Annotated in this window: 106 protein-coding genes, 4 tRNA genes, 1 other RNA gene and 1 pseudogene (2 of these 112 cut by a window edge); 65 read left to right on the top strand and 47 right to left on the bottom strand. The window is 64.0% G+C overall.

Going from position 1 to position 111,521, the window contains the following annotated elements:
- Positions 1-932, top strand: partial view of a DUF5605 domain-containing protein gene (locus ABH924_RS08060; RefSeq protein WP_404497958.1) — the 3' portion only. It extends 841 nt beyond the left edge of the window; only the last 932 of its 1,773 coding nucleotides appear in the window; its start codon lies beyond the left edge, outside the window; it ends in the stop codon at positions 930-932.
- A 79-nt stretch (positions 933-1,011) separates the two neighbouring features.
- On the opposite strand, the gene hutG is transcribed toward ABH924_RS08060, so the two are convergent.
- Positions 1,012-1,977 (bottom strand): formimidoylglutamase, encoded by a 966-nt coding sequence (hutG, locus tag ABH924_RS08055; RefSeq protein ID WP_404497957.1) that lies wholly within the window; start codon positions 1,975-1,977, stop codon positions 1,012-1,014.
- Positions 1,978-2,051: 74 nt separating this feature from the next.
- Positions 2,052-3,494, bottom strand: coding sequence for an NCS2 family permease (locus ABH924_RS08050; RefSeq protein ID WP_404497956.1), 1,443 nt, complete (start codon positions 3,492-3,494; stop codon positions 2,052-2,054).
- Between the two features lie 114 nt (positions 3,495-3,608).
- On the opposite strand from ABH924_RS08050, the gene ABH924_RS08045 reads away from it, so the two are divergent.
- Positions 3,609-4,256, top strand: a complete 648-nt coding sequence (locus tag ABH924_RS08045; protein WP_404497955.1) for a copper resistance protein CopC — start codon at positions 3,609-3,611, stop codon at positions 4,254-4,256.
- A 20-nt stretch (positions 4,257-4,276) separates the two neighbouring features.
- Here the strand turns inward: ABH924_RS08045 and ABH924_RS08040 are convergent, their stop codons facing one another.
- Positions 4,277-4,996: an FAD-binding protein gene (locus ABH924_RS08040; RefSeq protein WP_404497975.1), complete on the bottom strand. Its 720-nt coding sequence runs from the start codon at positions 4,994-4,996 to the stop codon at positions 4,277-4,279.
- A 399-nt stretch (positions 4,997-5,395) separates the two neighbouring features.
- Between ABH924_RS08040 and ABH924_RS08035 the strand changes: the two genes are divergently transcribed.
- The gene (locus tag ABH924_RS08035) at positions 5,396-6,445 is read left to right on the top strand and encodes a universal stress protein (RefSeq protein ID WP_404497954.1); all 1,050 of its coding nucleotides are present in this window, start codon (positions 5,396-5,398) and stop codon (positions 6,443-6,445) included.
- Positions 6,446-6,487: 42 nt separating this feature from the next.
- Complete coding sequence (locus tag ABH924_RS08030; protein ID WP_404497953.1) at positions 6,488-9,241, top strand: PEP/pyruvate-binding domain-containing protein; 2,754 nt, start codon at positions 6,488-6,490, stop codon at positions 9,239-9,241.
- Positions 9,242-9,315: 74 nt separating this feature from the next.
- Here ABH924_RS08030 and ABH924_RS08025 read toward each other — a convergent pair whose 3' ends face one another.
- Positions 9,316-9,675: a metallopeptidase family protein gene (locus ABH924_RS08025; RefSeq protein WP_372460959.1), complete on the bottom strand. Its 360-nt coding sequence runs from the start codon at positions 9,673-9,675 to the stop codon at positions 9,316-9,318.
- A gap of 317 nt (positions 9,676-9,992) precedes the next feature.
- Between ABH924_RS08025 and ABH924_RS08020 the strand changes: the two genes are divergently transcribed.
- Together ABH924_RS08020 and ABH924_RS08015 are read left to right on the top strand one after the other, a co-directional pair.
- Positions 9,993-11,078 carry a LacI family DNA-binding transcriptional regulator gene (locus tag ABH924_RS08020; RefSeq protein ID WP_404497952.1) on the top strand — a complete coding sequence of 362 codons (1,086 nt, stop codon included), beginning with the start codon at positions 9,993-9,995 and terminating at the stop codon, positions 11,076-11,078.
- Positions 11,075-11,995 (top strand): carbohydrate kinase, encoded by a 921-nt coding sequence (locus ABH924_RS08015; RefSeq protein WP_404497951.1) that lies wholly within the window; start codon positions 11,075-11,077, stop codon positions 11,993-11,995. Before ABH924_RS08020 ends, ABH924_RS08015 begins: the two co-directional genes overlap by 4 nt.
- Before the next feature lie 45 nt (positions 11,996-12,040).
- On the opposite strand, the gene ABH924_RS08010 is transcribed toward ABH924_RS08015, so the two are convergent.
- On the bottom strand, positions 12,041-12,949 hold the full coding sequence (locus ABH924_RS08010; RefSeq protein ID WP_404497950.1) for a DMT family transporter: 909 nt from the start codon (positions 12,947-12,949) through the stop codon (positions 12,041-12,043).
- Between the two features lie 239 nt (positions 12,950-13,188).
- On the opposite strand from ABH924_RS08010, the gene ABH924_RS08005 reads away from it, so the two are divergent.
- The 9 genes from ABH924_RS08005 to ABH924_RS07965 all read left to right on the top strand — a co-directional run bounded on the left by ABH924_RS08005 (position 13,189) and on the right by ABH924_RS07965 (position 16,723).
- A tRNA-Glu gene (locus ABH924_RS08005) sits at positions 13,189-13,261 on the top strand.
- An 84-nt stretch (positions 13,262-13,345) separates the two neighbouring features.
- Positions 13,346-13,419 (top strand) — tRNA-Asp (locus ABH924_RS08000).
- A gap of 50 nt (positions 13,420-13,469) precedes the next feature.
- Positions 13,470-13,545: transfer RNA gene (locus tag ABH924_RS07995), tRNA-Phe, on the top strand.
- 300 nt (positions 13,546-13,845) lie between these two features.
- Positions 13,846-14,319 carry an Asp23/Gls24 family envelope stress response protein gene (locus tag ABH924_RS07990; protein ID WP_404497949.1) on the top strand — a complete coding sequence of 158 codons (474 nt, stop codon included), beginning with the start codon at positions 13,846-13,848 and terminating at the stop codon, positions 14,317-14,319.
- Entirely contained in the window at positions 14,316-14,507 is a 192-nt protein-coding gene (locus ABH924_RS07985; RefSeq protein WP_059388473.1) for a DUF2273 domain-containing protein, read from the top strand. Before ABH924_RS07990 ends, ABH924_RS07985 begins: the two co-directional genes overlap by 4 nt.
- Positions 14,504-14,887: a hypothetical protein gene (locus ABH924_RS07980; RefSeq protein WP_404497948.1), complete on the top strand. Its 384-nt coding sequence runs from the start codon at positions 14,504-14,506 to the stop codon at positions 14,885-14,887. The genes ABH924_RS07985 and ABH924_RS07980 overlap by 4 nt, the downstream gene beginning before the upstream one ends.
- Complete coding sequence (locus tag ABH924_RS07975) at positions 14,884-15,579, top strand: hypothetical protein (RefSeq protein WP_404497947.1); 696 nt, start codon at positions 14,884-14,886, stop codon at positions 15,577-15,579. Before ABH924_RS07980 ends, ABH924_RS07975 begins: the two co-directional genes overlap by 4 nt.
- Complete coding sequence (locus ABH924_RS07970) at positions 15,576-16,187, top strand: hypothetical protein (protein ID WP_234752751.1); 612 nt, start codon at positions 15,576-15,578, stop codon at positions 16,185-16,187. The genes ABH924_RS07975 and ABH924_RS07970 overlap by 4 nt, the downstream gene beginning before the upstream one ends.
- 197 nt (positions 16,188-16,384) lie before the next feature.
- The gene (locus ABH924_RS07965; RefSeq protein WP_404497946.1) at positions 16,385-16,723 is read left to right on the top strand and encodes a hypothetical protein; all 339 of its coding nucleotides are present in this window, start codon (positions 16,385-16,387) and stop codon (positions 16,721-16,723) included.
- Positions 16,724-16,844: 121 nt separating this feature from the next.
- Here the strand turns inward: ABH924_RS07965 and ABH924_RS07960 are convergent, their stop codons facing one another.
- Positions 16,845-18,590, bottom strand: coding sequence for an alpha-amylase family glycosyl hydrolase (locus ABH924_RS07960; RefSeq protein WP_404497974.1), 1,746 nt, complete (start codon positions 18,588-18,590; stop codon positions 16,845-16,847).
- A 239-nt stretch (positions 18,591-18,829) separates the two neighbouring features.
- On the opposite strand from ABH924_RS07960, the gene ABH924_RS07955 reads away from it, so the two are divergent.
- The 5 genes from ABH924_RS07955 (at position 18,830) to ABH924_RS07935 (ending at position 23,539) form a co-directional block, all read left to right on the top strand.
- Positions 18,830-20,110 (top strand): ABC transporter substrate-binding protein, encoded by a 1,281-nt coding sequence (locus ABH924_RS07955; protein ID WP_234752747.1) that lies wholly within the window; start codon positions 18,830-18,832, stop codon positions 20,108-20,110.
- 87 nt (positions 20,111-20,197) lie between these two features.
- A complete protein-coding gene (locus tag ABH924_RS07950) occupies positions 20,198-21,220 on the top strand; it encodes a carbohydrate ABC transporter permease (protein ID WP_234752745.1) in 1,023 nt (340 codons plus the stop codon).
- Between the two features lie 5 nt (positions 21,221-21,225).
- Entirely contained in the window at positions 21,226-22,092 is an 867-nt protein-coding gene (locus ABH924_RS07945; RefSeq protein ID WP_404497945.1) for a carbohydrate ABC transporter permease, read from the top strand.
- A complete protein-coding gene (locus ABH924_RS07940) occupies positions 22,089-22,361 on the top strand; it encodes a hypothetical protein (RefSeq protein ID WP_234752741.1) in 273 nt (90 codons plus the stop codon). The genes ABH924_RS07945 and ABH924_RS07940 overlap by 4 nt, the downstream gene beginning before the upstream one ends.
- Before the next feature lie 119 nt (positions 22,362-22,480).
- Complete coding sequence (locus tag ABH924_RS07935; RefSeq protein WP_234752739.1) at positions 22,481-23,539, top strand: LacI family DNA-binding transcriptional regulator; 1,059 nt, start codon at positions 22,481-22,483, stop codon at positions 23,537-23,539.
- 43 nt (positions 23,540-23,582) lie between these two features.
- On the opposite strand, the gene ABH924_RS07930 is transcribed toward ABH924_RS07935, so the two are convergent.
- From ABH924_RS07930 to ABH924_RS07905, 6 genes are all read right to left on the bottom strand, one after another.
- Positions 23,583-24,452, bottom strand: a complete 870-nt coding sequence (locus tag ABH924_RS07930) for a hypothetical protein (protein WP_234752738.1) — start codon at positions 24,450-24,452, stop codon at positions 23,583-23,585.
- A 32-nt stretch (positions 24,453-24,484) separates the two neighbouring features.
- Positions 24,485-25,291 (bottom strand): exodeoxyribonuclease III, encoded by an 807-nt coding sequence (locus ABH924_RS07925; RefSeq protein WP_404497944.1) that lies wholly within the window; start codon positions 25,289-25,291, stop codon positions 24,485-24,487.
- Positions 25,292-25,355: 64 nt separating this feature from the next.
- Positions 25,356-25,922: an HdeD family acid-resistance protein gene (locus tag ABH924_RS07920; protein WP_234752736.1), complete on the bottom strand. Its 567-nt coding sequence runs from the start codon at positions 25,920-25,922 to the stop codon at positions 25,356-25,358.
- Between the two features lie 147 nt (positions 25,923-26,069).
- Positions 26,070-27,287, bottom strand: a complete 1,218-nt coding sequence (locus ABH924_RS07915) for an acetyl-CoA acetyltransferase (protein ID WP_404497943.1) — start codon at positions 27,285-27,287, stop codon at positions 26,070-26,072.
- Positions 27,284-27,976: a CoA transferase subunit B gene (locus ABH924_RS07910; protein WP_404497942.1), complete on the bottom strand. Its 693-nt coding sequence runs from the start codon at positions 27,974-27,976 to the stop codon at positions 27,284-27,286. The genes ABH924_RS07915 and ABH924_RS07910 overlap by 4 nt, the downstream gene beginning before the upstream one ends.
- 26 nt (positions 27,977-28,002) lie before the next feature.
- Positions 28,003-28,719, bottom strand: a complete 717-nt coding sequence (locus tag ABH924_RS07905) for a CoA transferase subunit A (protein ID WP_404497941.1) — start codon at positions 28,717-28,719, stop codon at positions 28,003-28,005.
- Between the two features lie 208 nt (positions 28,720-28,927).
- Between ABH924_RS07905 and ABH924_RS07900 the strand changes: the two genes are divergently transcribed.
- The 7 genes from ABH924_RS07900 to ABH924_RS07870 all read left to right on the top strand — a co-directional run bounded on the left by ABH924_RS07900 (position 28,928) and on the right by ABH924_RS07870 (position 36,629).
- Positions 28,928-29,719, top strand: coding sequence for an IclR family transcriptional regulator (locus tag ABH924_RS07900; RefSeq protein ID WP_404497940.1), 792 nt, complete (start codon positions 28,928-28,930; stop codon positions 29,717-29,719).
- 214 nt (positions 29,720-29,933) lie between these two features.
- Positions 29,934-30,605, top strand: coding sequence for a fasciclin domain-containing protein (locus ABH924_RS07895; protein WP_404497939.1), 672 nt, complete (start codon positions 29,934-29,936; stop codon positions 30,603-30,605).
- An 83-nt stretch (positions 30,606-30,688) separates the two neighbouring features.
- A complete protein-coding gene (locus ABH924_RS07890; RefSeq protein WP_404497938.1) occupies positions 30,689-32,113 on the top strand; it encodes a cryptochrome/photolyase family protein in 1,425 nt (474 codons plus the stop codon).
- 238 nt (positions 32,114-32,351) lie between these two features.
- Positions 32,352-33,851: a CoA-acylating methylmalonate-semialdehyde dehydrogenase gene (locus ABH924_RS07885; protein ID WP_404497937.1), complete on the top strand. Its 1,500-nt coding sequence runs from the start codon at positions 32,352-32,354 to the stop codon at positions 33,849-33,851.
- Positions 33,851-34,897 carry an enoyl-CoA hydratase/isomerase family protein gene (locus ABH924_RS07880; protein ID WP_404497936.1) on the top strand — a complete coding sequence of 349 codons (1,047 nt, stop codon included), beginning with the start codon at positions 33,851-33,853 and terminating at the stop codon, positions 34,895-34,897. The genes ABH924_RS07885 and ABH924_RS07880 overlap by 1 nt, the downstream gene beginning before the upstream one ends.
- The gene (gene mmsB / locus ABH924_RS07875) at positions 34,890-35,810 is read left to right on the top strand and encodes a 3-hydroxyisobutyrate dehydrogenase (protein WP_234752723.1); all 921 of its coding nucleotides are present in this window, start codon (positions 34,890-34,892) and stop codon (positions 35,808-35,810) included. The genes ABH924_RS07880 and mmsB overlap by 8 nt, the downstream gene beginning before the upstream one ends.
- Positions 35,811-35,849: 39 nt before the next feature.
- A complete protein-coding gene (locus tag ABH924_RS07870; protein ID WP_404497935.1) occupies positions 35,850-36,629 on the top strand; it encodes an enoyl-CoA hydratase in 780 nt (259 codons plus the stop codon).
- A 7-nt stretch (positions 36,630-36,636) separates the two neighbouring features.
- Here the strand turns inward: ABH924_RS07870 and ABH924_RS07865 are convergent, their stop codons facing one another.
- The 5 genes from ABH924_RS07865 to ABH924_RS07845 all read right to left on the bottom strand — a co-directional run bounded on the left by ABH924_RS07865 (position 36,637) and on the right by ABH924_RS07845 (position 42,054).
- On the bottom strand, positions 36,637-37,464 hold the full coding sequence (locus ABH924_RS07865) for a sulfurtransferase (protein ID WP_404497934.1): 828 nt from the start codon (positions 37,462-37,464) through the stop codon (positions 36,637-36,639).
- 66 nt (positions 37,465-37,530) lie between these two features.
- Positions 37,531-38,037, bottom strand: a complete 507-nt coding sequence (locus tag ABH924_RS07860) for a MarR family winged helix-turn-helix transcriptional regulator (protein ID WP_234752720.1) — start codon at positions 38,035-38,037, stop codon at positions 37,531-37,533.
- Positions 38,038-38,063: 26 nt separating this feature from the next.
- Positions 38,064-39,794, bottom strand: coding sequence for an AMP-binding protein (locus tag ABH924_RS07855; protein ID WP_404497933.1), 1,731 nt, complete (start codon positions 39,792-39,794; stop codon positions 38,064-38,066).
- Between the two features lie 252 nt (positions 39,795-40,046).
- Complete coding sequence (gene nadE, locus ABH924_RS07850) at positions 40,047-40,868, bottom strand: ammonia-dependent NAD(+) synthetase (protein WP_404497932.1); 822 nt, start codon at positions 40,866-40,868, stop codon at positions 40,047-40,049.
- A 163-nt stretch (positions 40,869-41,031) separates the two neighbouring features.
- Positions 41,032-42,054, bottom strand: a complete 1,023-nt coding sequence (locus ABH924_RS07845) for a LacI family DNA-binding transcriptional regulator (protein WP_234752717.1) — start codon at positions 42,052-42,054, stop codon at positions 41,032-41,034.
- A 184-nt stretch (positions 42,055-42,238) separates the two neighbouring features.
- On the opposite strand from ABH924_RS07845, the gene ABH924_RS07840 reads away from it, so the two are divergent.
- The 6 genes from ABH924_RS07840 (at position 42,239) to ABH924_RS07815 (ending at position 48,477) form a co-directional block, all read left to right on the top strand.
- Positions 42,239-43,591: an ABC transporter substrate-binding protein gene (locus tag ABH924_RS07840; protein WP_404497931.1), complete on the top strand. Its 1,353-nt coding sequence runs from the start codon at positions 42,239-42,241 to the stop codon at positions 43,589-43,591.
- A 12-nt stretch (positions 43,592-43,603) separates the two neighbouring features.
- A complete protein-coding gene (locus tag ABH924_RS07835; RefSeq protein WP_234752715.1) occupies positions 43,604-44,599 on the top strand; it encodes a carbohydrate ABC transporter permease in 996 nt (331 codons plus the stop codon).
- Between the two features lie 95 nt (positions 44,600-44,694).
- A complete protein-coding gene (locus tag ABH924_RS07830; RefSeq protein WP_268819380.1) occupies positions 44,695-45,516 on the top strand; it encodes a carbohydrate ABC transporter permease in 822 nt (273 codons plus the stop codon).
- 2 nt (positions 45,517-45,518) lie between these two features.
- Entirely contained in the window at positions 45,519-46,364 is an 846-nt protein-coding gene (locus tag ABH924_RS07825; RefSeq protein ID WP_404497930.1) for a sugar phosphate isomerase/epimerase family protein, read from the top strand.
- Complete coding sequence (locus tag ABH924_RS07820) at positions 46,361-47,581, top strand: Gfo/Idh/MocA family protein (RefSeq protein ID WP_404497929.1); 1,221 nt, start codon at positions 46,361-46,363, stop codon at positions 47,579-47,581. The genes ABH924_RS07825 and ABH924_RS07820 overlap by 4 nt, the downstream gene beginning before the upstream one ends.
- A complete protein-coding gene (locus ABH924_RS07815; protein WP_404497928.1) occupies positions 47,578-48,477 on the top strand; it encodes a sugar phosphate isomerase/epimerase family protein in 900 nt (299 codons plus the stop codon). Before ABH924_RS07820 ends, ABH924_RS07815 begins: the two co-directional genes overlap by 4 nt.
- 52 nt (positions 48,478-48,529) lie before the next feature.
- On the opposite strand, the gene ABH924_RS07810 is transcribed toward ABH924_RS07815, so the two are convergent.
- Complete coding sequence (locus ABH924_RS07810) at positions 48,530-49,171, bottom strand: NADPH-dependent F420 reductase (protein WP_404497927.1); 642 nt, start codon at positions 49,169-49,171, stop codon at positions 48,530-48,532.
- Positions 49,172-49,381: 210 nt separating this feature from the next.
- Here ABH924_RS07810 and pyrE point away from each other — a divergent pair, with 210 nt between their 5' ends.
- Entirely contained in the window at positions 49,382-49,966 is a 585-nt protein-coding gene (pyrE, locus tag ABH924_RS07805; protein WP_404497926.1) for an orotate phosphoribosyltransferase, read from the top strand.
- Positions 49,967-50,034: 68 nt separating this feature from the next.
- Complete coding sequence (locus tag ABH924_RS07800) at positions 50,035-51,087, top strand: thioesterase domain-containing protein (RefSeq protein ID WP_404497925.1); 1,053 nt, start codon at positions 50,035-50,037, stop codon at positions 51,085-51,087.
- Between the two features lie 18 nt (positions 51,088-51,105).
- Here ABH924_RS07800 and ABH924_RS07795 read toward each other — a convergent pair whose 3' ends face one another.
- Both ABH924_RS07795 and ABH924_RS07790 read right to left on the bottom strand, forming a co-directional pair.
- The gene (locus tag ABH924_RS07795) at positions 51,106-51,783 is read right to left on the bottom strand and encodes a tyrosine-protein phosphatase (RefSeq protein ID WP_404497924.1); all 678 of its coding nucleotides are present in this window, start codon (positions 51,781-51,783) and stop codon (positions 51,106-51,108) included.
- A 17-nt stretch (positions 51,784-51,800) separates the two neighbouring features.
- On the bottom strand, positions 51,801-52,631 hold the full coding sequence (locus ABH924_RS07790) for an HAD-IIA family hydrolase (RefSeq protein WP_113990628.1): 831 nt from the start codon (positions 52,629-52,631) through the stop codon (positions 51,801-51,803).
- Positions 52,632-52,764: 133 nt separating this feature from the next.
- Between ABH924_RS07790 and ABH924_RS07785 the strand changes: the two genes are divergently transcribed.
- The 3 genes from ABH924_RS07785 (at position 52,765) to ABH924_RS07775 (ending at position 55,075) form a co-directional block, all read left to right on the top strand.
- Positions 52,765-53,466 (top strand): TrmH family RNA methyltransferase, encoded by a 702-nt coding sequence (locus tag ABH924_RS07785; RefSeq protein ID WP_404497923.1) that lies wholly within the window; start codon positions 52,765-52,767, stop codon positions 53,464-53,466.
- Positions 53,467-53,540: 74 nt separating this feature from the next.
- Entirely contained in the window at positions 53,541-54,656 is a 1,116-nt protein-coding gene (fbaA, locus tag ABH924_RS07780) for a class II fructose-bisphosphate aldolase (RefSeq protein WP_404497922.1), read from the top strand.
- Positions 54,656-55,075: a DUF3151 domain-containing protein gene (locus ABH924_RS07775; RefSeq protein ID WP_234752700.1), complete on the top strand. Its 420-nt coding sequence runs from the start codon at positions 54,656-54,658 to the stop codon at positions 55,073-55,075. Before fbaA ends, ABH924_RS07775 begins: the two co-directional genes overlap by 1 nt.
- A 256-nt stretch (positions 55,076-55,331) precedes the next feature.
- On the opposite strand, the gene ABH924_RS07770 is transcribed toward ABH924_RS07775, so the two are convergent.
- Together ABH924_RS07770 and ABH924_RS07765 are read right to left on the bottom strand one after the other, a co-directional pair.
- Positions 55,332-55,964, bottom strand: a complete 633-nt coding sequence (locus ABH924_RS07770; protein WP_234752698.1) for a uracil-DNA glycosylase — start codon at positions 55,962-55,964, stop codon at positions 55,332-55,334.
- Positions 55,965-56,218: 254 nt separating this feature from the next.
- Positions 56,219-57,910: a phospholipase C gene (locus ABH924_RS07765; RefSeq protein ID WP_404497921.1), complete on the bottom strand. Its 1,692-nt coding sequence runs from the start codon at positions 57,908-57,910 to the stop codon at positions 56,219-56,221.
- A gap of 367 nt (positions 57,911-58,277) precedes the next feature.
- Between ABH924_RS07765 and ABH924_RS07760 the strand changes: the two genes are divergently transcribed.
- Positions 58,278-59,567 carry an adenylosuccinate synthase gene (locus tag ABH924_RS07760; RefSeq protein WP_404497920.1) on the top strand — a complete coding sequence of 430 codons (1,290 nt, stop codon included), beginning with the start codon at positions 58,278-58,280 and terminating at the stop codon, positions 59,565-59,567.
- Between the two features lie 67 nt (positions 59,568-59,634).
- Here ABH924_RS07760 and ABH924_RS07755 read toward each other — a convergent pair whose 3' ends face one another.
- Positions 59,635-59,820 (bottom strand): hypothetical protein, encoded by a 186-nt coding sequence (locus ABH924_RS07755; protein WP_404497919.1) that lies wholly within the window; start codon positions 59,818-59,820, stop codon positions 59,635-59,637.
- A 343-nt stretch (positions 59,821-60,163) separates the two neighbouring features.
- On the opposite strand from ABH924_RS07755, the gene ABH924_RS07750 reads away from it, so the two are divergent.
- The 9 genes from ABH924_RS07750 (at position 60,164) to ABH924_RS07710 (ending at position 67,570) form a co-directional block, all read left to right on the top strand.
- The gene (locus ABH924_RS07750; RefSeq protein WP_234752688.1) at positions 60,164-60,718 is read left to right on the top strand and encodes an RNA polymerase sigma factor; all 555 of its coding nucleotides are present in this window, start codon (positions 60,164-60,166) and stop codon (positions 60,716-60,718) included.
- A complete protein-coding gene (locus ABH924_RS07745; protein WP_234752686.1) occupies positions 60,715-61,527 on the top strand; it encodes a hypothetical protein in 813 nt (270 codons plus the stop codon). The genes ABH924_RS07750 and ABH924_RS07745 overlap by 4 nt, the downstream gene beginning before the upstream one ends.
- A gap of 12 nt (positions 61,528-61,539) precedes the next feature.
- Entirely contained in the window at positions 61,540-61,965 is a 426-nt protein-coding gene (locus ABH924_RS07740) for a CoA-binding protein (RefSeq protein WP_234752683.1), read from the top strand.
- Positions 61,966-62,035: 70 nt separating this feature from the next.
- Positions 62,036-62,878 (top strand): polysaccharide deacetylase family protein, encoded by an 843-nt coding sequence (locus tag ABH924_RS07735; RefSeq protein ID WP_404497918.1) that lies wholly within the window; start codon positions 62,036-62,038, stop codon positions 62,876-62,878.
- Positions 62,879-62,921: 43 nt separating this feature from the next.
- Positions 62,922-63,323, top strand: a complete 402-nt coding sequence (locus ABH924_RS07730) for an MmcQ/YjbR family DNA-binding protein (RefSeq protein WP_404497917.1) — start codon at positions 62,922-62,924, stop codon at positions 63,321-63,323.
- An 82-nt stretch (positions 63,324-63,405) separates the two neighbouring features.
- Complete coding sequence (locus ABH924_RS07725) at positions 63,406-64,035, top strand: hypothetical protein (protein WP_404497916.1); 630 nt, start codon at positions 63,406-63,408, stop codon at positions 64,033-64,035.
- Between the two features lie 210 nt (positions 64,036-64,245).
- Complete coding sequence (gene ngcE, locus ABH924_RS07720) at positions 64,246-65,655, top strand: N-acetylglucosamine/diacetylchitobiose ABC transporter substrate-binding protein (protein WP_404497915.1); 1,410 nt, start codon at positions 64,246-64,248, stop codon at positions 65,653-65,655.
- Complete coding sequence (locus tag ABH924_RS07715) at positions 65,652-66,677, top strand: carbohydrate ABC transporter permease (RefSeq protein ID WP_234752669.1); 1,026 nt, start codon at positions 65,652-65,654, stop codon at positions 66,675-66,677. The genes ngcE and ABH924_RS07715 overlap by 4 nt, the downstream gene beginning before the upstream one ends.
- Complete coding sequence (locus ABH924_RS07710) at positions 66,677-67,570, top strand: carbohydrate ABC transporter permease (protein WP_404497914.1); 894 nt, start codon at positions 66,677-66,679, stop codon at positions 67,568-67,570. Before ABH924_RS07715 ends, ABH924_RS07710 begins: the two co-directional genes overlap by 1 nt.
- Before the next feature lie 104 nt (positions 67,571-67,674).
- Here the strand turns inward: ABH924_RS07710 and ABH924_RS07705 are convergent, their stop codons facing one another.
- Positions 67,675-68,532 (bottom strand): DUF1206 domain-containing protein, encoded by an 858-nt coding sequence (locus tag ABH924_RS07705; RefSeq protein ID WP_404497913.1) that lies wholly within the window; start codon positions 68,530-68,532, stop codon positions 67,675-67,677.
- 81 nt (positions 68,533-68,613) lie between these two features.
- On the opposite strand from ABH924_RS07705, the gene ABH924_RS07700 reads away from it, so the two are divergent.
- On the top strand, positions 68,614-68,907 hold the full coding sequence (locus ABH924_RS07700) for a DUF503 domain-containing protein (RefSeq protein ID WP_404497912.1): 294 nt from the start codon (positions 68,614-68,616) through the stop codon (positions 68,905-68,907).
- 286 nt (positions 68,908-69,193) lie between these two features.
- Here the strand turns inward: ABH924_RS07700 and purL are convergent, their stop codons facing one another.
- The 3 genes from purL to purS are packed head-to-tail and all read right to left on the bottom strand — an operon-like array spanning position 69,194 to position 72,517.
- Complete coding sequence (purL, locus tag ABH924_RS07695; RefSeq protein WP_404497911.1) at positions 69,194-71,512, bottom strand: phosphoribosylformylglycinamidine synthase subunit PurL; 2,319 nt, start codon at positions 71,510-71,512, stop codon at positions 69,194-69,196.
- A complete protein-coding gene (gene purQ / locus ABH924_RS07690) occupies positions 71,509-72,264 on the bottom strand; it encodes a phosphoribosylformylglycinamidine synthase subunit PurQ (RefSeq protein ID WP_234752655.1) in 756 nt (251 codons plus the stop codon). Before purQ ends, purL begins: the two co-directional genes overlap by 4 nt.
- 1 nt (position 72,265) lies before the next feature.
- Positions 72,266-72,517: a phosphoribosylformylglycinamidine synthase subunit PurS gene (gene purS, locus ABH924_RS07685; RefSeq protein ID WP_028265707.1), complete on the bottom strand. Its 252-nt coding sequence runs from the start codon at positions 72,515-72,517 to the stop codon at positions 72,266-72,268.
- A 342-nt stretch (positions 72,518-72,859) separates the two neighbouring features.
- Here purS and ABH924_RS07680 point away from each other — a divergent pair, with 342 nt between their 5' ends.
- From ABH924_RS07680 to ABH924_RS07665, 4 genes are all read left to right on the top strand, one after another.
- On the top strand, positions 72,860-73,045 hold the full coding sequence (locus tag ABH924_RS07680) for a hypothetical protein (RefSeq protein WP_234752652.1): 186 nt from the start codon (positions 72,860-72,862) through the stop codon (positions 73,043-73,045).
- 152 nt (positions 73,046-73,197) lie between these two features.
- Positions 73,198-74,454 (top strand): hypothetical protein, encoded by a 1,257-nt coding sequence (locus ABH924_RS07675; protein ID WP_404497910.1) that lies wholly within the window; start codon positions 73,198-73,200, stop codon positions 74,452-74,454.
- 133 nt (positions 74,455-74,587) lie between these two features.
- Complete coding sequence (locus ABH924_RS07670; protein ID WP_234752650.1) at positions 74,588-74,878, top strand: DUF1540 domain-containing protein; 291 nt, start codon at positions 74,588-74,590, stop codon at positions 74,876-74,878.
- 338 nt (positions 74,879-75,216) lie between these two features.
- Entirely contained in the window at positions 75,217-78,333 is a 3,117-nt protein-coding gene (locus ABH924_RS07665) for a S8 family serine peptidase (protein ID WP_404497973.1), read from the top strand.
- A gap of 240 nt (positions 78,334-78,573) precedes the next feature.
- On the opposite strand, the gene ABH924_RS07660 is transcribed toward ABH924_RS07665, so the two are convergent.
- From ABH924_RS07660 to ABH924_RS07645, 4 genes are read right to left on the bottom strand one after another with little or no spacing between them, the layout of a single operon-like run.
- A complete protein-coding gene (locus ABH924_RS07660) occupies positions 78,574-78,945 on the bottom strand; it encodes a serine protease inhibitor (RefSeq protein ID WP_404497909.1) in 372 nt (123 codons plus the stop codon).
- On the bottom strand, positions 78,942-79,895 hold the full coding sequence (locus ABH924_RS07655; protein ID WP_404497908.1) for a 3-methyladenine DNA glycosylase: 954 nt from the start codon (positions 79,893-79,895) through the stop codon (positions 78,942-78,944). The genes ABH924_RS07660 and ABH924_RS07655 overlap by 4 nt, the downstream gene beginning before the upstream one ends.
- Positions 79,882-80,451 (bottom strand): SSI family serine proteinase inhibitor, encoded by a 570-nt coding sequence (locus ABH924_RS07650; RefSeq protein WP_404497907.1) that lies wholly within the window; start codon positions 80,449-80,451, stop codon positions 79,882-79,884. Before ABH924_RS07650 ends, ABH924_RS07655 begins: the two co-directional genes overlap by 14 nt.
- 16 nt (positions 80,452-80,467) lie before the next feature.
- Positions 80,468-80,971, bottom strand: coding sequence for a MarR family winged helix-turn-helix transcriptional regulator (locus ABH924_RS07645; RefSeq protein ID WP_404497906.1), 504 nt, complete (start codon positions 80,969-80,971; stop codon positions 80,468-80,470).
- A 123-nt stretch (positions 80,972-81,094) separates the two neighbouring features.
- Here ABH924_RS07645 and ABH924_RS07640 point away from each other — a divergent pair, with 123 nt between their 5' ends.
- A complete protein-coding gene (locus ABH924_RS07640; protein WP_234752634.1) occupies positions 81,095-81,304 on the top strand; it encodes a hypothetical protein in 210 nt (69 codons plus the stop codon).
- A gap of 155 nt (positions 81,305-81,459) precedes the next feature.
- Entirely contained in the window at positions 81,460-81,639 is a 180-nt protein-coding gene (locus ABH924_RS07635; RefSeq protein WP_234752631.1) for a hypothetical protein, read from the top strand.
- A 154-nt stretch (positions 81,640-81,793) separates the two neighbouring features.
- Here the strand turns inward: ABH924_RS07635 and ABH924_RS07630 are convergent, their stop codons facing one another.
- Positions 81,794-83,140, bottom strand: coding sequence for an aspartate kinase (locus tag ABH924_RS07630; protein ID WP_234752629.1), 1,347 nt, complete (start codon positions 83,138-83,140; stop codon positions 81,794-81,796).
- 251 nt (positions 83,141-83,391) lie between these two features.
- On the opposite strand from ABH924_RS07630, the gene ABH924_RS07625 reads away from it, so the two are divergent.
- Positions 83,392-84,348 carry an ABC transporter ATP-binding protein gene (locus tag ABH924_RS07625; protein ID WP_404497905.1) on the top strand — a complete coding sequence of 319 codons (957 nt, stop codon included), beginning with the start codon at positions 83,392-83,394 and terminating at the stop codon, positions 84,346-84,348.
- Positions 84,345-85,526, top strand: coding sequence for an ABC transporter permease (locus ABH924_RS07620; protein ID WP_404497904.1), 1,182 nt, complete (start codon positions 84,345-84,347; stop codon positions 85,524-85,526). The genes ABH924_RS07625 and ABH924_RS07620 overlap by 4 nt, the downstream gene beginning before the upstream one ends.
- Positions 85,527-85,539: 13 nt before the next feature.
- On the opposite strand, the gene recR is transcribed toward ABH924_RS07620, so the two are convergent.
- The 4 genes from recR to ABH924_RS07600 all read right to left on the bottom strand — a co-directional run bounded on the left by recR (position 85,540) and on the right by ABH924_RS07600 (position 90,210).
- A complete protein-coding gene (recR, locus tag ABH924_RS07615; protein ID WP_234752624.1) occupies positions 85,540-86,139 on the bottom strand; it encodes a recombination mediator RecR in 600 nt (199 codons plus the stop codon).
- A 105-nt stretch (positions 86,140-86,244) separates the two neighbouring features.
- Entirely contained in the window at positions 86,245-89,523 is a 3,279-nt protein-coding gene (locus ABH924_RS07610) for a DNA polymerase III subunit gamma and tau (protein ID WP_404497903.1), read from the bottom strand.
- A 33-nt stretch (positions 89,524-89,556) separates the two neighbouring features.
- Positions 89,557-89,653, bottom strand: an RNA gene (gene ffs / locus ABH924_RS07605) — signal recognition particle sRNA small type.
- Positions 89,654-89,886: 233 nt separating this feature from the next.
- Positions 89,887-90,210 carry a hypothetical protein gene (locus tag ABH924_RS07600; protein ID WP_404497902.1) on the bottom strand — a complete coding sequence of 108 codons (324 nt, stop codon included), beginning with the start codon at positions 90,208-90,210 and terminating at the stop codon, positions 89,887-89,889.
- Positions 90,211-90,520: 310 nt separating this feature from the next.
- On the opposite strand from ABH924_RS07600, the gene ABH924_RS07595 reads away from it, so the two are divergent.
- Positions 90,521-90,605, top strand: a tRNA-Ser gene (locus tag ABH924_RS07595).
- 217 nt (positions 90,606-90,822) lie between these two features.
- Here ABH924_RS07595 and ABH924_RS07590 read toward each other — a convergent pair.
- The gene (locus ABH924_RS07590; RefSeq protein WP_236814779.1) at positions 90,823-91,722 is read right to left on the bottom strand and encodes a LysR substrate-binding domain-containing protein; all 900 of its coding nucleotides are present in this window, start codon (positions 91,720-91,722) and stop codon (positions 90,823-90,825) included.
- A gap of 125 nt (positions 91,723-91,847) precedes the next feature.
- Here ABH924_RS07590 and ABH924_RS07585 point away from each other — a divergent pair, with 125 nt between their 5' ends.
- Positions 91,848-95,327, top strand: a complete 3,480-nt coding sequence (locus ABH924_RS07585) for a proline dehydrogenase family protein (protein ID WP_404497901.1) — start codon at positions 91,848-91,850, stop codon at positions 95,325-95,327.
- Between the two features lie 60 nt (positions 95,328-95,387).
- Here ABH924_RS07585 and ABH924_RS07580 read toward each other — a convergent pair whose 3' ends face one another.
- The gene (locus ABH924_RS07580) at positions 95,388-96,299 is read right to left on the bottom strand and encodes an oxygenase MpaB family protein (protein WP_404497972.1); all 912 of its coding nucleotides are present in this window, start codon (positions 96,297-96,299) and stop codon (positions 95,388-95,390) included.
- A gap of 107 nt (positions 96,300-96,406) precedes the next feature.
- The gene (locus ABH924_RS07575; protein WP_404497900.1) at positions 96,407-97,873 is read right to left on the bottom strand and encodes an MFS transporter; all 1,467 of its coding nucleotides are present in this window, start codon (positions 97,871-97,873) and stop codon (positions 96,407-96,409) included.
- Between the two features lie 97 nt (positions 97,874-97,970).
- On the opposite strand from ABH924_RS07575, the gene ABH924_RS07570 reads away from it, so the two are divergent.
- The gene (locus tag ABH924_RS07570) at positions 97,971-98,351 is read left to right on the top strand and encodes a MarR family winged helix-turn-helix transcriptional regulator (RefSeq protein ID WP_234752616.1); all 381 of its coding nucleotides are present in this window, start codon (positions 97,971-97,973) and stop codon (positions 98,349-98,351) included.
- A 311-nt stretch (positions 98,352-98,662) separates the two neighbouring features.
- Positions 98,663-99,211 (top strand): annotated as a pseudogene (locus ABH924_RS07565) (M23 family metallopeptidase); the annotation flags it as partial.
- A 74-nt stretch (positions 99,212-99,285) separates the two neighbouring features.
- Here the strand turns inward: ABH924_RS07565 and ABH924_RS07560 are convergent.
- Positions 99,286-99,912 carry a hypothetical protein gene (locus tag ABH924_RS07560; RefSeq protein WP_404497978.1) on the bottom strand — a complete coding sequence of 209 codons (627 nt, stop codon included), beginning with the start codon at positions 99,910-99,912 and terminating at the stop codon, positions 99,286-99,288.
- Positions 99,913-100,039: 127 nt separating this feature from the next.
- On the opposite strand from ABH924_RS07560, the gene ABH924_RS07555 reads away from it, so the two are divergent.
- Positions 100,040-100,525 (top strand): glutathione peroxidase, encoded by a 486-nt coding sequence (locus ABH924_RS07555; protein ID WP_234752614.1) that lies wholly within the window; start codon positions 100,040-100,042, stop codon positions 100,523-100,525.
- Here ABH924_RS07555 and ABH924_RS07550 read toward each other — a convergent pair.
- Genes ABH924_RS07550 through ABH924_RS07540 form a run of 3 tightly spaced genes read right to left on the bottom strand, consistent with a single transcriptional unit; the run spans position 100,522 to position 104,405 of the window.
- Positions 100,522-102,222: an amidohydrolase gene (locus ABH924_RS07550; protein WP_404497899.1), complete on the bottom strand. Its 1,701-nt coding sequence runs from the start codon at positions 102,220-102,222 to the stop codon at positions 100,522-100,524. The genes ABH924_RS07555 and ABH924_RS07550 overlap by 4 nt on opposite strands.
- 49 nt (positions 102,223-102,271) lie before the next feature.
- Complete coding sequence (locus ABH924_RS07545) at positions 102,272-102,910, bottom strand: TetR/AcrR family transcriptional regulator (protein WP_404497898.1); 639 nt, start codon at positions 102,908-102,910, stop codon at positions 102,272-102,274.
- A gap of 22 nt (positions 102,911-102,932) precedes the next feature.
- Positions 102,933-104,405, bottom strand: a complete 1,473-nt coding sequence (locus ABH924_RS07540) for an APC family permease (RefSeq protein WP_404497897.1) — start codon at positions 104,403-104,405, stop codon at positions 102,933-102,935.
- Positions 104,406-104,774: 369 nt separating this feature from the next.
- Between ABH924_RS07540 and ABH924_RS07535 the strand changes: the two genes are divergently transcribed.
- A complete protein-coding gene (locus tag ABH924_RS07535; protein ID WP_234752608.1) occupies positions 104,775-105,716 on the top strand; it encodes a phosphodiesterase in 942 nt (313 codons plus the stop codon).
- Here ABH924_RS07535 and ABH924_RS07530 read toward each other — a convergent pair.
- From ABH924_RS07530 to ABH924_RS07520, 3 genes are all read right to left on the bottom strand, one after another.
- The gene (locus ABH924_RS07530) at positions 105,713-107,272 is read right to left on the bottom strand and encodes a DUF2142 domain-containing protein (protein ID WP_404497896.1); all 1,560 of its coding nucleotides are present in this window, start codon (positions 107,270-107,272) and stop codon (positions 105,713-105,715) included. The two genes, ABH924_RS07535 and ABH924_RS07530, sit on opposite strands and share 4 nt — an antisense overlap.
- Positions 107,273-107,397: 125 nt before the next feature.
- Positions 107,398-108,981, bottom strand: a complete 1,584-nt coding sequence (locus ABH924_RS07525) for a stealth family protein (RefSeq protein ID WP_234752604.1) — start codon at positions 108,979-108,981, stop codon at positions 107,398-107,400.
- A 52-nt stretch (positions 108,982-109,033) separates the two neighbouring features.
- On the bottom strand, positions 109,034-109,942 hold the full coding sequence (locus ABH924_RS07520) for a hypothetical protein (RefSeq protein ID WP_404497895.1): 909 nt from the start codon (positions 109,940-109,942) through the stop codon (positions 109,034-109,036).
- A gap of 170 nt (positions 109,943-110,112) precedes the next feature.
- Here ABH924_RS07520 and ABH924_RS07515 point away from each other — a divergent pair, with 170 nt between their 5' ends.
- Together ABH924_RS07515 and ABH924_RS07510 are read left to right on the top strand one after the other, a co-directional pair.
- Positions 110,113-110,412, top strand: coding sequence for a type II toxin-antitoxin system VapB family antitoxin (locus ABH924_RS07515; RefSeq protein WP_059388531.1), 300 nt, complete (start codon positions 110,113-110,115; stop codon positions 110,410-110,412).
- Positions 110,405-111,139, top strand: a complete 735-nt coding sequence (locus ABH924_RS07510) for a LytR C-terminal domain-containing protein (RefSeq protein WP_234752601.1) — start codon at positions 110,405-110,407, stop codon at positions 111,137-111,139. The genes ABH924_RS07515 and ABH924_RS07510 overlap by 8 nt, the downstream gene beginning before the upstream one ends.
- A gap of 39 nt (positions 111,140-111,178) precedes the next feature.
- Here ABH924_RS07510 and ABH924_RS07505 read toward each other — a convergent pair whose 3' ends face one another.
- Positions 111,179-111,521: the 3' portion of a TetR/AcrR family transcriptional regulator gene (locus ABH924_RS07505; protein ID WP_404497894.1), read on the bottom strand. The gene runs 299 nt beyond the window's last position; the window shows 343 of its 642 coding nt (coding positions 300-642); the start codon falls outside the window, past its right edge — the gene reads right to left on this strand; it ends in the stop codon at positions 111,179-111,181.

The following is a 111,521-nucleotide window of genomic DNA, read 5'->3' as shown; positions in this document are numbered from 1 at the left end:
GGTTCGACTATGAGCGGCCCAACCCGGAGTTTTATCGTCATCTGGAACACAGGATCGGGCAGCTGGAGGAGCTCGGCATCGAGGCGGACCTGATCCTGTTCCATGCCTATGACCGCTGGGGCTTTTCCACCATGAGTCCGGGCCAGGATGACCGCTACCTGAAGTACGTGGTGGCCCGGCTGGCTTCGCACCGGAACATCTGGTGGTCCCTGGCCAACGAGTACGATCTGTTGTTCCGCAAGACCACGGAAGACTGGGAACGCTTCGCGGGCATCGTCCAGGCCAATGATCCCAACGGTCACCTGCTGTCTATCCACAATTGCCATGCGTTCTACGACTACTCCCGGCCGTGGATCACGCACAGCAGCATACAGCGCCAGGACGTGCACAAGACGGCAGAATTCACAGGGGAATGGCGGGACCGCTGGCAGAAACCGGTGGTCATCGACGAGTGCGCCTACGAGGGCAACATCGACCAGGGCTGGGGAAACATCACCGGGGAAGAAATGACCCGGCGGTTCTGGGAAGGGGCCGTCCGGGGCGGCTACGTAGGCCACGGCGAAACCTACATGCATTCCGACGACGTGCTGTGGTGGGCCAAGGGCGGAGAATTCCATGGCAGCAGCCCGGACCGGGTCGCCTTCCTGCGCCGCATCCTCGAGGAAACCCCCGGAGGGTTCCTCGAGCCGCTGCCCAGCGCCTGGGACGTCCCGACCGCCGGCATCCGGCACGAGTACGAGCTCAGCTATTTCGGTTTCAACCAGCCCACCTACCGGAACTTTGTGATGCCTGCCGCCCGCCGCTACGAGGTGGACATCATCGACACCTGGAACATGAGCGTTGAAACCTTGCCGGACGCAGTGGAAGGACGCTTCCGCCTGGAACTCCCCGGCCGTCAGTTCATCGCCGTGAGGCTCCGCGCCGTCGCCTGAGGCCCAACTAACTCGCATTTGTTGTCGTTTTGGGGGCTCAGAACGACAACAAATGCGAGTCAGTTGGGTTGGGGAACGCCTACCCCAGCAGCGTGTTCACCAAGCGCGCGGCCACCTTGGCGGTCCGCGAGTCGATATCGAACTCGGGGTTGAGCTCGGCAACGTCCAGGTGCAGGAGCTTTCCGCTCGCGGCAAGTTGCTTGCACACCGCGCTGATGACGGGCATCGGCACGCCATACGCCGCGGGAGCACTCACGCCGGGAGCAACCGACGCCGGCAGCACGTCCAGGTCAATCGTCAGGTAGAGCATGTCCACGGTGTCCAGGAACCGTGCCACGAACTCCTGCACGGCCTCCGGGGAGCAGTCCTCATCCAGCAGGTACTTCACGCCAAGGCGGTCCGCCGTGTCGAACAGGGTGCGCGTGTTGTTGGGCTCGGAGATTCCGACGACGGCGTAGTTCAGTTCGCGGCCCTCGGCGGCTTCCGCTCGAGCCATCTGCAGGAACGGCGTGCCCGAGCTCGGCACCGGCTCGTCCCGCAGGTCGAAGTGCGCGTCCAGGTTCAGGACGCCGAGGCGCTTGCCGCTTGCCACAGCCTCCGAGCCAGCCACGCCCAGGTAGCTGGCGAAAGCAGTTTCATGGCCGCCGCCGAGCAGCACCGTGAGTTTGCCGGCGTCGAGCAAGTCCGAAATCACGCGGCCCGCGCGATCCTGCCCCGCCTCCAGCGAGCCGTCCTCCACAACGACGTCCCCGGCGTCGAACACGTCGCGGTCCAGATGGAAAGCCATCGGGCCCAAAGCTTTGCGGATAGCCTCCGGCGAGGCCGCCGCGCCAATACGGCCCTTGTTGCGCCGCACGCCTTCATCACTGCGGAAGCCAACGACGACGGCGGGCCGTGAGCCCGCTTCCGTCCCGCCGGGGGCGGCTACCTCGGGAGAATGGGGCGCCACTGCCTGCCACCAGCGGCGGTGCTCGTCGCCGTCGCCGTCGAAGCGGCCGGTCCACGGCGTCGGGCGGACATCGGCAACAGCGGGGGAAATCTCCATGATTCAAGCTCAGCGCATGACGGCAGCGAAAAACACCGCTCGCAGGCGGAGGGTGTCCGGTATTCCGGAAAGGCCTACTTCACGCCCAGGATTTCCTCGACGGGACCGATCCCGAAGAACAGCAGGAATGCTGCGGCCACGGCCCACATGAGCGGATGGACTTCGCGGGCCCGGCCCTGGAAGGTGCGGATGAGTGCGAAGGAAATGAACCCGGCGCCCAGGCCGTTGGCGATCGAGTAGGTGAACGGCATGAGGGACAAGGTCAGGAATGCGGGAATGCCGACACCCCAGTCCTGCCAGTGGATCTTGCCCACCTGGGACACCATCATGAAACCCACCACCACCAGGGCAGGGGCGACGGCTTCGAACGGGACCAGGTTGATGAGCGGGGTGAAGAACATGGCTACCAGGAACAGCAGGCCGGTCACGATCGACGCGAGGCCGGTGCGGGCGCCTTCGCCGATGCCGGCGCCGGATTCCACGAAGATCTGGTTGGAGGACACGGACGAGCCGCCACCGATGATCGCACCGAGCGCGTCCACTTGCAGGACGCGGTCCACGTTGGGGATGTTTCCGTGCTTGTCGATGTTTCCTGCTTCCCTGGCCAGGCCCACCATGGTGCCCATGGCGTCGAAGAAGATGCTGAGCAGGATCACGAATGCCAACAGCGTGGCGGCGATGATGCCAAGGTGCTGGAACGCGCCGAGGGGGTTCGCCTTGCCGATGAGGGACAAGTCCGGTGCGGCCCACTCGGTGAACTTGGGCGCAACCAGGGACCAGCCACGGGGATTGTAGGTCTTGCCGTCGAAACTCGGGCCGATGTGCAGGGTGAATTCAAGGATGGCCGCGAGGGCCGTCGAGACGATGATGCCGATCAGGATGGCGCCACGTACTTTGCGGACCACCAAGGCGATGGTCAGGACCAGGCCTACAACGAACACCAGGGTGGGCCAGCCAAGCAGCTTCCCGTCGACGCCCAGGCCCAGCGGGACCGTGGTGCCGGCGGCGTCCGGGATGCGGCGCACGAAGCCGGCGTTGACCAGGCCGATCAGCGCGATGAAGAGGCCGATGCCCACCACGATCGCGGTCTTCAGTGCCTCAGGTACGGCTTTGAAAACCGCGGTCCGGAAACCCGTGAGCACCAGGATCAGCATGGTCAGGCCCGAGAGCATCACCAGGCCCATCATGTCCGGCCACGTCAGGCCGGGGTGCGACGCAATCGTGACTGCCACGAAGGCGTTGACGCCCAGCCCGGTAGCCACTGCGAAGGGGTGCTTGGCCCAGGCTCCCATGAGGATCGTCAGGATGCCGGCTACGAAGGCCGTGGTGGCGGCGACGGCGGCGAAGCCAAGGGAAGCGCCACTCGAGTCCGCCCCGGAAAGGATCAAAGGATTGAGGACCACGATGTAGCTCATCGCAAAGAAGGTCGCGAAGCCGCCTCGGATTTCTCGCGAGTAGTTGGATCCGCGTTCCGAAATCTTGAAGTATCGGTCGATGGCTGAGCCCTGCTTGAGCATGGAAGTCTCCGGGGATCGGGGAAGTGTGCTCTCAAATCCTATGCCCGCGGCTTAGGCCCTCCCGCGAATTCGCCTAGTCTGTAAGGAATCCAACCCCAAGGGAGTCATTCGCTCATGCGCCCTATCCGCCAGCTGCTGGCCGTCGTCGTCGCTTTCACAGCGGTTCTTTTCTCTGCCGCCCTGTTCTCAGCGGCACCCGCCTTCGCGCACGACGTCGCCGAGTCAACGTCACCGGCCAACGGCTCAACCGTTGCCAGCGTCCCGGACTCCGTGTCCATCACGTTCAACAACCGGCCGCTCCTGCTCGGCTCACAGATCCGGGTGAACGACGCCTCAGGCCAGAACTGGGCAGATGGTTCCGTGGAGATTGTGGATGCGGTGGTGTCGCAGAAGCTGAGGCCTGGCGCGCCTGCCGGCGCTTTCACCGTCATCTGGCGAGTTGTCAGTTCGGATTCGCACCCCATCGAAGGCACCTTCACGTTCACCGCGAAAGCAGGAAGTACGACGGCGGGCAGCGGCTCCGCGAGCACCGCACCTTCGGTGGAGGTGCCCACCGCCGGCACCGCCGCGCCGGGTTCGACCGCGACGCCGGAGAAGGTGCCCGACGCATCCCAACCGTTCCCCTGGAGCATTGTGGTCTTCGCGGTGGTGGCCGCGGGCCTGCTGGTCTTCCTGGGTGTCACCGCACGACGCCGGCTGGCAGGCGGGGATTCCGGGGACTCTGACGGTTCCGGGGATGACGAGGACCCCGAGGACTCATAGGAAGTCCGTCCATACTGGTTCTAGGCCGAGGCAGGAACTGCCGCAAAGGTGCCGGTGAGGGCACCATGGACGCTGTCCGGGTAGACCTTGGCGGAAATCGCCTGGCCCACCACCTTGGCTTGGCACAGGACTTCCTTCGGGGTGGGCGTGGCAAGTTCGCCGACGCCAACCAGGTACATTCCAATCGCGCGCATGGCTGCGACGAGGTTCTGGCCGATCGAGATGCCGAGCTCAGCAAGCATCCGCCGCAGCTGGCTCTGTCCACAGCGGGTGACAACGACGTGGTCGGCCAAGAGAACTCCGTTGGCGGTGTGGACGGCCCACTGGTACGAGGCCACCCCCGAGGATGCCAAGCCCGGCGAGGCCAGATCTGGTCCGACTGGGTTGGAAAGCTCGGAGCCGGAAACCACCGATCCGGAAATCACGGTCCCCACGGCAGCTTCGTCCAGGCGATCAAGGCGGACGGCCCGTGTGGTGCTCCGCACATCGAGGCCGTGACTGGCTGCGTAATTGCGCAGGTGCCGCAGGATTTCGCTGCGCTCCTGGAGGCACGCGGCGTCCGCGGCGTCACAGCGCTGCAGGATGCCGGTATTGAGCGGCTGCAAAGGGGCGGGGACATACATTCCGTCCACCACGATCGCGTCTACGCCGTAACGGCTGAGTTCGCTGGCCACGGCCAGGCCGGGCATGCCGGCACCGATGACCACGGTGGTGGTGCGTTCCGTACTCGCAGTAGGCATGGTTGACACAGCTTGGCTCCTCTTTGAAGGTGCGTTGCCGAAGGCAACACCGGGGTGGCGTCCGAGTCCCCAAAGCGGTCGCGAATGATGGCCGTTGATGTGTTGAAAAACACGATCCCCGGTCACCAGTGCCTCGAACATTACAGAAGAAATCGCGTGGTGGATAGCCCCGGGACCGGCATGTCCGCCGATGCGTTTTTCGCGCCCCGATTCGGCAGATTTCCACGCCCTCCGGCGGGTTTCCACATACGCTTCTTCCGGCTTGATTCGGCCCTTGCAAACGAGAATAGTGAGCATTGGAGACCGCAACTCACGGCAGTCAAGCGAGAAACACGTTGTGGGCGCGGCCTCTGGCAGAATAGCCGCAACATCAGCCAGCAGTGCGAGGAGGCAGGCCCCATGGACCAGCACGGCAAACACTCTGAGAGCCATCGACCAGAGACCGAAGGCAACGCAGAGGAACCATCCATTGCCCCCGGCGGAATTGTGGTGGGCGTTGACGGCAGCGAACACGGCCAATGCGCCCTCATTTGGGCCGCCCGCGAGGCCGAACGCAGGCAGCTTCCCCTGCATGTAGTCACGGCCTACTCCGTGCCCATCTTCGCGGCTTCCGGCCTGGACGGCGGCTACGCAACAGTGGATGACTCCGTTATCCGGGACGGCGCCGAGGCAATCGTCAAGCAGGCCCTTGAGAAGGTCTCCGGCTACGCCATCGACGTCGATGGATCGGTGGAGAACGGAGATGCCTCCGGCGTGCTGCTCGATCTGTCCGAAACGGCCGAGCTCCTGGTCTTCGGCACCCGGGGACGCGGCGGGTTCGTAGGCAGGCTCCTGGGCTCCGTGAGCAGTGCCCTGCCGGCGCACTCCAAGTGCCCCACCGTGACAGTCCCGCTCTTCTGCGCGGACCGATTGGGTGAAACCACAGAGGACAAGCACATCAAGGCCGAGCGCGCGAAGGTTGGCTCCCGCGTGATCGAGAACGTGGTCGCAGTCGGCGTGGACGGCTCTGAACAGGCCCGCGTTGCCGTCCTGGAAGCCGCAGAGCAGGCCCAACGCATGGGCGCCAAGCTGCGCGTCATCTGCGCCGTACCCGAGTACAGCGGTTCCCTGGCGTGGGTTCCGGCACCACTGGACCGGGAGGCACTCTTCAAGGACATCAGGGTTCAGCTCGACGCAGGCCTAGCGTGGCTCAAGAGCCACTTCCCCAAGCTTCCAGCGGAAACGCAACTGCTTGATGGTTCGCCCGTGGAAGTTCTCGTGGAAGTGAGCCGCAGCGTCGAACTCGTGGTGCTGGGCACGCGTGGGCGGGGAGGCTTCGCAGGAATGCTCCTCGGATCGACGTCGGATGGCGTCCTGCACCATGCCAAAGGGCCCGTGCTGGTTGTTCCCGACCGCGAGGATCCCAGGCTGGCGGACCGCGTCAACTTCGGTCCGATGCTCGCCGCCTAACAGGCAAACCCAAGGACTGGTGGACGCAGGCGGACGGCAACGGTGGAGCACGCACAGCCCGGGGACGCATCGCGCTTGATCGTCGAGCTGCGCCGGATCCGGGCAACCATGCTTCCAGAGGTCGGCGGCAAGGCGGCCAACCTCGGCGAACTGATCTGGGCGGGACTTCCGGTCCCGCCCGGGTTTTGCCTGACCACCGAGGCTTATCGGCGCGCGCTGCAGCCCGATGGAAGCCCCGAGTCGGCGCTCGCGGACATTCTCCATGGCCTTGAGGCCGTGGAACCCGGCGACCTTAAGGGCATCGCTTCCCTCGCGGCCCGCGCCAGGGAAGCGGTGCTCGACGCCGGCATCCCTGCAGACATCGAAGACGCCGTTCGCTCGGCCTACTCCGCGCTGGGCCCGGAAGTCCCGGTGGCCGTCAGGTCCTCTGCCACCGCCGAGGACCTGCCCTTTGCGAGTTTCGCCGGCCAGCAGGACACCTACCTGAACGTCCTGGGGGCCGACGCCGTGCAGCAGGCCGTCCTGAAGTGCTGGGCCTCCCTGTGGACCGACCGAGCGGTCAGCTACCGGGCAAGCAACGGGATCGACCACGCCACGGTGACGCTCGCCGTCGTCGTCCAACGGATGGTGGATGCTGAGACCGCAGGAGTGTTGTTCACCGCCAATCCGGTGACCGGGCGGCGCCGCGAGGCGGTCATCGACGCCAATCCCGGGCTCGGTGAGGCCGTGGTATCCGGCGCCGTGAATCCGGACCACTTTGTGGTGGATTCCCTCACCGGGAGGATCACGGAGCGACGGATCGGCGACCGGAAGCTGGTGATTCGCTCCATTCCCGGCGGCGGAACCGAAAGGCTCGACGCGGCGGCGCAGGCAGAAGACGGAGCGGCCGGGGATGCCTGCCTTGCCGACTCCCAGATCAGGGCGCTCGCTGTCCTCGGCCAGCGCGTCGAGGACCATTACGGAGCACCGCAGGACACCGAATGGGCCATCGATGGCGACGGCAAACTGTGGCTCACCCAAGCCCGCCCCATCACCACGCTCTACCCGCAAATGACCCGCCAACCCGCGGTCCCCGGTCCGCACGCGTACCTTTGCTTCAGCCTCGCCCAAGGACTCACCCGTCCCCTGACTCCCATGGGCCTCGCGGGCATCAGGCTCATGGGGTCCTCGGTAGCCGAAGCGGCGGGATTCCGGGTTCCCGAACCGCGCGACGGGCCTTCGCCCTACTACGAGGCCGGGCAACGGATCTATTTTGACCTCACTTCGATGTTCCGAAGCAAGGCCGGACGCGCCATCGTGCCCAGGATCTTCGACGTCATGGAAGCACGTTCGGCGGCCATTGTGCGCGGCCTGTTCGAGGACCCGCGTTTCGCCGTCACCAGCAAGACGCCCTTCAAACTGCTCAGGCACGTTGCCCCGATCGTGCTCCGCTTCCGCCTTCCGGAGATCCTGCTGCGCGCCCTCTATCGGCCGGACGTTGCCCTTGAAAACGTGGAACGGCTAGGCGAGAAACTGAAGGCCACGCATGAAGTCCCCGCCGATGCCACTCCCCGCGAAAAGCTGGACCACGCCGAGCGGATACTTCGCGAGGGATTGTTCCCCATACTGCCCAATATCCTGCCACCGGTAGCGCTCGGCTTCGGGATGATCGGGTTGGTCCGGAAAATACTTGGCGAACAGGCCTCCTGGGGCGAGCTCCAAACCATCATCCGCGGCCTGCCCAACAACGTCACCACTGAAATGGACCTTGCTCTGTGGCGGCTCTCAACCAGCATCCGCGAAGATCCCGCTTCCGCGGAGGCCTTTACCGGCGGCGAGCCCGCTGTCCTCGCGGAGAGCTACCGCGACGGCGGCCTGCCCGCAGTCGCGCAGGCGGGGTTGGCCTCGTTCCTGCGCGACTACGGCCACCGGGCCATCGCGGAAATCGACCTGGGCATGCCCCGCTGGTCCGACGACCCCACCCACATCATCGGAGTCCTGGTCAACTACCTTCGCCTCGACGATCCCCGACTGGCGCCGGACAAACAGTTCGAAAAAGCTGCCCACGACGCCGAGGAACAGCTCGCCGTACTGGTGGCCCGTGCGCGGTCCAAGAGTCCGTTGCACGCGAGGATCGTGAAAATGGCCCTTGAGCGGACACGCATGTTTGCGGGACTCCGTGAGCTTCCGAAGTACCACCTCGTGCGTGGCTTCGCCGCGGTCCGCGCCCAGCTTTCGGAAGTGGGGGAGACCTTGGCGGAAGCGGGAGTCATCGATGACGCCGGCGACGTCTTCTTCCTGGATTTCAAGGACGCCCGCCACGGCTTGGACGGCAAGGATCTCCACGATCTGGTGGCCCAGCGGCGCGAGGCCTACGAGCTTGAACTCAAGCGCCGGCACGTGCCACGCGTACTGCTCTCCGACGGCACCGAGCCGGAAGCCCTGCCCGCCGGTTTCCTGAACAGCGGGAATGGACGACCCGCGTCGGGCGGCGCACTGCCGGACGGCATGCTGCTGGGGACCCCGGCTTCGGCGGGAACGGTGACGGCAGTGGCCAGGGTGATCATGGATCCGGTGGGCGCGCATCTCGAACCCGGAGAAATCCTGGTGGCGCCCTCCACGGATCCCGGCTGGACGCCCCTCTTCCTGACCGCCGGGGGACTCGTGATGGAGATGGGCGGGCCCAACTCACATGGCGCCGTCGTGGCCCGTGAGTACGGGATTCCGGCGATCGTGGGCGTCCCGGATGCCACGTCCCGGATCAGTTCAGGCCATACGATCACAGTGGATGGCGCCGCGGGGACGGTGGCTATCTAGCCGAAACCGTGGGTGTGGTCCGGGAGCTGCGTTCCGGAACGCAGCGTGCGGCCGGCACCCACGATCCCCGGCGCCTATCCCCAGCCGAGCTCGTGCAAGCGGTCGTCGCCGATGCCGAAGTGGTGGGCGATCTCATGGATCACGGTGATGGCCACCTCGTCGATTACCTCCTGGCGGGATCCGCAGATATCCAGGATCGGCTGCCGGAATATGGTGATCCTGTCAGGGAGGGAACCGGCATCCCACCAAGAGTCCCGTTCCGTCAGCGGCACCCCCTCATACAGGCCCAGGAGCACGGTGTCCGGCTCGTCTCCAGGCTGCGGGATGTAGTCGTCCTCGATGAAGATAGCCACGTTGTCCATGGCCCGGGCTGCTTTGTCCGGTATCAGGAGCAAGGCATCGCTGACGGCCGCCTCGAAGTCTTCCGGCGACATCTCGAATGGAACGGTGTTGAACTGCGCGGCCGCGGCGCCAGTGCCAACCCCACTGCTGGTACCAGGGAGTCGGGAGGAAATGCGCTGGCCGCCAGGGGAATCACCGTCGGGAACGATCGGCAGGCCGGGAGGTAAATTCGCGGGCATGTTCTGACTCTAGTCCGCGGCCCGGTCGTTGACGCCGGATGTGATGACAGCTACAGTTTTCCGGGCCGGTAATTCGTATAACCCAGCCCCAGGTTAAGCCAAGCCAGTCGTGCGGATCCTGCGACAAGTGCACCTAGCGCACCCAGTGCGCCCAACAGACAGGCCAGCCCATGACCCGACCCGGCAGCCGCTCCGGCACGACGATGAACGACGTCGCTGCCGCTGCCGGTGTTTCCCAGGCCACGGTCTCCCTGGTGCTCAACGACGCCGCAGGAACCAGGTTCTCGCAAGAAACCCGGCGCAGGGTCCATGCTGCCGCGCACGAACTGGGGTACCGGACCAACGCCCACGCCAAAGTGCTCCGCGACGGCGTGGCTGGCATGATCGGCTTCGTCGGCGACTTCGTGGCCACGGCGCCATTCGCCGGCAAGATCATCGAGGGCGCCCAAGCCCGGGCTTGGGAGGCCGGGCTGCTCCTCCTGACCGCCAACACGGGCGGGGACAAGGCCCTCGAAGCCGCTTCGCTGGAGACCATGCTGTCCTACAAGGTGGCAGGAGTGGTCTACGCCGCCATGTACCACCGGATCCTTGACGTGCCGGATGTCCTGGCGGAGGTGCCCGCCGTCGTGCTCAATTCGCGCGACCGTTCCGGGCGCTTTCCGAGCATCGCTCCCCAAGAGGAGCTGGGTGGCTACACCGCCACCAAACGCCTGCTGGACGCAGGCCACCGGCGTATCGCGATGATCAACATCGCTGCGGTGGACGGTGAGCTTCCAGCCGCCGTCGGGCGCTATGCGGGCTATCTCCGGGCCCTCAAGGAGGCCGGCCTCCACCCCGATCCCGGGCTCCACCGGATCGGCGACGGGCATGAGTCGGGCGGTTTCGGCAATGCCCTGGCACTCATGACCGGCCCGCAGCCACCCACCGCCATCTTCTGCGCCAACGACCGCACCGCCTGGGGTACCTACCAAGCGCTTGCCCAGCTCGGACTGTCCATCCCGCACGATGTGTCGCTGGTGGGTTTCGACAACCAGGAAACGCTCGCCCCGCACTTGCGGCCCGGACTGACCACGCTGGAACTGCCCTTCCTTGAGATGGGCCGGCGCGCCATCGAACTACTGCTGGCCGGCGCGGAACGTGACGGCAGTACCGAATACTTTGAATGTCCCCTCGTCGAACGCCATTCCGTGGCGGCGCCACTGAAAACCAACCACCAGCCACTGAAACTCCCCAACCAAGGAACAGGAAACGCATGAACCACTCGCCCCTTGCGTCCGAGCCGCTCGACGTCGTCGTGGTCGGCGAAGCCCTCATCGACATCGTGAACTCGCCCGGAGGGCAGACCGAATACCCCGGCGGCTCGCCTGCGAACGTCGCCTACGGCCTTGGGCGGCTCGATGTGAAGGCCGGGCTGCTGACCGCCGTCGGGCGTGATTCCCGGGGCGAGTCCATCGCGGCGCACCTGGCAAGCGCCGGTGTGGTTGTGCTGCCGGGCTCGCAATCGCTTGCGAAGACTGCGACGGCGACGGCGGAGATCGCCGCGGACGGTTCGGCCGAGTACACCTTCGACATCGAATGGACGCTGGCTCCTGCCGCACTCCCTTACGCCCCGAAGGTGCTCCACACGGGCTCGATCGCCACGTTCCTCGAGCCCGGCGCCGCCGTCGTCAGGACCCTCCTGGAGCAGGCCCAGGGCGGATGCATCGTCACGTACGACCCCAACATACGCACCGACCTCCTGGGCAGCCACAGCGAGGCGCTCCGCATTTTCGAGGAGCTCGTACCGCTGACCAGCGTCGTGAAGCTCAGCGACGACGACGCGTTCTGGCTCTACCCCGGCAAGTCCTTGGAAGAGACTGCCAGGCACATCCTGGGCCTCGGTGCAGGCCTGGCCGTCGTCACGCGGGGCGCCCAGGGTTCCCTCATGGCGACGCCGCACACCCAGCTGACGGTTCCCGCGGTGACATCGGTGGTTGCGGACACCATCGGCGCCGGCGATTCCTACATGTCGGCACTGATCCTCGGGCTGCTGCTGCGCGGCAGCCAAGGGCTTGCGCCCACGGTTCTCGAACGCATCGGGCAGACCGCCTCCATGGCCGCAGCCATTACCGTGGGGCGTCCGGGAGCCAACCCGCCCACGCACCGCGAGCTTCTCGCCGGAATGGCGAGGTAGCTGCGGCGGTGGTCGACGGCGGTGCCTCGCTAGCGGGACGTGATCCTAGCGGGAGCGGCGCCGCGTCAACCCGACGCCCACGAGGCAGATGACGCCGCCCACGAGGCCCCAGATGGTGGGGATTTCCTTGAGCACAGCCCAGGAAATCAGAATCGTGGCCCCCGGAACGAGGTACGTCGTGGCGGCGAGTTTCCCGGCCTCAATGAGGGACAGCGCGTAGGCCCACGTGGTGAAAGCGATGGCTGTCGGGAAGATCCCGAGATACACCAAGCCGAGAGTGGCCGGAAGGGGTGCGGCCTGCACTTCGGCCACCAGTTGGCCGGCCCACGGCAGACAGCACACGGCGCCCACCATGATGCCAAACCAGGTGGCCTGAGCCGCGGAGAACTTCCGCAACACGGGCTTCTGGACAATCACGCTCACCGCGGCGAGCACAGCGGCAAGGAGGCACAACAGCACTCCGGCGACGTCCGCCGTCGAGCGCTGTCCCGAACCGAGCGCGATCAGTGCAACACCGCCGAACGCCACGAGGCTACCGATGACCAGCCAGCGCGGAAAGCCTTCTTTCAGGATGACGCCGGCGAGCACGGCGATGAGGATCGGCGAGACGTTGATGAGCATGGCACTGGTTCCGGCGTCGAGCATGTGCTCGGCGGCGTTCAGGGCGAGGTTGTAACCCGCGAACCACATGACACCGTAGGCCAGGATGGGCAGCCATTCCCGGCCTTTGGGCCAGCGCTTGAGCCTGGGCAGGGCGACAATACCGAGCGCGACGGCGGCAACCACCAGCCGTCCGAGCGTCAAGGAGCCGGGGGAGAAGCTGGGTCCCACGGCCCGGATGCCCACGAAGGCGGATGCCCAGAGGACAACGGTGACGATGACGGCGGCGATGCCGAGCTTACTGATGGTCCGGGAGGTGGTGTTCGCCGGAGAGATTGGGGTGCTTGTGGCCATGATGCCAATCTAGCCCGGGACGGGTCGGACGGACTGGCGGAATTCGGACGTCTTTCAACAAGAAACCGCCAACTCTGACGGAGCGGATTTGAACGGTGGTTTGAGGCCGGTTTGCGTTTCGCGGGGCGCGATTTGGGAATATCCCCGACTATGCTCTAAAGTTTTAGAGTCCAGTTCGGACGAGCGAGAAGCGGTAAACGCATAGCGTTGTTGACCGTCGCGAATTCGGATTGTTCCAGGCCCCCATCGTCTAGCGGCCTAGGACACCGCCCTTTCACGGCGGCGGCACGGGTTCGAATCCCGTTGGGGGTACGCAAGGAACTGGTCAGTTCGGACTGAAAAGTCTGGTAGGCTGGAAGCCTTGAAAAAAGCGGTAGAGATACTGCAAACAAGCAAGGCCCTGTAGCGCAGTTGGTTAGCGCGCCGCCCTGTCACGGCGGAGGTCGCGGGTTCAAGTCCCGTCAGGGTCGCTCTGATTGCCGGAAGGAATTCCGGCAATCATGGTGACATTGTCACCTAAGGCTCTGTAGCTCAGTTGGTAGAGCGTTCGACTGAAAATCGAAAGGTCACCGGATCGACGCCGGTCGGAGCCACCACTGGGAAGCGTCAGTTCTTCGGAACTGGCGCTTTTCTTCTTTTAACCTGCAGGGAAAAGCCTGGGGTTATTCGGTTTCTGCCTAAAAGGCGAACATTTCCGTGCACGCGTGCCATTTTCGAGCGTGCGCGACGGATTCTGCTCAATCATTCGAATGGACAAACCCCATCCCCCTGGAATCACGTGGCCGGCAAGCTATGCGACCGGGATGATCCAGCAGAATCCGACGGCCACGGCCGGCTTGTCTCCGCCTTGACTTGGCCAAGCGCTAGGGTGGTACTCAAGAGAAGGGGAGGGCTAAATGGACCAGCAGGAAAGCTACACCGCGCCTGAACCGGAAGCCGTTGGGGCTCCGGTGTCCGAGGACCGTCAAACGGTGGCGGGAAGTGGCCGCACAGTGATCTCGGATTCCGCTGTCGCCAAGGTTGCTGGCATCGCCGCCAGGGCTGTTCCAGGCGTCTATTCCCTAGGCTCGGCTCCTTCGCGCGCCCTCGGAGCCATCCGCGATGCCGTCGGCAGCCAGGACCATGCTGCGGGTGTCCGCGCCGAGGTCGGAGAAACCCAAGTGGCCGTGGACCTCAATCTTGTGGCTGTCTATGGATACCCTTTGCATGATGTCGCCAACCAGGTCCGCGCGGCCGTCTATCAGGCGGTCGAATCGTTGGTGGGGCTGGAAGTCATCGAGGTCAACGTTGAGATCAACGACGTCTACGTTGCTCCGCCCATCAAAGCCGGAACAAGAGGCGCATTATCGGAAAGGGAGCCACTCCAGTGAACTTGACCGTTGTCGGAATCGGGATCGGCGCTTTCGTGGCGTTCATGGCCTTCCAATTCGGGCTGTGGGGTTTCATCATCGCCCTTCTCTTCATGGGCATCGGCGCACTTCTGGGCCGCGCCGCGGACGGAAAGCTTGACCTGCGCAGCGTGCTGGATGCCCTCACCGGCCGCCGCTCGTCGTCATGAGTTCCACGGCTGAGGCTGTGCAGCCCGCCGTCTCCCTGGCTGGCCACAACCGAATCAGCACCCAGGCCCTCACCACTTTGGCCCAGGCGGCCGCCGCGGAAGCGCTCGGTGTCTCGGCGCAGGATGTTCGCGCCGAATGGTCGGACGACGACGGACTGCTGGCACTCTCGATTGCCGCCCCGATCCGGGTGCCCTCGCTGACGGAAGTCCTCAGAGACCCGCTGCGGGTAGAGGGATACGGTGGGACGGTTTGGGACCGGGCCGTCGCTGCCAAGACGGTCATCCTTGAGCGAGTCACCCAGCTCAGCGGTTCCACCTTGAGCCGCGTGGATATCCGGATCAGCGGCGCACGCATCAGCGAAGGAGCTCGCGTCCAATGAGCCACGCCCAGACCCCGCACGCCCGGCGCAGCCACCCGGACCCTGCGGACGCGCAGACAGCCGACGGCGGGGCCCCAGTCATCCAGACGCCGGGGACCTCGGACATCGGCGACCGGATCGACGTCGGGCTCCAGCGCATCCTGAAGCGTGAGACCCATTCCTCCCGTGCGGGAATGGCGGGGCTGGCCGCGGCCCTTGTGATCGCGGCCTGTGTCTACGCCCTCCTCGAATCGGCTTTGCGCGCCATTGGCCAACCACCGTGGCTCATCGATCCGCAAACGGCTGCCGAACGGCTCACGGCGCTGCCCTCAGGTATTTCGCCCTTGCTGCTCGGTGCCCTCGGCGGCGTCGTGGCAATGGTGGGCCTGATTTTCTTCTTGAACGCGGTCCTGCCCGGCAGAAAGTCCCGGCACTTGCTTGAGGATCCCCGGGCCGGAGTAGTGGTGGACGACGAAGTCATTGCTTCGGCACTTGCCAGAGCCGCCCGGACAGCAGCGAACGTCACCCACGAGCAAGTCATGGTGGTGGTCTCGCAAAGGTTGGTTGTGGTCAACGTCCGGCCTACCTCGGGCGTGCCCTTGCACGAGGAACGGATCCTTGCCGCCGTCGAGGACGAACTTCAAAGGATGGCCCCTTCGCCCATGCCTTCAGTCCGCGTCAATGTCGCTACGTCCGGGGTGATCGGGGCATGAACGGCACTCCGCACGTCCTTAACCGCATCCTGATCGGCATCCTTGGCCTGAAGCTGCTGGCCATCGGCATTCTTCTGGTCCTGCTCGCCACCGTTCCCGCCGTGGGAAGTTGGTGGCAAAGCTGGTCTGCCGGCCTCTGGGAACACGCCAAGTACCTCTCTGAGCAGACCCGCATTCCAGGTCGGGAGGAAAGCTGGCTCTGGGTTGCAGCCGCTGCGGTGCTTGTTGTGCTGATCGTGCTCATGGTGTCCTGGGTGTCGCAGCAGGGCAAAGGCCGCGCCAACCTCATTGTGTCGGAGTACGACGACGCCCGGACGCCTGGCGACGTCAACATCGGCGGGAACCTTGCCGAGCAGGCGCTCAAGGCGGCCCTCGCCGAACGTACGGATCTCGCGGGCGTAACGGTGGCGACCTACGAGGTCAACGGTCGTCCCGGGCTCCGGGTCAGGGTCCAGCCCCGTCAAGGCGTTTCCCCGCACCTGCTGGCCGCGGACGTCTCCCGGCTGGTGGAGGCGCTGGACGTGGTGGTGGGACGCAGGACTCCCGTGTTGATTCATATCGGGGCCGGCGCGCGGACCCGGTTCAGCAAGGCCGAGCGCGTTCGTTGAACTGACTCCGACCCCTGTTAACCGGATAGCTAAGTTACCTCCCGGGCGTTTTGCGTTGCAGAGCTGTCCGTGGGGCCATAGTTTGAAGGTTAGGGGGAACTCTTCCCTTTGGTTGGGCTTGCCCGGCCGGCACCGGACCTTGGGTCCGAGTCAAGCCGATGGACCAAAAAACTTGGACCAGGAACAAGGAGAAAACCATGAGCGAAGAACACAACAACATCAAACAAACGGCCGAAGCCGCAGCTGAACAGGCCAAGCAGCTCGCGGGCGATGCCGCGGAGCACGTGAAGGAATTTGCGGGCGAGGCGGTCGGGAACGCGAAGGAATTTGCCGGCGAGGCGGTCGGGAACGCGAAGGAATTTGCCGGCGATACCGCGGAGCACGTCAAGGAGTTCCTCTCGGGTGACGTGGCTGAGAAAGCCAAGGACCTCGCGGGGGATGTTGCCGGGAACGCCAAGGAAATCGCGGGCGATGTGGCTGAGAACGCCAAGGGCCTCGGCTCCAGGATCGCCGGTTTCTTCAAGGGCGGCAAATAGGCTCCACGCCGGTCATTACGCGCCTTCCTGACCCTCTTTGGCTGGAGAACGGGGCCGACACGCACAACTTGCTGTGTGTTGGCCCCGTTTCCGTTCCAGAGAAGGTCGGGAAGGGAAGACCCTACTTAGCCACGAGGTACGCCCCGCTGTTCGGGACAATCGAGGCCCCGCCCGATCCGCCATCGCTGGAGAGTTCCACCCGGAACCCGGCCGGGACAGGGAGAGCTGCGGTACCCATGTTGACAACTACCAGCACGTCCCGGTTGTGGAAGGCCAGGACTCCGTTGGCGGGATTGTGCTCCTCAGCCCACTGGAACGTGCCCGAGCCCAGGCGGTGCGAGCGGCGGAATGCCAGGACGGAGCGGTACAGCTCGAGGGTGGAGCCCTCGACGCCGGCCTGGACGTCCGCCGCCAGCTCGCCGAACGCTTCGGGTTGAGGCAGCCAGGGCGCAGCGGGCGCTTTGCCAGCAGCTCCGGCGCCGCCCGTACCAGCCGTTGCCGCTTCCGAGAATCCGAAGCCAGGCTCTGCGGATTTCCAGGGCAAGGGCACGCGGCACCCATCGCGGCCGCGTTCCACGCCCTTGGTCCGGAAGAAGGAGGGGTCTTGGCGCGCCTCGGCCGGCAGGGACGTGTGCTCCGGAAGGCCCAGTTCCTCACCCTGGTACAGGTAGGCCGAGCCAGGCAGAGCGAAAGACACCATGGAGGCCGCGCGTGCCCGCGCCAGGCCCAGGGCGGCGTCGGGCTGTTCGTCTTCCGCCGAGATTCCCTTGGGGAAGGTGGTGGGATCTGCCAGCCCGAAACGGCTGGGGTGCCGGACGGTGTCGTGGTTGCTCAGAACCCAGGTGGAGGGGGCCTCGACGGATCCCGCCGCGTCCAGAGAAGATTCGATTGCCACTGCCATGCGCTCCGCGTCCCAGCCTGCCAAGAGGAAATCGAAGTTGAAGGCTTGTTGCATTTCATCCTTGCGGACGTACCGGGCCAATCGCTCCGCGGGCTCCACCCAGGCCTCGGCAACGAGCATGCGGTCGCCGTCGTATTCGGCGAGGACTCTGTGCCATTCGCGATAGATGTCATGGACGCCGTCCTGGTCGAAGAAGGGCGACGGCGGGTCCAGCGGCGGCTTGACCTTGTGCTCGACGGCGGTCGCTACGGCCGCCGAGTTTTCGAGTGCGGGGACAATGTGAAGCCTGGCCGTGTGCGGTTCGACGGCTTCGCTGTGGGCGCCTGGCGCGGATAAACCACCTTCGACCATGGCGGCCTCGCCCTCCCAGTCCGGCAAGCCGGCTTCTTTGACCAGGCCATGGGCAACGTCCACCCGGAAGCCGTCAACTCCGCGATCCAGCCAGAAGCGCAGTACCGAACGCATCTCTTCGTGGACTTCGGGGTTCTCCCAGTTGAGATCGGGCTGCTTCGTATCGAAAAGGTGCAGGTACCACTGGCCGGGAGTGCCGTCGTCGTTCGTTAGGCGTGTCCACGCGGGGCCACCGAAGATGGATTTCCAATTGTTCGGGGCCAAGGCCCCGTCCCGGGAGCCTGGTTTGGAGTCTTTGCCCGGGTGGAACATGTAGCGCGCGCGTTCAGGGGAGCCGGGGGCGGCGGCGAGGGCTTCGCGGAACCAGGCGTGCTCGTCCGAGGTGTGGTTGGGCACGAGGTCGACGATCACCTTGATACCCAGGCTGTGTGCCTTCTCCAGCATGGCGTCGAAGTCATCCAAGGTGCCGAAGAGGGAATCCACGGCCCGGTAGTCCGCTACGTCGTATCCGGCATCAGCCTGCGGCGACTTGTAGAACGGGGAGAGCCAGACGGCATCCACGTCCAACGATTGCAGATAGGGCAGTTTCGCGGTGACCCCGGCAAGGTCGCCCATTCCGTCGCCGTTGGCGTCGGCGAACGAGCGGGGATAAATCTGGTAGACGACGGCGCTTGCCCACCACGCGGAATTGCTGGAACCGGGGGTTGGGATCGGGGAGTGCGGCACTGGATTCCTCTCGATGACATATTTTTGTGTAAACGCTTGCATTACTACCCGGAAGCTTACTAATGTGAGGCTCACCACATCAACCGCACTGCGGAAATACCTGGTCCACTCACTGAGGAGTTCCCAGCATGAACACACGCAAGTACCTTTTGCCGGCCGCTGTTGCCGGCGTGCTAGCCATGTCCCTGTCCGCCTGTGGTGGCGGCGGTGGCGGCAGCACAGCCTCAAGCGGCGGAGATGCCGCAGCGAACCTCGACGGACGCGGTCCAATCACCTACGTCCAGGGCAAAGACAACAGCAACGTTGTCCGCCCGCTTGTCGATAAGTGGAATGCGGCGCACCCGGACCAGAAGGTCACTTTCAAGGAGCAGTCCGACCAGGCGGACCAGCAGCACGACGATTTGGTCCAGAACTTCCAGGCCAAGAACGTCAATTACGACGTCGTTGACGTGGACGTCATCTGGACCGCTGAGTTTGCCGCGAAGGGTTGGCTGCAGCCGCTCACGGACAAGATGAGCATCGATACCTCCAAGATGCTGCCTGCCACGGTCAAGACGGCAACGTACAACAACACGCTCTTCGCGGCACCCCAGACCTCGGACGGCGGCATCCTCTACTACCGCAAGGACCTGGTGCCCACCCCGCCCAAGACCTGGGACGAGATGATGAGCATGTGCTCCATCGCGAAGTCGAACGGCATCGACTGCTACGCAGGACAGATGGCCAAGTATGAAGGCCTCACAGTGAACGCTGCTGAAGCCATCAACTCGGCAGGCGGCACCATCGTTGGAGACGACGGCAAGTCCACCGTGACCTCCGCGGCGGCCAAGGCCGGCCTCAACAACCTCGTCACCGCCTACAAGAACGGAAACATCCCCACGCAGGGCGTGACCTACCAGGAAGAACAGAGCCGGCAGTCCTTCGAAGACGGCAAACTCCTCTTCCTGCGCAACTGGCCCTACGTCTACAACCTCGCCAAAACGGACGGCTCATCCAAGGTGAAGGACACCTTCGGCATGGCTCCGCTCCCGGGTAAGAGCGGCCCCGGTGCCTCTTCCCTCGGTGGACACAACCTCGCCGTCAGCGTTTACTCGGCGCACAAGGCAACGGCCAAGGACTTCCTGACCTTCATGACCAGTGAAGAGACTGAAAAGTTCTACGCAACGCAGGGCTCGCTCGCCCCGGTGCTCGGTTCCCTGTACGACGATCCGGCCCTGGTCCAGCAGCTGCCGTACCTTCCGGTGCTGAAGACCTCGATCCAGAATGCCGTGCCGCGCCCGGTCACGCCGTTCTACCCAGCAGTCACCAAGGCCATCCAGGACAATGCCTACGCTGCCATCAAGGGTGACAAGTCCGTCGATCAGGCAATGACGGATATGGACACGGCCATCAACTCGGCCAGCCAATAGCGACACCTCCAGTGAACCTCGGGCGGCTGGCGCTTCAAGCGTACGGTCGCCCGAGGGGCACGCTATCAATTTCCGGAAGGAGGGGAAATGTCCACCCTTGCGCAGCCTAAGCGGGCGCCAGAGACACCAAGCCCCAAAACCAAAAAAGTTCAAAAAGAAGTAGGACAGGACCGGGCGGCCACGTCTCAAGGCCGGTGGGCGTTCTGGTTGATTTCCCCCGCCTTGGTATTGCTTGCCGTCGTCATCGTGTACCCGGTGGTCAACGCGATTATCATGGCGTTCCAGAAGGACCAGGGCCTGGATCCGGTGACCAAGGTCTTCGTCCAGGGCGGACCCGCCGGCTTCGATAACTTTGTCCACTGGTTGGCCCAGCAGTGTGGTTCAGCTGCTTGTGCACCCGGCACTCTTGGCGCCCAATTCTGGAGCGCCGTCGGAACGACGTTCTTCTTCACGGCGGTCACCGTTGTCCTGGAGACCGTTCTCGGGTTCTGGATGGCCGTCATCATGGCCCGGACTTTCCGCGGCCGCAGTGCCCTTCGTGCTGCTGTCCTGGTTCCGTGGGCCATTCCGACTGCCGTGACCGCGAAGCTGTGGTTCTTCATCTTCGCTTTCGACGGAATCGCCAACAAGCTCTTCGGCACGGCAATCCTGTGGACAGGCAGCGAGTGGCCAGCCCGTTGGGCGATCATCATTTCAGACGTTTGGAAGACGACGCCGTTCATGGCCTTGCTGATTTTGGCTGGCCTGCAGATCATCCCGGCGGAAGTGTACGAAGCAGCCAAGGTCGACGGTGCCTCGGCATGGCAGCGTTTCACCCAGATCACCTTGCCGCTCGTGAAGCCGGCGCTCATGGTGGCTGTCCTGTTCCGTGTCCTTGACGCACTGCGCATGTATGACCTCCCGGCCATCATGACCCAGGGCTCGAACGGCACAACAACGTTGTCCATCCTGGTGGTTGACCAGATCCGTCAGGGATTCAACTCAGCAGCGGCCTTGTCCACCATCACCTTCTTGATCATCTTCCTCGTTGCGTTCATCTTCGTTCGCTTCCTGGGAGCCAACGCAGTCGCCTCAGCCACACCCAAGACCACCAAGGGGCAGGAAAAATGACCGCCGTGAGCATTGACTCCGCGCCCAAGACAGCTGCCCGACGGCGGGAACGCTGGGCGAGCGGACGTACGTACATCAGCGCAGCGCTCATCTTCATCTGGTGCTTGATTCCCTTCTACTGGATGATCGTGACCGCGTTCCGCGACGTTGGATATACCTTCGATTCGACGCCTTTCTTCACGCACATCACCTGGGACAACTTCAACACGGTGTTCTCTGAAAGCCTGGGCAACCACTTCGGCCGGAACCTCTTGAACTCGCTCTTCGTAGCAGGGGTAACCACCGTAGTTGCCCTGCTTTTCGGGGTGTTCGCTGCGTATGCCTTGTCCAGGCTTGAATTCCGGTTCAAGTTCCTGGTCCTCGGCTTTGTCCTCGGGGCATCGATGTTCCCGGGCGTGGCCTTGGTGACGCCGTTGTTCCAGCTGTTCACCAACATCGGCTGGTACGGCACATATCAGGCGCTGATCATTCCGAACATCTCCTTTGTGCTCCCTCTGACGGTTTACACCTTGACGTCCTTCTTCCGGGAAATGCCGTGGGAGCTGGAGGAATCAGCTCGAATTGATGGCTGCACGCAGGGCCAGGCATTCCGCAAGGTGATCATGCCGCTTGCTGCGCCAGCTGTTTTCACCACTGCAATCCTGGCGTTCATCGCTTCGTGGAATGAGTTCCTCATCGCGAGCCAGCTGTCCAATGACCAGACGAAGACAGTCACGGTCGCTATCGCCTACTTCGCCGGTGCCCAGGCCCACCAGGAGCCGTACACCGCCGTCATGGCAGCCGGAACGGTTGTGACGATTCCGCTGGTGATCCTCGTTCTGGTCTTCCAGCGCAAGATCGTGGCGGGCCTGACAGCCGGCGCTGTCAAATGACGCAAACTCCGGATTCGGCCGGGCCGTCCCTCGGCGGCCCGGCCAAGGAGCAGCACTCGCGGGTGAAATCGGCGGAAGATTTCGACCTCGTGATAGGTTTCCTCGGCTTTTGGGCCTTGGTACTGCTGGTCATCACCGTCGCCGCCGAGCTCACGGCCCAGCCCGCACTGGGCTGGGCCCTGGGCCTGCTGGCAGTGTTGCTGGCCTTGTGGGGGATGCTTCGGCTTCGCCGGCGGCTCCCCGCACGGACATCCAGGCGCATCAGGTGAGCAGCGAGCGGAAATAAGTAGCGCGGAATCGGCGGAGGGCAACCAGGCGGAATACGCTGGTTATCTGCCGTCTGGGAAGGAACCCCCGGCTTCCGCACGGATTCTTTGAGGGGGCTTGAGTGGCAAAAACGAGTGAACGGTCCCAGCGTGGCGGCCACGCAGGAGCCAGCATTGAGGACGTCGCACAGGCCGCAGGCGTTTCCACCGCCACCGTTTCCCGCGCGGTGCGCGGCCTTCCCCGGGTGTCTCCTGCAACCAGGGAAAAGATCCTAAGGGTTGCCGGTGAACTCGGGTACGTGGCGTCGTCGTCCGCTTCGGGACTGGCCACAGGCCGCACCAGGACGATCGGTGTCCTGGCACCCTACGTGGACCGCTGGTTCTTCTTCAAGGCCATCGAGGGTGTAGACCGCGAGCTCCACGCTCGCGGCTACAACCTGTCCCTGTTCAACTTGGGCGGGCAGCGCGGAGCGCGGGAACGGCTCTTCAGCAAGACGATGGTCTATAAGCAGATCGATGCACTCCTGGTCCTCTGTATGTCCCTGACGCCCGAGGAAATCGCCGATCTCCAAAGGATCGAGATCCCCTTGGTGATTGTCGGTGGTCCAGTGGAGGACTGCCCCAGCATCGGTATCGACGATTACGCTGCCTCGGTGGAAGCCACCATGCATCTGTTGAACCTCGGCCATCGGGAGATCGCGCTGCTCCACGGCCAGGACGATTCCGACCTGAACTTCACCGTGCCGCGACTACGCGTTGACGGCTTCACGGATGCCATGACGAGCGCGGGCTTCTCCATGCCTCCGGAATGGGACATTTTCGGAAACTTCACCGTGGGCAGCGGCCAGGAAGCCTTCGACGAGCTTTGGAGCAAGCCCGGGCCCAAACCGACGGCGATCTTCTGCGCTTCAGATGAAATGGCCATGGGAGCCATGTTGCAGGCGCGGCGCCGTGGCGTCCGCGTACCGGAAGACTTGTCCATCATCGGCATTGATAACCACGAATTCGCCGAGGCCATGGGCCTGACAACAGTGGCGCAGGATCCCGTTGAACAAGGCCAGTTGGGCACGCGGATGCTGTTGGACGAATTGGCCGGGGCCGCAGGTTCCGTGCGGTCCATGAAGGCAGCCCACCGGCTGATCGTGCGGGAAACCACTGCTCCGCCCCGCCCCAAGGGCTAACCCGCCCCAGGAGCTAAGAAACGCAGAGTCAGGAAGCCCGTAGTTAGGAAGCCCGGGCCAACTGCCTGATGGGGATCCAGCGGGAAGCCAGCCTGCGATAAGCGGCGGCCGCTCCCGTCATGTCGCCCTCGGCCAGGCATTCGATGCCGAGCCTGACATCCATGGGGGACTCGTCCGGGTACACCTTGTCCGCCACGGCGCCGTAGTCCAGCTCGACCATTGACTGCACGTGGAACAACTCGAGCCACTCGGTGAGCTGGGTGAGGTCGTCCAGCATGTCCAGGTCAGGGGCGGCGAGGGCAAGGTTGGCTACGGCAAAGCGTGCCCGGTCCAAGGCATCCGTCAGTGAGGCCCAAACCCTGACCGTCAAGATGCGTCCGCCGGATTCCACGACATCCTTGCGGTCCGACTCCTGGAACAGCGAGAACCAGCTGAAGGGGATGCCCCACGTGGAGGCCCGTGTGTGCACGCGCTTCGCGTCGTGACTGGCGTTGATACGGTCGATGCGTGCCTGATGCCGGTCGCGCTGGTCCACGGGGATGAGCAGGTCCGCGAGGGGTCCGTGGATACCTTCCATGAGGGCATTGGCCGCCAATCCTGCCCGGATGACCAGTTGGCTGGGGCAGTAAAGCAGCCGCCCGGCGTCGGGATCGTTCCGGTCCCCGGAAGGAACCCGCGTGATGCGGACCAGATCGGTGCTGCCGGTCGGGAAAGGATCCCCGCCCTTGCGGGTGACCCTTCCGAGGGAAGCGAGCAGCTCGGCACTTTCGACGGCGGCCCGCGAACCGCTGCGGGTACCGCTCGCCACGAGCTGCTGCCGCTGGTCCTCGGGAAACGCCTCGAGCGGTTCGTAGACGCGCAACGCGGAAGAGAAGGGCAGTCCTGCCTGGCTCCCGTATAGCTTTCCGCTCATCGCGGGCCCGCCTCCTCCGTCATTGTTGCCGGTCAGTCCGTAAGCTCCACGATCACGGGAGCGTGGTCCGAGGCGCCCTTGCCCTTGCGTTCCTCGCGGTCGATTGAGGCCCCGGTAACGCGGGCGGCCAGCGCGGGGGAGGCCATGACGAAGTCGATACGCATGCCTTCCTTCTTGGGGAACCGCAGCTGCGTGTAGTCCCAGTAGGTGTAGACGCCGGGACCCGGGGTGTAAGCGCGCGCGACGTCGGTGAAACCGGCCGCTTCGAACGCCCGGAAGGCCTCGCGCTCGGGTTCGCTGACGTGGGTGAGCGCGTTCGCCCGGAAGTAATCGATGTCCCAGACGTCCTCGTCCAGGGGCGCGATGTTCCAGTCGCCCATGAGCGCCACCTGGGTCTTGGGGTTATCCGTGATCCAGCCGGCGGCGTGGCCTTTCAGGGTGTCCAGCCACTTGAGCTTGTACGGCATGTGTTCGTCGTCCAGGGAACGGCCGTTGGGAACGTACAGGCTCCAGACCCGGACCCCGCCACACGTTGCGGCAATCGCACGGGCCTCCTGGACAGGATCCTTGCCGGCTTTTCCGAAGGCGGGCTGGTCAACAAAGGTGCGCTCGACGTCGTCGAGCCCTACACGCGAGGCGATCGCGACGCCGTTCCATTGGCTCAGACCGAAGTGGGCAACCTCGTAGCCCATGCGCTCGAAGAGCTCCCACGGGAAGTTATCGTCCTTGCACTTGGTTTCCTGCATCGCGAGGACGTCGCAGTCACTGCGCTGCAGCCAGGCCTCGACGCGATCGGCACGTGCGCGGAGCGAATTCACATTCCAGGTAGCTATCTTCACAGCCACTAACTTACCGAACTTGGGACCCAGCGCATCCCCTCGCGGCAGATTGCTCCCGCAAGGGCTAATGGGCGAGCATCACCGAAGTGGAGGCGCGCCTGCGGAGCTTGATGCCGGAGGCGATCAACAGAACACCACTGACCGCGGCGTATGTTGCGAGGAGCGCCACCACGCCCAGGAATCCCGCGCCCGGATTGACGAGCACAAAAAGCCCGAACAAAGTGGTGACCAAGGCTGTCAGCATCCAGATCCACCAAGCCCTGACCGTCGTCCTGGTGTCCATGGCAAGGATGATCTGCGAAATGCCGAGGACCAGGGCCCATGCTCCTATGAGGACGCCCAGTGCCGCGGCGGTGATGCCCGGCCACGAAACGGCCACGAGGCCGGTCGCAACGGAGACGAAGCCGCCGATCATGCTCCAGCGGGAGTGGCGCGCAGGGTCGTAGAAGTAGTGGGCCATGTTGGTGAGCCCGTCGGTGATGGCGAAGACGCCGAACACGTAAACGAGGGCAAACACCGTGGCGACCGGCAAGGAAGCAACCAGGAAGGCGAAGAGAAGGGCCAAGGCTCCCCGGAAGATGAGCGCCGTTCCTGAATGCTGGAACAACTTGCGTCCTGCGGTGTCGGACATAGGGTCAGTGTAGACCCGGCGCGGTAGCTGGTGAAGGGGGGCGCTGGAACTCCCCACCTTTGGACTTGGACCCCGACGGCGGCCCGCGCCACCAAGCGGGCGGCGCCGGCGTCGGGCGTCAAAAGCGGGGAGTTTCAGCGGGGTTCCTTAGATCGACTCCAAAACGGAGACGTAATTCGCGATGCCTACGCCGCCCATGTTCTGCACGGCTCCGCGGCGGGCGTTGGGCAGTTGCATGGCTCCCGCGGTTCCCGTGAGCTGCATGGCCGCGATGACGTGCTGCGATACGCCTGTTGCGCCCACGGGGTGGCCCTTGGCCTTGAGCCCGCCCGACACATTGACGGGCAGCTTGCCGTCCTTGTAGACCCAGCCTTCCTGCACCGCCCGGGATCCTTCGCCGCGCGGCGTCAGTCCCATGGCCTCGTACATGATCAGTTCGGCGATCGTGAAGCAATCGTGCACTTCGGCGAAGTCCAGTCCGTCGATCCCGACGCCGGCCATCCCCAGCGCGCGCTCCCAGGACACCCGCGTGGCGGCGAACTCCGTGGGGTCGCGGCGCTCTACCGGGAAGAAGTCGTTCGCGTGCCCGAAGCCCGCCAGTCGCACGGGTTCAGTAGCAGCGCCCGACGCCGGGCCTACGGAAAGCACGACGGCGGCGGCGCCGTCGGACACGGGGGAGCAATCGGTGCGGCGAAGCGGTTCGGCAACCATGGGATTCTTCTCGGAAACCGTCCGGCAGAACTCTTCGCCGAAGTCCCGGTGCATCTGCGCGTAGGGGTTGTCCATGCCGTTGTGGTGGTTCTTGGCGGCGATGGAACCGAGGATGTCGCCTAGGCCGCCGGCAAAACCAGAACCATGAATGCCAGCGCCGTAGCGCTTTTCGTAGTGCTTGGCCACCTCGGCGAACAGCCCCGTGAAGCCGGTAGTGGAGGCCTTGCCCGCCATTTCGTAGGACGCGCCAAGAAGGGCTGCTCCGACAACGTCGGCTCCGGCGTCGGTCATCTTTTCGGCCCCGATCACCAGGACGTTGCGGGAAGTGCCGGCCAAGACAGCCTTCACTCCCTGCTGGAATGCTGCGGAACCGGAAGCGCACGCGTTTTCGGTTCTCGTTGCGGGCACATTGGCAAGATCCTCGGACAGCTGCAGGGCCAGCGAGGACGTGAAGCCAAGGGGCTGCATGCCTGAGTTGAACTGGCCAAGGTAGATTTCGTCGATGTCCCGTGGCTCAAGGCCGGAGTTCCGGATGGCCTCCGTGGACACCTGGACGATCAGGGACTCCAGCGTCTCGTCCGTGAGTTTGCCGAACTTGCTGTGTCCCCATCCGGTGAGGAGGACATCTTTGCCGAACTGCTCTTTCAGGCTCATGCCAGTGTTCCTTCCAATGCAGGGGTGGTTTCCAATGCGACGTCGAATGCTGCCTCGGTCTTTTCGCGGAGCTCCTCGACTGATACCCCGGGGGCGAGGCGGGTCAGGGTGAGTTGCCGCCCGCCGTCTGTTTCTTGTACGTTCCGCACAAGATCGAACACCGCGAGGTCACTGACAATGCGGTCCACCACCCCCAGGCCCGTCAACGGCAGAGTGCATTCCCGGACGATCTTGGCGCTCCCGTCCTTGGCATTGTGCTCGGTGAGGACCACGACGCGCGGGGTGCCGGCGACCAGGTCCATGGCGCCGCCCATGCCCTTGACCATTTTTCCCGGAATGGTCCAGTTGGCGAGGTCGCCATTGCCGGAAACCTGCATGGCGCCGAGGATGGCAACCTTGACGTGTCCGCCGCGGATCATGCCGAAAGACGTCGCGGAGTCGAAGATGCTGCCGCCGGGCAGGACCGTGACGGTCTGCTTGCCGGCGTTGATGAGGTCGGCGTCTTCCTCGCCCTCATAAGGGAAAGGACCCATGCCAAGGAGGCCGTTTTCACTTTGCAGGACAACCCGCACGCCGTCGGGCAGGTTGTTGGCAACGAGGGTGGGAATGCCGATGCCGAGGTTGACGTAATCGCCGTCGTTGAGTTCCTGGGCCGCAATAGCGGCCATTTCGTCGCGGGTCCATGCCATGGTGGTGCTCCTTGTCGGGTGGGTGCTTAGACAGCCAGGGCTTCGGCGCGGCGCCGGACTGTGCGCTGCTCAATGTCCTTGGTCCGGCCGCTCGCCTGAACCAGCCGCTGGACGTAGACGCCGGGTGTCACGATGTGGTTCGGATCCAATTCGCCGGGCTCCACGATCAGTTCGGCCTCGGCGATGGTCACGATTCCCGCCGTCGCCACGACCGGGTTGAAGTTCCGGGCCGTGTAGCGGTAGATCAGGTTGCCGTCCGTGTCCGCGGTGTGTGCGTGGACCAGCGCGACGTCGGCGACGATCCCGCGCTCGCGGACGTACGTGACGCCGTCGAACTCTTCGAGCGGCTTGCCCTCGGCAATCAGGGTTCCGACGCCGGTCCTCGTGTAGAAGGCGGGGATGCCGGCACCGCCTGCGCGGAGGCGCTCGGCCAGGGTGCCCTGGGGAGCGAACTCGACCTCGAGCTGGCCGGAGAGGTACTGCTCGGCGAAGAGTTTGTTCTCACCCACGTACGAGGCGATGACCTTGCGGACCTGGCCGGTTTCGATGAGGACGCCAAGCCCCTTGCCGTCGATGCCCATGTTGTTGGAGACCACGGTCAGGTCCTTGACTCCCGAATCGCGGACGGCGTCGATCAGGTCCGCGGGGATGCCGCTGAGCCCGAAACCGCCGACCGCGATCGTCTGGCCGTCGCGTAGGACGTCCTGCAGTGCAACGGCTGCGCTGGGCTGGATTTTGGCCATGGCTTTGTCCTCGTCTTTGAGTAGGGTCGCTCAGCGGCTATCCACTTTGTGGACATGGGGCTGAGCTAGTCGTCTGAAAAGAAGCCTAAGGTGACCCAGTGCGGAGGGTCAACGGCATCGCGTGGCCGGTAGGGCTGGAATGGCATAGTGTGGACGCTAGTCTTTGAAGTGTCCACATTGTGGAGGAAATCTTCGGAAAGGGGTAGATTTGCCGACTCAGCAGCCGCAAACCAAGCCGGTCCAGGGCGCCCAAGTGGTGGGCCGGGTTGCCGCACTCCTGCGGTTCGTGGGACGCAAACCGGAGGGCATGTCCATCGCTGGGCTGGTCCGCGAGTCGGGGTTGACGCGCCCGACGGTGCACCGCTTGCTCGCGTCCCTCGCCGCCGAGGGCCTGCTGGACCACGACCAGCGGACCGGCAACTGGATCCTGGGGCCCGAGATCTTCCTGCTGGGGTCGGTGGCGGCGGCGCGGTTCCCGTTTGAGGACTTGGCTCGGCCCAGCCTGCGCCGCTTGGCCGAGGAGAGCGGGGAAAGCGCCTTCTATTCCATCCGTCGTGGCCACGAAACCGTGTGCGTCCTTCGGGAAGAAGGCAGCTTCCCCGTGCGCTCGTTCGTATTACACGAGGGTGTCAGGTTCCCGCTTGGCGTGGCGTCGGCCGGCACGGCGATCATGGCGTTCCTGCCGGATGAGGAACAGGAAACGATCCTGTCCGGCTGGGAACGGCATGCGGGGGACTTCGCGGCTGGCCACACCGAGAGTGTGGTGCGCCGGAACCTTGAGCAGACCCGAATGGCCGGTTACTCGGTGAATCCCGGTCTGGTCCTCGAAGGCAGTTGGGGGATGGCGGCTGCCGTCTTCGACCAACTGGGGAGGCCAGTCGGCGCTTTGTCCCTCACGGGCATCGAGCCGCGATTCCGTCCTGAACGCCAGGAATTCCTCGGCAAGTTGCTCATGGAAGAAGCCCACCGCATGAGCTCCGCAAGAACCGACCACCTTTGAGCCGCAGCGTCGGCACCCACGCCGCCATCCGGCGTCGGGGGCTTCTAAAACTGGTCGGATCTTGAGGGGCTCCCAAATTAAGTTTTGAAACTCACCCATCCCTGCAGCCCACACCTCCGAATAGCTGGCATAAGGACCTAGCCCGCAAGGGTGAAGTGCTTTCACGCCGGAATCAACCGGCACCGAATGTCAGTCCGTTTGAAGGAGAAATGTCATGCTTTCTACAAAGCGCACGTCTTTTGCGATCGCCGGCCTCGCCGCTTCCGCCCTGCTGGGCCTCACTGCGTGTGGCGGCTCGGCCTCCACGGCTTCACCGTCGTCGGCCGCTCCGAGCTCGTCGTCCACCATGGCGCCGACCCCCTCCGCCTCGGCAAGCGCCGCGATGGACCCGACCAAAGACTTGGTTGGCCCGGGCTGTGCAGGTTACGCCTCCCAGGTTCCCAGCGGTGCAGGTTCCGTTGCCGGCATGGCACTCGACCCCGTAGCCGTGGCCGCTTCCAACAACCCGTTGCTCAAGACCCTCACGGCCGCTGTGTCCGGCAAACTGAACCCCAAGGTGAACCTGGTGGACACGCTGAACAGCAGCCAGTTCACTGTCTTCGCTCCTGTGGACAGCGCCTTCGCCAAGATCCCCGCCGCCACCATCGACAGCCTCAAAACCGACGACGCTCTCCTGAGCAAGATCCTCACCTACCACGTCATCCCCGGCCAGCTGACCCCCGACCAGATCGTGGGCACCCATAAGACGGTTGAGGGCGACTCGGTGACCGTTACGGGAACCAAGGACGCACTCAAGGTTGACGGAGGCTCCGCCGTGATCTGCGGTGGCGTCCACACCGCCAACGCCACGGTGTATCTGGTTGACTCCGTCCTGATGCCGAAGTAAATCTCAGTAGATTCAGTACAGGTCATGCCCCTTAGGATTCGTCCTAAGGGGCATGACCTTTGCCGTAAATCCGAGGGGGATGAGTGAAGCCGTCGATCGTGTGGTTCCGGGACGACCTCCGGGCCACGGACAACCCGGCGCTGCGGGCGGCAGCCGACGACGGTGCCGCCGTCGCGCTCTATGTCCTCGACCAGGAATCCCCGGGCATCAGGCCGCTCGGCGCCGCTTCCCGCTGGTGGCTGCATCATTCCCTCCTCACCCTTCGCGAAGACCTCGCCGCACTGGGCGTACCGCTCTTGCTGCGCCGCGGACCGGCGGCGGAAATCGTCCGGGAAACCGCGACGGCGATGGGTTCCGGATCGCTGTACTGGAACCGCCGTTACGGCGAGGCAGAGCGAATGCTCGACGCCGGCATCAAGGCCTGGGCGCGCGAGTCCGGGATGCATGCGGAGAGTTTCCAGGCCTCCTTGCTGCATGAACCGTGGGCCGTGACCACGAAGCAAGGCGGGCCCTTCAAGGTCTTCACGCCATTTTGGCGGACCGTGTCCGAAATGGATTTCCGTGAACCGCTGGAAGCTCCGGAACCGGGCCGGGGATTCTCCGGCCGGCTGCCTGGGTCCGAGGAGTTGGACACGTGGGGATTGCTGCCGCGGAACCCCGATTGGTCGGCCGGATTGTCCGAGAGCTGGCAGCCGGGTTCGGCCCAGGCGCATGAGCTTCTTGACGACTTCGTGGAGCACGGACTGGCGGACTATTCGGTGAACCGGGACCGTCCTGACCTGCCGGGCAGTAGCCGCTTGTCGCCCTTCTTGCGCTGGGGGCAACTCAGTCCGTTCGAGGTGTGGCATGCCCAGCAGGGCCGTCGTCGGGAACTGGGCGACGGCGCGGCCGCCTTCGCCCCGGAACTCGGTTGGCGTGAATTCTGCTGGCACCAGTACTTCCATCGTCCGGACCTGGCAACGGCCAATTTGCGGCCCGGGTTCGACCACTATCCGTGGGCTTGGCCGGGTGGTCAGGGCGGTGCCGCCCAGGGTGCCGGCTCGCATGAAGCCGCCGCCAGCAGTGCAGAGACCCAGAGTGCCGCCACCCTCCTTCGCGCATGGCAGGAGGGCAACACCGGGTTCCCCTTGGTTGACGCAGGCCAGCGGCAATTGTGGCACACAGGATGGATGCACAACCGGGTCCGCATGGTTTCCGCCAGCCTCTTGGTGAAGAATCTTGGCATCCACTGGCAAGTGGGCGAGCAATGGTTCTGGGACACCTTGCTGGATGCCGATCCTGCGTCCAATCCTGCGAACTGGCAGTGGGTAGCGGGTTCCGGCGCGGACGCCTCGCCGTTCTTCAGGATCTTCAATCCGGAGACCCAGGCCGCGAAATTCGATCCCCACGGCAGCTACGTCGGCCAGTGGATCCCGGAACTGACCACGGCGGACTATCCGGGGCCGGTGGTGGACCTTAAGGTCTCGCGTCGGGAGGCGCTGGATGCCTATAGCTCGCTGCCTCGTTGAGCTCGGCCACCACTTCCTACCACCTTTGCCCCCGCCGCGGCCCGGCACCTCCCCGCCCGCCGCGGGTTCCGGCGTCGGGCATTCCCAAATGTGGTCGGGTGTTGAGGGCCGCAGCCGAAGTGCTCTAGAAATTAGTAGGAAGTCCGAGTATATTCGGGATCAAAGACGTCCCGGAGCGCAGTTGGACATGTGCCTTCGAGGCCGATGGCGGGCATTCCCCTATGCAAAGGAGCATTCCATGGTGCGCGAACTTTCCCACTACATTGACGGCCAAAGAGTCGACGGGACCTCTCCACGATTCAGCGACGTCTACAATCCCTGCACCGGCGAGGTTCAGGCACGCCTTCCCCTGGCCAGTGCTGACGAGGTCAGGAACGCCATTGCGAGCGCGGAGAAAGGCCAGCTCGAATGGGGCGCCATGAATCCGCAGCGCCGCGGCCGGATCCTGCTGAAGTTCGTGGACCTGGTCAACGAACACATGGACGAACTCGCTACGCTCCTTTCCTCCGAGCACGGCAAGACCTTCCCCGATGCCAAAGGTGACATCCAGCGTGGCATCGAGGTGGTGGAGTTCGCCGCCGGTGCCCCGCACCTGCTCAAGGGTGAATTCTCGGACAACGCCGGCACGGGCATCGACGTCCACTCACTGCGCCAGCCCCTTGGGGTCGTCGCGGGCATTACGCCCTTCAACTTCCCGGCCATGATTCCACTCTGGAAGTCCGGCCCCGCCCTGGCTGCCGGCAATGCGTTCATCCTCAAGCCTTCGGAGCGCGACCCGTCCGTGCCGCTGCGTCTGGCAGAACTTTTCACCGAGGCCGGATTGCCGGACGGCGTCTTCAACGTCATCAACGGCGACAAGGAAGCTGTGGACACCCTCCTTGAAGATCCGCGGGTGAAGGCTATCGGCTTCGTCGGAAGCACGCCGATTGCCCAGTACATTTACGCCACGGCCGCGGCCCACGGGAAGCGCGCCCAGTGCTTTGGCGGCGCCAAGAACCACATGGTGATCATGCCCGACGCCGATCTCGACATGGCCGCGGATGCCCTCATCGGTGCCGGGTTCGGCTCCGCCGGGGAGCGTTGCATGGCGATCTCGGTGGCTGTGCCTGTTGGCCGGGAGACAGCGGACCAGCTCGTCTCCAAGCTGCAGGACCGCATCAAGGGCCTGAAGGTGGGTCCCAGCCTGGCCGCGGATTCGGATTTCGGGCCTGTAGTGGCCGCCTCGGCGAAACATCGTATCGAGGGCTACATCCAAGCGGGCGTCGACCAAGGTGCCACGCTCGTCACCGATGGACGCGACCTGAAGGTGGACGGCTACGCCGGAGGCTTCTGGGTTGGCCCGACGCTCTTCGACAACGTCACGAAGGACATGTCCATCTACAAGGAGGAGATCTTCGGCCCGGTCCTGAGCGTCCTCCGCGCAGCCGACTACGAAGAAGCACTGCGGCTCTGCTCCGAGCACGAGTTCGGCAACGGCGTCGCGATCTTCACCCGCGACGGCGACGCTGCCCGCGACTTCGCGAGCCGCGTCGAAGTAGGCATGGTTGGCATCAACGTTCCGATTCCCGTCCCGATTGCCTACTACACATTCGGCGGCTGGAAGGCCTCGGGCTTTGGCGACCTCAACCAGCACGGCGCTGACGCCTTCCGCTTCTACACCAAGACCAAGACGGTCACCACCCGCTGGCCTTCGGGCATCCGCCAGGGCGCCAGCTTCGTGATGCCGGCCGGCAGCTAATGGCCGAGGTTCTCTTCGAGAAGCGCGGCCACCTCGGCGTCATCACGCTGAACCGGCCCAGGGCCGTCAACGCACTCACCGCCGGGATGGTGCACGCCATGCTGGAGCAACTCACCGCCTGGGCGGACGACGACGCCGTCAAGACGGTTTTGGTACACGGCGCCGGGGACCGGGGACTCTGCGCGGGCGGGGACATCGTCGCGATCTACGACGACATCCTGCGCCACGGGGGCCGGACCGCGGATTTCTGGGCTGCGGAATACCGCTTGAACTCGCTCATTGCCCGGTACCCGAAGCCCTATGTGGCCTTCATGGACGGGCTGGTCCTCGGCGGCGGGGTCGGAATCTCGGCCCACGGCTCCGTCCGCGTAGTCACCGAGCGGACCCGTACCGGCATGCCGGAAACCACCATTGGTTTTGTGCCCGACGTCGGCGGGACCTTTTTGTTGTCCCGCTCACCGGGGGAATCGGGTACCCACGCAGCCCTCACGGGCGCCCACTTGAGCGGGGCCGACGCCCTGTTCCTGGGCCTAGCGGACCACTTCGTGCCGTCCGAAAGCCTGCCCGAGCTCGCGGAAGCGCTGGAAAGCTCGACGGCGGAGGCCGCCGTCGGGCGCTTTGTTCAGGAACCGCCAGCCTCGGCACTGTCCGGCCAGCGCGAGTGGATTGATGACGCCTATGCTTCCGACGACGCCGAGGAAATCGTCGCCGGGCTGCGCGCCGCCGGCGGGGAAGCCGCTGCAGCCGCGGTCACGATCGAGGTGAAGTCGCCTACAGCCGTGAAAGTCACCTTGGAATCGTTGCGGCGCGTCCGGGGGCTTTCCCTTGAGGAGGCCTTGGAACAGGAATACCGTGTTGGCGTGCGGTGCCTGGCCGGCCCGGATTTCCGCGAGGGGATCCGCGCCCAAGTGGTGGACAAGGACCGCAACCCACAATGGAAGCCAGCTTCCCTGGCGGAGGTGTCGCCGGCCGCCGTCGAGGGCTTCTTCGCGTCGCTTGGCGAGCGTGAACTCAAACTTCATTCAAAGGAGTCCGACCATGTCTGACGCAGTTTCCGGCACCATCGCTTTCCTCGGCCTTGGCCACATGGGCGGCCCCATGGCCGTGAACCTTGTCAAAGCGGGGCATCAAGTAGTCGCGTACGATCCCGTGCCGGCAGCACTCGAGGCAGCCCGTGAACACGGCATTGCCACGGTGGATTCCGCTCCGGAAGCCGTTGCGGGGGCATCCGTTGTCCTGACCATGCTGCCCAGCGGCAAGCACGTCCTTGACGCTTACCGGGGAGTTGACGGAGCGCCGGGCCTGCTCTCCGTGGCTGCGCCGGACACACTGTTCCTGGACTGCTCCACCATCAACGTCGACGAGGCCCGCGAGGCCGCTGCCATTGCCTTGGAAGCCGGCCACCGCTCGGTGGACGCGCCCGTTTCCGGAGGTGTGGTGGGTGCCGAAGCCGGAACCCTGACCTTCATGGTGGGGGCGTTGCCCGAGGACTTCGAAACGGTGAAGCCGATCCTGGAACTCATGGGCCGGAGGATCGTGCACTGCGGTGACCACGGAGCCGGGCAAGCCGCCAAGGTCTGCAACAACATGATCCTGGGCGTTTCCATGATTGCCGTCAGCGAGGCGTTCGTCCTGGGCGAGAAGCTGGGCCTGACGCACCAAGCGCTGTTCGACGTCGCTTCCAACGCCTCGGGGCAGTGCTGGGCGCTGACCACCAATTGCCCGGTTCCGGGACCGGTCCCCACGAGCCCGGCCAACCGCGACTACCAACCCGGATTCGCCGGAGCGCTTATGGCGAAGGACCTCCGTCTTGCGGTCAACGCGCTTGAGAGCACCGGAGTCGACGGGAAAATGGGGCATTTGGCATCGCAGATTTACGACGCTTTCGCAGCCGAAGGCGGAGCCGGGCGCGACTTCTCCGGCGTCATCACGGACATCCGGGACAAGTCCGCCAAGTAGCCTTGGCGGGTAGTTCATTTACGACAAAAGGGGCACGGCTTGGCGCAGCAGTATGAAAACATCATGGTGGAACTCCGTGGACGGGTGGGCTTGGTGACGCTGAACCGGCCCAAGGCGCTCAATGCGTTGAACCAGGTCACCATGAATGAGATCGTGGCCGCCGTGTCGGACATGGATGCGGACCCCGCGGTGGGGGCCGTGGTGATCACCGGATCGGAGAAGGCCTTCGCGGCCGGCGCCGACATCAAGGAGATGGCATCCAAGGGGTACATGGACATGTATGCCGCCGACTGGTTCCGCGCCTGGGAAAACCTCACGCGCCTGCGCATTCCGGTGATTGCCGCGGTGTCCGGCTTTGCCCTCGGTGGGGGCTGCGAACTTGCCATGATGTGCGATTTCATCATTGCCGGGGACAACGCCAAGTTCGGACAACCGGAAATCAACCTCGGTGTCATTCCCGGGATGGGCGGCTCGCAGCGGTTGACCCATGCCGTGGGCAAGGCCAAAGCAATGGACATGATCCTCACCGGGCGGTTCATGGACGCCGGGGAAGCCGAGCGCGCGGGACTTGTTTCCCGCGTCGTCCCGGCCGATTCCGTGGTGGAGGAGGCGCTGAAGGCTGCCGAAGTGATCGCGTCCAAGTCCAAGCCGGTTGCCATGGTGGCCAAGGAAGCCGTCAACGCCGCCTTCGAAACCGGCCTGTCCCAGGGTGTTTTGTTTGAGCGTCGGATCTTCCACTCATTGTTCGCCACCGAGGACCAAAAGGAAGGCATGGCAGCGTTCACCGAGAAGCGCCAGCCGGAGTTCAAGCACCGTTAAGGCCCCCCTACGCGGGCCCGAGCTCTACCGGGAGTTCCAGCGCGTGGCCGTATTGGGACCAACCGCCGGTGAAGAGTCTGCCGCGTCCGAGGCCGGCGTATTCCAGGGCCAAGAGACTGTGGCAAGCCGTTACTCCGGAGCCGCAATAGCTGATCACGTTCTCGGCCGACGAGATGCCTGCCGCGGCGAAGATGCGCAGCAACTCGGCCTTGCTGCGCAGTTTCCCGTCGGGGTCCAGGTTCTCCCTGCACGGGACGTTCCTCGCGCCGGGCACATGCCCGGGTCTGGGATCGATGGGGTCCTGCCTGCCCTCGAAGCGGTCGCGGTTGCGTGCGTCCACCGCGAGGTTTGCTTCGATCGAGAGTTCGTGGATTTCCGCCAGGCGGTTCCTGGGCCACGGTTGTGCGGTGAAATCACCCGCGGTCCTTAGAGGATGTTCGGTTTCCAAGGGCCCTTTATAGCTGGCCAGCCCGCCATCCAGAATGGCCGAGCTGTGGCCTGTGGCGCGCAGCATCCAGACCAAGCGTGCGGCGATGACTCCGCCGGCGTCGTCGTAAGCCACCACGATGTCGTCATCGCTGATTCCCACATCCCGCATGCCAAGGGCAAAATCATCCGGCGCGGGCAGCGGGTTTCTTCCTTCGAGTGGCGATCCCTCAGCCGAGAGCCAGCGATTCAGGTCGACAAAGACCGCCCCGGGGATGTGCCCGCCGTCGTACGCCTCCCGGCCAGAGCGCCCGTCGAGGTACCAGCGCACATCGGCCAGAACCACGCGGCGACGGTTTTGAGACAACCATTCGAGGTCGACAAAAGGTTCCACGGCTGAATTCTGCATGGCTCAATGCTATGCATGAGTCTCATTATTTGATATATGAATCTCACAATGTGGTCAGGGGTGGGCTCAGTCCGTGAAGTCGCCCGCGGCCTTGCGGAAGTCTCCCAGTACGCGAATCAGGTGCTCGACGTCTTCGTTCCCGAAACCGGACTGGCCGAACACCTCGTTGTTGAGTGCCGTCGTCGCGCGCTTCGCGAGGGTGCGGCCCTCCGCGGTGAGCTCGATCAGCGTAGTGCGCCCGTCGGTGGGGTGCGGGGAGCGGACCACGAGGGCTGCCTTTTCGAGGCGGTCGACGGCGTTGGTCACCGAGGTCGGATGCACCTGGAGCAGCGCGCTGGCTTTGTTCATGGGCAACGCGCCGCTGCGGGCGAAACTCAGCAGCGCCAGGAGTTCGTAGCGCGCGAAGGTCAGGCCGTATGGCTTCAGCACGCCCTCGATCCGCGCCAGCAGGATCTGCTGCGTGCGCATGATCGCGGTGATGGCCGCCATGGGCGCGGCGACTTCGCCCCAGCCGTGGCGTTCCCAGTTTCGCTGGGCGTCGGCGATGGGGTCGCGGGGGAGCGGGGTGCCCACGGTTCCTCCTGACATTGCTTGGCTGCCTATTCTTTCAGACTCGGGAACTCGTCCTCGGTGTACTCGACACCCAGGCCGGCAGGCAGCGGGCCGTCGCTGTGGCGGGCCACCTCCGTGCCTCGAAGTTCGACACGCCGGATCTTGCCGGAAATCGTCTTGGGCAACTCGCCGAATTCGAGCCGACGGATGCGCTTGAACGGCGCCAGGTGCTGCCGGCAGTATCTGAGGATGTCCTCCGCCACGGCCGGACCGGGCTCGTAGCCCGCGGCGAGCACTACGAAGGCTTTGGGCACAGAAAGCTTGACCGGATCCGGAGAGGGCACGACGGCGGCCTCCGCCACTGCGGGGTGTTCGATCAGGACGCTTTCGAGTTCGAAAGGGGACAGTCGGTAGTCGGAGGATTTGAAGACATCGTCGCCGCGGCCCACGTAGGTAATGACGCCGTTCTCGTCCCGGCTGGCCATGTCGCCCGTGTGGTAATAACCGTCGCGGAAAGCCTCGGCCGTCTTTTCCGGGTCGCCGAAGTAGGACTTCATGAGCCCCACGGGGCGGGGGTCCAAGCGCAAGCACAGCTCGCCGTCGTCGGCCTCTTCGCCTGTGGCAGGGTCGATGAGCACGACGTCGTAGCCCGGCAGCGGCCGTCCCATCGAGCCGGTCTTGACCGGCTGCCCGGGGGTGTTCGCGACCTGGACTGTTGACTCCGTCTGGCCGAAACCGTCTCGGATGGTCTGGCCCCAGGCCCTCTCCACTTGCCCGATCACCTCGGCGTTGAGGGGTTCGCCCGCCGAAACAACCTTGGTGGGCGGGGTTTTGAGCAGGGTCAGGTCCGCCTGGATGAGCATGCGCCATACGGTGGGCGGGGCGCAGAAACTCGTGACCCCTTCGCGGCCCATCTGTTCCATGAGGGCCTTGGCATCGAAGCGATCGTAGTTGTAGACGAAGACGCAGGCCTCGGCGATCCACGGCGTGAAAACATTGGACCACGCGTGCTTGGCCCAGCCGGGGGAAGCCACATTGAGATGGACGTCTCCGGGTTCCAGGCCGATCCAATACATCGTGGAGAGGTGCCCCACGGGGTACGACGTGTGGGTGTGCTCCACAAGTTTGGCGCGTGACGTGGTGCCCGAAGTGAAGTAGAGGAGCATGGTTTCGTCGGCGGCGGTGGGGGCATCCGGGACGAACACGGTCTCCGCGGAAGCCGACTCGGCGTACTGGAGGGCCCTGGTGGTCTGGGTGCCGGCCGGGCCGCCGTCGCCCACTTCAATGAGGGTGTAGTCGCCCGGCACCTCGGCGAACTTGGCGATGTTGGCGCTCCCGACGGCGGCCCAGTGGGCGCCGCCCCGCTCCACTCGATCCGCAATGTCGCGCGGACCCATGAGCGTGGTGGTGGGGATCAGTACCAGGCCGAGCTTGATCCCGGCGAGCATGAGTTCCCACAGTTCCACTTGGTTGCCGAGCATGATGATCATGCGGTCGCCGCGGCGGACGCCCTTGCTGCGGAGCCAGTTGGCGAGCTGCGAGGATCGCGCGGAGAGCTCGGCGAAGCTGCGGCGGGTGGAGCTGCCGTCCTGCTCGACGATCACCAACGCAGGATTGTTGGCCTTGGCGGGATCTGCTGCGATCTGGTCGAACCAGTCGAGGGCGAAGTTGAACTCGCTGAAGCGGGGCCACTGGAAGTCGCTGTGTGCCTTGGAGTAGTCAGTGCGCAGCTCAAGGAGCCGGTCGCGGGCTGCACGGAAGTCGTCGGTGACTGTCATTGTCTGCCTTTCGCCCTGCGTGAATGGGTAAGCGCGGACCGGGAACGAACTGGCCGTGTGATCCGCCTCACCTGCAATATACTAGGACATCCAAGCGTTTGGAAGAGGCAGTGCGGCGCGCGGGTGCGTCCTGTCACGCCGGGCACACTTTTGCGGGATTACGACGGCGGCGCCCCCGCCACGGCGCGGCAGGCCGCCGTCGTGCGCTGCAAAAAGGCGCTCAGCGTGACGGCGGCGCCCTGGTTCAGGAGGCTACTTCCACCAGGTGTCGAAAATCGTGACCGGAACAGTGCGCTTGTGCCGCGTGCGCAGGTACTTCTGCTCGATGGTCTCTGCCACCTCGTCGGAGACTTCGCGGCCTTCGAGGTAGTCGTCGATCTGGTCGTACCTGATGCCGAGCTCGTCCTCGTCGGTGCGGCCGGGCTTGCCGTCCAGGAGGTCGGCCGTGGGGACCTTGTCCCAAATGCGGGACGGGGCGCCCAGCTCGGCGAGGAGTGCACGGTTCTGCCGCTTGTTGAGGCCGAAGAGCGGCAGGATGTCCGCGCCGCCGTCGCCGAACTTGGTGAAGAACCCGGTGACGGATTCGGCGCCGTGGTCGGTGCCGATCACCAAGTAGTTGTGCTCGCCGGCGAGGGCGTACTGCGCGGTCATGCGGGCCCGGGCCTTCGTGTTGCCCTTGTGGAAATCCGAGATGCGCGCGCCCGTGGTCTTTTCGAACTCATCCTCGAAACCGTCCACTGCGCGGGAGATATTGAATGTCCACTCGGTCTTGGCTTGGATAAAGTCCATCGCGGCCTGGGCGTCGTCCTCATCGTGCTGGGTGCCGTAGGGGAGCCGGACCGCGACGAAGTTGGCCTCCACGCCCTCGGCCGCAAGCTCTTCGACTGCCAGCTGGGCAAGCCGCCCGGCGAGGGAGGAGTCCAATCCGCCGGAAATGCCCAGGACAAAGCCCTTGGTGTGCGTTGCCTTGAGATATTCCTTCAGGAACGTGACGCGTTTACGGACCTCCTCGGCAGGGTCGATCCGGGGCTGGACGCCCATTTCCGCAATGATCGTGGCCTGAAGTATGCGCATGTCCCCAACACTAGTAACCAGCACTTGAAACACTCAACTGTGTCACTTCCCGTGTTGTAGCCCGGAGCGCCGGTACCCACCCAACTAGCTCGCAGTTATTGTCGTTTTGAGGGCCCAAAACGACACTTACTGCCAGTCAGTTGGGCGCGCGGGTCCGGGCCAATCAGCGTACCGGCGCGGCCCCCGTCGATCCCCGGACCGTGAGGTGCGTGGGCATGACTGCCAAGCGCCGGCTGGTGCCGCCGTACTGGGGATTCAACCTCGAAAGCAGCATGGAGACGGCAACGCGCCCAGCTTGTTCAATGGGAGACGCCATGGTGGTCAGTGGAGGGTTGCAGAAATCGGCTCCGAAAATGTCGTCGCAACCCACAATGCTCATATCATCGGGCACGCGAATACCGCGTTCGCGCAGCCGTTGCAGCATCCCGATGGCCAGCAGGTCATTGAACACGATACATGCCGTTGCCCCCGTGTGCGCTGCGGCGTCCGCTGCAGCCGCGCCGGATGTGGTCTTGGGAGCGAACGGCCCCACGCTAAATGTGGTCAGCTTCCGTTTGGCCGTTTCGTCCTGGAACGCCTGCCACCGCTTGGCGTTGGACCAGGAGGTGGCCGGGCCTCCGACGAAGCAAATCCTCGTGTGCCCCAGCGAGACCAGGTGTTCCAGCGCCTGGATGATGGCCGACGGCGTATCGATCACCACAGCGGGTGCAATTGCCGGGGCCCGGTTGATCGTGACCAAGGGCTGCTGTGCCGCTGCCTCAGCCAGCTGTGCATCCGTCAGGCGGGACGCGGCAAGGATGAATCCGTCGGCTGAGCGGCGCATTTTCTGCAGGGCATCGGCCTCCATTTCCGCTGATTCCTCGGTGTCTACGAGCAGTTGCGTGTAGCCGGCGGCCTTCAGTTGGTGCTGCGCCCCGCGGATGATGTCGAAGAAGAACGGATTGGTGATGTCCGGAACCAGGACCGCAATGGTCTGGGTGCGTCCGGAACTGAGCCCGCGGGCCTGGGAGCTTGGTATGTAGTTCAATTGCGCGGCTGCTTCTTCGATCCGCTCGCGTGTCACATGGTTAACTCTGCCGGGATTGCTCAGGGCCCTCGAAACTGTTGACGTTGCCACTCCGGCAAGCTCTGCGACATCGCGGATAGTGGGCTGCCTGCCCGGTGACTGGAGCTGGAGTTCTGCCATGGTCTGGGTGTTCCTCATCTGCCGCAGCCGCTCAACAATGAGTGACTTGTTCCACAATTGCAGCACCGATGACAATTTTTGGCAATCGCTTGTCATCCTTGTTGCGCATGCCTAGACTCGGAGAAATCACCCGATGTGACGCGCACCACGCCAATGAGGCCATCGGGCTCCAGGGAGGAAAACAATGAAGTTTGCATCGTCCGCCAAATTTGCTGCTGTTGTCGTAACAGCAGCCCTGGCTTTGACCGCCTGCGGAGGTAGCAGCAGCTCCGGGGGGAGCGCTGGACCCGTTGACGGAAAGGGCAAGAAGCTGAGTGTCCTGGTCAACTCCAACGCAAACTATCCGGCGCAGCAGAAGCAGTGGTTCACGGATATTGCCGCCAAGTTCAAGGCACAGACCGGTGCCGACGTCGAATTCGAAACGTTCGCGTCGGGAAATGACGAACTCACACGGATCCAGACCTCCGTGGTGTCGGGTCAAGGCCCGGACGTCTATAGTCTCGGTACCACCTTCACCCCCACGGCCTATGCGACCAAGGCCTTTGTGACGTTGTCCGACGACGACTGGAAGAAGGTGGGCGGCAAGGACCGGTTCAACCAGGCAGCCCTGGGCATCTCCGGCCCGGACGCACAGCACCAAGCGGGCATTCCGTTTGTCAGCCGGCCGTTCGTGATGGCCTACAACAAGGACATCCTGAAGGCGGCCGGGATCGATAAGCCCGCCACCAGCTGGGACGAGCTCGCAGCCCAGGCCAAGAAGATGACCGACCCGGCCACCGGAACCTTTGGGCTCGCTACCGGGTACAAGGACAACTTTGATCCGTGGAAATTCATCTGGGCTATGTCCGTCCAGGCAGGTAACCCGCTGGTGGACGGCAAGACACTCAAGCTCGACGACCCGACGGTCAAGAAGGCCTACGAAACGTACTTCGGATGGCTCACCAAAGACAAAGTTGTCGATCCGGCCTCTGTTGGCTGGAGCAACAGCAACGCCCTGGCGGCATTCGCGAGCGGCAAGGCCGGCTATCTGATGATGACGACGTCGAGCTCCGTCCCGACGCTCGAGAAGTCCGTTGTTGCCGGTAAGTATGCCTACGCAACCATGCCGACGACGGCCCCGGGCCAGACGTCTCCGCAGGCCGACGCTGCGAACGCCGCCAGCATCCTCTCCGGTGACAATGTGGTTGTTGCCGATTACTCGAAGCAAAAGGACCTGGCCTTCGCTTACATCAACCTCATCACGTCCAAGGACGAGCAGCTGAACTACCAGAAAATCTTCGGAGATCTGCCCGCCAACGCCGAGGCGCTGAAGTCTCTGAATAACCCGATACTCCAACCGGTTGCCGATACTGCCGCCAAGTCCAAGGCAACGCCCTTCACCGGCGCTTGGGGCGACATTCAGTTGGCCCTCGTCAACGTAGTGGTCCAGTCGATCCCGGACCTTTCCAAAGGTTCCGTGGACGATTCGAGCCTGCAGGGCCGCCTCAAGGACGCACAATCCAAGGGCCAGGCCTCACTTGACCGGGCCTCGAAGTAAGTAGGAACTGACATGTCCACCGATTCATTGACTGCGGGCAAGTCCACGCGCCGCAGGTCGTCCCGCGCTGCCAAGCCGGACCCGCAGTCGCCAGGCAACACGCCTCGGCGCCGCAAGGGGCTGAGCGAGCGCAACCGGCCCTTGTGGATGTTGATTCCAGGCGGCCTGCTGATGGTGATCATCATCGTGGTGCCGCTCCTGCTCGGCGTCTTCATGTCTGGGCTGGACCTGGACCAGTATTCCCTGCGCCAGTGGGTCAGCGCTCCGTTCATTGGAGTCCAGAACTTCGTCGAAGCGCTGACCGCATCGCCCTTGCTGCACGCCATCTGGCTCAGCGTCAGCTACTCCTTGCTGGCCATGGTGGTCACTATCCCGCTCGGCATCGCCGGCGCCGTCGCGACCCAGAACGCGTTCAAGGGCCGCGCGGTGATCCGCTCCATTTTCCTGATCCCCTACGTGCTTCCGTCCTTCGTGGTGGCCACGGTATGGCGGACCATGTTCCAGCCGGGCAGCGTCATCGACTCGGCGCTGCATTCTGTGGGTATCGACCCTGGACTCTGGCTCAACGGGCCCCAGTCCTACTGGACGCTGATCCTGGTCCAGATCTGGGCATCGTGGCCGTTTGTCTACCTGCTGGCGTTGTCCGGGCTGCAGTCCGTGGACCACGAAGTCCACGAAGCCTCGGCTCTTGACGGTGCCCTGTGGTGGAACAAGCTCCGCTATGTGGTCTTCCCTTATCTCAAGGGTCCGCTCGCCTTGGCGTTCCTGATCGGCATGCTGCACCACATCAACAACTTCACCTTGCCGTTCGTCCTGTTCGGGGTACCTGCTCCGTCCGATGTGGAGCTGCTCCCGATCCTCACCTACGTCACGAGCTTCCAGAGCTTCAGGTTCGGGCTCAGCGCGGCCATGGCGTTCATTTCGCTGATCCTGATCGCGATCCCCTTGTTCGTCTATCTGCGGGCCGTCAAACTCGACGACGCCGAAACTCCCGGAGGCAAAAAGTGAGCACCGCAACTACCGCCGTCGGACGCCAATCGAGCGAAAACTTCCGCCCGGGCTCCAAACGCCAGCACGAAGTCACCAAGCTCCTGCCAGGCCCGATGCTCGCCATCATCCTGACGGTGTTGTGTGCCCTGGTGCTGATTCCGGTCGTGTACATCTTCCTCGCGTCCGTGAACTCGGACATCGGCGTGGCCCGGGGCGAGTTCTTCCCGTCCAGCTTCTCCTTTGAGAACTACTCGACGATCTGGACGAGCGTTGGACTGGCCACTGGCCTGGCCAACAGCGTGCTCGTTGCCGGGTCCACCGCCGTGGTCTCCGCGCTGATGTCGATCGCCACTGCCTACGTCCTGGTCCGCTACCAGTTCCGTGGGCGCTTGACGATCCTTCGCGGGCTGTTGGCGCTGCAGTCGGTTCCCGGTACCCTCATGGTGCTTCCGGTCTTCGTGCTGTTCTCCTCGTCCGCCAGCTACTTGGGCATCCAGATCATTGGCACGCAGTGGGGCTTGTTCGTGACGTACCTGACGTTCGCGATGCCGTTCTCCACCTGGGTGATGGTCACCTATCTGCGCGGCCTGCCGCGGGAACTCGAAGAGGCGGCAAGGATCGACGGCGCCAGCAACCTGGGCGTGCTGGTGCGGATCATCCTCCCACTGAGCTGGCCCGGCGTCGTCGTTTCCGGTATTTTCGCCTTCCTGCTCGGCTGGAACGACGTCCTGTTCGCCTCGGTCATGACCCGGCCCGAAAGCCAGACGGCCGCCGTCGCGCTCCAGGTCTTCGGTGCCTCGCAAGAAGGCGGCGCGATTCCCTTCTACGGCCAGATGATGGCGGCTTCACTTGTGTGTGCCGCCCCGGTGGTCATCCTGTACCTGATTTTCCAGCGTTACCTAGTGGGCGGCCTGACCGCCGGAGGAGTCAAGTAACTATGAGCACGCCAGCTGTTGAATGGGAGCTCTCGGGCTTCGGCGACGAGATCGACGACGACCCCAAGATCCAGATTGCTGTGATGCAGGCATTGGGGGCCAACCACATTGAGGTCCGCAGCGCCTGGGGCACCAACATCGTGGATCTGGATGAAGCGCAGCTTCGTGAACTGAAGTCCTTGCTGGATGCCGCGGACATGAAGGTTTCTGCGATCGCCTCGCCGATCGGGAAAGTGGACGTTTCCCTTCCCGTCGAGCACGAGGTGGAACGGCTCCGCCGGGCGGTCAACGCCGCGCAGGTCCTGGAATCCCGCTACATCCGGATCTTCTCCTTCTACTACGGCGAGGACGTCGCGGTGGAGAGCATCCGCGACGCGGTCATCGAACGCATGCGTGCCCTCGCGGACGTCGCGGAAGAGTCCGGCGTCGTACTTCTGCACGAAAACGAGAAGGACATCTACGGGGATATCCCCGAACGGGTCCTGGACATCATTGAAACCGTGGCGTCTCCCGCGCTCAAAGTCGCGTGGGATGCGGCCAACTTCGTCCAGGTGGGCGTCAAGCCTTTCGACGACGGCTACGCCAAGCTCCGCCCGCACCTTGAATACCTGCAGGTGAAGGATGCCTTGTTCTCGAACGCCACCGTGGTCCCGGCGGGCGAGGGCGACGGCGATGTCCTCCGCACGGTTGAGGCCTTGAAGGCCGACGGGTACACCGGCTTCGCGAGCCTCGAGCCACACTTGGCCGGCGCCCATGGACTGGGAGGCTTCTCCGGCCCGACGGCGTTCGGCATTGCGGCGAGGGCTTTCGCGAAAGTCCTCAATGAAGCAGGAGTGGAGACGAAGTGAGCGAAGTCTCAAATGCTCCAGGCGCTCCCGCGGAGATCCGGGCCGCAATCGTAGGGTGCGGAGTCATCGGCCGCACCCACTCGGCGGCGGTCCGCGAATTCCCGGAGCTCGTCATCACAGCGCTTGTGGATGTGGTTGCCGAGGCTTCCGAGGCGCTTGCCGCCAAGATCGAAGCCCAGGGCGACCCGAGGCCGGCGGTCTTCCTGACACTGGCTGAGGCGCTCGCCGCCGCACCGGTTGACCTGGTCATCATCGCTACGCCCAGCGGGCTGCACATCCAGCAAGCGTTGGAAGTGCTCGACGCCGGCAAACACGTCGTGATCGAAAAGCCCCTTGACGTTGACTTGAGCAAGGCGGACGAAATCCTGGTTGCGGCCAAGGCTGCCGAGGCCGAGGGCTTGGTGGCTACGGTGATCAGCCAGCACCGCTTCGATCCGGCCAGCCGCGTGGTGGACGAGGCCCGTCGAGCCGGACGCTTCGGCACACTGACCTCCGCCGTCGCCTCCGTCAGCTGGTGGCGAAGCCAGGGCTACTACGATTCGGGCGCGTGGCGCGGAACCTGGGCCATGGACGGTGGTGGGGCCATCATGAACCAGGGCGTCCACACTGTGGATCTGCTGTTGTGGTTCCTCGGCCGGCCCCTTGAGATCAGCGCCAAAACCGCGCTTCTCGCCCACGAAGGCGTTGAGGTGGAGGACACCGCTGTAGCTACCGTTACTTTCGAATCCGGTGCCCGTGCCGTGTTGCATGCGACGACGGCGGCCTACCCGGGCTTGACGGTCCGCCTCCAGGTGATGGGCAGCAAGGGTTCCGCGGTGATCGACAACGACGACCTCGCGTACTTCCACGCGTCCGACGCCGCCGATCCTTCGCAAAGGAGTGCCATGGGCATCCTCGGCGGCGGGAACCAGGCCGCCGTCGAGCTCGCCAAATACCCGGACGACACTGTCGAAGCACTGGATCCCTCGGTGTATCCGGCTGGACATGTCCGGCAGTACCGCGACATCATCGCGGCCATCCGGGCAGGACGCCCCGCGGGCGTTACCGTCCGGGACGCCGTGACCGCCTTGGCCACGGTGCGTGCCCTGTATGTCTCGGCAACCCTGGGCCAGCCCGTGCTGATCGCTGACGTCATAGCCGGCAAGTACAACAACGTGGAGGTCCGCACCGGCGGGGCATCTTCCCACCCGGGCACCCGCGAAGAGGTATCGGCATGAAGTTCTCTGTTTTTACCGCATCCACGCCCGAGTGGTCGCCGCAGGAAGCCACCACCAAGCTTGCCGCCCAAGGGTGGGACGGCATCGAATGGCGCGTCACGGACCAGGCAGACGCGGCGGAACCGGGCTTCTGGGCAGGGAACCGTGCCACTTGGCCCATGACGGGCTTGGAGGATTCGATCCCGGAGATTGCCCGCCTCACCGCTGAAGCAGGGTTGGAATTCTCCGGCCTCGGCGGTTACGCCCGCTGCGACAACCACGACGACGTCGATCGTGTCCTCTCAGCGACCGCAGCCTTGGGTGCCAAGCAGGTCCGCGTGAACGTGCTGCCGCTGGGCAACTCGAACATGGGCGGCCAGGAACCCACTGGCCTGTCCTACCCGGAACTCTTTGCCGCCACCCGGGAACACTACGAGTGGGTTGCTTCCCGCGCAGCACACCACGGCGTCAAAGCCCTCGTGGAACTGCATCATGGAACTGTGACGGCGTCGGCCTCCTCCGCCCGGCGATTGCTGGAAGGGCTGGATCCGCAGCACGTCGGCGTTATCCATGACCTCGGCAACTTGCTGATCGAGGGCTGGGAATCACCGTTGCCGGCACTCCAGCTCCTGGGCCCCTATTTGGCGCATGTCCATGTGAAGAACGCCCGCTGGGTCCGCACCGAGGCGAAGGACGAATCGGGTGCGGCTGTGTGGGTCAACGAATGGGCTCCCTTGGCCGAGGGACAGGGAAGCGTCCTGGGCTACTTCCGGGCGCTCGCAGAAGTTGGTTACGACTCCTGGGTCACGCTGGAGGACTTTTCCACCGAGCTTCCTTTGGAGGAACGGACGGCGTCGAACTTGGCGTATGTCCGCAAGGCAGCCGCGTTGGCCGGGCTCGCCGTCGTCGACGCTTAAACACAGCAGCCGCTTGCCCTCTCTGAGGCAAGCGGCTGCTGTGTTGTGAGGTCTAGACAGTGCGCCTTGCTTTCGCCAGGTTGTCCTTGAGTTCGGCGGCATTCTGCCGAATTACGTAGGCCGGGCGGTCACGCTCCACGCGCCAGCTCTCATCGAGCGGTCCGATGTTGACGGTGTCGAAGCCGAACTCGTCGTAGAGCTTCGCTACGAGTTCGGCGGCCTCTGGGTAGTCGCTGGCGGTGGCCAGTGCGCGGCGGTTCTCGGAGCCCGCCGGGGTGCCGTCGGTGCCGAGCTCCTTCGCCATGATGTGGTTGAAACCCTTGGCCACCTTGGACGTGGGCAAGTGCTTCTGCAGCAGGCCCGATGTGGTGGCTTCGCCCTTGTCCAGCTCCGGGATGCGGCCGTCCCGCTCCCAGTAGTAGTTGTTCGTGTCGATCACAATCTTGCCCGCGAGTGGCTCCACAGGAATGTCCTGGTAGCTCCTGAGGGGAACGGTCACGACGGCGAAATCGCCAGCCGCTGCTGCCTCGGCCGGTGTTGCGGCCCGGGCATGTGTGCCAAGTGCCGCCACCAGTTCCGCCAGGGTTTCCGCTCCCCGCGAGTTGCTGATCACTACGTCATAGCCAAGCTCAACTGCTTTGCGAGCGACTTGGCTGCCAATGTGTCCTGCACCGATGATTCCGATTGTTGTCATATGTGCGGGAACACCGTCTCCCGCGCAGATATTTCAAAGGTTACGGCGGGTAACGCGTAGGGGTCGCGGCCGTCGCAAGCGCTGGCGACGCGGAATTTCCTTGGCGTCACCCAAAGAGCCTCACGACACCCGAATTCAGGCGTCGCCAGGGATTCATCGTGTCGCAGGGCGATGCGCTGCCCCCGGACGGCTTTACGTAGAATAGGCACCATGACTGTCGCCTCTGATGCTGCCACCGCCACTGCCGCTGCCCGTGCCCGCCTCCTTGAATTGATCAAAGAACTGGCGGTCGTCCGCGGCAAAGTGATCCTTTCCAGCGGTGCCGAGGCGGACTACTACATCGACTTGCGGCGCATCACCCTCCACCACGAGGCTTCGAAGCTGGTTGGCCAGGTCATGCTCTCCATGATCGACGACGCCGGGATCGCCGTTGAGTGCGCCGGCGGCCTGACCATGGGCGCGGACCCGGTCGGTACCGCTGTGATGCACGCCGCCGCCGACGGCGGCCGCGCCGTTGACGCCTTCGTTGTGCGCAAGGCGCAGAAGTCCTACGGCATGGGCCGCCAGGTGGAAGGTCCCTCGGTGGAGGGCCGCAACGTCGTGGTTCTTGAGGACACCTCCACCACCGGCGGCTCGGCACTGACCGCCGTCGAAGGCGTCCGCAAGGCCGGTGGCAACGTGGTGGCCGTGGCCGTCATCGTGGACCGCAACACTGGCGCCAAGGAAAAGATCGAAGCCGAAACCGGCGTGCCGTACCTCTTCGCCTTCGGCAAGGACGAGCTGGGACTCGACTAACCGTCCCAAGCCTGGGCGCGTTTGAGGGGGACCGTGTGCCCGTCGGCGGAAGCGCCTAAGCTGGCTGCGTGGACCCTCAGGCCGGGAAATTTCCCCGGAAGCAGCAGCGCTGGCAGGACCCGGGATCGCTCGCCCGGGTTCTCCGCCAAGCCGCCGAGCTGAAGAGTTTTTCACGCCGCTCCTTCCTGATTGGAGCGGGTGCTTCCACGGCCCTCGCGGCCGACATGCTGTTTACCCGACAGGTCCAGGCAGAACGTCGCACCACCAAGATCCTCCCTGTGGGGGACGATTTCGCAGAGTCGTACTACCCCAACTCGAGTTGGATTCTCTTTCCCGGTTACAAGACCAGTTGGGAAGAGGCCCAATGGATCCTCAACTCGATCCGCGGTTCGCTGCGGCAGCGGGGTCAGATGGCCGCCGTCGGATACTCCAACCTGGGGCTGGAAGTCGCCGAGGTGGTGGACGCCGTGCTCGCGTACATCAATGAGCGGAAGCTGAACACCCTCTATTTCTACGGCCACAGTTTCGGCGGGATGTTGGCCACCGAAGTGGCCGCGCTCCTGCGTGAAAGGAACGGAGTCAGCGTCAAGCTGATCCTGTTGGACTCTTCGCCCTTCAGTAAGTACGACATCCTCGACCAAAGCTGGTTCGACGGCGTCGTGTTCTTGTACGAGAGCGGCTTCCAGGTTCCCTCGGTCCTCCGCGGCGGCTACGAGCTGGGCGAGCGCGTGGTGAACAAGCACGAACGCACTTGGGGGCAGATCTGGGACCAGACCCTGGAGCAGCTCTCCCCGATCGCGCCGTCGAGCGTGCTGATCCAAAGCGAATCGGACTACATTTACCATTTCGACGGGACGCGGTTTGTCGACAGGCTGGGGGACACCCGCATGGCCTTCATCGGAAACCCGAACGATGACACCGTGAACTACGGAACAGCCCGGGCAGCGTGGGCCAAGACATTCCCCCTCAACATCGCGTCCACGGGCCGCCGGACCGACGGCGCCCGCCCCGCGCACGCGAGCCCCCAGTGGAATCCGTTTATCTACAATCCGATCATCGAAGACCTGGAGAACGAGCTCTTCCCGCTGCCGCGGGCCGGCTCGCGGGTGGTGTTCTACTGACTGGTGCTCCGAGGGCCGCTACCTGAGCCGCAGTCCGTCCAGCTCGGAACCACTGAGGCCGGCGTCGCGCAAGTAATCCGCCGCGCTGCCGAACTCGTGCCCGAAACGGTCCAGGAAGTATTCCATCGCAGCTTCGGGGGATTGCAGCAGCATGAGCGAGGGACTGAATGCCTCCTCCGGAACCTCGGGGACAGCCAGCCGCCAGGCTGCCGACATAGTTTCCAACATCGTGGGGAGGGCGGCGGTGCTTGCGGCGTAGTCCGCCACGACAGCGGCGTGGTCAGTGCCCGTCGCGAGGAGCGCAAGAGCGGATACGACGCCGGTGCGGTCCTTGCCGAGCGAGCAGTGGATGAGCGTCCGCTTGCCTTGGGCCGCGGGACGCAGCGATTCGGCCACCCAATCCGGGCGGGCGCGAACCCAGCCAAGGTAGAGCTCGCCAAGGTCTTCGGCCGTGTGGATCGATTGGAGCCCCTCAGAAGCGGTACGCGGATCGAGGGGGTTCTCCACGAGCTCCACGGCGCCGTTGGCCAGCTGCCAGGGCACGATGGCGCGCTCGTACTCGCTTCGGAGATCCACAACCGTCCGGATGCCATGAAGTTCCAGGAAGGCGGACGTCGCCGCGGTGTCCATGCCAAACGGCTGGCTGCCCCTCAGGATGCGGCCACCGGCCAGGGACCGGAGGTTCAGCACAGCCATGGCACCAGCCCTTCTTCTTAGATCTGGTTCTTGAGGTCCGCTACCGAATTCAGGACCTGGTTCGGCCGGAACGGGAAGGCCGCGATGTCCTCGCGCTGGGTGATGCCGCTGAGCACCAGGACGGTGTGCAGCCCGGCTTCCATGCCCGCGATGATGTCGGTGTCCATGCGGTCACCGATCATTGCCGTGGTCTCGGAGTGGGCGTCGATCTGGTTCATCGCCGAACGGAACATCATGGGGTTCGGCTTGCCTACAATGTAGGGCTCACGGCCGGTCGCCTTGGAGATCAGCGCGGCGATGGCGCCGGTGGCGGGCATCGGCCCGTCCTTCGAGGGGCCGGTTGCGTCCGGGTTGGTCGCGATGAAGCGCGCCCCGGCCAGGATCAGCCGGATGGCCATGGTGATCGCTTCGAAGGAGTAGGTACGGGTTTCGCCGAGCACCACGAAGTCCGGGTTCTGGTCGGTGAGGATGAAGCCGGCCTCGTGCAGCGCCGTCGTGAGCCCTGCCTCACCGATGGTGTAGGCGCGGTTCCCGGACTCCGAGCCCTGCACCTGGTCCTTGAGGAACTGTGCCGTGGCCAGGGCCGATGTCCAGATGTTCTCCTCCGGAATTTCCAGGCCGGAGGAGCTCAGCCGGGCCGCCAAGTCCCGCGGCGTGAAGATGGAGTTGTTGGTGAGGACGAGGAATCGCTTGGAAGTGTCCACCCAGCGCTGGATCAGTTCGGCCGCTCCGGGAACCGCCTGGTTTTCGTGGACCAGGACACCGTCCATATCCGTGAGCCAGCATTCGATTTCGTGTCCATTGCGGTAAAGGGCTGAGCTCTTCGGGGCCTCGGTTGCGTTCTCCATGCTTTTCCTCCGCGTATTGGCTGTTTCTCGTCCCAAGTCTTTCATCTTTCGCTCTCCGAGACACCCGGGTGTCCTGCGTTACGGCACTGGGTTTCGGCGCCGCAGGCGGTACTGCCCGGGCTAGGGTTGAAGAGTGACTGACCGGCCCCAGAACCCTGCCCCTACCGACTCCACTGCTGTCTCGCCCCTCCTCTCCTCTACCGAGGGGGAGTCGGAAGCGAAACCGGAGGTCGGCGTCGGGCCCTGGGAAGGCGACTGGCCGGAAGGCGAGCAGTGGGACCCGGACCTCCTGGCGGACGGCGACCGTCGCAACGTGGTGGACAAGTACCGCTACTGGAAGCACGAAGCGATCGTCGCGGATCTGGACGCCCACCGGCACGATTTCCACATTGCCATTGAGAACTGGCAGCACGACCTCAACATCGGCACCGTGGTGCGCACCGCTAATGCGTTCCTCGCCAAGGAGGTCCACATCATCGGACGACGCCGGTGGAACCGTCGCGGGGCCATGGTCACCGACCGCTACCAGCACGTCCGCCACCACCCCACCGTGGAGGACTTCGTGGAGTGGGCGCAGGGGGAAGGCCTGGCCATCATCGGCATCGACATCTTCCCCGATTCCGTGCCGCTCGAAACGTACGAACTTCCGCGCAACTGCGTGCTCGTGTTCGGGCAGGAGGGCCCCGGCCTGACTCCCGAGGTGCACGACGCCGCCGTCGCCACCTTGTCGATCGAGCAGTACGGTTCCACACGCTCCATGAACGCGGCGTCGGCTGCGGCCATCGCGATGCACGCCTGGATCCGCCGGCACAACTTCGGCCAGCGCGTCTCCTGAGCCAGCGCGTCTCCTGAGAGCACCCGGCGGCAAAAGGTCCGCAAGTGTTACCCGTCTCCGTGACCGGAAACACGATGTCGGATTCTTCAGTCGCTAGGATGGTGCCTAGCCGTATAGGTCTACTCCAGGGTCAACAAAACCCACAGACGAAAATCAGCATAGGAGTCAGCATGCCCATCGCAACCCCAGAGATTTACTCCGAGATGATCGACCGCGCGAAGGCCGGTGGATATGCGTTCCCGGCAGTGAACGTCACCTCGTCGCAGACCCTGAACGCCGCCATCCGCGGCTTTGCCGAGGCCGAATCGGACGGCATCATCCAGGTCTCCACCGGCGGTGCTGCTTACTGGTCCGGCGCATCCGTCAAGGACATGGTTGCCGGCTCCCTGGGCTTCGCCGCTTTCGCCCGCGAGGTCGCCAAGAACTACAACGTGAACATCGCCCTGCACACGGACCACTGCCCGCAGGACAAGCTGGCTGATTTCGTTCTTCCGCTGCTGGCTGCTTCCGAGGAAGCCGTCAAGGCCGGCAAGGACCCGATCTTCAACTCGCACATGTGGGACGGCTCGCACGAGACCCTGCCCGAGAACCTGCGCATCGGCCGGGAACTCCTGGAACGCGCAGCCGCGGCCAAGATCATCCTCGAGGTTGAAATCGGCACGGTCGGCGGCGAGGAAGACGGCGTCGAGAACGAGATCAACGAGAAGCTCTACACCACCACCGAAGACGCCCTCGCGACCATCGAGGCCCTCGGCGCGGGCGAGAACGGCCGCTACCTGACCGCCCTGACCTTCGGAAACGTCCACGGCGTGTACAAGCCGGGCAACGTCAAGCTGCGCCCGGAGCTGCTCAAGCAGATCCAGGCCGAGGTCGGTGCCAAGATCGGCAAGACCAACCCGTTCGACCTCGTCTTCCACGGCGGCTCCGGTTCCACCGAGCAGGAAATCGCGGATGCTGTTTCCTATGGCGTCATCAAGATGAACATCGACACCGACACCCAGTACGCGTTCACCCGCCCGGTTGCCGGACACATGTTCTCGAACTACGACGGCGTCCTGAAGGTCGACGGCGAAATGGGCAACAAGAAAACGTACGACCCGCGCGTCTGGGGAGCCTCCGCCGAAGCCGGCATGGCTGCCCGCATCGTGGAAGCCGCAAAGCAGCTCGGTTCGGTAGGCAAGACCTTCTAATGTCCGACGAATTCCGCAAGAACCTCATGGGTCCGGAGCCGACGCTCCTGCCTGCCGAGACCGAGGTGTACCAGCACCTTGCCTTGGGGCAGGAAGCGCTCGACCTCGTGGCCAAGTACCCCACGTCTTCGTTGCTGTGGGCGATCCTGGCCGAGGAAGCCTGGGCTGACGGCCGGACCATCGACTCCTACGCGTATTCCCGCGTGGGTTACCACCGTGGACTGGATTCGCTGCGCCGCAACGGTTGGCGCGGCGTCGGGCCCATCCCATGGGAGCACGAGCCCAACAGGGGATTCCTGCGCGCTCTGTACTCCCTCGGCCGGGCATCCGCCGCCATCGGCGAAGCTGAGGAACCGGAACGGATCGAGAAGTTCCTGAACGACTCCGATCCCACCGCGAAGGCAGCGATCGAAGGCTAGGACTGCCGAGAAGACGACGACGGCGGCCGCCCACTCAGGTGGGCGGCCGCCGTCGCGCTTTCCCCGCCCACTGATCCCCACCGCCACCCTCGCCTCGCAAGTCCCCACCGGCTCCCAGCCTTCGCAAGCTCAGGCAGGGACCCTCGCCGGCGGGGCCCCACGGCCAGGGAACCCTAGCGGCGTGGGCCGACGCAGTTAATGCCGTTATGAGGCGTCAGAACGACAACAAATGCGAGTCAGTTGGGCTTGGTGAGTCCTAGGAGACCGGGGTGAGGCCGGTCCGGGCCATGGCCTCGGCGTAGGCGCGATGGATGATGTCCAGGTACTCCTGCTGGCGCGTGGGGGAACCGGCGAAGGAGCGTCCACCCAGCGAGCGGACCTTGAACGTCTTGAAGCCGCGGCGGTGGATGCTCTGCGGCGCGGCCTTCATGAGCTGGTCTGCCAAACGATGGGCTTCATTGCCGTGGGCTACCAGTACGGAGGTGCGCGGCACGATCGCCAGCAGGCGCAGGAGCGGCTTGAGGCCTTCGGTGATGTTGGCGGGAGTCAGCTTGCCCGGCTCGCCGTCGGGCTCGATCCACGGGTAAACGTTCCACGGCATCATGAGTTCCGGACGCAGGCCCAACTGCCACTGCATGCCCACCATGCGTGTGGCGGCATCCGTGTCACCCGGGACGATGAAACCCGAGCCCTCCGTGGTGCGGGTATTGGAGAAAAGGCTGATGATGCGGCACTCGTCAACGCTGTGGACGGGGTCTACGTAGAGGACTTCGCTGCCCGGCTTCTGTTCTTTGAGGGAATCGCAAAGCCCGGTGACCTCGGCAATGTGGGGTTCGAAACGTCGGTTCCAGAGCTGCTCTTCGGGTAATTCAGTCGCCAGGTCTTGCATATGGGCTTGGGTCTCCTACGTGTAGCGAGGCGCACTTATCCGGCCGGGAGCGGTTTGCCGCGACCGGTCAGATTGGGTGCAGTGTTGGGGGCTGGTTAACTCTACCGGAACGGCGGTGCGCTGTGGGGTGAATCGGGACTTCTGTGTTAGGTCTCTCGATGGCGGGAGCCGGATTTAGCATGAAGCGGCCGTGCGTTAACGGAAAACGGCACCGTCCCGATGGATTCGGGACGGTGCCGTTTCGGAAGCGCCTGTTACTGCTTGTTCTCGTTCTGGTCGTCGCTTTCCTTGGTCCGGGAAACCACGGTGCCGTTTGATTCGTTGAGGATGAGTTTCACGTCCCGCCCGTTGTCAAAGTTGAACATCGCGTTGATGGAGCCGGCCTTGGCGTCTGCCGAGGAGTCACCGATCTGGCCGGTGTGCCAGTTGTCCTCGATGAAGCGAAGGATGGATGACTGGTCCGTCTGGGTGTGGTCCACGAAGTTCTTCTTCGCGAAGGGGGAGATCACGACGAGCGGCTGGCGGGGGCCGGGGCCACAACGGTCGGCATAGCCTCCGGCCATCGGCACACCCTTGTTGTAGGCGTTGAGGCACCACGCGGCATCGTCAGTGGTGTTCGAGGAGTTCTTCACGCCTGCAGCGACGTGGTCGTACCAGCCGTCCGAGTCATCGTAGGCGAGGACGATGGCAGTGTTTTCCCAGTTCTTCGAGTTCTGGATGGCGTTCACCTGCTGCGTGATGAACTTCTGCTCATCCAGGGGATCGGAGTAGCCGGCGTGGCCGTCCTGGTAGTTTCCCGCCTTCAGGAAGGAGACGGCAGGCATGTTGTCCGAGTTGACCACCTTGGCGAAGTCCGTGGTGTCGTACTGGTGGTTGGCCTGGCCGTTGTGTCCGATCTCGTCCGCGCTGGCGGGAGCAAGGTGGTGCGGGTTGGACGTTGACTTGTAGTACTGGAACGGCTGGTGGTGCGGGTTGTAGTCCGTTACCGTGGCACCCGCAATGTTGGTGTGGGTGGTCATGCACGCTGCCGGGGTGGTGTCCGTGGCCGCCGTCGTCGGGGCAAAGCCGCCCTGGAACCAGCCCCAGCTGACGCCCTTGTCGTTGAGCAGGTCGCCGATGTTCTTGCCCTGCATACCCGCGAGGTTGTTCTTGCTCGCGTGGCTCTTGTTGGAGCAGTCGTCGTAGACCGGATCCGGGTCTTCCGTCATGGTTCCGACGCCGTTGGCGTCAGGGAACTTGACCGTGTAGTCGCTGCTTGCGGGTTTGACCGGCTGTCCGGCGGCAGTGAATTCGGTGACGCCGTGGGTCTGGCCGGACACAAGGTTGAGCGCGCCAGGGCTGGACGGGCCGAACACGGTGCTGAAGTGTGAGTCGCTCATGGCGAAGTTCTGGGCGTAGTTCCAGATCCCGGTCACGGTATTGCCGTCGTAGTAGTCCATGGTGAGCCCGGGACGCCCGAACTGGCCACCCGAACAGGTATCCATGCTCGTGTTCTCGACGAACTTGTTCATCAGGCCACCGTTGTAGGCCTTCTGCTCCGCGGTGTATTCGTGGTCCTGGTCGCACGTGATTGCCTGGCCGGGCGTCAGCCGCTGGGGCTGGACCGAGTTGGGATTGTTAGGTGCCAGCAGCTTGTCGTTGGCGAGGGTGGCGATGTTCTTCGGCGTGTTCTTGGCCGCCGTGAACGCGGGAGCCGCTGCGCCGCTGCCTTGCTGGGTTTCACCAGCGGTGTTTGCTGCCTGCGGGTACGTCGCGAAGTAGTGGTCGAAGGAGACGTTCTCGCCGAAAATTACGACGACGTGCTTGATGGGCGTCGCGGTTTCTTTGTGGTCGCTATTGGCCGAGGCCGGCGTCATGCCGAACCCGATCATGCCGGCAGCGATCGTGGATGCCGCGAGTGCGCTCACTCCTGCCGTTGACAAGAGACGTTTGTTGCGAAAATTCATGGATTTCCCTTCAGATTCACGGAAAGGTGGGGTAAGGATTCACAAAGAATGTAGCCGCTCGCTTGGGGCCCGACGGTCGATTTGGAGGCTCAATGCGGACTGTTTGGGAAGAGTTCACATTCTGCTCACAGGGAACTTCGAGTGCGCGCTCCCTGTTTCCATGTCGCCCTCCGGCCGTGTGACAACGGGTCCAAGAGCCGTATCGGCTAAACTTGGCTGGTAAGAGCCCCGGAACTCTTGCTGATCCCGCCGGTGAACTTTTGCGAAAGTCTGCGGGCAGGGACGAAAGATCCGGGGCGTTCTCATGTACGGCGCTGAGCCTTGGTGATCCCGCCAGGACCGGCCCGAAAGAATGGGGGAGGATCCCATGCCAGCTATCGTGATCGTCGGAGCCCAATGGGGCGACGAAGGCAAAGGCAAAGCAACCGACCTGCTCGGTGGCCGCGTTGACTACGTGGTCAAGCCCAACGGCGGCAACAACGCCGGGCACACCGTTGTGGTGGGCGGTGAGAAGTATGAGCTCAAACTCCTTCCTGCCGGCATTCTGAGCCCGAACGCGATTCCGATCATCGGCAACGGCTGCGTGGTGAACCTTGAAGCGCTGTTCCAGGAGATCGATGGCCTGGAAGCACGCGGTGCCGACACATCCCGTTTGCGCATCTCAGCCAATGCCCACCTCGTAGCGCCGTACCATCAGGTGCTGGACAAGGTCACGGAGCGCTTCCTGGGCAGCCGCGCCATCGGCACCACAGGTCGGGGCATTGGCCCGGCCTACATGGACAAGGTGGCCCGCCTGGGTATCCGCGTCCAGGATGTCTTCGACGAATCGATCCTCCGCCAGAAGGTGGAAGGCTCGCTGCGCCAGAAGAACGAGCTCCTGGTCAAGGTCTACAACCGCCGCAACGTGGTGGTGGACGAGATCGTGGAGTATTTCCTGTCCTACGCCGAACGCCTACGGACGCTGGTCATTGACAGCACCCTGGTCCTCAACAACGCACTGGACGAGGGCAAGGTGGTCCTCATGGAAGGCGGCCAGGCCACGTTCCTGGACGTCGACCACGGCACCTACCCGTTCGTGACATCTTCCAACCCGACCGCCGGCGGCGCGTCTGTTGGCTCGGGCATCGGACCCACCCGCATCTCGCGGTCCATCGGCATCATCAAGGCCTACACCACCCGTGTCGGCGCCGGTCCGTTCCCCACGGAGCTCTTCGATGAGATGGGCATGTACCTGCAGAAAACCGGCGGCGAGTTCGGCGTCAACACCGGCCGGCCGCGCCGCTGCGGTTGGTACGACGCCGTCCTGGCCCGCCACGCATCCCGCGTCAACGGCTTCACGGACTACTTCGTCACCAAGCTGGACGTTCTGACCGGCATCGAGCAGATCCCGGTCTGCGTGGCATACGACGTGGACGGCGTTCGCCACGATGAAATGCCCATGACCCAGACCGAGTTCCACCACGCAGTGCCGATCTTCGAGTACTTCGACGGCTGGACCGAGGACATCACCGGCGCCAAGACGTTGGAAGACCTTCCCGAGAACGCCCGCAGATATGTGCTGGCCCTTGAGAAGCTCTCCGGCACGCGCTTCTCCGCGATCGGCGTCGGCCCGGACCGGGACCAGACGATCGTCGTGCACGACCTCATCGAGGACTAGTCACCAAAGCCGAATCACGACGACGGCGGGTCGCCCTTTCGGGGGCGGCCCGCCGTCGTCGTTCCGGCTATTTGGAACCCAGTATCTTCCTGTTTCCGATCGATGACTTGAGCTGGACAAACGTGATGAGGGTGTTCAGCTGTTGGGTGCAAGGACCTTTGTCGGGTGTGCCAAGGATGGTGATCGTGATGGTCTCTGCGGTCTCGGCGATTCTTGCCCGGTGGGGAGCGGTGCGTAAGCGAAGTGAGGACATTCTCTTAGTATTCCCTAGGTCTCGATCAGCACTTTGAACGCCTTCGAAAAACTTTTGGAAACCGCGTAACCCTTTGGGGTGCCCCGACGATTACCTCTTTGAAAGGCCGAGCTGAAATTTGTCCCCCATCATGTTTCAGCTCGGCCCTTTTCATGTCTGAAGGGGTTTCGTGGATGTGCAGAAAGTCCGGGAGAGGCAAGCCTCCGGAACCGAAGGCTGGTCCTTGGGCTTAGCGGGAGCAGCGGTTAGGCTAGGTGAGGTCGCCCGGCCCTGCGGCGTTTGGGCGGCACCGAGGATCTCGCTTCGATCCGGCCATTCGCTCCCCAACGAAAGCCACGCTTCAGTGACCGACGCCTTGACCGATGCAGCATTGCTGGCCCTTCGCGGCCGGGAGGCTGAACTGTTCAGTGCCGTCTACCAGGCCTTTGCCGGCCAGGTGCTCGGCTACCTGACAGCAAAAGGTGTTTCGGATCCCGAAGCTGTCACACAGGACGTTTTTCTTGCCGTCCTGCCCCGCGTTGAGACGATCACGGGCGGTGTCAGCGGTCTGCGGACCTTCGTATTCTCAGTGGCCCATGCCCGGATGGTGGATGACCACCGTCGGCAAAGCAGGGCGCCTGAGCATCACGAGTTTGAACCTGAGCGTGACACACGCCGATCGAGTTCGGCGGAAGCCGAAGCGATGGACCGTGTGGCGCCCGGCGAAGTCATGGCGCTGCTGGATCTCCTTCGGGAAGATCAGCGGGAAGTCCTGACGCTTCGCATTGTTGCCGGTCTGACTGTGGACCAAGCAGCCGAAATCATGGGGAAAAGCCAAGGCGCCGTCAAGCAATTGCAGCGCCGGGCGTTGAATTCACTCCGCGATCACTCGGTAGTAAAGGAATACGTGGCCCCATGATGCGTTGGGATTACAAGGACATTGACCGCGACGCGATCATCCTCGAGCTCATTCTTGAGGCTGGCCTCACGGACGCCCCCGAACTCACGGATTCGTTGAAAGCGCTGGAATCGTTTGGGTCCATGCCGGCACCGGTCCCAGGGCCCGCACTCGCCGCGATGCTGGCTGGCTCGGCCGCGGGCGATTCTGCAAACAATCTTCCCCTCGACGAGCTCGGCAAGCGGCGTCAGTTGCGCAAGCATCGCCCGGTCGTCATTGGTGCTGCCGTCCTGACCGCCATGGGCCTGGGTGTTGGTGGCGTTGCGGCCGCGAGTGGCGGATTCAGCAAGGGAACCCCGGAATTCATGCAGGTCCTGGTCTCCGGCTGGGCGCCCGCTTGGACAACTGCTCCGCCGTCGCTGGTACCTCCAGCCCCCGCCCAGGACTCCCCGAAGGTCACGACCCACCCGGCTCCCGTCGATCTGCCGCCGGCCGCGCCCCCAGTGGCAGGCCCTTCGGCGGACCCCGTGGCGCCCGCTCCCGCCAGCACTGGCGAGGCGGCGCACGAGCCGGTAGCGGCAGCGGCTGTTCCCGCCGCGGCACGCCAGCCAAGCGACGGACTGCCCGAAGCGCCGAAGGCGGTGCACACCGAGCCTAAGACCGACTCGCAGGGAGTCCTTCCGCAGCCCAAAACTGCTATCCCATCCGCCCCGACGGCGAAGGACCTCCAAAACGGGGTTCAGCAAGCAGTCGAGAACGCCCAGGGCGACGTGTCCCTGAAGCCTGCGGGGGCGTCGCTGCGCTGGCTCCTTGGACTGCTGTCCCGCTAGTAGGCTGGAGCTATGACACACGTCAACGATCCGGCAGTCATTGACCGGCTTATGCGAACAAAGGGCCGCTGGGCAATCGTCGGACTCAGCACGAATGAGTGGCGCTCCGCCTTCGAGGTAGCTCTCTACGTTCGCGACACGATGGGCATGGAGATCATCCCGATCAACCAAAAAGGCGAAGACGTCCACGGCGAAACCGGCTACAAGTTCCTTGCCGACGTGCCCTTCGAGAAGCAGCCCATCGACGTCGTCGACTGCTTTGTGAACTCCTCGCGCGTCGGCGCGGTAGTGGACGAAGCGATTGCCGTGGGAGCGAAAGCCGTGTGGCTCCAGCTCGGAGTAATTGACGAGGATGCAGCGGAGCGGGCCAAAGCAGCGGGCCTGGACGTTGTGATGAACGCTTGTCCGGCACAGGTGGGCTGGCGGAGCGGCATCTAGCGTCGTTTTCTGTTAACCGGCCGCTGCTATGGTCCGGGGGCAATCACCGTTTCGAGACCAGGAAACTCCCATGTGTGACGACCACCCTTCCACCGCCAGCCGACGCACCGCGCTCGGTTTCCTCGGCGCTTCCCTCGTGGCCGGGCTGGGGGCATGCGCGCTCCCCGGAAACCCGTCCGCAGAAAGCCCGACGGCGGCTCCCCGCACGGCGGGCCCCTCGCCGTCGTCGTCCGCAAGCACTGCGATGAGTCCCACACCAAGCCCCGCGGGCCCCGGGCGGCTCCGGAACCCCTTCGTCCCGGACTTCACCCTGCCGCCCATCCAAGGCGGACTGGCTCCCGTGATCACCAAGATCCCCACCAAACATCCCGTAGTGTTCCTCACGATCGACGACGGACTGGTCAAGTCCCCGGAAAGCGTGCGGCTCCTCGCGGAGAACGGCTACCCGGCCACACTGTTCCTGACGAGCAACACGGTCCGTGACAACCCTGCATTCTTCAAGGCGTTCATGGCGCAGGGGAGCCTGGTTGAAAACCATACGGTCAGCCACAACGTCAACATGACCACGCAATGGGGCTACCAACGGCAGCTTGACGACATCGCAGGCATGCAGGATTTCGCCGTGCAGCAGTACGGCCGCAAGCCCACCCTGTTCAGGCCGCCTGGAGGTGCCTATTCGACCGCCATGCGGCAAGCCGTGGCCGCCGCCGGGTTGAAGGCCATCGTCACGTGGGAGGCCAAGGCCAATGGCGGGCGCATGGATTACCAGTACGGCAATTCCCTCCGGCCCGGCGACATCGTCCTGATGCACTTCCGCCCCGAATTCGCGGCGGACTTCGAGGCATTCCGCTCGGCGCAAGTGGCTGCGGGCCTGGAAGTGGTGCTCCTCGAGGACTTCCTGGACGTTGCGTGAGGCGGTCGGTCCGCTAATCGTCGCACTCCGCTAGTCTCGCTACATGGACGCTGCCACACTCCGCCAAATCTGCCTTGGCTTCCCCGGGACCTTTGAAGACTTCCCGTTCGGCCCGGATACGTCGGTTTTCAAAGTCCGGTCCGCCGTGTCCGGTGGATCCAAGCCGGAAGCCAAGATGTTCGCCGCATCTGCCATGGACGACCACAACCTGGCAGTAAGCCTCAAATGCGATCCCGCCTTGGCCGTGCAACTTCGCTCGGCCCATCCGGAAATCACCGGCGCCTGGCACATGAACAAGACGCATTGGAACGGCGTGCGCCTGGACGGCGCCCTCCCTGACTCCATGGTCCGGGACATGGTGGAGGACTCCTATGACCTGGTGGTTTCCTCGTTGACCCGCAAGCAGCAGGATCAACTGGGCTGGGCCCGGCTCGCCAAGGACTGACACGCGGACCCCGTCTGCAGCTTCGGCTAGATTGTGAGTGGACTGCACCTTCCATCGCCTCGAAGCAATCAGGAGGAGCCAGATGCTGGAACAAAATACCCTCGATGAGCTGTGGAATTTTGAGGACCCCGCGTTGTCGGAAGCCCGCTTCCGCGCAGCCATGACCGATCCCGCCTACGATCCCTTTGAGAGGGCCGAGCTCGCCACCCAATTGGGCCGGGCAATCGGCCTGCAGGGCCGGTTCGAGGAGGCGGACGCCCTCCTGGACGGGATCGACGCCGAAGAGGAGCCCACCATTGCGGTGCGGGTCCTCCTGGAGCGCGGCCGCCTGCTCAACTCCGCCGGCCACCCGGCCATGGCCGTTCCGCTCTTTGAGCAGGCTGCCGAGATGGGCGACCTCCTGGGCGAAGATTTCCTCGCGGTGGACGCACTTCATATGCTGGCCATCGCGGACTCCGGTCACCAGGAATCATGGACGCGCAGCGCGCTTGAGTACGCATCCGCCGTCGAGGATTCCCGCACCAAACGGTGGATGGTTTCCCTGCACAACAACCTCGGTTGGGCGATGTACGACGACGGTCGCCGCACCGAGGCGATGGTCGAGTTCCAGCTCGCCGAACAGTGGGCTGAGCGGGTAGGAACCGCGCAACAGCAGCAATGGGCGCGCGAGGCTATCGTTCAATGCGCAAAATCCTTGAATTTGCGCGGCTAAAACACCCAAATGACCCCTCTGGAACGGCAGGATCGCCAGATCACATTTTGACAAAAGTTGATCGAAACTGCCCTCAAATATTGCTTTTCAATCACTCGTGGTGAAGTATGTCACACGAAGGGCGCGTCGCAGCGGCGGTGCCCGGACCGATCGACTGCCGGCCGAGGCGCCGTCAGAGTTCGGTACTACGAGTCTCTGGAGGGTTTTAGGATGAACGTTCAGCAGCAGTCCTTTGCACGGCGCGGTTTCCTCCGCGGCGCGCTTGCCGCGGCAGTGCTTGTGCCGATGGCCGGCTCGATGGCCTCCTGCGCAGGCGGGGGCGGTGGAGGTACCACCGGTCCTACGGGGACCGTTTCAGATACCAATCCGTTCGGAATGGCAGACAAGTCCACCGTTGACGCCGTGATCTTCAAGGGCGGGTACGGAATCGACTACGTTGACTTCGCGGGCAAGGGCTTCGAAAGCGCACATTCAGGTTCCACCGCCAAGATTTCCCCGTCCACGGACATTGCGCAGGAACTCCAGCCGCGATTCGTCGGAGGCAACCCGCCGGACCTGATCGACAACTCCGGTGCCAAGGCAATCGGCTTCAGCACGATCCTGGCCCAGCTTGAAGACCTTACCAGCGTGGTCAACGCCAAGAACCTTGAGGGCAAGGTCATCAAGGACACCCTCTACGCTGGAGTGCTCGCCCCGGGTACTTTCAATGGCAAGCTGGCGGCCCTGAACTACGTGCTGACCGTCTACGCCATGTGGTACTCGGATTCATTCCTGAAGGACAACGGGTGGACCGTGCCGAAGACCTGGGATGACATGTACACCCTTGGCGAGCAGGCCAAGGCCAAAGGCAAGTACCTGTTCGTCTGGGGCAAGGAAGCAGCCACTTACTACCAGGAAATGGCGATCGCTTCCGCCATCAAGGAAGGCGGCAACGACGTTCGCCTCGGCCTTGAAAACCTGAAGGCGGATGCCTGGTCCCACCCGGCCATCCAGAGCGTCTTCACCGCCTTGGGCAAGATCGTCAAAGCGGGCCACTTCAAGCCAGGTGGCTCGGGTACGCAGTTCACCGCGGCGCAGGCGCAGTGGAGCAACGCCCAGGAAGCCGTGTTCTACCCGTCCGGCTCGTGGATAGAAAACGAGATGAAGGACCAGACCAAGTCCGGATTCAAGATGACCGGCGTTCCTGTTCCCACCGTGACCTCGGGATCCAAACTTCCTTACGAGGCAATGCACAGCGCTTCCGGCGAGCCCTTCGTTGTTCCGTCCCAGGGCAAGAACGTTGCTGGCGGCAAGGAATTGCTGCGTGTCATGCTGTCCAAGGATGCTGCCACCAACTTTGCCAAGACAAAGCTGGCCCCCACCATCGTCAAGGACACCGTTCCCGCCGATGGCTTCGGTTCCACCGCCTTGGTTTCCCAGACCAAGCTGCTCAGCGATGCTGGATCGAACATCTTCACGTGGAACTTTGTTGACCTCTACGGGATGAACAAGGACCAGTTGGTTGTGTGGAACACGTTCCTCGATGGAAAGTCCGATGTCGCCACCCTGACGTCGGACCTGCAGAAGATCACCGACAAGGTCCGCAACGACAGTTCGGTCACGAAGATTGAAGTGAAGTGACTTCAGTGAAAGCAAAAACACTCCGGGTCGGCGACGGCGCGTCCGCCGTCGTCGTTCCGGATACCGCACCACCCGTCTACAAGAGACGGCGCAAGCCGCTGACGTTCGACAAGGTCAGTTTTTTCGTGGTCTTCCTGGGCCTGCCCCTGGCGATCTATCTCCTGTTTGTGATTTGGCCTTTCATCCAGGCGTTCGGCTACTCCCTGACCGACTGGAGCGGTTTCTCACCCGACCAGAACTTCATCGGACTTGAGAACTACCGGAAGCTCTTCACGGATGACATCTTCATGAAGGCCATGGGGAACAATATCCTGCTGGTCATCTTCCTGCCCATCATTACCATCATCCTCAGCCTCGTGCTGGCAACCTTGGTGACCGTGGGCGGCAGCAGCAAGGGCCAGATCAAGGGCCTGCGCAACTCCAGCTTCTACCGGGTTGTCTCCTTCTTCCCCTACACGATTCCGGCGATTGCCATCGGCATCATGTGGGGCCAGATCTACGATCCATCCGGAGGTCTGCTGAACGGCATCCTCACCTCCCTAGGCATGGACCAGTTCAAGTCCTACGCCTGGCTTGGGGACAAGAACACCGCAATGATCGCCACGATGTTCGTGATCGTGTGGGGCTTCATCGGCTTCTACATGGTGCTGTTCGTGGCGGGCATCAAGGGCATCCCCGCGGAGCTGTTTGAGGCGGCGCGGATCGACGGAGCGGGACGCTTCCGCACTGCCGTGTCCATCACCATCCCGCTGATCCGGGACAACATCCAGACGGCCTACATCTATATGGGCATCCTGGCGCTGGATGCCTTCGTCTACATGGCCGCACTGAACTCCGGCGGCGGCCCGGACAACTCCACCCTGGTGATGTCCCAGCAACTCTTTTTCACCGCTTTCACCAAGGGCCAGTTCGGCCTGGCCAGCGCCATGGGCGTTGTGCTGGCCGTAGCCACCCTGATTTTCTCCGGCCTCGTGTTCCTGGTCAACAGGCTCACTGGCGGCGACAAGGATGTGTCCCTCTAATGTCTACCAAAATTGCCAGCCAGGAAATGAAGGCGCTGCATTTCAACCCGCGCAAACCGGCCATGACCACGGGAGACAGGGTAGTAGGCGCCGTTTCGCACACGGCCCTGACCATCTGGTCGCTCATCGTGATCCTGCCCTTGTTGTGGACTTTCATGTCCTCCTTCAAGACCTCCAGCGAGATCTTCGCCTCGCCGTTTGCCTTGCCCTCGCAGTGGCGTTTCGACAACTACATCCGGGCCTGGAGCGAAGCCGGAATCGGAAGCTACTTCCTGAACTCGGTGGTCGTCGTAGGGTCCGCCTTGGTGATCGTCATGGTCCTCGGAGCCATGTGCGCCTATGTCCTGGCGCGCTATGTCTTCTTCGGCAGCAAAGCGATCTACTACCTCATGCTTGCCGGGCTCACGTTCCCGATCTTCCTCGCCATGGTGCCGTTGTTCTTCGTCATGAAGAGAATTGGCCTCCTGAACACCCTGCCAGGCTTGACCTTGGTGTACGTCGGCTTCGCGCTGCCGTTCACTGTCTTCTTCCTGTTCTCCTTCTTCAAGTCGCTTCCCCACGAAATCACCGAGGCGGCTGCCCTGGACGGGGCCGGTGAGTGGCGGACGTTCTTCCAGGTCATGTTGCCGATGGCCAAGCCGGGACTCGCTTCCGTTGCCATCTTCAACTTCCTGGGCCTGTGGAACCAGTTCCTGATTCCCGTGGCCATCAACGCGGCCGGGCCGCGCGTGCTGTCCCAAGGACTGGCCGCCTTCGCTGGCCAGATGGGCTATGCGGTGGACTTCGGTGCCTTGTTCGCGGCGGTCACCGTCACCGTGGTTCCGGTGCTGATCGTCTACATCATCTTCCAGCGCCAGCTGCAGGGTTCGGTGTCGCAAGGCACGTCCAAGTAGCACAGCCAAGCTAAATAAGCGCCCGACGGCGGTCCCCACCTTTGGTGCGGGCCGCCGTCGGGCGTTTCTGCCGGCTGCGGCGTGCCAACCGGCGCGGCCCGCCGTCAGAGCCGCTGGTAACGGGAGCGCAACAAGGAGTAGATACCGTACGCCATGAGTCCGAGGCTGACGAACCCCAGAACCCATCCGCCAAAGGGCTGTTTCAGGAAGGCCTTGAGCGCCGAGTCGAGGCCGCCTTGTTGGGAGGGGTCATGCGCTGCTGTGGCGATCAGGATGAGCAAGCCGACGGCGCCGAGTGCCACGCCTTTCGCGCAATAGCCCACCACACCCAGCACCGTAAACGCATCCCCCAAGGCCCCGGACGGTCTTCCCCTCAGGTTCTTTTCGAACTTGCGTGTGATCCCCATGAAGACGTATGTACCGGCGGCTGCCAGCAACGCCACCCCGACGATCACCAGGAGGATAGTACCCGGAGTGCTGGACATGAGGTCTGCACTGGTCGTACGGGATTTCTCGCTGCTGCTGCTTGGACGGCTGAGCGCAAAACTGCCGAAGGTCACCGCGGCCACAGCGAAGACGATTGCCTGCCCGGCTGCCTTGAGCCTATTCATCCAGCGCTTGGCGCTTTCGCGCCCGCTCCACCCCATCACGGCGTCGCTCGCCATGTAGAGCGCGAGGGCACCACAGGCCACTAGTCCCGCCCACAAAAGGACGACGCCGCCAGGAGTGGCGGCCATCTGACCGACCGCGCCGCTTTCGTCGGCTTGGCCGGATGCGCCCAGCGCAATCCCCAAGGCGATGACCCCGATCAGGAGGTGTATCAGACCTAAGGCCACGAAGCCGGCCCGCGCCACTACCCGGACGGTCCGCGAATCCTTGGCGTCGTCTACGGCGTCTCCTACCGAATCGGCGCCCCGGGAAACTGCATTGCCGGCCTTGCTCGTATGATCGTCCGCGCCCATGGAGCTCCTCTGGTCTGCCCTCATCTTGCCACCGTGGGATCCGAAGCGGGAGGGCGCGCCGCTACTGGATACGATGGGCGCATGTGGATCGCGTGGATCGAGTTCGACATCCTCCTCGGCGAGGTGCACAGCCTGAAGGAGAAACGCTCCCTCGTGCGCCCGCTGATCGCCGAGTTGAAACGGCGTTTCGAGGTCTCTGCCGCCCAGACCGGACACTTGGACCAGCATCGCCGCGCGCTCATCGGCGCGGGCGCAGTGGCAGCAGACCGCGCGCATCTCGTGGAGGTGCTCGACGCCGTCGAACGCTTCGTTGCCGCGCGCCCCGAAGTGGAGCTCCTGAGCGCCCGACGCCGGGACCTCCACAGCGAGGACTGACCCGAACCCCGGACGCTCGCTCACCTATGTGGGTCGACCGGCGGGACGCTCGCTCACCTATGTGGGTCGACCGGCGGGACGCTCGCTCACCTATGTGGGGTTCTGGCGGGACGCTCGCTCAGATGTCTCAAGAACTTGACGACCGCAGTGAGCGGGCGTTGCCCGGAGGGCGTGTATATGTGAGCGGGCGTTGCCTCCAAATGCGCGATATCCGCAGGAGGCCTTAAAAACGATTGCTCCCCGCCGGCGACCGGTGGGGAGCAATCGAGGGTGAAACCGGGTGGGCTTAACCGAAGTACTTCGGCAGGGTGGCCTCGTGGGCTTCGCTGAGAGCGTCCAAAGAGAGCTCGTCCACGCCGTTGATCTCCAGCTTGCCGCCAGCAGCGTCGACGACGCCGATCCGGAGGTGGGCGAAGCCGCGGGCTGTGCACATGTCCTTGAAGCGTATTTCCTCGGAGCGCGGAACGGACACGATGGCCCGGCCTTGGGACTCTGAGAACAATGCGGTGAACAGGTCCACGCCGTCGCGCTCCACGAGTTCGTCCAGCGCAATCCGGGCGCCGACGCCGTAGCGCAATGCAGACTCCACGAGCGCAGCGGCAAGGCCGCCCTCGGAGAGGTCGTGTGCGGCGTCGATCATGCCGTCGCGCGAAGCGTTGATGAGGATCTCCCCCAGCTGGCGCTCGATGGACAGGTCAACCTTCGGCGGCAAGCCACCGAGGTGTCCGCGCAGGTTGGACCATTCCGAACCGTCCAGCTCTGCAGCCGTGGTGCCCAGCAGGTAGATGGCCTGGCCATCTTCCTTCCAGCCGGACGGGGTGCGGCGCGCGACGTCGTCGAGCTTGCCCAGCACTGCCACCACGGGGGAGGGGTGGATGGGCACGGTACCCGTCTGGTTGTACAACGAGACGTTGCCACCGGTGACCGGGACGCCCAGCTCCATGCACGCGTCCGACAGTCCACGAATCGACTCGGCCAGCTGCCACATGACGTCGGGATCCTCGGGGGAACCGAAGTTCAGGCAGTCGCTGACGGCCATCGGGACCGCGCCGGAAGTGGCGACGTTGCGGTAGGCCTCGGCAAGTGCCAGCTGTGCGCCGTGGTACGGGTCGAGGTAGGTGTAGCGGCCGTTGGCGTCGGTGGCCAGGGCAACGCCAAGGCCGGTTTCCTCGTCCACGCGGACCACTCCGGCGTCGTCCGGGAACGCCATGGCGGTGTTGCCGCCGACGTAGCGGTCGTACTGCTTGGTAATCCAGGCCTTGCTGCACATGTTCGGCGAAGCAATGAGCTCGGTGATGGCAGCGGCCAGTTCCCCGGAGGTGGAGGGACGGCCGGCGTCCTGCACGGAGCCCGTAAAGGTATCGGCCTGGACGGAGTCCTGCCATGAGGGGCGGGCAAACGGGCGGTCGTAGACCGGACCGTCGTGGGCAACGGTGCGCGGGTCGACGTCGACAATGACTTCGCCTTCCCACGTGATGATCAGGCGGCCGGTATCGGTCACTTCGCCCAGCCAGGAGTACTCCACTGCCCACTTGTCCATGACAGCTTCGAACGCGGCGATGTTCTCCGGGGTGACCACGGCCATCATGCGTTCCTGCGACTCGGACATCAGGATTTCGCCCGGGGTCAGTGTGGGGTCGCGGAGCAGCACGGAGGTCAGCTCAACCTGCATGCCGCCGTCGCCGTTGGAAGCGAGCTCGGACGTGGCGCAGGAGATGCCCGCGGCGCCGAGGTCCTGGATACCCTCAACCAGCGAACCCTTGAACAGCTCCAGGCAGCACTCGATGAGCACCTTTTCGGCGAAGGGGTCGCCTACCTGGACAGCGGGGCGCTTGGAGGGCTTGGTGTCGTCGAAGGACTCCGAGGCCAGCACGGATGCGCCGCCAATGCCGTCGCCGCCGGTGCGTGCACCGAAGAGGACTACCTTGTTGCCCTTGCCGGAGGCGTTGGCCAGGCGGATGTCTTCGTGGCGCATGACGCCGACTGCCAGCGCGTTGACCAGCGGGTTGCCCTGGTACACGGAGTCGAAGACCATTTCGCCTCCGATGTTCGGCAGGCCAAGCGAGTTGCCGTAGCCACCAATGCCGGCAACGGCGCCGTGCATGACGCGGGCCGTGTCCGGGTGGTCGATGGCGCCGAAACGCAGCGGATCCATCACGGCCACCGGGCGGGCACCCATGGAGATGATGTCACGGACGATGCCGCCGATACCGGTTGCGGCACCCTGGTAGGGCTCCACGAACGACGGCGAGTTGTGGGACTCGATCTTGAACGTCACGGCCCAGCCGTCGCCCAAGTTGGTGACGCCGGCGTTTTCGCCGATGCCCACGAGCATGTCCTTCTTCATCTCTTCAGTCACCTTTTCGCCGAACTGGCGCAGGTGGTTCTTCGAGGACTTGTAGGAGCAGTGCTCACTCCACATGACGGAGTACATGGCGAGCTCGGCGCCCGTGGGGCGGCGGCCCAGGACCTTGACGACCTCGTCGAACTCGTTCTGCTTGAGGCCGAGTTCGGCCCAGGGGAGCTCGGTGTCCGGCGTCTTGGCCGCGTTCTCGACAGTGTCGATGTTGAACTTCTTGCCGACGGTTTCAGCTGAGGTAGTCACTGTGCGCCTCCCACGATCTTGTTCAGGACGGAGGTGAAGAAGCCCAAGCCATCCGTGCCGGCGTTGGACTCCGGACCGAATCCGGGCTCCACCGCGTGCTCCGGGTGCGGCATGAGGCCCACCACGTTGCCGGCGGCGTTGCTGATGCCGGCGATGTCGCGGCGTGAACCGTTCGGGTTCCAGCCGACATAGCGGAACACGACGCGGCCCTCGGCCTCAAGGGCGTCCAGGGTCTTGTCGTCAGCGATGTACTGGCCGTCCTGGTTCTTCAGCGGAACCGTGATTTCCTCGCCGGCCTCGTAGTCCGAGGTCCACACGGTCTTGTTGTTCTCGACGCGCAGTACCTGGTCGCGGCACAAGAACTTCAAGTGGTCGTTCTTGATCATGGAGCCCGGGAGCAGGTGCGACTCGGTCAGGATCTGGAAGCCGTTGCAGATACCCAACACGGGCAGCTTGGCGTCGCTGTTGGCGGCATCGATGATGCGGGACATCAGCGGAGCGAAGCGCGAAATGGCGCCGGCGCGCAGGTAGTCGCCGTAGGAGAAACCGCCCGGGATGACGACCGCGTCCACGTCGGCCAGATGGGTGTCCGCGTGCCAGAGCGCGACGGCGGTGCCGCCTGCGAGGCGTACCGCACGGGCGGCGTCGCGGTCGTCAAGGGTGCCAGGGAAGGTGACGACGCCGATTTTGGCCCCGAGCAAACGGGGTTCGACGGCCACAGGGGCTCCGCCGATCAAAGGAAGTTCACTCATGTCAGGCCTCGACGACCTCGACGTTGACGACGTCTTCGATCACCGGGTTGGACAGCAGGGTCTCGGCGGCCTCGCGGGCCTGGGCGAGGATGGCGTCGGTCACCTCGCCGTCGACGGTCAGTTCGAAGCGCTTGCCCTGGCGGACTGCGCTAAAGCTGGTGAAGCCGAGGCGGGGCAGTGCGCCCACGATGGCCTTCCCCTGAGGGTCCAGAATCTCGGGCTTGGGCATGACGTCGACGACGATCCGGGGCATCCGGTAACTCCTGTGCGTGAGCGTTGGTTAAACCTTGGTTAAAGGCTGCCGCGGAGTGGTGCCGTCTCACGCCCGAACTGCCTCCAAACAGTGTTCAGCAACAGTGTTCAGCGGCAGTGTCTTACGGAATAAGGGGGGCGCTCCGCGAGCTTGCATGCCCATTCTACCGGCCAAATCGCTCCATACCCTATTTGCGGGAGATCGGTGAAGAGGCCCCTTGGGCCGCGCCAATTCGCGGCGGCGCCCAGCCGACGTCGGGTGTTTCCAATGCCCGACGGCGGCTCCGGGGACTGAACGACGGCGGCTCTGGCCGGGGGTGGTTTGCGTCACTAGGATTGCGGCATGGCCGAGAACGCTAAGTCGATGGTTTTGCCCGTGGTCCTTGCCGCTGTTTTTGCCGGCCTGGGGAGGATGGTTTTCCAAAGGATCATGGCCGACCGGGCTGCCCGGGAAAACCGCATTTCCGTCCCGCCGGATGCTTCGACCCGGGCCAAAATCAGCGACGCGTTGAGAGGGATCCGTTCTTAGCGCGGCCCGGGCCGCTGACGTGTTTGTGCGCCGTTCACATCGCGGAACCATAAGTTATCGTGGCCAGACCTCGCGATGGTCCTGATGTACTTTCCATACCAAAAGGTATTAAAACCTTTCTCATTCGCAACTTAATTATTGGGGAAATTGGCTTGAAGAAATCTGCTCGAACCAGATCACGGCTCGTGTGCATCATGCTGGTGCTTGCTGTGCTGTACTCGGCACTCATTGGTCCGGTCACCGCAAGTCCGGCAACGGCCGGGACCGGGCCCGTCGGCGGCCTCACACCCATGACACCCACGCGGATCCTGGACACACGAACGTCGTCGGGACCGGTGCCTGGCGGAGGCTCAGTCTCAATCCGAATCCCGGGGGCTAATGGATTCCCCTACGGCACGCAAGCGGTCGTCCTCAACATCACGGCCACTGACGGCACTGCTGCAGGATTCCTCACGGCGTACCATTCGGGCGTCATGGCGCCGCACACTTCCAACGTCAATTACGGGCCGGGACAGATGGTTGCGAACCTGGCTATCGTGGAAGTCGGCGCTGATGGGCAGATCGCCATTTCCAACACTTCGACAGGAACTGTGCAGATCGTCGTTGACGCCTCGGCATATTTCGCCGCGTCCGGGCCCCAGGGCTCGCCAGGCTCCTACCAGGCTGTGGGACCCGCCAGGCTTCTCGACACCAGGACTTCATCAGGCCCCATCGCAGGTGGCGGAAGCGTGCCACTCCGTCTGGGAGGATCCACTGGCGTTCCGGCAGACGCCTCAGCGGTGGTCGTGAACCTGACAGTGACGGAATCGACGTCATACGGATTCATCACCGCTTATCCAAGCGGCTCCTTAAAACCCAATGTCTCGAACCAGAACTATGGGACCGGGCAGACCATTCCGAATCTTGCCGTCGTTCCGGTAGGGCCAGATGGCACGGTGACGATTGCGAACACCTCGTCCGGAACAGCTCAGATCATTGCAGACGTTGTTGGATTCTTCCTGCCGGGGACGCCAACCATATCCGGAGCATTCGCGAGGGTTTCGCCAGTGCGTCTTGTGGACACTCGCACATACGGAGGCCCGGTTGTCAACGCCGGCACCGTGCCGGTTCAGGTCGTAGGCGTCAATGGAATACCACAAAATGCACGCGGCGTCTGGGTGAACCTCACCGTGACCGAACCGACAACCTTCGGCTACTTCATGGCACGTGGTTATAAGGCGCCGTGGACGTTTACTTCCAATCTGAACTTCGGTGGCGGGCAGACGATTGCGAACATGGCGTATGTGCCGATTGGAGCTGACGGCAAGATAGAGATCCAAACCATCCTCAGCCAACCCATGATCAACTGGACACCTGTTATGGAAACTTCGCAAGTCATCGTCGATGTCTTCGGCTACACGCTCCCCTAACCCACCGCCGGGCGGTGCGCGATCCGGATTAATACAGTACGCGCAAATGCGCTAATCTTCCGGGTTAAAGGCGCGCATTCGGGAGTAGCTTGGAATTACTGTCTAGGAAATTCCCCGTCCAACTGGAGGAGCAATGACCGAACACGTCGCCGAAGTGTCCGCATGCAGCGTTGGCAGCTGCGGATTCAACCATCATGGCTGTACTGCGTACGGGATCACGATCGGTGGAACCGCGGATCACGCATCCTGTGCCACCTTCATTGACACCGGGCTCATGGGAGGACTTCCCAAAGTCCTGGCGCATGTGGGTGCCTGCCAGCGCTCGGAATGCACCCACAACAACAACCTCATGTGCGAAGCCCACGATGTCCGGATCGGCCCCGGTGCCGAAGCGGCTGATTGCTTGACGTACCAGCACGCCTGAGGCTCCTTTCGGCCCGCTTTCGTCATCAATATCTGAATATCCGCACAGCGGGCACGTCCCCTTCCGACGGGGGCGTGCCCGCTGCTGCGTGCGGATGTATTCTGATGCCGAATGACATGACAAAAAACGTGAAATGTGTCCTATGTCATATTCGACTATCGCTCTGTACTCTATGAATCGGCTGGGCTTTACCTGATTACAAGAACTGTCAATCGGTGCCCATCCTTAGTTGATTGATCTTGACATGACCGCCACGATCGCCCGGAAAGGTGCAATCACTCGTGAATTCACAAGGAAAGAGCTTCATTGGAAGCGGGGGGCTTCGAAAAGCTGTGGCGTTGGCCGTCGGACTGCCGGTTCTGCTCTCCTCGGTGGCTTTGACACCCGCTCAAGCTGCGCCCGCTTCCGGCTCAACGGTCTTCGGATCAACGGTTGCGGGGGTTGCCCGGAATGTCGACCCCAAGTCTTACCAGGATGGTCGCTACGTAGTGGTGCTGGCAGAGAAGCCAGCGGCCACTTACGACGGCGGAACGCCCGGCTATGTGCCCACCAAGCCGCAGGCAGGCAAGAAGCTTGACGTCGGCAGGGCCGAAGTGAAGCAGTACCAGGCCCACTTGCAGCAGAAGCAGCAGGACATGGCCAAGCAGCAGAACGTGAGCATCAATCGCGACTACACCACAGCCATCAACGGCTTTAGCGCCACCCTTTCCGCGAACCAGGCCGTCAATCTGGCGAAGAACCCCGATGTTCTCCTCGTGGCCCCGGACACGCAGTCCGCTCCTGACTACTCCACCACCGATTTCCTCAACCTCAGCGGACCGAACGGCGTGTGGAATACCCAGTTCGGAGGCCAGGACCAGGCCGGCAAGGGCACTGTGGTGGGCGTCATCGACACCGGCTACACGCCCACAAGCAAGTTCTTCGCCGGCGATGCCGTCCAGCCGCTGGTCGGGGACCCCCAGGTGGGCGTCCCGTACCGCACGAATGACGGCAAGATCGCCATGCTGAAGGCCAACGGAGATACCTTCGTAGGCGAATGCCAGAAAGGTACCGACACCGGGGCGGCCTTTGACGGCACTGCCTGCAATTCCAAAGTCCTCGCTGCCCACTACTTCGCAGATGCCTTCCTCCAGTCGGTTCCTCCAGCCCAACGGGCACCCCAGGAACAGCTCTCGCCCATCGACGTCGCGAGCCACGGTACGCACACGGCCAGCACCGCCGCAGGCAACTCCGGTGTGGAAACGTTCGTGGATGGCCGCAGCTTCGGAAAGACGAGCGGCGTGGCACCAGCTGCCAAGCTCTCCATTTACAAGATCTGCTGGGAAGACACCAACCCCAATTCGGGCGGCTGCTACAGTTCGGCGGCCATAGCCGCCATTGACCAGGCCATTGCCGACGGCGTGGACGTCCTGAATTACTCCATTTCCGGCGCTACGGACACCACCACGGACCCGGTCTCGCTGGCGTTCCTCTCTGCCGCGTCGGCCGGCATCTTTGTGGCAGCGTCCGCCGGTAACTCCGGCCCGCAGGCCAGCACCGTCAACCACGGCGCACCCTGGATGACCACGGTTGCGGCTACTTCCTTCTCCCAGGAGCTCCAGGGCACCGTCGAATTCTCCGATGGCACCAAGTTCCGCGGAGCGAGCATCATGAACCACCAGGTGAGCGGGGCCGGCGTCGTGCTCTCTGCAAACGCCGCCTCAGGTGCCGGTAACGCAGCACTCTGTGCGCCTGGCTCCCTGGACCCGGCGAAAATCGCCGGCAAGGTAGTGGTGTGTGACCGTGGGGTGGTTGACCGCGTCGCCAAGAGCGCCGAGGTGCTCCGTGGTGGCGGTGTGGGCATGATCCTCGTGAACCTCACCAGTTCCTCATTGGACACGGACAAGCACGCAGTGCCCACCGTCCACGTGAACCCCCCGGCGTCGCAGGCCATCAAGGACAAGGTTGCGGCCAACCCGGGACTTACTGTTTCCCTCGTTGACCACGACACCACCGGGCTTCCGCTCGAGGCTCAGCCGCAGATCGCCGGATTCTCGTCCCGCGGCCCGCTCCTCGCCACCGATTCGGATCTGCTCAAGCCGGACGTTTCGGCTCCCGGCGTTGCCGTGCTGGCGGGGGTTTCGCCCATCGGCAGCAAAGGCGATGAGTACGGATTCATGTCCGGTACCTCCATGGCGTCCCCGCACATTGCAGGTTTTGGAGCCCTGATCATGGCGAAGAATCCCGATTGGTCACCGGCGGCGGTCAAGTCGGCCATGATGACGACGGCGAGTGACGTCAAGCTGGCCGATGGAAGCAAGAACCAGGACGTCTTCGCCACCGGTGCGGGAGAGATGAACCCTGCCGGCGTGCTGGAACCGGGCCTGGTCTACGATGCCGGAACCGATGACTACCTGAAGTTCATCCAGGGCACCGGCGTCGATCTCGGCAAGCCGGGACTTGGCTCGACACTGCCGCGCGACATGAACCTTCCGTCGTTCGCCCTGGGTAACCTCGCGGGCAAGATCGAGGTCACTCGCACCGTCACCGCGCTGACCCCGGGACAGTACCGGGCCACAGTCAATGTCCCTGGGGTTGACGTCAAGGTCACCCCGTCCGTGCTGAATTTCAGCGAAGTCGGCCAGAAGAAGACCTTCACGGTGACCTTCGAAAACAAGAGCGCGGCACTGGGTACTTTCGCGATGGGATCTCTGAAGTGGGAAGGCGCCAACAAGTCGGTGGTCTCTCCGATTGCGGTCCGTCCGCAGTCGGTACTGGCATCCAAGAGCGTCGCCTTCACGTCCCAGCAGGCAAGCGGATCGGCGGACATCAATATCGTCTCCGGTTCCGACTCACCCACGGCCGTGACCATTGACGGTCTCTCCAAGGCTGATTCCTCGGCCGCGGAGCTTGTTCCCGGTCCTGTGGCTGTGGCGAACAATGCCTCGAACTTCGTCAAGACCGCTACAGTTGCCCCCGGAACCGCGTTCGCGAAGTTCTCGGTGATTTCCTCCGATCCCACGGCGGATTTCGATCTGTATGTTCTGTCGCCGTCGGGTCAGTTGTTCACGGCAGCGACACCCAGTGCCAGTGAGTCGCTCTCGCTCGACAACCCGGAGCCTGGGACGTACACCATCATCGCGAACCTGTATGCCAGCCCCAACAACCGGCCCACCAAGGCCAGCGTTGATGCCGCGATCCTGGGCGCAAACCAAGGCAACGCCACGGTCACGCCCAACCCGATCAACATGAAGAACGGCAAATCCGGGAAGCTCACCTTCGCGTGGAACATCCTGACGCCGGGTTCCTACATCGGCCGACTCACGTTTGCCGGCACCAGTTCGCCGACGTTTGTGTCCGTTCTGGTCTCGGCAAACGGCAGCGTGTCCGTCGTGCCGAAGGATGACCAAGAAGGCCAGCACGGCAAGGGCAAACTTCAGAATGAAGGGGAGGACCAGTCAAACAACGCGCTTTAGTGCGGCGGTGATGGTCTGACAGAAATGCAAGAAAGCGGCCGGCGGGATATCCCGCCGGCCGCTTTCTTGTTACCCCCGGACGCCCGCTCACATATATGGCCCTTTTGGCGGACGCCCGCTCACATATGAGCCCAAACGGTGGCACCCTCTTGCAGCTGGTGTGAGCGAGCGTCGGGTTGGGGACCGTCATATGTGAGCGAGCGTCGGGTTCGGGACCGTCATATGTGAGCGAGCGTTGGACTAGATGTTTCCTGTGGATCCTGCCACGCCGCCAAGGAGTGCGGCCATGGTGCGCCAACGGGCGATCTCGCAGCCGTCTGTCCGGCTGAAGCGGCTGCTGACCTCGCGACCGCGGAACCGGCCCGTCACCAACGCCACTTGCGGACCGCCGTACTGCTGGGTGCAAATCCTGTCCGGCCGGGGAACCGGAAAGAAGATCTCTTCGCCGAATTGCTCGACGGCGGCAAGCGCCGCGCGGGGGTCCGGAAGGGTCGAGCCTTCGGAGATTTCGCCGCCGGAACCGAGCAGGACGAACTCATAGTCCACGGCGCCTGGTGCCTCTGTCAGCGTGATGGTGAGTTCGACGTCGTACTTTCCATTGCTTGAAGTCATCGCTGTCCTTCGTGAGACGGTGCTTGTACCAGGAGTTCCAGGAGCGGTTGCATTTCGTCGAGGACCCGCGCACGGAGCGCCTGGGCCTCGGCAGCGAATGCCCTCTGATACTCAACGTACTCCGCCTTGCCTTGGGGTGTCTCGATCCTGATGGCCTGGTATCCCCACTCTTCAAGGTCGTAGGGCGAGGCCTGCATGTCCATGGCCCGGATCCGCCAGGACAGTTCGAAGCAGTCCATGACCAGTTCGCTCGGCAGGGCCGGCGTCAGCTTGTACGCCCATTTGTACAGGTCCATGTTGGCGTGCAGGCAGCCGGGTTGCTCCATGGTGCGTTGGTTGTCCCGGGTGGGGGCGAGTTCGTTGAGCGGGATAGCGTCCGGAGTGTAGAAGCGGAAGGCGTCGAAGTGCGAGCAGCGGATCCGGTTGTCTTCCACCACGGTGTCTGTGCCTTCGGAGCCGAGCCGCAGCTTGAGGTACTCGTGGCGAAGATCGAATTTGTCCTGCCGGTAGACCATGGCCCACTCGTGCAGTCCGAAGCAACCAAACTGGGCGGGCCGCGCAACGGTTCCCCTGAGGATGATGCCGGCGAAACGGACGGCCTCGGTGCGGTCGGCCGCGAACTTGCGGCGATCGAAGGTGACCGCAACGGTACCGGCGGGCAGGCCCGCGGCCGCCAGCGCGCCGTCGTCGAGCACTTGGTAGTACTTCCACCCGGCCCGCTCGGCAGCCTTGGAGCCGGAGAGGACGACGCCGTCGCCCGGGTGCCAGCGCAGCAGCTGGCCGGGCTTCTGGGTGTAGTAGGTGAAGAGGAAATCTTCCACGGGATGCTTCTGGCCTGAGGAGCGCCGGGCCAAGTACGGCTTCGCATAGCGCTCAACGCGTTCGTGGTGGGCAGCCTCCAGCGCGAGCCATTTCTCTTGCGGGAGGTGTCTGTAGTTAAGCTCCGGCACCGCTCGAACCAAGGATGTCGGCGACGGCGGCCCATGCTGAGATTTCGCAGCCGTCAGTGAGTTTGTAGGAGGACTCGACGCCCACGCCGTCAACGGCCCCGGTGACTATTGCCGTCTGGGGTCCGCCGTAACGCTGGTCGCACATCTGGTCGCTGGGGCGGGGCGTGCGCGTGAGCAGGCCCGGGTTCTTTTTCAGGGCTGCGCACGCTGCGGCTGCGGTGGGGTGGTGGCTCTCCGCGGCGGGGACGCCGCCGGTGCAGACGAGCGTGTAGCTTTCAGCGGCTGCCGTGGGGGACAGCTTGACGATGATGGAAAGCTCGGCATCTCCGCGGCCGGGGGAGCTGGGCGCGGTGGGGGAGACCGAAGGAGTCGGTTTGCCGCTGGGAGACGCCGTTTCGTCAGGCAAAAGCCCGGTGGGGCTGCTCGACGGCGAGGACGACGTGCTGTTGCCAGGCGCCGAACTGCTGGGCGAACCGCCCCCGGGGCCGGGCGTGCAGGCGGCAAGACCAGCGACGGCGACGACGGCCAGCACAGACCGGACTATTCGCAGGCGCATGGGGGTTCTCCTTGATTTATGCCAGTTTATCGCCCGTACCGGCAGTCGGGTGCTGCGTGGCCGCGATGAGCCCGGTCATGGCCCGGTGGAGTTCCGCTACTTCGGCCCGCGTGAGTTGGAGCCGCTCCATGATGGTTCCCGGCACGGACGTCGCCTGTTGCCTGAGGGCGGCGCCGGCTTCGGTCAAGGTAATGGCCAGGGCCCGTTCGTTTCCGTGGATGCGGTTGCGGGTCACGAATCCTGCTTCCTCGAGCCGGCGCAGGATGGGTGAAAGGGTTGCTGGCTCGTGCAGGAGTGCCTCGCTGATGTCCTTGAGCGTGCACGGGCTGCGTTCCCAGAGGGCTAGCATCACGAGGTACTGCGGATGGGTCAGTCCCATCTTTTCAAGCACCGGCTTGTAGACGCCCACCACGCTCCGCGACGCCACCGTCAGGGCGAAGCACAATTGACGCTCCAGCAAAAGGTCGTCTTCAAGCGGGGCGGTGGTTTCGGGGGCAACGGGTGTGCTTGCGGCAGCCATGGCTTGCTCCGTTCCGTGTCGCGACCGGTCTGCGCCGATCGATAGTTAGTGCACTAATTGTTAGTGTACTCTTAAACCACAACATCCTTTTGAGAGAGGGTAGACCAGGTGGCCAAAGAGACCATGACCCAGAGATTCATGCGTGCAACCGGCAAGCTGCGGATCATTTTCGGTCCGGCGCACAGTAGTTCCCTGGATCACGAAATGACCGAGGAGAACAAGCGACTCCTCGTGCGGCGCCAGGCCGAAGCGCAGCAATGGGAGACGATCCGCAGGGCCGACGGCAGCACCTATGTGGTCCCCAAGAACCCGGACGACAAATCCCTTCGTTAAGCGCTCCTAGCTCTCAGCGATCGACGCCGACCCGGGCCTTTTACGGGTTCCGGGCGTAAAATTGGCCTCACTGGAACCACTCAGCTCCAACCGCACGGCTGGACCTCGCAGCGGGGAAGGAGGTGGGAATTGTGGGACATGCACTCGATAGCTTCATGAAGGTCACAGATCGACTGCGTTTCTGGTTCGGCCCGGCAACCCGGGGCGACATTGATACGCCCGTAGTCCACAAGCATGACGACTTCGAGACGGCGTCGGAAGAAGACCTGGGGCATTTCGTCGTCGAAACAGACGATCAGGGCCACCACTACGGAATCCGCAAGGAAGGCGCCTGAAGCCGCTTGCGGCTCCAAAGCCGGAGGAAAGCAAAAGAACCGGAGCCAAAGCTCCGGTTCTTTCACGTTTAAGTTCTTCTGATCCCGACGGCGGGTGTCCGGCTGACGTTCCCGACGGCGGTTGCCCGACTGTGCGTTCCCGTCCGGGAGGCGGCTAGCGGCCGGTGCCGCCATAGACGGTTGCCTCGGCGTCGCCGTCGAGCTCGAACGCCTTGTGGATGGCGCGCACGGCGTCATCCAGCAGATCGGCGTGCGTGACCACGGAGATGCGGATCTCCGAGGTGGAAATCATGTTGATGTTGATGCCGGCGTCGGAGAGCGCCTTGAAGAAAGTGGCGGAGACGCCCGGGTGCGAACGCATGCCCGCACCGATCAGGGAAAGCTTGCCGACGTTCTCGTTGTATTCGATGCTTTCGAAGCCGATTTCAGGCTGCGCGGCACGGAGGGCGGTGAGGGCATCGGCGCCTTCCACGATGGGCAGGGTGAAGGAAATATCCGTGCGGCCGGTTCCGTGCGTGGACACGTTCTGAACGATCATGTCGATGTTCGAGTGTGCCTTGGCGATGACCTGGAAAATCGCGGCGGCCTTGCCGGGAATGTCCGGAACGCCGACCACGGTGACCTTGGCTTCTGAACGGTCGTGTGCAACACCGGAGATGATTGGCTGCTCCAAGGCAACTCCCTCTTGAATCGTGATCTTGTCATCGGCGCTGGGTAGGACCCAGGTGCCTTCGTTCTGGCTGAATGAGGACCGGACGTGCAGGGGCACGCCGAATCGGCGGGCGTATTCCACGCAACGCAAGTGCAGGATCTTGGCGCCGGAAGCTGCCAATTCCAGCATTTCCTCGCTGGAGATACGATCGATCTTCGTGGCCGTGGAGACCACTCGCGGGTCGGCCGTGTAGATGCCGTCGACGTCCGTGTAGATTTCGCACACGTCCGCTTCGAGTGCGGCGGCAAGGGCCACCGCAGTGGTATCGGATCCGCCGCGGCCAAGGGTAGTGATTTCCCTGGTGCTCCGGGTCATGCCTTGGAAGCCGGCCACGATAGCGACGTGCCCCTTGTCCAATGCAGTACGGATGCGGTGGGGGTCGACGTCGATAATGCGGGCCTTGCCGTGGATGCCGTCCGTGATCATGCCGGCCTGCGAGCCGGTGAACGACTGGGCGGAGGCGCCGAACTTGTTGATGGCCATGGCGAGCAGGGCCATGGAGATGCGCTCGCCTGCGGAGAGGAGCATGTCCATCTCACGCGCGGGAGCAGAATCGGTGACTTGAGCGGCGAGATCCAGGAGCTCGTCGGTGGTGTCTCCCATGGCGGAAACCACCACGACAACCTCGTTGCCGGCCTTTTGTGCGTCGACCACGCGGCGGGCAACACGCTTGATGCCTTCGGCATCGGACACCGAGGAGCCACCGAACTTCTGCACGATCAGCTGCTTGGTCTTGGCAGGCTGCGCGGTCAGGTCTTCGGTTTTCACATCGGTAGTGGGCAAACTCATGCGCGCACCCTCACTGCTAAATTGGGGATCATACGTTGCGTGGCCAGGTAGCGGCACGGCTACGTGGCTTATGTGGCCAGTTTATCGCCGGGCGCGGCGGGCGGGGGAATTGTGACCAAATCTCGGCCTTTGGGTGCCTGCCGGGTGGTTTCGGCGTGGCGTACGATCAAGAAATACGCAGCCTGGGGGCACGTGGGCTCACAGGAATTGAAGCGTACTTGTTCTGTTTGGGGGAAACAGGTGAGTAGAGCATGTCCATAGCTGAAAGTTCAAGCGTCCCGGGCAATGGTGTCCTCGGCGTATCCGCGGAAGGCGTCTCACGCCGCTTCGGTACGGTCCACGCCGTCAAGCACATCGATTTCCACGCGCCAGCCGGGAAGGTCACTGCGCTCATTGGGCCCAACGGGGCGGGCAAAACGACCCTCCTTCTCATGCTTGCCTCGCTTCTGCGGCCCGACTCCGGAACCATCCGGATCAACGGCCTGGATCCCCTGCACGACAGCGCCGCCGCGCGGCTTCGGATCGGCTGGATGCCGGACACCCTGGGGGTCTGGGAGTCCTTGACCGCGCGCGAAATCCTGGTCCAGATGGCGCGCTTCTACCGTCTGCCCAAGGCCGGTATCGCCCAGCGTGTTGCCGAGTTGCTCGAACTCGTCCGGCTGGACACCCTTGCCGACCAGCCGGCCCGAGTCCTCTCCAGGGGTCAGCAACAACGGCTCAGCCTGGCCAGGGCCCTCATCCACGACCCCTCCGTGCTTCTGCTCGACGAGCCTGCGTCCGGCCTCGACCCGGGATCCCGGGTGGAGCTCCGAAACCTGCTGCGCCGCCTGGCCGGGGAAGGGAAAGCCGTGGTGGTTTCCTCCCATGTGCTCAGTGAGCTCGATGAAATCGCGGACGGAGCGGTGTTCGTCAACCAAGGCCGCACCGTGAAACAACAGACCCTCGAGGAGGCCGCGCTGCAGGGCAGGCGCTACGCGATCACAGCCCTCGACAACGAGGCCCTCACAGCAAAGCTCAGCGAACTCGGGCTGGAGTATCGCGTGGAAGCGGGCCGCCGCCCGTCGGTCACCTTGCTGTTGACCCACGACGACGGCGCTGCCGCCCTCTTGGGTGAACTCGTCCGGTCCGGCGTCGGCGTGGTTTCCTTCGCCCCGGCCGCGGGTGCCCTGGAAGAGACGTACATGAACCTTGATACGGAGAGGCGATGAGCAACGTGACTGAAACCGTGCCGGGTCCTGCGGGACCGCAGGGAGCCACGGGAGGCGGGAACGCCGTCGTCGGCTATCTTGGCGGGATTCGCGACGTCGTGGTGCTCGAGATGAAACAACGGTTGCGCTCCCGCGGCTGGTACATCATGTTGGGCATCTGGTTCTTTGTGATCGCGGTAGTGACGTGGCTGACCTGGCTCGCCTGGAACGCCAGCATGGAAGCGCGTCGTTCCACGATGCCGCCGTCGGCACTGGCGCCGCAGGACGGGGCGGGGTCCATGATCTTCGAGGTCGTGCTGGCTTTCGTGCTCCTGTTTGCGCTGCTTGTGGCGCCCGCGCTGTCCGCCAATGCCATCAACGGGGACCGGGCCGGAGGTACCCTCGCCATCCTGCAGATCACGTTGCTGACCCCGGGCCAGATTCTCTGGGGCAAGTTCTGCGCGGGATGGCTCGCGGCGCTCGCCTTCCTGGCGACGAGTGCTCCGTTCCTTGTCTTCGGAATGTTCCAAGGCGGGCTGACCCCGGGGCACGTCGTGGTTTCCTTGCTGATGCTGGCGGTGGAACTGGCCGTTGTCTGCGGGATTGGAGTGGGGATTTCGGCTCTTGCAGGTCGGCCCTTGTTCTCGATCGTGGTGACCTACCTGGTAGTTGCCGCACTGGTGGTCGGATCGTTGATTTCCTTCGCACTGGGGGCGCAACTGGCGCAAGGAACGGTGTTGGCCAATTCTCCCGCTAGCCGTTCCGTGTTGTATGCGCCGGTGCAGCCGAATCAACAAGGGCAGCCAATTGAACCAGCGCAGCCGGGCTACACCTGCGAGGGGCCCTTGGTGGAGCACCCTGCCGTACGGACCGAACGCGTGGCGTGGATGCTCGCGTTGAATCCCTACGTGGTGGTGGCCGACGCGATTCCGTATCCGGACCGGAGCGGAAGCGTCTTCTACTCCGTCGGCATGATCGAAGGCATCAGCCAAGGTGCCAGGTCCGCGCTCGCCGGCCCGGACCACACCTACCTTTGCGCCAACGGCGTGCCGCAGCCGCAGTACCTCAAGCAGACGACGCCCTTGTGGCCGCTGGGGCTCGGCCTGCAACTGGTCCTGACGGGGCTGCTCATGTGGCTGGGCTGGCGCTCGCTGCGGACGCCTGCAAGCCGGCTGGCCAGCGGCACGCGGATCGCGTAAGCCGGACTGGTCGCTACAAAAGGGCGTTGCGGCGACCCTCGAAGGCCCTTCCGAGGGTAACTTCGTCCGCGTACTCCAGATCTCCGCCCACCGGGAGGCCGGAAGCAAGCCTGGTGACGGTGATGCCGATCGACTTCAGCATGCGGGCCAGGTAGGTGGCCGTCGCTTCGCCTTCAAGGTTGGGGTCGGTCGCGATGATGATTTCCTGGATGGCGCCGTCGTTGAGCCGGGTCAGGAGCTCGCGGATACGGAGTTGCTCGGGCCCGATACCGGCGATCGGATTGATGGCGCCGCCGAGGACGTGGTAACGGCCGCGGAAGGACCGCGTGCGTTCCACAGCCAGGACATCCTTGGATTCTTCGACCACGCAGATCACGGAGGGGTCGCGGCGCGGATCGCGGCAGATGTTGCACAGCTCCTGCTCGGTGACATTGCCGCAGACAGTGCAGAACTTCACCCGTTCCTTGACTGTGGTGATGGCCGCGACCAGCCGCTTCATGTCCTCGGGATCGGCCTCAAGGATGTGGAAGGCCAGGCGCTGCGCCGACTTCGGCCCGACGCCGGGGAGCCGGCCGAGCTCGTCGATCAGCTCTTGTACTGCGCCTTCGTACACAATGTCCTCGTTCGTTTGGTGTGGACGCCGTTCCTGTTCGGCGGGCGTCGCGGTTGGGTGGCACCTTTTGCGGGCCCGCGCAGGGTGTCTTACGGAGTCCGGATGTTAGCGGCGCATGCCGTCCAGCGACCGTTCTTCCAGTAGCTTCCCGCCCAGAATACGCTCGACGGCGGCCCGTCCAAAGACTCCCGACTCCTCGATAGTTTCGTCGTCGGCACTCGGGATGTCTTCCACCGCGGTGCCGGGAGCGACGGCAGCCCGTGCCGGTGCTTTCTCGCGGCCGGCCATGGCTTCCGGGCTGTTCGAAAGCCGTTGGTAGAGGCTCTGCTTCCCGGCTCCCGAAGGCGCCGACACTGCTGCAGGGGCCACTTGGGCAGGGGCTGGCGCAGGGGCTGGCGGAGTGGTTTGTGCGAGTGCGACGGCCGAACGCGCGGTTTCGCCCCCGGGCGTCGCGGCTGCAGGCGACGTACTGGCAGACGATGCGCCCGCTGGCGGTGCACTGCCTGGTGATGTGCCCGCGCCGGAGGCCGCGGGCTGGGGCGCCGACCAAGTGGTTGACCAATCGGCGGCTGGCGCGATGGCCGGTGCTGAAGCCTGCGGCTGGTTTGGAATCTGGGCGGCGGCAGGTTCATAGACGGGACTCGGCGTCGCCGACTCGGATGAACTGGCCTGACCGTCAGGGTCGGCAGGGGTTCCCGAAGCCGCGGAACCAACGTTGGATTCGGTGCCGACCACCCACGAGCCCGGTGCCTGCTCGACAGCCCTGGACCATGGATCTTCCGAGGCCTCGGACTTCTTCTCCGAAGGTGCTTGGGTGGAGCGCTTGCTCTTGGGGGTAGAGCTGGCTGGGACTGAGCTGTTCAGCGCGGAGCCAGCGCGTGGCGAAGGGACGGCAGGCGTTGGGCCGGCTTCCGGGGCTGCCGTGCCGGCCGATCGTGGGGCGGCGGGGCCGGCGGTGGGCATGGCGGTGAAGCCCGAGGACGCCGACGGCTCCCAATCCATGGGCGGTTCTTCGTCCAGAGGGGGAGCGTCCTCGTCCCCTGGGGGACCCCAATCATCGTCCGAATACGAGTAGTCCGCGGACGGGTCCGTCGGTGCCGTTGCGGACGACCCAGCTGCTGAGGCGGACGACGCCGGGGTGGCTGCTGAGGCCGGAGCCGGCCCCGATGTTGCCGATGCCACCGGTGTTGGTGCTGTAGGTGCTGGTGGAGCCGATGGTGCGGGTGCCGGGTCGGCCTTGTCTGCTTCCGGGGCGGCAGGGCTTTGTGCCGCAGGGGCAAGTCCCCATGCGCTATCCACAGCGGACGACACAGCTGGAGAGGCGCCACCCGCTACAGGGGGCGTCGGATCAGCCGGTGCTTTTGGGTTTGGCTCAGAGCTACCTGAGCTGTTGCCGCCGACGACCGAAGTGATCTGGCAGTCGATGCCGATCGTCTTGTGGATGGCTTGGCGAAGGTTCTCGGCATGGTCGGCGCGGCTGAACGCGCTCGCAAGGCCGTCCGTGCTGAATGCCAGGGTCAGAAGTTGGCCGTCGAACTGCGCCACCTGCGCGTTCGCTCCAACCAAAGCCCAGCTGCTGCGCTTGATCTTGGTCAGCGTCTGGAGGATCTCGGGCCAAGCCCTCCGGATCACCTCTACATCGGCGCCACCGGTAGCGGGGCGAGAGGCCTGTGCGGGCGCCGGTTGTTGGGCGGGCGCTGACGCCTCTGCGGGCACTGGCGGTTGTACCGGGGCTGACACCGGGGCCGGTGCTGGCCCCGGCGTTTGGCGTGGCGCGGGCGTTGGAGCCGGTGCCGCCGCGGACTGGGTCCGGTCCTGATCTGCCGCTGGTGGAGCCGATGGCGCCTGTACAACGGGCCGCGCCGCAGGGGCTTGAGCAGGAGCATGCGGAGCTTGTTCGGGAGCGGGGCGGCTGGCGTGTTGCCTGGTTTCATCCACAGGCCAGTCAGTGGTGGACACCCGCGGCGGTGTCAGTTGTTCCCTGGACGGTTCCCCGGAAGCAGGCGGATGGCCCGGAGCCGGAGCGACCTCGGCCGGCGTGGACGAGGCTGCCCCGGGCACGGGTGAGCCGAGCCCGGGTGAGGCGGGAACGGGACCGGCGGCCGCCGTCGGGCGTTCCACTGCTTGATCCGCTGGGCGGGCAGTTGGCGCGGCGGAATTGGAAGAAGCCGAAGCTTCCGGCGGCGCCTGGGCTTCCGCGGGAGGAAGTGCCCCGCCGTAGTTGAGGCGCCGTTCGACGCGGTCGATCCGGGCGGCGATGCCACGTTCGGTCTGCTCGGAACTGGGCAGCAGGATCCGGGCGCAGAGCAGTTCAAGATGCAGCCGGGGCGAGGTGGCGCCCGTCATCTCAGTGAGCGCGGTGTTAGTGACATCGGCGGCACGGGAGAGCTCCGCGGCACCGAGGTTGTTGGCCTGGCTACGCATGCGGGCGATCTGGTCCGCCGGCATGCCGCGGAGGATGGCCTGGGCGCTTTCCGGCATGGCTTGCACGATGATGAGGTCGCGGAACCGCTCCAGCAGGTCCTCGACGAAGCGTCGGGGATCGTGCCCGGTTTGGATGACACGGTCCACGGCACGGAAAACGGTAGCGGAATCGGACGCGGCGATTGCCTCCACGACGTCGTCGAGCAGTGACGCGTGGGTGTATCCAAGCAGCGCGACGGCGAGTTCATAGTCCAGGCCGTTGGGTCCGGCGCCGGCCATGAGCTGGTCCAGTACGGAGAGGGAATCGCGCACCGAACCCCCGCCGGCCCGGATGACGAGGGAGAGCACGCCAGGAGCTACGGGCACGTTTTCTTGTTGGCAGAGAAGCTCGAGGTACTGCATCAGGGGCTCGGGCGGCACCAGCCGGAAGGGGTAGTGGTGCGTGCGGGAGCGGATGGTGCCGATGACTTTGTCCGGCTCCGTTGTGGCGAAGATGAATTTGATGTGTTCCGGCGGCTCTTCGACGATCTTCAGCAGCGCATTGAAGCCGGCAGAGGTGACCATGTGGGCTTCGTCAATGATGAAGATCTTGTAGCGGTCCCGGACCGGGGCGAAGGTAGCGCGTTCGCGGAGATCGCGGGCGTCGTCGACGCCACCGTGGCTGGCGGCGTCGATCTCGATGACGTCGAGCGAGCCGGAGCCGCCGCGGGCCAGCTCAACGCAGCTGTTGCATTTCCCGCAAGGAGTGTCCGTGGGGCCTTCGGCGCAATTGAGGCAGCGGGCGAGGATGCGGGCGGACGTGGTTTTTCCGCAGCCACGAGGCCCGGAGAAGAGGTAGGCGTGGTTGACCCGGTTTTTGCGCAGGGCCGTCATGAGCGGCTCCGTGACGTGTTCCTGCCCGATAACGTCCGCGAAAGAATCGGGGCGATATCTGCGGTAAAGAGCAGTAGTAACAGTCACAGGGGAAACCTACCTATAGGGACTGACATTTAAATAAGAGACCCCTCATGCACCCGCCAGAGCCCATCTACCCTTGCTACCTTCCGGTCCTGGGGGAGTTCAACAGGATGACGCCACATGAGGGGCCGTCGACAAGCTTACCCGAAGTTATCGAGCCCTCCGAATTTGCGGACATGTGCTTTCTGAGAGCCAAGAAATGGACATGTCCCTTCGGCGCTCGGTGGTTCCAAGGGACATGTCCCCTGTGAGAGCCAAGGACTGGACATATTGGGATTATGTCCAGTGCTCGTGTGTTGGGGAGGGCATGTCCAATGGCAGGGGGAGGGCATGTCCAGTGGCAGGGGGGAGGGCATGTCCAGTGGACTAGCGCCAACCGTTCACTGGCCACGTCATGAATGCAGGCTCCTCATACGGGTGGGCTGCGCGCAGGGCCTGCACTACGGTGTCGAGCAAGTCCGCTTCAACTACGCACTCGACCCGGATTTCCGGCACCGTTTCGCCTTGCCCCACGGTTCCGATGAACGGTTCTGCCCCTGGCAATGGAGTGAAACGTCCTGTGCCGGGAGTGGTGAAGGAACAATGCGAATAGTCGCCGATTCTGCCGGCCCCGGCATCGCCGATCGCGGCCAGCAAGCTCTCGCTATGGGATGCCGGGACGTAGACAACGAGGGCGTGCAGTTGGCTCATGGCACCATCCTCCCAGTGGTCGCTTAAAAACAGGTCAGAGGATGGTTCTTGATCTCCATTGCCAAACCGCTGAACGCAGCGGACTATGGGTATGTACACCGATTGGGGCAATCTCAAGATTGTGAGCTGCAGGGCCTGGTTTCAGGGGCTGGACCCAGCAGCTCAACGGAGTGCCGGAGGAATGGACGCATTGGGGGCGTCCATTTTTACGTTTAAGCGCAAAGAGAGCCCGCCCGACACCATGGAAGTCCCGATTGGGCGATGCTGAAATTCTCGGGTACAGTGGAGTCTGCTTTTGATTCAGAAGCATGGAGAATTCGCCTAGCGGCCTATGGCGCACGCCTGGAACGCGTGTTGGGTTAACGCCCTCGGGGGTTCAAATCCCCCATTCTCCGCGTTTGGCCCCGGTCTTTTGGACCGGGGCCTTTTTGCGTTTCTGGGCCCTTGAAGCGAGCTTGCAGGCAGGCCTCGGATTCCCCTCAAGCTGCGTTGTTGAAACCGGGGATTGTTTTCAGGACTGGCCCTTGTTGCTGCCGGATGAGAAACAAGCGCCGGGTTGGCTGCGACGGGTTGGCTGCGACGGGTTGGCTGCGACGGGTTGGCTGCGACGCCCTAAACCCGTTCCGCAGCCACCCGTTCCAGCACTTCCCGGCACGCCAGGATTGCCGGGTGGATCCGGCCGGCGGTGCGCGTTGACGTGAAGACTGTCCGTTTGGGAAGCCCGGGGAGGTCCAGCAGTTGGACCGGCGTGGTCCGTCCCGTCCAGACGAGGTCCGGCATGAGGGCCACGGCATTGCCGGACTCGATGAGCCGGATTTGAGCTTGGAGGTCGGCGGTCTCGTAGCGGACATCGGGCTCGAAACCGGCGGAGCGGCATGCTTGCTCCGCCCAGTGCCGGGACGCCGCGCCGCGCGGTTCCATGACCCACGGCAGCGCAGCCGTGTCCGCCAGCGAGGAGATCGATTCCCCACCAAGGCCAATCGGGGGAGTGGCCAGCCTGATGGCGTCGCTGGTCAGGGTGGCCCGGTCCAGGCCGGGATGATGCGGTGCCGCGTGCCCGGGGTATTGCTCGGCCACCACGATGTCGAAGTCGCGGGCCCAGGTTTCATAAAGCGCGGTCTCCGGTTCGCGTTGGATCATCTCTACGCGCACTTCGGGATACTCGCCCTTCATGATGGTGAGGAAATCCGGCATGAGAGCCAGGGCGGCGGTTTGGAACACGGCCAGCCGCACTGTTCCCGTCACCGTGGAGAGGGATGCCGCGAGATCCGTCTCTGCCCGCTCGAGGGTGGCCAGCAAGGACGCCGCGTGCTCCACAAGGATCTCGGCCTGCGGCGTCAGCTGAACTCGCCGTCCGGACTTTCTCAGCAGTTTCACGCCGGCTTCCTTCTCCAGCAATGTCAGCTGCTGGGACACCGACGACGGGCTGTACTTCATCGCGTCGGCCACCTCTGCGAGCGTTCCGCGGATCTTCAATTCGTGCAGCAAGCGCAGCCTGCGGACATCCAGCATTCGGCTCTCCAGAAGGGTCGAGAAATCTAATGAATATTCTTCAGAAAAGATCGCTTTTCCTAATCTGATTGTAGATCCATACTGATGGAAACAAAGCCCTCTCCGCACCAAAAGGAACGAAGCGCATGAGCACACCAACCCGGGATTCGAGCATCGACGCCAGGACGCAGTCCACCCCGGAATCCAGACACCTCCAGGAGTTGGCCCAGGAAGCCATCCAGCTGGTTCGACACTGGCTCACCGAAGCCTCGAAGGTCCCCGTTGACGTTTCCGCCCAGCGCCTCGCCGGCGTCCTGAAGGACCCGAATGGCCTGGACTTCACGGTGGGATTCGTCGACGGCGTCATCCGCCCCGAGGATCTGTCCGTCGCCGCCCGCAACCTGGCCAAGCTTGCCCCGAAGGTCCCGGCCTTCCTGCCCTGGTACATGCGCGCTGCCGTGCGCACCGGCGGTGTCATGGCCCCGGTTCTGCCGCAAGTAGTCATCCCGATCGCCCGCAAAGTCCTCCGTGACATGGTGGGCCACCTGATCGTGGACGCCACGGACGCGAAGCTCGGCCCGGCCATCGCCAAGATCAAGCAGAACGGCGTCCACCTGAACGTGAACCTGCTGGGCGAGGCTGTCCTGGGTGAACGCGAAGCCAGCCGCAGGCTCGAGGGAACCCTCACGCTCCTGGCTCGCGACGACGTCGACTACGTCTCCATCAAGGAGTCCTCCACGGTGGCCCCGCACTCGCTGTGGGCCTTCGACGAAGCAGTGGACCACGTGGTGGAGAAGCTTACGCCGCTCTACAAGCTGGCTGCGTCGTTCCCCAAGCCAAAGTTCATCAACCTGGACATGGAGGAATACAAGGACCTCAGCCTGACCATGGCCGTGTTCACCCGGATCCTGGACAAGCCCGAATTCAAGAACCTCGAGGCCGGCATCGTGCTTCAGGCCTACCTCCCGGACGCGCTCTCGGCCATGCAGGAACTGCAGGAATGGGCTGCGGGACGTCGGGCAAACGGCGGCGCTCCCATCAAGGTGCGCGTCGTCAAGGGCGCCAACCTGCCCATGGAACAGGTCCAGGCCTCCATCCAGGGCTGGCCGCTCGCCACATGGGGCACCAAGCAGGATTCGGACACCAACTACAAGCGAGTCCTGAACTACGCCCTCACCCCCGGGCACATCGACGCTGTGCGCATCGGCGTCGCCGGCCACAACCTCTTTGACGTGGCCTTCGCGTGGCTGCTGGCGAAGGAGCGCGGGGTGACGAAAGGCATTGAGTTCGAGATGCTCCTCGGCATGGCCACAGGCCAGGCCACGGCCGTCCGCAAGGACGTCGGCAGCCTCCTGTTGTACACACCGGTGGTGCACCCGGGCGAGTTCGACGTCGCCATCGCCTACCTGATCCGCCGCCTCGAAGAAGGCGCCAGCCAGGACAACTTCATGTCCGCCGTGTTCGAGCTCAGCGAGAATGAAACCCTGTTCGAACGCGAGAAGCAGCGTTTCCTCGCCTCGCTCGCGGAGATGGACGACGCCGTTCCGGCCCCCAACCGCACGCAGGATCGCAACGAGCCCGCAGTCTCGGCGCCAAAAGATGGTTTCGCCAACACTCCGGACACCGATCCTGCCCTGCCCGCCAACCGGGCCTGGGGCCGCGCCATCCTGGAGCGCATTCCGGGATCCACCGCCGGCAACGCGATCGTTGAAGCCAGCAAGGTCAGGGACGCCCAGGAACTTGACCGCATTATTGCCACCGCCGTGGAACACGGCAAAGCTTGGGGCGCCATGCCGGCTGCCGAGCGCGCAGCCATCCTGCACCGTGCAGGCGACATCCTGGAATCCCGACGCGCCGAACTTCTTGAGGTCATGGCCTCCGAGACCGGCAAGACGATCGAACAGGGCGACCCCGAAGTCACCGAAGCAATCGACTTCGCGCACTACTACGCCGAGCGTGCCAAGGACCTGGAAACGGTCGACGGCGCCACGTTCGTCCCAGCGAACCTCACCGTCGTGACCCCGCCGTGGAACTTCCCGGTGGCGATCCCCGCAGGCTCCACGCTGGCGGCACTCGCGGCGGGATCCGCCGTCGTGATCAAACCGGCAAAGCAGGCCCGCCGCTCCGGTTCCGTCATGGTGGACGCGCTATGGGAAGCCGGTGTGCCGCGCGAAGTGCTGGCGCTCGTGCAGCTCGAAGAACGCGAGCTGGGCACCCAGCTGGTCTCGCACCCCAGCGTTGACCGCGTGATCCTCACCGGCGGCTACGAGACCGCCGAGCTCTTCCGCTCCTTCCGGCAGGACCTCCCGCTGCTCGCGGAGACCTCGGGCAAGAACGCCATCATCGTCACCCCGCACGCGGACCTCGATCTCGCCGCCAAGGACGTCGTGTATTCGGCTTTCGGGCACGCCGGACAGAAGTGCTCCGCCGCTTCGCTCGTGATCCTGGTGGGTTCCGTTGCCACGTCCGAGCGCTTCCACAACCAGTTGGTGGATGCCGCCCGCTCGCTCAAGGTGGGCTACCCGGAACAAGCCACCACCCAAATGGGCCCGATCATTGAGCCGGCCAACGGCAAGCTCCTCAACGCGCTGACCACCCTCGGCGACGGCGAGACCTGGGCCGTGAAGCCGGAGAAGCTGGACGGGACCGGCCGTCTGTGGTCCCCGGGCATCCGGTTCGGCGTCAAGCGCGGCTCCTACTTCCACCTGACGGAGTTCTTTGGTCCGGTCCTCGGCGTCATGACGGCGTCCACCTTGGAAGAAGCAATCGCCATCCAGAATGAGATCGAATATGGCCTCACCGCCGGGCTGCACTCACTCGATTCCGAAGAAATGGGCGTCTGGCTGGACACCATCCAGGCCGGCAACCTCTACGTGAACCGCGGCATCACGGGCGCCATCGTCCAGCGGCAGCCGTTCGGCGGCTGGAAGAAGTCCGCCGTGGGCGCGGGCACAAAGGCCGGCGGACCCAACTACCTGGTCGGACTGGGCAGCTGGCTCCCGGCTGAGCCCGGCGCCAAGCGCGGTGCCACGCTCAAGGGTGGGGCCGCTTCGATCCTGGCCGCCGCCAAGGCCGCAGGCCCGCTTGTTGAAGCCAGCGACGCAGAGGCCCTGCAGAAGGCGCTCTTCAGCGACGCCGCGGCATGGGCCACGGAATTCGGCACCCGCAAGGACGTCTCCGGCCTGAGCGCCGAGCGCAACGTCTTCCGGTACAGGGCCGTCCCCGTGACCATCCGTCTGTCCGAGGGCGAGAAGCTCGTGGACTTGCTTCGCGTCGTAGCGGCCGGGGCAGTGGCGGGTTCGGCACTCTCGGTGTCCTGCGCCGTCGAGCTTCCCGAAGCTGTTATCGCAGCGTTCGCGGGGCTCGGCGTGAGCACCCGCATCCAGAACGACGCCGAATGGCTGGCTTCCGCGGCAGGCATCAACGGTGGCCGCATCCGCCTGATCGGTGGGGACAGCATCGCGCTGAGCGCCGCGACCGGCGGCCGTCCCGACGTCGCGATCTACCACGGCTCGGTGACCCCGGCCGGACGCATCGAGATGCTGCCGTTCCTGCACGAGCAGGCCATCAGCATCACAGCGCACCGCTTCGGCACCCCGAACCACCTGTCGGACGCGCTGATCTAGCGATTCGTCAAAGAATCCCGGCGGGACGGCCACAAGCCGTTCCGCCGGGCTTCTTTGCGTCTACGCCTCATACCCCAAGCGCCGCAACCGCTGACGGGCGGCCTGCTCGCTGGGGCCGCTGCGGCCCAAGGTCAGGCGTACAACGGCGAGGACCACCCGCGCGGCGAGAATCGACGGAAACGGGATGGGGCCAAAACGGGCCTTTTCCAGCCCCAGCAGTTCCCGATACCGGGGCTCCAGGCTGGCCACGGCCGCGGCGAACAAAATCCGGTAACCGGGTTGCAGCGACGCTTTCAGCGGGGGATATCGGATGAAATCGATGGTTTCCCTGAGCCGCTCGTCCGCGCGGAGATGTCCGGAGGCGTACCAGCGGTCCATTTCCGCCGTCACTTCCGCGAGGCTCAGGGGAGGGTCCTCGACTCCCATCAGGCGGCCGGCCTGGGCCCACTCGCGGATGTAGGCGTCGGCGCCGCCGGGGACCGCGCCACCCCAGATACGGTGCGCCGCCACAAAGGAATCCGCGTAGGCAACGTGGACCCAGCGTAGAAGCTCGGGATCGTTGGCTGAATACTCGCGGGTTTGTCCCTGGGCGTCAACGTAGCTGCCCTTGACGGAGTCATGGACCCGTCGCACGAAATTGGTTGCCGTGTGAGCCGCGTCCATGGAGCCGTAGCTCACGGTGAATATCCAACGGATGGTATTTGCCAGCCGGCCGAGGGGATCTCTTTTGAAGCCTGAATGGTCGTACACTCCCGCCAAGGCGCCGGGGTGCAGGGACTGCATGAGCAGCACCCGGATTCCCGCGACGATCGTGGACATGGACCTGTGGACAGCCCAGACGGCCGAGCCGGGAAGGTGGTATCCGGGGTCGTTTCCCTCCGCAAGCCGCAGCACCCAGTCAGGCGTGGACTGCGGGTGACCCGTAAAAGTCATCCGCAGCTCCGCTTGCCACTTCTTCAGGAAGTTGACCATGGTCCATTGTTGCGCAGCATTCTGTTGGCGCAAGGTGCCGTTTTGTTTACGCAGAGGTGCCGGCCCGCTGTGGAAACAGCGGACCGGCACCTTTCACGCGAGTCCGCTTAGGCTGCGGGTTGCTCAGCGAGTGCCCGACGGCGGCGCGCCGGGGACGCTGCCACCAGCAGGGCCGCGATTGCCACGGCAGCGCTCAGGACCAAACCGGGACGGTATTGATCGAGCATGGCCGCTGCGCCGAGTGTGCTGCTTGTGCCGTCGGCGGTCCCGTGGCCGCTGACGAGGGCTGTCGTCACGGCAAGGACCAGGGCGGCGCCAACCTGGGTGCTGGTCTGGATCAGTCCAGCGGCCAGCCCCTGCTCCGAATCCCGGATGCCAGCGGTGGCTTGGACGTTGATGGACGGGAAAGCCAAAGCAAAACCGATTCCCAGCAGGATGACCGAGGGCAGGATGTCCAGGACGTAGTTGGGTGAGGTTCCAACGCGGAGGAACAAGACGTAGCCCAGTCCCATTGCGGTCAGACCGGTGAGGATGAGCTTCGGGGCCCCGAATTTCTCAATGAACCTGTCCGCGAAGGGTGCGCTCGTTGCCACCAGGAGCCCGGTGGGAAGCAAGGCAAGCGCCATGCCCAAGGGAGACCAGCCGAGCACCGACTGCAGGTACATCGTGAGGATGAACTGGAAGCTCAGGTAGGAACCGAACAGTCCAACCGCACTCAGGTTTGCGCGGGCCACCCATCCTTCGCGAAGGATGCCGAAGCGGATGAGCGGGTGCTTGACGCGGTTTTCGATGACGGCGAAGGTTGCCAGCACGGCAGCAGAGACGGCGAATCCGGCGATTGTTGCCACAGATCCCCAGCCCTTCTCCGGAGCTGAAACCAAGGTGTACACGAGGCCAAGCATGCCGAGCGCGAGGGTGACTGCGCCCCAGACATCATGGCCGCTCTCTTCCGTGGACGGCTTGTCCCGGGGAATGAACAACATGCCAAGAAGCACGACGGCGACTGCGATCGGTACCGATACCAGGAAGGTCCAGCGCCAGCTCAAGCTGGTCATGAGCCCGCCAACCACCAGCCCGAGCGAAAAGCCGCTCGCGCCGAAAGTGGTGAAGATGGACAGAGCCTTGTTGCGCTCGCGGCCTTCAGCGAAGTTGGTAGTGATGATGGAGAACCCGGTAGGGGCGGTGAATGCCGCGGCCAGGCCTTTGACGAAGCGCGTGGCGATCAAGAGGGTCGGATCATTCACGAGGCCGCCGAGGAGCGATGCCGCGGCGAACACGGTCAAGGCGATCAGGAAGATCCGACGCCGGCCCAGCAGGTCGGCGAGCCGCCCGCCCAGGAGCAACAGGCTCCCGTAACCCAGGACGTACGCGGAAACGATCCACTGCAGCGAATCGGTTCCGAGGTGGAGTTCGTGGCCGATGGAGGGAAGGGCTACGCCCACCATGGAAACGTCCAGGCCGTCGAGGGCCAGGACTGTGCACACCACCATTAGCAGCAGCCACTGGGCCCGGGTCCAGCGGACGGCTGTATGGAGCTGCTCGGCAGATCTAGTGAGGGTGCTTGGTGAAGTCATGGAAATCAATCTATATGACACGTCATTCAATGACAAGGAATATGACCCGGAATCTTATGACGTGGACTTTATCTGGGGTTTCGACTAGAATCGGGCCATGGCAACAACGCAGGATCGCCAGCTGGTTGAGCAATGGCGCAGCATCCAGAACTCGTACTTCCGCACCGCGGCCGCGATAGACCGCGCCCTCGAAGCCAAGTTCGACATCGGCCTGAACGAATTCGAAATCCTCGATCTTGTTGCCGAAAGCGTCGACTCTGCCTGCCGCATGAAGGCACTCGGGGAGCGGACTCCCATGACCCAGAGCGCCGTATCCAAGGTTGTTGACCGCTTGGAGAAAGCCGGACTCGTCTCCCGCGTAACCTGCACGGATGACCGCCGCTCGCTGTACCTCGAGCTGACCGACGCCGGCCGCGCGCTGCATTCGGATGCCGCCGTCGAGCACCGCGCGCTGCTGAAGGAGAACCTCGGCGAGTAGCCCGGCACCGTCCGGCGAGTGTTTCGCGGACCGGCCAAGTATGAAGTCGAGTGTTCCCATTCGATTTCATAGCGGCCACAATGGGACAAGCGCGCCCGTACTGGGGATGAGCGCCTGTCTCAGGAGCCGCTGTGGGAAAGCATCATGAGTCTGGCCGGATTGTCGATCTGGTGCTCACAAGAAAGTTTGGCCGGGTCCTTTCGGCCTGTTTCCTCGCTGTCGTGGTGATCCTCGCTTTTGGTTTTCAGGGCCCCCGCCTGGGCGGGCCGGTAAGCGATGGATCCTTGGCCACGGGCCAAGTTGAACCCGGCATGCTACCCACGGATGGTGCCACGTCGAGTGCGCAGGATACCCTGCCACAAAGCCCGTCATCGGCCCCGGTCCAGGCAGGTGACAAAGCCACGGTGTCTTTTGAACGTTCCCCGGTCCAAACCCTCGACAAGAACGGCGTAGGCAATCTCAACGTCTCGTCAAGTTCCCTCGACCGGCCCCCTGCCGGGAAACTCTACGCTCCGCTTGAAGTGCTGCTTCCGAGCTCCCCCTTCGGATTGAGGATCGATCCCTTCACCGGATTGCCGGGGGAGTTCCACTGGGGCCAGGATTTCGCCGCGGCCTGCGGCACGCTCGTCTACGCAGCCGACTCCGGCGTGGTCCGGGCCGTGGGCTGGCATCCGTGGGGTGGCGGCAACCGCGTGGAAATTGATCATGGCAACGGCCTCGTCACCACGTACAACCACCTGCAGGGGATCGCGGTGACCAAGGGGCAATCGGTCCGGGTGGGCGAGGTCATTGCCAGAGTGGGAACCACGGGTTCCTCGACTGGTTGCCACCTGCACTTCGAGACGATCCTCAACGGCGTCTATACCAACCCGATGAACTGGACGTTCCTGCCAACCAAGCAGGTGGATCCCCTCGGCGATATCCCGATGGTCAGCTACCAGCCAGGTTCCGCCACCGCGACCTCGGCCGGGTCCGTCTGGTCCATGCCCGGGGCCGTGCCGACTGACCCGGGAGCCGTGCCCTCCAGGGAGGCGGTGACCGGCGGGGTACAGGAAGCGAAGGTTGTGCCGCCGAGCCCGTCTGCTACGGCCACGCAGACGCCGACGGCGTCACCCACCGGTAGTCCGACGGCGTCACCCACCGCGACGCCGACGCCGAGCCCGACCGGGACGCCAACGCACTCGCCGACTGGCACCCCGAGCGCGACGCCAACGCACTCGCCGACTGGCACCCCGAGCGCGACGCCAACGCACTCGCCGACTGGCACCCCGAGCGCGACGCCGACCCCGACCGGAACGCCGAGCCCGACCGGAACGCCGAGCCCGACCGCGACGCAGGCTCCTACTGGGACGCAAGCGCCAGTGGTGACACCGACGCCCACAGCAACAGTCCCGCCTCCGGTGACCGTACCGCCCACGGTGGCGCCGACGTCGAGCCTCCCCGCTCCGGTACCGACCGTGACGCACACCCAGTCAGCCCCGCCTCCGCCCGCGACGCCGGCACCCAGCAAGCCCACGCCGTCGGCGCCCACGAGCCCCACGCCGTCGGCTACCGCGACCACCAAAACGACCCCTACGGCCCCTCAGCCGTAGAAGACATCGCTTTCCTGGAGCCCGCCCAAGCGCCTTGCCGCGCGTAGACTCGAATGCGGCAGTTTGCCAAGGTCCACGTCGTACGGAAGCGATTCAATGTCCCCGCTCTATAGCATCCCCCTGACTTTCAACGACGGCTCCCAGGCCGACTTTGGGCGTTTCGAGGGTAAAGCCGTACTGGTCGTCAATGTGGCTTCGAAGTGTGGTTTCACGCGCCAGTACTCGGGACTTGAGGAGCTCTACGGCAAATACCGCGACCGTGGATTCGAGATTCTGGGTGTGCCGTGCAACCAGTTCGCCGGCCAGGAACAGGGTTCCGACGCCGAGATCGCGGACTTCTGCCAGCGCAATTTCGGAGTCTCGTTCCCGCTCGCGAGCAAATCCAAGGTCCGGGGCAAGGAACAGCACCCCCTGTATGCCGAGCTGACCCGGACGGCCGACGGCTCCAAACCGCAGAAGGTGAAGTGGAACTTCGAAAAGTTCCTCGTGAGCCGCGAAGGCGAGGTGCTCGCCCGCTTCCCGTCCGCCGTCGAGCCCGATTCCGAAAAGCTCATCGAGGCACTCGAAGAGGCTCTCGCTTAAGCAGGCTGGAATGAGCCCCGGTTGACCCCTTCGGTGAGGGCCTGGCGGTTATCGACAACCACGTCTCCGTCAACAACAGTCAGGATCACCGGCGTCTGCGCGAATTCGTCCGGCGCGGTGGTCAGAGGATTGTGTCCAACAATCGTCAGATCGGCGCGGGCTCCGCTCTCTACGATTCCGCCCTCTTCACCAACCGACCGCCAGTATTGGCTCGTGTAGCCTTCGAGCGCGGCACGCGCGGACAGCGCCTGCTGGGGCCGGACGGGCTCGACGTCGGGCCGGCCGGCCGGGCGGCGCGTCTGGGCCGAGGCGATGATCGCCCGCGGGTCGAAGGGAGCGATGGGCCAGTCCGATCCGAGGGCGACGATGGCTCCGGCGTCGCGGAGATCGCGGGTCCGCCACGCGTGGTTGGCCCGTTCGCTGCCAAGCCTGCGGGACCAGTTGTCGGTGTGGTCGGCGCGGCTGTAGAGGGCGCAATGCGTCGGCTGCAAGCTCGTTGCAGCCCCAGCGCTGATGATTTCCGCCAAGACCGAATCCGGGATGGACTCGATGTGCTCGATCCGGTGAACCGTGCCGTTCTTGGGAAGGGCCTCGATGGTCCGCGCGACGAAGGAGACCGCTTTGTCGCCGATGGCGTGCGTGGTGGTGGGGATCCGGTGTTCGTGGAAGAACTTCATGGCTGCGGCGAGGGCCTCGGGATCGTGCCAGAGCGGGTGGAGCGACTCTCCGTGGGTGTCGGGTTCAAAGAGCCATGCCGTGCCGTTGTCGATGGTTCCATCCATCATGAGCTTGATGCCGTGAACGTGCCAGCGCCTGCCGTGCCGGCCCTGCATCGCCAGCATGGCCTTCAGGTCCTCCTCCGTGGCGCCGGGCATGACCCACGGGGAGATCCGCAGCCGGATGGCAAGCTCGCCTCGGCGCTCCAAGGCCTCCAGCACTTCCAGGGTGTCCGGTGCGCCGAAGTCCAGCATCTGGCCGGCTACGAGCCCGGCTTCGGCCATGGAACGCAGGAGTTTCCCTAGTTCGTCGACCCGCTGATCGAAGGAGGGCTGGGGGAGGAAGCGGCGAACGAGCTCCTGGGCGGCCATTTCGTAGAGCATGCCGTTGGGCTTGCCGTCCTGGTCGACGCCGACATAGCCGGTGCTGGGCAGTTCTTCCGTTCCGGTGACTCCGGCGAGCTTGAGGGCGGCGTCGGAGACAAGTGAGGCGTGGCCGTCGAACAGGGTGATGAACACGAGTTCGCCGTCGAGGATGCCGTCGAAGAGGGAGTTGTCGAAGACCGCATCCCCGAAGATGACAGGGTCGAGGCCCCAAGCGAACAACCAATCAGAGCCGACGGCGTGCGGCGTGGAAGCGGCGTGCCGCGCAAGGGCGGCGCGGACGGCGTCGAGCTCGGTGACTCCGCCCAGGTCAAGGCCACGGGCGATTTCCGACCCGTGGATCGGGTGGATGTGGGCGTCAATCAGGCCGGGGCAGACTGTTGCGTCGCCGACGTCGATCACCTGTTTGGCCCGCGCGGTCCATTCGGCGGCGGGGTTGGTGTCGGCGTCGGCGGCTGTCTGCTCGCCGTCGGCGCGGCCGACGTGCGCAATGCGGCCATTTGAGATGGCGACGAAACCGGCGGTCTCTGTGAGCGCCCCGCCGTGGAGGATGCTGGACGAGAAGATGACGAGATCGATGGGCTCGGGCGTGGTCAAAATGTAACTCCTTGTTGTGTTCGGGTTTCCGACGCCGGCCCGGTGAGGATCAGTCGTCGTCGATGGCTGCCATCAATCCTGCCGAGAGGACATCGGCCAGGAACGCGAAGCGGTCCACAGGGTGCTCTGCCACGGCTTTCTTTGCCGCGAACAGATGGGGATAAGTGCCTTCCTCCTCTTGGTTGATGCTCCATGCGGATTCCATCGTCATTGCGTCGAGGCTCGCGCCGATCGCTGCGCTGTCGAGGGTTTCCAACGCGGGAATGATGAGGTGCCGCGGCGTCCCAGCGATCTCAAACGCTTCGACAAACTGGTCGTAACGCTCCAGGGCTGCCGGGTGTGACACCGGCTGCGTGAGCAGGAGGGGAAGGAGCGCCGGCACCATGCTGTACGCCTTGCGGAGGGAGTCGAAGATCTCGCGGATGACGTCGTCAAGGCTGCCGGCCGGCAACTCGGGCATCGGAGCTTTTTCTACGAGCGCGCCACGGGCCAGTTCGATGATCTCCTGGCGACCGGTGACGTGCTTGTAGAAGGATGACTGCCTGACGCCCAGACGTTCCGCGAGCCGCGGGATGGAGAGGCTCTCTTCCTCTTGGAACATCTCGAGCGCCGCGCGACCGATCGCCTTCCGCGAGAGCCTCGGTGTCCGGGGCCGTCCTAGCTGGCTGGTTTTGCTGGGAGTCTGCATCCCTCAAGACTAGGCTCCGGGATCACTCGGCGTGGCCGATCCGCTGGTAGGCGGCCGGGTTGACCTTGCGCAGCACGAGGGCCAGTACGGTTCCGGCGGCAAACAGGATCGGTGCGAACACGAGGAGCGTGGTGTTGACGGGGTCTCCGGCCGGAAGGCCTGTGATCAGTTGGGCATTGTTGGCCATCAGGTAAGTCACTACGCACATGATGATGGTGGCGACCACGGCGGAAGGGACGACATACCAGCGAAGGCCGTGGTCCTTGAGTCGGGTGAAGAAGACCACGACGCCGACTCCAGTGAGGGCCTGCAGGAGGAGGATGCCGATCACGCCGGGGGTGTTCGTCCAGATCAGGAACTGCGTGAAGGGGTCCAAATGGAATAGGGCCGCGCCGATCACGAGGGCGAGCGCGAGGAGGGTCTGGTCGAAGCCGGCCACGGAGGGGGTGCGGTATCGCGGGCTGATGCGGCCGGAGCGTTTCGGGAAGATGCCCTCGCGGCTCAGGGACAGGGTGTAGCGATTGATGGTGTTGTGGAAGGAGAGCTGGGCGGCGAAGATGCTGGTGACGATCAGGACGCTCATGAGGTTCACGCACCAGCCGCCCGCGAAGTTACCCGCTGCGATGTAAGCGGTGTCCCCGGCGTCGAGGTGGCCCGCGGCGAACGCTTGGACGGCGTCCGCTCCGAAGGCCTGGACGATGATCCAGACGGCGAAGGCGTAGAACGCGCCGATGAAGGCGATGGAGATGTAGGTGGCACGCGGGACGCTGCGGTCCGGGTCCCGGGCCTCTTCCCGGTACAGGGCTCCGGATTCAAATCCCATGAAGGCAGAGAAACCAAGGCCAAGGACGGCGGCGAACTGCGGGGAGAAGATGGCCTGCGGGCTGAACGATTCGAAGCTGATGCCGTGTGCGCCGCCTTGGGCCAGGACGAACGCGGCGACGATGGCGACGATCAGGGTTTCGAGGGTGAGCAGGACGGCGAGGACCTTGGCGCCGACGTCGATCCCGCGCCAGCCCAGGTACCAGACGGCCCCGATCGACACGATCGCGTAGAGCCACCAGGGAAGTTCCACGCCGGTGAAGGACTTCACGGCGAGGTTGGCCTGGATACCCAGCAGCCCGTAGAGGCCGATCTGCAGGCCGTTGTAGCTCATCCAGGCCGTGAGGCCGGAACCGAGGCCGACCATGCGGCCGAGGGTTTTCGAGATGTAGCCGTAGAAGCCGCTGTAGGACCGGACGTGGCGGGTGAGCGCCATGAAACCGATGGCGAACAGGCCTAGGCCGATAGCCGCGGCGATGTAGATGGAGGGAGCGCCGACGCCGCCCACAGCGAGGGCGAGCGGGGCGATGCCGACCACGATGGTCAGCGGAGCGGCCGCTGACACCAACATGAACACAATGTCGCGAGTGCCGATTGCGTTCTTCTTCAATCCAACTTCAGGGCTGGAAGTTGCGGGCGGCGCCATTGCCGCTGATTCTTTAGTGAAAGCCATTCACTTATTGTGAGGGGCGGCACATGTTTGAGTCAAGAGGGTCTGTTCCGGGGCTTGTTCCCGGACCCACGCAAACACCGACGCTCGCTCACCTATGTCGCCTTTTGGGCGAACGCTCGCTCACTTTTGGTGAGCGAGCGTCGTCGAAAGTTGCCCTAAAGGTGAGCGAGGATCGGGTGGAATACGGTCAAAGGTGAGCGAGCGTCGCCGAAAGTTGCCCTAAAAGTGAGCGAGGATCGCGGGGGGGACGCGAGTAATTTTCCAACATTCCGGCCGTAAGTTACCCTGCGTTAGCCTTTTGTCTGGTTGGATTGGGTCTATTGGGGACTGAAACCGGAGGCGCCGCCTCCTACCGACCCGAAGGTAGTAATGGAGCTCATCGAGGCCGAGCACCCGCGGCCAGGACACGTACTTCTGCACCTTAGCGACTCCCATTTGTTGGGAGGGTCGGAACCCCTTTACGGTACGGTCGATAGCGAAGCCCATCTCAGGCAACTATTTTCGGAAGTGCACGCGTCAAAGGTCCGTCCCGACGCCGTGATCTTCACCGGTGACCTCGCCGATCAAGGTGAGCCGGGCGCCTACGCCAAACTCCGGTCGATCGTCGAGCCTGCCTGTCGAGAGATGGGAGCACGGGTGATCTGGGCGATGGGAAACCACGACGATCGGGCGAATTTCCGCGCGGGCCTCTTCGACCAGAGCGACAATGACGCCCCGGTGGATCACAGCTACTTCGTCAATGGCCTGCGGATCATCACGCTCGATACCTCCGTGCCCGGCTTCCATCACGGTGAACTAAGCCAGAGCCAGCTCGACTGGTTGGGATCGGAGCTCGCGACGCCGGCTCCCGACGGCACGATCCTTGCCCTCCACCACCCTCCGGTTCCGAGCGTCCTTGACCTCTCGATCCTCGTGGAGCTGCGCGGCCAAGCGGCGTTGGCCGACGTCGTACGCAATTCGGATGTCCGCTCCATCCTGGGCGGTCACTTGCACTACTCCACGACGGCCACTTTCGCTGGCGTCCCGGTATCGGTAGCTTCCGCGAGCTGCTACACGCAGGACCTCAACGTTCCGCAGGGGGGCACCCGCGGTCGTGATGGCGCCCAGGCATTCAACCTGGTGCACGTTTACGAGCAAACGATCGTGCATTCAGTGGTGCCGTTGGGAAAATCGCCGACTGTCGGTGAGTACGTCAGTCCGGAAGCCACCAGGCGCCGGCTCGCCGAAGCAGGCATCCGGATTCCCCAGCGAGCTACGCACGAACGTGGTTCCAGGGCCGACGCGAAGCGCCCGGAGATGACCCGACGCTAGAGGCGCGCTTGTGGCTGCGGGTTCGACGCCCCGTCTTCCATTGGCGTGGTGCTTAGCACCGGGCTTAGCGGATTCGCGGCCGTCATCGTGCGGTAAAGAAGAGCGGCTGCCACGAGCAAGACAGCCAGGTAGGCCACAGTGAGCGAAAGCCATCCGAAGGGCGGCTGCCACTGAGGTGCCGTCACCATATCCCGCCAGTTGGCCTCGTCACGGAGCCCGATGACGTACCGGCGCATTCCGTAGATAAAGCTGTAGAAGTGGCCGAATACCAGGACGGCGAGCACCACCGATAGCGCCCGTCGTGCTGTGCGGCGGAAGTCGATATTGAAAGAGCGCATTGCAACTCCGCATGCGGTGATCATGACGGCCACAAGCGCCAGGATGTACCGGCCCTGCCAGATAATTCCGACCTCTTTTGCGAGGGGAATCTGCAGTAGTGGAGGGAGGACGATGATCGCAAGGACCAGGAAAGCGATGGTCAGTCGCGCTGAACGGCTGGGCACGGACAAGGCTGCCACGATCGCCCCAATGATGAGCGCCGCCCAGACAGTGAGCACACCGCTTGGCCCCAAAGTATCCAGCCAACCAAGGTAGGACACGTAACCGGCCGCGAAATCGAAGGTCTTGTCGAGCATGATTGCGGCGATCCGGGCCGGTGATGCGTCGATCCCGTCGCCCATGAGGCTTTGCAGGCTATCCGCGCTCTTGAGCCAAAGCAAGGCGAGCCCGCAACCGACAGCGACCACGAGTGCCATCGCCTGCACAAATCGCAGTCGCAACACGGAAACCAGCGGACGAAGCCCGAACATCAAGAGCGACGCCGCCACAGCCAACACAAGCCATAGCAGTGAGGCAGCCCGGGTGTTGGCCAGGACAGCAGCCGAAATCGCTGCCGCGGCGAGGGGTAGCCGCCAATGATCGCCGGAAGCGATTCTCTCCCACGACAAACAGAGCGCGCTGAACACAGCCATCGACGCGGAGATTTCCAACGAATTGGGGTTCACGCCCCCGGACAGGAACAAAACCATGGGAGTCACAGCAATCGACCCGACAAACAGGGGCAGCTTCCATCGTTGAAGGCTGGCCAAAGCAGTCAGGGCAACAGCCAGGAAGGCAACGCTGAGGAGACCGCCCACGATCCGCATGGCGTAAATGGCTTTAGCGCCGGTAAGGACGAGGCTCGGAAGCCCGGCCACCGCGTAGTACATCGGGTTGTAGTTCCCCGCGCTCGTGTATGCCTTCAGCTCTGAGGCGTCATCTGTCAGCGTAGGGCTGCAACCGGCGGACACTGCTGGCTTCCAAGCGAAGCAAATAGGCAGTCCGTCCACCGTTCCCACGAATGCGGGGACGAGCACCTGGGCACGATCACCTTGATTCGCGCCCGGTTCCCCTCGCAACTGCCCTCGAACAACGGACGCGGCCTTGATGGTGTGTGCGGGCTCGTCGGGCACGGACATGAGGGGGCTTGCCAGTGCCCAGATCGTGGTGAGGAGTCCAAGAATGGCGAATATTGCGAGAAAGCGGAGGAACCAAGGGGGTTTGGTGACGGGGTTCAATAGACATGTCTGTTCGTAGATCGGGTGCGGAGATTCACAGCTACTTTACGTGGGCGGACGTGCCGTGTGCGGCAACCCTGGTCGGCGAGCTCACTGAATCAACCCGGAGCGGGCCCGTTCCCGGACTACTTCTCCCACGGCGCCTTGACCGGGAAGTACTTCTCCATGAAGTCCGTCACGAGTCCGGCCCTTTCGTCGGCAGCCACCTCGGGGAAGCTGCCATCGTTGAGGCAGAAGAAGTCCACGTTGCGCTTGGCTAGCAAGGTGGGCAAGTAGTGCAGCCCGGACCACAGGGTGGTGTCCACATACCTGACCTTCGCTGCCGTCTGCGTCACTGCCCGACCCGTGAGCAACGAGTAGTAGTGGTAGAACGAGTTGGTCACCGAGATGTTGTCCGCCGCACGGAACCTGCTGGCTGCCGTCTTGGCGAATTCGGCCGGAAACTCGCGCTCCATCTCTGCGATCACGCTGCGGCGAAGGGGCGCGGCGGTGTGCTCCAAGTGGCGTGTGGTGATGCGCCCGAACCGCTCCCAGAGGAGTTTCCTGTTGACGCGGGCCGCGTTCTCGAAGCCGCTGCGTTCGGCGTCGTTCTCTCCCAGTCCGATCCGGGTGGAGGCCTCGATGAACTTGGTGATTCCGCCGGGAGTGAAGAACATGTCCGGTGCCACGGGCCGGCCGAAGAACATGTCGTCGTTGGAATACAGGAAGTGCTCGGAGAGGTCCTCAATGTGGTGCAACTGGGATTCCACGGCCTGGGAATTGTGGGTGGGCAGCACCGTGGGGTCCTTGAAGAACTCCTCGCTGCGCATGATCCTGACGCTCGGATGCTCTGCCAGCCACTCCGGCGCGGGGGAGTCCGTGGCGATGTAGATCCGGCGAATCCAGGGCGCATACATGTACACGGAGCGCAGGGCATATTTGAGCTCGTTGATCTGCCGGAAACGGGCCTCGTGGGCGTCGCCCTCGCCCACGACTGCGTCTTTCATCTGCTCGCGGCGCGCGGCAATGTACGCGGGATCGTTGCCGTCTACCCATGAAAAGACGATGTCGACGTCGAAGTCGATGTCGCTCGCGTGGTCCGCGAACATGTTCTCGATGGTCGGCCAGCTCAGCCCATGGCGTTCCACCGTGCCCCGGACAGCGTCCTGGCGCAACATGGTTCGCCGGGTCAGGGAGTTTTCCACCGGCAACACGAGTTGATCGCCGTCGAACTCCCACAATTCCAGTTGCACGCCCAGCGAGGGGCCGTAAGTCAGCCCGCCCCCGGGCTCGACGCGTGGACGGAAGAGCCGGAAGATCCGGGCCTTCCGGTTGCTCGAGAGCTCGCCGTCGGCCACCAGCAACGTGGACTTCTTCCGCGCATCAACCGTCATGGAGTAGAACGGCTCGTTCCGGAAAGCGGAGACCAAAGCCTGGCGCAGTTTCTTCCGGAGCTTCCAATCGACGGCAATCACTGGCCTGTGATCGTTGCCACGGACCAGGATGAAGTCGAGCCCGGCCGCGTCGAGTGCAGCGCGGATAACGAGTAGGTCTTCGACCATCACTTGTTGCGGGGTGCGGTTCTGGTTCAGCAAGCTGTATCGGCCGCGATGGCGGACGACGTCGGCACGGTGCTTGAGGCGCGCGTCGACTGCGGGCGACGTCGGTTCGGGAACGACCGCATCGTCGTCGGAGGCGGGGCTACCGAAGTAGATTGCTTGCTGGTCCATGTCTGTGATGGCTTTTCTCCGAAAGGTTGTGGTTCGCGCGGGCTTGGTGACCTTAGCCCACCAAGGCTTCACGCCAACTGCGGAGGAATGCGCCTCCGGCGTCGTCGTGAATGACGTCGTCGCCCAGGCCGAGGTCTGTGGCTGTAAGAACATCGTAGGGCTTGTTGGGCACGCCGTCCGCGGGCCGGACGTCGACGTGCTTGACGCTGTGGTCGTTGTGGTGGAGCCAATCCGCCATGGCGTAGTCCGTGCGCGAATCGCCGACCGTCCGCCAGGCCTGCGGGGTGATGCCCTGGGCGGCGAGGAGTTCCACAGCGCGGCTGGCGCCGAGATCCTTGCCGAGCCGGATGGACTCGATGTCCGTGGAGATGATGGTGGGATCCAGGCGGTAGTCGGCGGCGTCGTCGGACTCTGGCGCGTGGTGATCCAGGAGGGCGGCGGAGAGCCCGTGCCTGCCCATGAGCTCCAAGGCATCGGCGTCGAAGAGCTTCTGCTCGGCCAGGAAGTCGTCACTTGAGACGTCCAGATGCTGCTCCACCGACACCATGGCGCGCTTTGTCTCATCGAAAAACATGTGCGTCGCATAGTCCTCCGCCACCATGCGGCGGACGTCGTCGCCGTAGGCCTTCGGAACAGCAAGGTCGTGGTCCACATGGATGGGTCCCGGGCCGCCCGAGGTGTAGCTGAACCACACGGCGCCCTTCTCGCAGATCGCGTGGACCACCGTTCCCGCAGGCATTCCGGCTGCGATCATGGGTGCCATGACCTGCTCGCGGATGAAAGCGTCTGAACGGCCGGTGTTGAAAATGACGGGGATGCCTGCGGATGCCAAGCCCACGAGGTCCGCGATGATTTCCGGCTTCACGTCGCGCGTCACGGGACTCGCGACAGGGCCGTCGACGTCGAGGAGGAGTGCGAGGGCGGGAGCAGCAGGGTGCGTGCCTGGCATTGAAGCAGTCATGAACCCATTCTGTCAGTCCGGCGTTATGTCGGCAGCGGTGTGACGGCCGACGGCGGCAGGCGGCAACGTTTCAGCGCGCACCGTCCGTCAACGGTTACCTTTTGGCCACAACCTTGGTGACCGACTTCTCACAAGTTCCCTTGGACGCCTTACTTCTTTAGGCTTGCAACGTGATATTCAAAGCTGTGGGCGAGGGACGCCCGTACCCTGACCATGGTTTTTCCACGCCCAAGGACTGGGCCTCGCTGCCGCCCCGTCCTGTCCGGCTCGACGAACTTGTCACCACCAAGCGCACCCTTGACTTGGAAGCACTGCTGGCTGAAGATTCAACGTTCTTCGGCGACCTTTTCCCGCATGTGGTGCAGTACCAAGGCCTGTTGTATCTAGAAGACGGGCTCCACCGTGCAGTCCGTACTGCGCTCCACCAGCGCACGGCCATCCACGCCCGGGTGCTCGTGATAGATGGTTAACGAAACAATCCCGGAAGAGCAGGTCGCAGTGCCCGAGAATGCGGACCCGAGGAAGCGCCGGAAACGTCCCGGTCGTCAGAAAGACCCGACGAGTCTGCACGGTCATCGCGTTGTCACCGGTCCGGAACTCAGGGCAACTTTTGCTGAGACTCCTGCGCCTGAGAGCCATCCAGGGTGGTTCAGCCGCCGCCTCTTGCATGGGATCGTTCTCGCGCTGCTCGTCGGACTGGTCGTTGCCGGGCTCGTGGGCGCCTGGGCAGTCATCAATGGCGTGATCCGTTTCCCCTCCGCCGTTGCAAGCCAGTCGCCGGCGGCCGTGTGTCCTCCCACTGTTTTCGACTACATGCCCAACAACAAGATCAGCGTAAATATCTACAACGCCGCCGGCAGGGCCGGCCTGGCCAAGAACGTGGCAGACCAGTTGAAAGCCCGGGGATACAACGTCGGCACCGTCGACAACTCCACCACGAGCTACGCCGGCCCGGCCATGGTTGTTTCGGGATCCGGCGGCCAAGCGGCGGCTTTCAACATCCAGAGGAACATCGCGGGCACCGACTACTTCCAGGACCAACGCACGGATGCCTCCGTGGACCTCATTCTCGCGCCCGGCTTCTCGGCACTGGTGCCACCGGAACTTGTGGATAACACCCCGGGCAAGCTCAGTTGTCCCCGCCTGGACCAGAGGATTGCGGACAATGCGAAGCTGCCAGTGATGCCGACGCCTTAGCGCTGGCTTTCCGCGGACAGCGCCAGCCCCGCGGGCGAGTCACGCCAAGCGCGCGGGCCGTCCGTTGTCGTCGAACCTTGCTCCTGCGCCCAACTGGATGAACCGCACGGTCTGGACCAGCCGCTCCTCAAGCTCGTCCAGCTCTGTCCCGTTCGCGGCATTGCCGCGTGCCGCGCTGGAGGAAAGAGTTCCGTGGATAAGCCTCGCGAGCTGGCCGACGTCGGTGGGCGGGAGGTAGCCGGCTGCGATTCCGTCGCGCAGGATGTCCTGGAGCAGCAGGTTGAGTTCGCCGACGTGATCTGCCAATTTCGCAAAGGAAGCAGGGGAGAGGACAGCCCCCATCGCAGGGCCCGGCGGGAGGTGCCGACGGCTCAGATCTTCG

Source organism: Arthrobacter sp. GAS37 (assembly GCF_044908325.1).
Classification (GTDB): domain Bacteria; phylum Actinomycetota; class Actinomycetes; order Actinomycetales; family Micrococcaceae; genus Arthrobacter; species Arthrobacter ramosus.
This window is presented reverse-complemented; position numbering and strand designations above follow the sequence as displayed.

What these genes read in the sequence shown, in the direction of transcription:
- ABH924_RS07590 (WP_236814779.1), bottom strand. Translation starts at nt 91,722, where the DNA reads ATGCTGGATGTCCGCAGGCTGCGCTTGCTGCACGAATTGAAGATCCGC.
- ABH924_RS07835 (WP_234752715.1), top strand. Translation starts at nt 43,604, where the DNA reads ATGTCCACCGATTCATTGACTGCGGGCAAGTCCACGCGCCGCAGGTCG.
- ABH924_RS07965 (WP_404497946.1), top strand. Translation starts at nt 16,385, where the DNA reads ATGAGCGAAGAACACAACAACATCAAACAAACGGCCGAAGCCGCAGCT.
- ABH924_RS07955 (WP_234752747.1), top strand. Translation starts at nt 18,830, where the DNA reads ATGAACACACGCAAGTACCTTTTGCCGGCCGCTGTTGCCGGCGTGCTA.
- ABH924_RS07660 (WP_404497909.1), bottom strand. Translation starts at nt 78,945, where the DNA reads ATGACTTCAAGCAATGGAAAGTACGACGTCGAACTCACCATCACGCTG.
- ABH924_RS07990 (WP_404497949.1), top strand. Translation starts at nt 13,846, where the DNA reads ATGGACCAGCAGGAAAGCTACACCGCGCCTGAACCGGAAGCCGTTGGG.
- purQ (WP_234752655.1), bottom strand. Translation starts at nt 72,264, where the DNA reads ATGAGTGAACTTCCTTTGATCGGCGGAGCCCCTGTGGCCGTCGAACCC.
- ABH924_RS07600 (WP_404497902.1), bottom strand. Translation starts at nt 90,210, where the DNA reads ATGAGCCAACTGCACGCCCTCGTTGTCTACGTCCCGGCATCCCATAGC.
- ABH924_RS07670 (WP_234752650.1), top strand. Translation starts at nt 74,588, where the DNA reads ATGACCGAACACGTCGCCGAAGTGTCCGCATGCAGCGTTGGCAGCTGC.
- ABH924_RS07825 (WP_404497930.1), top strand. Translation starts at nt 45,519, where the DNA reads ATGAGCACGCCAGCTGTTGAATGGGAGCTCTCGGGCTTCGGCGACGAG.
- ABH924_RS07630 (WP_234752629.1), bottom strand. Translation starts at nt 83,140, where the DNA reads ATGAGTTTGCCCACTACCGATGTGAAAACCGAAGACCTGACCGCGCAG.
- ABH924_RS07700 (WP_404497912.1), top strand. Translation starts at nt 68,614, where the DNA reads ATGTGGATCGCGTGGATCGAGTTCGACATCCTCCTCGGCGAGGTGCAC.
- nadE (WP_404497932.1), bottom strand. Translation starts at nt 40,868, where the DNA reads ATGCGCATACTTCAGGCCACGATCATTGCGGAAATGGGCGTCCAGCCC.
- ABH924_RS07830 (WP_268819380.1), top strand. Translation starts at nt 44,695, where the DNA reads ATGCTCGCCATCATCCTGACGGTGTTGTGTGCCCTGGTGCTGATTCCG.
- ABH924_RS07745 (WP_234752686.1), top strand. Translation starts at nt 60,715, where the DNA reads ATGATGCGTTGGGATTACAAGGACATTGACCGCGACGCGATCATCCTC.
- ABH924_RS07940 (WP_234752741.1), top strand. Translation starts at nt 22,089, where the DNA reads ATGACGCAAACTCCGGATTCGGCCGGGCCGTCCCTCGGCGGCCCGGCC.
- ABH924_RS07845 (WP_234752717.1), bottom strand. Translation starts at nt 42,054, where the DNA reads ATGGCAGAACTCCAGCTCCAGTCACCGGGCAGGCAGCCCACTATCCGC.
- fbaA (WP_404497922.1), top strand. Translation starts at nt 53,541, where the DNA reads ATGTCGGATTCTTCAGTCGCTAGGATGGTGCCTAGCCGTATAGGTCTA.
- ABH924_RS07790 (WP_113990628.1), bottom strand. Translation starts at nt 52,631, where the DNA reads ATGGAGAACGCAACCGAGGCCCCGAAGAGCTCAGCCCTTTACCGCAAT.
- ABH924_RS07555 (WP_234752614.1), top strand. Translation starts at nt 100,040, where the DNA reads ATGTCCCCGCTCTATAGCATCCCCCTGACTTTCAACGACGGCTCCCAG.
- ABH924_RS07980 (WP_404497948.1), top strand. Translation starts at nt 14,504, where the DNA reads ATGAGTTCCACGGCTGAGGCTGTGCAGCCCGCCGTCTCCCTGGCTGGC.
- ABH924_RS07640 (WP_234752634.1), top strand. Translation starts at nt 81,095, where the DNA reads ATGACCCAGAGATTCATGCGTGCAACCGGCAAGCTGCGGATCATTTTC.
- ABH924_RS07840 (WP_404497931.1), top strand. Translation starts at nt 42,239, where the DNA reads ATGAAGTTTGCATCGTCCGCCAAATTTGCTGCTGTTGTCGTAACAGCA.
- ABH924_RS07905 (WP_404497941.1), bottom strand. Translation starts at nt 28,719, where the DNA reads ATGGCCAAAATCCAGCCCAGCGCAGCCGTTGCACTGCAGGACGTCCTA.
- ABH924_RS07570 (WP_234752616.1), top strand. Translation starts at nt 97,971, where the DNA reads ATGGCAACAACGCAGGATCGCCAGCTGGTTGAGCAATGGCGCAGCATC.
- ABH924_RS07880 (WP_404497936.1), top strand. Translation starts at nt 33,851, where the DNA reads ATGGCCGAGGTTCTCTTCGAGAAGCGCGGCCACCTCGGCGTCATCACG.
- ABH924_RS07975 (WP_404497947.1), top strand. Translation starts at nt 14,884, where the DNA reads ATGAGCCACGCCCAGACCCCGCACGCCCGGCGCAGCCACCCGGACCCT.
- ABH924_RS07575 (WP_404497900.1), bottom strand. Translation starts at nt 97,873, where the DNA reads ATGACTTCACCAAGCACCCTCACTAGATCTGCCGAGCAGCTCCATACA.
- pyrE (WP_404497926.1), top strand. Translation starts at nt 49,382, where the DNA reads ATGACTGTCGCCTCTGATGCTGCCACCGCCACTGCCGCTGCCCGTGCC.
- ABH924_RS07950 (WP_234752745.1), top strand. Translation starts at nt 20,198, where the DNA reads ATGTCCACCCTTGCGCAGCCTAAGCGGGCGCCAGAGACACCAAGCCCC.
- ABH924_RS07915 (WP_404497943.1), bottom strand. Translation starts at nt 27,287, where the DNA reads ATGAGCCTGAAAGAGCAGTTCGGCAAAGATGTCCTCCTCACCGGATGG.
- purS (WP_028265707.1), bottom strand. Translation starts at nt 72,517, where the DNA reads ATGCCCCGGATCGTCGTCGACGTCATGCCCAAGCCCGAGATTCTGGAC.
- ABH924_RS08040 (WP_404497975.1), bottom strand. Translation starts at nt 4,996, where the DNA reads ATGCCTACTGCGAGTACGGAACGCACCACCACCGTGGTCATCGGTGCC.
- ABH924_RS08020 (WP_404497952.1), top strand. Translation starts at nt 9,993, where the DNA reads ATGACCCGACCCGGCAGCCGCTCCGGCACGACGATGAACGACGTCGCT.
- ABH924_RS07885 (WP_404497937.1), top strand. Translation starts at nt 32,352, where the DNA reads ATGGTGCGCGAACTTTCCCACTACATTGACGGCCAAAGAGTCGACGGG.
- ABH924_RS07625 (WP_404497905.1), top strand. Translation starts at nt 83,392, where the DNA reads ATGTCCATAGCTGAAAGTTCAAGCGTCCCGGGCAATGGTGTCCTCGGC.
- ABH924_RS07855 (WP_404497933.1), bottom strand. Translation starts at nt 39,794, where the DNA reads ATGACAGTCACCGACGACTTCCGTGCAGCCCGCGACCGGCTCCTTGAG.
- ABH924_RS07650 (WP_404497907.1), bottom strand. Translation starts at nt 80,451, where the DNA reads ATGCGCCTGCGAATAGTCCGGTCTGTGCTGGCCGTCGTCGCCGTCGCT.
- ABH924_RS07910 (WP_404497942.1), bottom strand. Translation starts at nt 27,976, where the DNA reads ATGGCATGGACCCGCGACGAAATGGCCGCTATTGCGGCCCAGGAACTC.
- ABH924_RS08010 (WP_404497950.1), bottom strand. Translation starts at nt 12,949, where the DNA reads ATGGCCACAAGCACCCCAATCTCTCCGGCGAACACCACCTCCCGGACC.
- ABH924_RS07725 (WP_404497916.1), top strand. Translation starts at nt 63,406, where the DNA reads ATGCTGGAACAAAATACCCTCGATGAGCTGTGGAATTTTGAGGACCCC.
- ABH924_RS07865 (WP_404497934.1), bottom strand. Translation starts at nt 37,464, where the DNA reads ATGCAGAATTCAGCCGTGGAACCTTTTGTCGACCTCGAATGGTTGTCT.
- mmsB (WP_234752723.1), top strand. Translation starts at nt 34,890, where the DNA reads ATGTCTGACGCAGTTTCCGGCACCATCGCTTTCCTCGGCCTTGGCCAC.
- ABH924_RS07585 (WP_404497901.1), top strand. Translation starts at nt 91,848, where the DNA reads ATGAGCACACCAACCCGGGATTCGAGCATCGACGCCAGGACGCAGTCC.
- ABH924_RS07920 (WP_234752736.1), bottom strand. Translation starts at nt 25,922, where the DNA reads ATGTCCGACACCGCAGGACGCAAGTTGTTCCAGCATTCAGGAACGGCG.
- ABH924_RS07580 (WP_404497972.1), bottom strand. Translation starts at nt 96,299, where the DNA reads ATGGTCAACTTCCTGAAGAAGTGGCAAGCGGAGCTGCGGATGACTTTT.
- ABH924_RS07815 (WP_404497928.1), top strand. Translation starts at nt 47,578, where the DNA reads ATGAAGTTCTCTGTTTTTACCGCATCCACGCCCGAGTGGTCGCCGCAG.
- ABH924_RS07895 (WP_404497939.1), top strand. Translation starts at nt 29,934, where the DNA reads ATGCTTTCTACAAAGCGCACGTCTTTTGCGATCGCCGGCCTCGCCGCT.
- ABH924_RS07765 (WP_404497921.1), bottom strand. Translation starts at nt 57,910, where the DNA reads ATGAATTTTCGCAACAAACGTCTCTTGTCAACGGCAGGAGTGAGCGCA.
- ABH924_RS07930 (WP_234752738.1), bottom strand. Translation starts at nt 24,452, where the DNA reads ATGAGCGGAAAGCTATACGGGAGCCAGGCAGGACTGCCCTTCTCTTCC.
- ABH924_RS07970 (WP_234752751.1), top strand. Translation starts at nt 15,576, where the DNA reads ATGAACGGCACTCCGCACGTCCTTAACCGCATCCTGATCGGCATCCTT.
- hutG (WP_404497957.1), bottom strand. Translation starts at nt 1,977, where the DNA reads ATGGAGATTTCCCCCGCTGTTGCCGATGTCCGCCCGACGCCGTGGACC.
- ABH924_RS07535 (WP_234752608.1), top strand. Translation starts at nt 104,775, where the DNA reads ATGGAGCTCATCGAGGCCGAGCACCCGCGGCCAGGACACGTACTTCTG.
- ABH924_RS07540 (WP_404497897.1), bottom strand. Translation starts at nt 104,405, where the DNA reads ATGGCTTTCACTAAAGAATCAGCGGCAATGGCGCCGCCCGCAACTTCC.
- ABH924_RS08015 (WP_404497951.1), top strand. Translation starts at nt 11,075, where the DNA reads ATGAACCACTCGCCCCTTGCGTCCGAGCCGCTCGACGTCGTCGTGGTC.
- ABH924_RS08035 (WP_404497954.1), top strand. Translation starts at nt 5,396, where the DNA reads ATGGACCAGCACGGCAAACACTCTGAGAGCCATCGACCAGAGACCGAA.
- ABH924_RS07775 (WP_234752700.1), top strand. Translation starts at nt 54,656, where the DNA reads ATGTCCGACGAATTCCGCAAGAACCTCATGGGTCCGGAGCCGACGCTC.
- ABH924_RS07525 (WP_234752604.1), bottom strand. Translation starts at nt 108,981, where the DNA reads ATGGACCAGCAAGCAATCTACTTCGGTAGCCCCGCCTCCGACGACGAT.
- ABH924_RS07510 (WP_234752601.1), top strand. Translation starts at nt 110,405, where the DNA reads ATGGTTAACGAAACAATCCCGGAAGAGCAGGTCGCAGTGCCCGAGAAT.
- ABH924_RS07730 (WP_404497917.1), top strand. Translation starts at nt 62,922, where the DNA reads ATGGACGCTGCCACACTCCGCCAAATCTGCCTTGGCTTCCCCGGGACC.
- ABH924_RS08025 (WP_372460959.1), bottom strand. Translation starts at nt 9,675, where the DNA reads ATGTCGCCGGAAGACTTCGAGGCGGCCGTCAGCGATGCCTTGCTCCTG.
- ABH924_RS07620 (WP_404497904.1), top strand. Translation starts at nt 84,345, where the DNA reads ATGAGCAACGTGACTGAAACCGTGCCGGGTCCTGCGGGACCGCAGGGA.
- ABH924_RS07635 (WP_234752631.1), top strand. Translation starts at nt 81,460, where the DNA reads ATGAAGGTCACAGATCGACTGCGTTTCTGGTTCGGCCCGGCAACCCGG.
- ABH924_RS07545 (WP_404497898.1), bottom strand. Translation starts at nt 102,910, where the DNA reads ATGCAGACTCCCAGCAAAACCAGCCAGCTAGGACGGCCCCGGACACCG.
- ABH924_RS07740 (WP_234752683.1), top strand. Translation starts at nt 61,540, where the DNA reads ATGACACACGTCAACGATCCGGCAGTCATTGACCGGCTTATGCGAACA.
- ABH924_RS07760 (WP_404497920.1), top strand. Translation starts at nt 58,278, where the DNA reads ATGCCAGCTATCGTGATCGTCGGAGCCCAATGGGGCGACGAAGGCAAA.
- ABH924_RS07705 (WP_404497913.1), bottom strand. Translation starts at nt 68,532, where the DNA reads ATGGGCGCGGACGATCATACGAGCAAGGCCGGCAATGCAGTTTCCCGG.
- ABH924_RS07710 (WP_404497914.1), top strand. Translation starts at nt 66,677, where the DNA reads ATGTCTACCAAAATTGCCAGCCAGGAAATGAAGGCGCTGCATTTCAAC.
- ABH924_RS08050 (WP_404497956.1), bottom strand. Translation starts at nt 3,494, where the DNA reads ATGCTCAAGCAGGGCTCAGCCATCGACCGATACTTCAAGATTTCGGAA.
- ABH924_RS07680 (WP_234752652.1), top strand. Translation starts at nt 72,860, where the DNA reads ATGGCCGAGAACGCTAAGTCGATGGTTTTGCCCGTGGTCCTTGCCGCT.
- ABH924_RS07755 (WP_404497919.1), bottom strand. Translation starts at nt 59,820, where the DNA reads ATGTCCTCACTTCGCTTACGCACCGCTCCCCACCGGGCAAGAATCGCC.
- ABH924_RS07645 (WP_404497906.1), bottom strand. Translation starts at nt 80,971, where the DNA reads ATGGCTGCCGCAAGCACACCCGTTGCCCCCGAAACCACCGCCCCGCTT.
- ABH924_RS07810 (WP_404497927.1), bottom strand. Translation starts at nt 49,171, where the DNA reads ATGACAACAATCGGAATCATCGGTGCAGGACACATTGGCAGCCAAGTC.
- ABH924_RS07735 (WP_404497918.1), top strand. Translation starts at nt 62,036, where the DNA reads ATGTGTGACGACCACCCTTCCACCGCCAGCCGACGCACCGCGCTCGGT.
- ngcE (WP_404497915.1), top strand. Translation starts at nt 64,246, where the DNA reads ATGAACGTTCAGCAGCAGTCCTTTGCACGGCGCGGTTTCCTCCGCGGC.
- ABH924_RS07960 (WP_404497974.1), bottom strand. Translation starts at nt 18,590, where the DNA reads ATGGGCGACCTTGCCGGGGTCACCGCGAAACTGCCCTATCTGCAATCG.
- ABH924_RS07795 (WP_404497924.1), bottom strand. Translation starts at nt 51,783, where the DNA reads ATGGCTGTGCTGAACCTCCGGTCCCTGGCCGGTGGCCGCATCCTGAGG.
- ABH924_RS07520 (WP_404497895.1), bottom strand. Translation starts at nt 109,942, where the DNA reads ATGACTGCTTCAATGCCAGGCACGCACCCTGCTGCTCCCGCCCTCGCA.
- ABH924_RS07770 (WP_234752698.1), bottom strand. Translation starts at nt 55,964, where the DNA reads ATGCAAGACCTGGCGACTGAATTACCCGAAGAGCAGCTCTGGAACCGA.
- ABH924_RS08045 (WP_404497955.1), top strand. Translation starts at nt 3,609, where the DNA reads ATGCGCCCTATCCGCCAGCTGCTGGCCGTCGTCGTCGCTTTCACAGCG.